Origin of the sequence: Thermaerobacter composti, assembly GCF_033582035.1 — a bacterium.
Taxonomy (GTDB): Bacteria; Bacillota; Sulfobacillia; order Thermaerobacterales; family Thermaerobacteraceae; genus Thermaerobacter; species Thermaerobacter composti.
In genome coordinates this window covers 346,029-461,371 of record NZ_CP132508.1, presented here as the reverse complement: position 1 = coordinate 461,371, position 115,343 = coordinate 346,029, and the positions used below count along the sequence as shown (strand labels likewise).

General features: G+C 73.9%; 91 protein-coding genes, 2 tRNA genes and 2 pseudogenes (2 of these 95 cut by a window edge). 40 read left to right on the top strand and 55 right to left on the bottom strand.

The genetic code is table 11. From position 1 onward, the window contains the following. The 6 genes from Q5761_RS01905 to coxB all read right to left on the bottom strand — a co-directional run. Positions 1 to 180 carry the 5' portion of a type IV secretion protein Rhs gene (locus Q5761_RS01905; RefSeq protein WP_318750977.1) on the bottom strand. 30 nt of this gene lie to the left of the window's left edge, so only the first 180 of its 210 coding nucleotides appear in the window; it begins with the start codon at positions 178 to 180; the stop codon falls past the left edge of the window. Positions 181 to 273: 93 nt separating this feature from the next. Next, positions 274 to 582, bottom strand: coding sequence for a cytochrome C oxidase subunit IV family protein (locus Q5761_RS01900; protein ID WP_318750976.1), 309 nt, complete (start codon positions 580 to 582; stop codon positions 274 to 276). A gap of 29 nt (positions 583 to 611) precedes the next feature. Next, complete coding sequence (locus tag Q5761_RS01895; protein ID WP_135224905.1) at positions 612 to 1,256, bottom strand: cytochrome c oxidase subunit 3; 645 nt, start codon at positions 1,254 to 1,256, stop codon at positions 612 to 614. A gap of 16 nt (positions 1,257 to 1,272) precedes the next feature. Then, positions 1,273 to 1,986 (bottom strand): heme-copper oxidase subunit III, encoded by a 714-nt coding sequence (locus tag Q5761_RS01890; protein ID WP_135224904.1) that lies wholly within the window; start codon positions 1,984 to 1,986, stop codon positions 1,273 to 1,275. A 285-nt stretch (positions 1,987 to 2,271) separates the two neighbouring features. Next, the gene (locus Q5761_RS01885; RefSeq protein WP_318750975.1) at positions 2,272 to 4,050 is read right to left on the bottom strand and encodes a cbb3-type cytochrome c oxidase subunit I; all 1,779 of its coding nucleotides are present in this window, start codon (positions 4,048 to 4,050) and stop codon (positions 2,272 to 2,274) included. A 35-nt stretch (positions 4,051 to 4,085) separates the two neighbouring features. After that, a complete protein-coding gene (coxB, locus tag Q5761_RS01880; RefSeq protein WP_318750974.1) occupies positions 4,086 to 4,943 on the bottom strand; it encodes a cytochrome c oxidase subunit II in 858 nt (285 codons plus the stop codon). Between the two features lie 626 nt (positions 4,944 to 5,569). Here coxB and Q5761_RS01875 point away from each other — a divergent pair. Beyond that, positions 5,570 to 6,505 carry a heme o synthase gene (locus Q5761_RS01875; RefSeq protein WP_318750973.1) on the top strand — a complete coding sequence of 312 codons (936 nt, stop codon included), beginning with the start codon at positions 5,570 to 5,572 and terminating at the stop codon, positions 6,503 to 6,505. A gap of 367 nt (positions 6,506 to 6,872) precedes the next feature. Here the strand turns inward: Q5761_RS01875 and Q5761_RS01870 are convergent, their stop codons facing one another. Then, positions 6,873 to 8,192 carry a COX15/CtaA family protein gene (locus Q5761_RS01870; protein ID WP_318750972.1) on the bottom strand — a complete coding sequence of 440 codons (1,320 nt, stop codon included), beginning with the start codon at positions 8,190 to 8,192 and terminating at the stop codon, positions 6,873 to 6,875. A 397-nt stretch (positions 8,193 to 8,589) separates the two neighbouring features. On the opposite strand from Q5761_RS01870, the gene Q5761_RS01865 reads away from it, so the two are divergent. Together Q5761_RS01865 and Q5761_RS01860 are read left to right on the top strand one after the other, a co-directional pair. Then, positions 8,590 to 9,072 carry a hypothetical protein gene (locus Q5761_RS01865; RefSeq protein ID WP_318750971.1) on the top strand — a complete coding sequence of 161 codons (483 nt, stop codon included), beginning with the start codon at positions 8,590 to 8,592 and terminating at the stop codon, positions 9,070 to 9,072. A gap of 194 nt (positions 9,073 to 9,266) precedes the next feature. After that, positions 9,267 to 10,868: a hypothetical protein gene (locus Q5761_RS01860; protein ID WP_318750970.1), complete on the top strand. Its 1,602-nt coding sequence runs from the start codon at positions 9,267 to 9,269 to the stop codon at positions 10,866 to 10,868. 153 nt (positions 10,869 to 11,021) lie between these two features. Here the strand turns inward: Q5761_RS01860 and Q5761_RS01855 are convergent, their stop codons facing one another. The 3 genes from Q5761_RS01855 to Q5761_RS01845 form a co-directional block, all read right to left on the bottom strand. Then, positions 11,022 to 11,549: a cupin domain-containing protein gene (locus Q5761_RS01855; protein WP_318750969.1), complete on the bottom strand. Its 528-nt coding sequence runs from the start codon at positions 11,547 to 11,549 to the stop codon at positions 11,022 to 11,024. Positions 11,550 to 11,843: 294 nt separating this feature from the next. After that, entirely contained in the window at positions 11,844 to 13,022 is a 1,179-nt protein-coding gene (locus tag Q5761_RS01850; protein ID WP_318750968.1) for an alcohol dehydrogenase catalytic domain-containing protein, read from the bottom strand. 89 nt (positions 13,023 to 13,111) lie between these two features. Next, positions 13,112 to 14,173, bottom strand: coding sequence for a zinc-dependent alcohol dehydrogenase (locus Q5761_RS01845; protein ID WP_318750967.1), 1,062 nt, complete (start codon positions 14,171 to 14,173; stop codon positions 13,112 to 13,114). Between the two features lie 133 nt (positions 14,174 to 14,306). Between Q5761_RS01845 and Q5761_RS01840 the strand changes: the two genes are divergently transcribed. The 6 genes and pseudogenes from Q5761_RS01840 to Q5761_RS01815 all read left to right on the top strand — a co-directional run bounded on the left by Q5761_RS01840 (position 14,307) and on the right by Q5761_RS01815 (position 21,810). Beyond that, a complete protein-coding gene (locus Q5761_RS01840; protein ID WP_318750966.1) occupies positions 14,307 to 15,320 on the top strand; it encodes an alpha/beta hydrolase in 1,014 nt (337 codons plus the stop codon). 194 nt (positions 15,321 to 15,514) lie between these two features. Further along, positions 15,515 to 16,543 carry a CoA transferase gene (locus Q5761_RS01835; RefSeq protein ID WP_318750965.1) on the top strand — a complete coding sequence of 343 codons (1,029 nt, stop codon included), beginning with the start codon at positions 15,515 to 15,517 and terminating at the stop codon, positions 16,541 to 16,543. A gap of 361 nt (positions 16,544 to 16,904) precedes the next feature. Continuing rightward, positions 16,905 to 17,813 (top strand): annotated as a pseudogene (locus Q5761_RS01830) (AMP-binding protein); the annotation flags it as partial. Positions 17,814 to 17,944: 131 nt separating this feature from the next. Continuing rightward, a complete protein-coding gene (locus Q5761_RS01825; RefSeq protein ID WP_318750964.1) occupies positions 17,945 to 19,516 on the top strand; it encodes an acyl-CoA synthetase in 1,572 nt (523 codons plus the stop codon). Positions 19,517 to 19,645: 129 nt separating this feature from the next. After that, on the top strand, positions 19,646 to 20,806 hold the full coding sequence (locus Q5761_RS01820; protein ID WP_318750963.1) for a thiolase family protein: 1,161 nt from the start codon (positions 19,646 to 19,648) through the stop codon (positions 20,804 to 20,806). Positions 20,807 to 21,042: 236 nt separating this feature from the next. Continuing rightward, entirely contained in the window at positions 21,043 to 21,810 is a 768-nt protein-coding gene (locus Q5761_RS01815; protein WP_318750962.1) for a 3-hydroxyacyl-CoA dehydrogenase, read from the top strand. A 19-nt stretch (positions 21,811 to 21,829) separates the two neighbouring features. Here Q5761_RS01815 and Q5761_RS01810 read toward each other — a convergent pair whose 3' ends face one another. The 8 genes and pseudogenes from Q5761_RS01810 to Q5761_RS01775 all read right to left on the bottom strand — a co-directional run bounded on the left by Q5761_RS01810 (position 21,830) and on the right by Q5761_RS01775 (position 28,924). Continuing rightward, complete coding sequence (locus Q5761_RS01810; RefSeq protein ID WP_318750961.1) at positions 21,830 to 22,189, bottom strand: PTS lactose/cellobiose transporter subunit IIA; 360 nt, start codon at positions 22,187 to 22,189, stop codon at positions 21,830 to 21,832. A gap of 251 nt (positions 22,190 to 22,440) precedes the next feature. After that, positions 22,441 to 23,631: a PTS sugar transporter subunit IIC gene (locus Q5761_RS01805; protein WP_318750960.1), complete on the bottom strand. Its 1,191-nt coding sequence runs from the start codon at positions 23,629 to 23,631 to the stop codon at positions 22,441 to 22,443. After that, on the bottom strand, positions 23,628 to 23,912 hold the full coding sequence (locus Q5761_RS01800) for a PTS sugar transporter subunit IIB (RefSeq protein WP_243123770.1): 285 nt from the start codon (positions 23,910 to 23,912) through the stop codon (positions 23,628 to 23,630). Before Q5761_RS01800 ends, Q5761_RS01805 begins: the two co-directional genes overlap by 4 nt. A gap of 44 nt (positions 23,913 to 23,956) precedes the next feature. Next, positions 23,957 to 24,259: a hypothetical protein gene (locus Q5761_RS01795; protein WP_318750959.1), complete on the bottom strand. Its 303-nt coding sequence runs from the start codon at positions 24,257 to 24,259 to the stop codon at positions 23,957 to 23,959. Positions 24,260 to 24,455: 196 nt separating this feature from the next. Then, a pseudogene (locus Q5761_RS01790) lies at positions 24,456 to 24,563 on the bottom strand (SPFH domain-containing protein); the annotation flags it as partial. A gap of 452 nt (positions 24,564 to 25,015) precedes the next feature. Then, complete coding sequence (locus Q5761_RS01785; RefSeq protein WP_318750957.1) at positions 25,016 to 26,716, bottom strand: SEC-C metal-binding domain-containing protein; 1,701 nt, start codon at positions 26,714 to 26,716, stop codon at positions 25,016 to 25,018. A gap of 141 nt (positions 26,717 to 26,857) precedes the next feature. Further along, a tRNA-Leu gene (locus Q5761_RS01780) sits at positions 26,858 to 26,941 on the bottom strand. Between the two features lie 219 nt (positions 26,942 to 27,160). Next, positions 27,161 to 28,924: an FAD-dependent thymidylate synthase gene (locus Q5761_RS01775; protein ID WP_318751583.1), complete on the bottom strand. Its 1,764-nt coding sequence runs from the start codon at positions 28,922 to 28,924 to the stop codon at positions 27,161 to 27,163. Between the two features lie 401 nt (positions 28,925 to 29,325). On the opposite strand from Q5761_RS01775, the gene Q5761_RS01770 reads away from it, so the two are divergent. The 6 genes from Q5761_RS01770 to Q5761_RS01745 all read left to right on the top strand — a co-directional run bounded on the left by Q5761_RS01770 (position 29,326) and on the right by Q5761_RS01745 (position 35,778). Beyond that, positions 29,326 to 30,417: a VOC family protein gene (locus Q5761_RS01770; protein ID WP_318750956.1), complete on the top strand. Its 1,092-nt coding sequence runs from the start codon at positions 29,326 to 29,328 to the stop codon at positions 30,415 to 30,417. A 156-nt stretch (positions 30,418 to 30,573) separates the two neighbouring features. Beyond that, the gene (locus Q5761_RS01765) at positions 30,574 to 31,116 is read left to right on the top strand and encodes an 8-oxo-dGTP diphosphatase (RefSeq protein WP_318750955.1); all 543 of its coding nucleotides are present in this window, start codon (positions 30,574 to 30,576) and stop codon (positions 31,114 to 31,116) included. A gap of 198 nt (positions 31,117 to 31,314) precedes the next feature. Then, the gene (locus Q5761_RS01760) at positions 31,315 to 31,629 is read left to right on the top strand and encodes a DUF6922 domain-containing protein (RefSeq protein ID WP_318750954.1); all 315 of its coding nucleotides are present in this window, start codon (positions 31,315 to 31,317) and stop codon (positions 31,627 to 31,629) included. 649 nt (positions 31,630 to 32,278) lie between these two features. Next, positions 32,279 to 33,325 carry an iron ABC transporter permease gene (locus Q5761_RS01755; protein ID WP_318750953.1) on the top strand — a complete coding sequence of 349 codons (1,047 nt, stop codon included), beginning with the start codon at positions 32,279 to 32,281 and terminating at the stop codon, positions 33,323 to 33,325. A 50-nt stretch (positions 33,326 to 33,375) separates the two neighbouring features. Next, the gene (locus Q5761_RS01750; RefSeq protein ID WP_318750952.1) at positions 33,376 to 34,575 is read left to right on the top strand and encodes an iron ABC transporter permease; all 1,200 of its coding nucleotides are present in this window, start codon (positions 33,376 to 33,378) and stop codon (positions 34,573 to 34,575) included. A gap of 240 nt (positions 34,576 to 34,815) precedes the next feature. After that, positions 34,816 to 35,778: an ABC transporter ATP-binding protein gene (locus tag Q5761_RS01745; RefSeq protein ID WP_318750951.1), complete on the top strand. Its 963-nt coding sequence runs from the start codon at positions 34,816 to 34,818 to the stop codon at positions 35,776 to 35,778. A 332-nt stretch (positions 35,779 to 36,110) separates the two neighbouring features. Here Q5761_RS01745 and Q5761_RS01740 read toward each other — a convergent pair whose 3' ends face one another. The 8 genes from Q5761_RS01740 to pfkA form a co-directional block, all read right to left on the bottom strand. After that, the gene (locus tag Q5761_RS01740; RefSeq protein WP_318751582.1) at positions 36,111 to 37,241 is read right to left on the bottom strand and encodes an iron-siderophore ABC transporter substrate-binding protein; all 1,131 of its coding nucleotides are present in this window, start codon (positions 37,239 to 37,241) and stop codon (positions 36,111 to 36,113) included. Positions 37,242 to 37,306: 65 nt separating this feature from the next. Further along, on the bottom strand, positions 37,307 to 38,578 hold the full coding sequence (locus Q5761_RS01735; RefSeq protein WP_318750950.1) for an aspartate kinase: 1,272 nt from the start codon (positions 38,576 to 38,578) through the stop codon (positions 37,307 to 37,309). Positions 38,579 to 38,953: 375 nt separating this feature from the next. Continuing rightward, complete coding sequence (locus Q5761_RS01730) at positions 38,954 to 39,631, bottom strand: alpha/beta hydrolase (RefSeq protein ID WP_318751581.1); 678 nt, start codon at positions 39,629 to 39,631, stop codon at positions 38,954 to 38,956. Next, positions 39,580 to 41,181: an IS200/IS605 family accessory protein TnpB-related protein gene (locus tag Q5761_RS01725; RefSeq protein ID WP_318750949.1), complete on the bottom strand. Its 1,602-nt coding sequence runs from the start codon at positions 41,179 to 41,181 to the stop codon at positions 39,580 to 39,582. Before Q5761_RS01725 ends, Q5761_RS01730 begins: the two co-directional genes overlap by 52 nt. Before the next feature lie 86 nt (positions 41,182 to 41,267). Beyond that, positions 41,268 to 41,573 (bottom strand): hypothetical protein, encoded by a 306-nt coding sequence (locus Q5761_RS01720; protein ID WP_318750948.1) that lies wholly within the window; start codon positions 41,571 to 41,573, stop codon positions 41,268 to 41,270. A gap of 289 nt (positions 41,574 to 41,862) precedes the next feature. Then, positions 41,863 to 42,966, bottom strand: a complete 1,104-nt coding sequence (locus Q5761_RS01715; protein ID WP_318750947.1) for an Mrp/NBP35 family ATP-binding protein — start codon at positions 42,964 to 42,966, stop codon at positions 41,863 to 41,865. Between the two features lie 210 nt (positions 42,967 to 43,176). Then, positions 43,177 to 45,075 carry a pyruvate kinase gene (gene pyk, locus Q5761_RS01710; protein ID WP_318750946.1) on the bottom strand — a complete coding sequence of 633 codons (1,899 nt, stop codon included), beginning with the start codon at positions 45,073 to 45,075 and terminating at the stop codon, positions 43,177 to 43,179. Positions 45,076 to 45,401: 326 nt separating this feature from the next. Then, positions 45,402 to 46,361 carry a 6-phosphofructokinase gene (pfkA, locus tag Q5761_RS01705; protein WP_318750945.1) on the bottom strand — a complete coding sequence of 320 codons (960 nt, stop codon included), beginning with the start codon at positions 46,359 to 46,361 and terminating at the stop codon, positions 45,402 to 45,404. 278 nt (positions 46,362 to 46,639) lie between these two features. On the opposite strand from pfkA, the gene Q5761_RS01700 reads away from it, so the two are divergent. Continuing rightward, positions 46,640 to 46,846 carry a DUF1657 domain-containing protein gene (locus Q5761_RS01700; protein ID WP_135224881.1) on the top strand — a complete coding sequence of 69 codons (207 nt, stop codon included), beginning with the start codon at positions 46,640 to 46,642 and terminating at the stop codon, positions 46,844 to 46,846. A gap of 131 nt (positions 46,847 to 46,977) precedes the next feature. Next, positions 46,978 to 47,604, top strand: a complete 627-nt coding sequence (locus tag Q5761_RS01695; RefSeq protein WP_135224880.1) for a hypothetical protein — start codon at positions 46,978 to 46,980, stop codon at positions 47,602 to 47,604. A gap of 142 nt (positions 47,605 to 47,746) precedes the next feature. Here the strand turns inward: Q5761_RS01695 and Q5761_RS01690 are convergent, their stop codons facing one another. From Q5761_RS01690 to dnaE, 7 genes are all read right to left on the bottom strand, one after another. Continuing rightward, positions 47,747 to 49,675 carry a protein prkA gene (locus tag Q5761_RS01690; protein ID WP_318750944.1) on the bottom strand — a complete coding sequence of 643 codons (1,929 nt, stop codon included), beginning with the start codon at positions 49,673 to 49,675 and terminating at the stop codon, positions 47,747 to 47,749. 7 nt (positions 49,676 to 49,682) lie between these two features. After that, complete coding sequence (locus tag Q5761_RS01685) at positions 49,683 to 50,945, bottom strand: SpoVR family protein (RefSeq protein ID WP_318750943.1); 1,263 nt, start codon at positions 50,943 to 50,945, stop codon at positions 49,683 to 49,685. Further along, complete coding sequence (gene yhbH / locus Q5761_RS01680; protein ID WP_318750942.1) at positions 50,942 to 52,126, bottom strand: sporulation protein YhbH; 1,185 nt, start codon at positions 52,124 to 52,126, stop codon at positions 50,942 to 50,944. Before yhbH ends, Q5761_RS01685 begins: the two co-directional genes overlap by 4 nt. Positions 52,127 to 53,211: 1,085 nt before the next feature. Beyond that, complete coding sequence (panC, locus tag Q5761_RS01675; RefSeq protein WP_135224876.1) at positions 53,212 to 54,096, bottom strand: pantoate--beta-alanine ligase; 885 nt, start codon at positions 54,094 to 54,096, stop codon at positions 53,212 to 53,214. Positions 54,097 to 54,502: 406 nt separating this feature from the next. Next, the gene (gene panB / locus Q5761_RS01670; protein WP_318750941.1) at positions 54,503 to 57,079 is read right to left on the bottom strand and encodes a 3-methyl-2-oxobutanoate hydroxymethyltransferase; all 2,577 of its coding nucleotides are present in this window, start codon (positions 57,077 to 57,079) and stop codon (positions 54,503 to 54,505) included. Positions 57,080 to 57,125: 46 nt separating this feature from the next. Next, on the bottom strand, positions 57,126 to 57,623 hold the full coding sequence (locus Q5761_RS01665; RefSeq protein ID WP_371413495.1) for a phosphatidylglycerophosphatase A: 498 nt from the start codon (positions 57,621 to 57,623) through the stop codon (positions 57,126 to 57,128). Between the two features lie 254 nt (positions 57,624 to 57,877). Further along, positions 57,878 to 61,909 carry a DNA polymerase III subunit alpha gene (gene dnaE / locus Q5761_RS01660; RefSeq protein ID WP_318750940.1) on the bottom strand — a complete coding sequence of 1,344 codons (4,032 nt, stop codon included), beginning with the start codon at positions 61,907 to 61,909 and terminating at the stop codon, positions 57,878 to 57,880. Between the two features lie 742 nt (positions 61,910 to 62,651). Here dnaE and Q5761_RS01655 point away from each other — a divergent pair. Beyond that, positions 62,652 to 63,542, top strand: coding sequence for a sulfite exporter TauE/SafE family protein (locus tag Q5761_RS01655; RefSeq protein ID WP_318750939.1), 891 nt, complete (start codon positions 62,652 to 62,654; stop codon positions 63,540 to 63,542). Positions 63,543 to 63,858: 316 nt separating this feature from the next. Here the strand turns inward: Q5761_RS01655 and Q5761_RS01650 are convergent, their stop codons facing one another. From Q5761_RS01650 to Q5761_RS01615, 8 genes are all read right to left on the bottom strand, one after another. After that, entirely contained in the window at positions 63,859 to 64,332 is a 474-nt protein-coding gene (locus tag Q5761_RS01650; RefSeq protein WP_318750938.1) for an OsmC family protein, read from the bottom strand. Positions 64,333 to 64,399: 67 nt separating this feature from the next. Continuing rightward, a complete protein-coding gene (locus Q5761_RS01645; RefSeq protein WP_135224872.1) occupies positions 64,400 to 64,831 on the bottom strand; it encodes a BrxA/BrxB family bacilliredoxin in 432 nt (143 codons plus the stop codon). Positions 64,832 to 64,928: 97 nt separating this feature from the next. Beyond that, on the bottom strand, positions 64,929 to 65,993 hold the full coding sequence (hemE, locus tag Q5761_RS01640) for a uroporphyrinogen decarboxylase (protein ID WP_318750937.1): 1,065 nt from the start codon (positions 65,991 to 65,993) through the stop codon (positions 64,929 to 64,931). Between the two features lie 145 nt (positions 65,994 to 66,138). Next, positions 66,139 to 66,576 carry a PIN domain-containing protein gene (locus Q5761_RS01635; RefSeq protein ID WP_318750936.1) on the bottom strand — a complete coding sequence of 146 codons (438 nt, stop codon included), beginning with the start codon at positions 66,574 to 66,576 and terminating at the stop codon, positions 66,139 to 66,141. 3 nt (positions 66,577 to 66,579) lie between these two features. After that, entirely contained in the window at positions 66,580 to 66,939 is a 360-nt protein-coding gene (locus tag Q5761_RS01630) for an AbrB/MazE/SpoVT family DNA-binding domain-containing protein (RefSeq protein WP_318750935.1), read from the bottom strand. Between the two features lie 254 nt (positions 66,940 to 67,193). Next, complete coding sequence (locus Q5761_RS01625) at positions 67,194 to 68,555, bottom strand: winged helix-turn-helix domain-containing protein (protein WP_318750934.1); 1,362 nt, start codon at positions 68,553 to 68,555, stop codon at positions 67,194 to 67,196. Positions 68,556 to 68,861: 306 nt separating this feature from the next. Further along, positions 68,862 to 69,029: a hypothetical protein gene (locus tag Q5761_RS01620; RefSeq protein ID WP_318750933.1), complete on the bottom strand. Its 168-nt coding sequence runs from the start codon at positions 69,027 to 69,029 to the stop codon at positions 68,862 to 68,864. Between the two features lie 240 nt (positions 69,030 to 69,269). Further along, entirely contained in the window at positions 69,270 to 69,608 is a 339-nt protein-coding gene (locus tag Q5761_RS01615; protein WP_318750932.1) for an AbrB/MazE/SpoVT family DNA-binding domain-containing protein, read from the bottom strand. 142 nt (positions 69,609 to 69,750) lie between these two features. On the opposite strand from Q5761_RS01615, the gene Q5761_RS01610 reads away from it, so the two are divergent. Next, positions 69,751 to 70,110, top strand: a complete 360-nt coding sequence (locus Q5761_RS01610; RefSeq protein WP_135224860.1) for a YtrH family sporulation protein — start codon at positions 69,751 to 69,753, stop codon at positions 70,108 to 70,110. A gap of 193 nt (positions 70,111 to 70,303) precedes the next feature. Further along, complete coding sequence (locus tag Q5761_RS01605; protein WP_318750931.1) at positions 70,304 to 70,798, top strand: hypothetical protein; 495 nt, start codon at positions 70,304 to 70,306, stop codon at positions 70,796 to 70,798. Positions 70,799 to 70,959: 161 nt separating this feature from the next. Here the strand turns inward: Q5761_RS01605 and murD are convergent, their stop codons facing one another. The 4 genes from murD to Q5761_RS01585 all read right to left on the bottom strand — a co-directional run bounded on the left by murD (position 70,960) and on the right by Q5761_RS01585 (position 75,515). Continuing rightward, positions 70,960 to 72,630 (bottom strand): UDP-N-acetylmuramoyl-L-alanine--D-glutamate ligase, encoded by a 1,671-nt coding sequence (murD, locus tag Q5761_RS01600; RefSeq protein ID WP_318750930.1) that lies wholly within the window; start codon positions 72,628 to 72,630, stop codon positions 70,960 to 70,962. Between the two features lie 86 nt (positions 72,631 to 72,716). Next, complete coding sequence (locus Q5761_RS01595; protein ID WP_318750929.1) at positions 72,717 to 73,904, bottom strand: pyridoxal phosphate-dependent aminotransferase; 1,188 nt, start codon at positions 73,902 to 73,904, stop codon at positions 72,717 to 72,719. Between the two features lie 154 nt (positions 73,905 to 74,058). Continuing rightward, on the bottom strand, positions 74,059 to 74,802 hold the full coding sequence (locus tag Q5761_RS01590; RefSeq protein WP_318750928.1) for an MBL fold metallo-hydrolase: 744 nt from the start codon (positions 74,800 to 74,802) through the stop codon (positions 74,059 to 74,061). 38 nt (positions 74,803 to 74,840) lie between these two features. Further along, positions 74,841 to 75,515 carry a small, acid-soluble spore protein, alpha/beta type gene (locus tag Q5761_RS01585; protein WP_318750927.1) on the bottom strand — a complete coding sequence of 225 codons (675 nt, stop codon included), beginning with the start codon at positions 75,513 to 75,515 and terminating at the stop codon, positions 74,841 to 74,843. 248 nt (positions 75,516 to 75,763) lie between these two features. On the opposite strand from Q5761_RS01585, the gene spoIIP reads away from it, so the two are divergent. Together spoIIP and Q5761_RS01575 are read left to right on the top strand one after the other, a co-directional pair. Beyond that, on the top strand, positions 75,764 to 76,810 hold the full coding sequence (gene spoIIP, locus Q5761_RS01580) for a stage II sporulation protein P (RefSeq protein ID WP_243123762.1): 1,047 nt from the start codon (positions 75,764 to 75,766) through the stop codon (positions 76,808 to 76,810). A 281-nt stretch (positions 76,811 to 77,091) separates the two neighbouring features. Continuing rightward, positions 77,092 to 78,237: a SpoIID/LytB domain-containing protein gene (locus tag Q5761_RS01575; RefSeq protein ID WP_318750926.1), complete on the top strand. Its 1,146-nt coding sequence runs from the start codon at positions 77,092 to 77,094 to the stop codon at positions 78,235 to 78,237. 165 nt (positions 78,238 to 78,402) lie between these two features. Here the strand turns inward: Q5761_RS01575 and Q5761_RS01570 are convergent, their stop codons facing one another. Next, on the bottom strand, positions 78,403 to 78,999 hold the full coding sequence (locus Q5761_RS01570) for a hypothetical protein (RefSeq protein ID WP_318750925.1): 597 nt from the start codon (positions 78,997 to 78,999) through the stop codon (positions 78,403 to 78,405). Between the two features lie 1,136 nt (positions 79,000 to 80,135). Here Q5761_RS01570 and Q5761_RS01565 point away from each other — a divergent pair. The 3 genes from Q5761_RS01565 (at position 80,136) to Q5761_RS01555 (ending at position 82,976) form a co-directional block, all read left to right on the top strand. After that, positions 80,136 to 80,741, top strand: a complete 606-nt coding sequence (locus Q5761_RS01565; RefSeq protein ID WP_318750924.1) for a DedA family protein — start codon at positions 80,136 to 80,138, stop codon at positions 80,739 to 80,741. A gap of 115 nt (positions 80,742 to 80,856) precedes the next feature. After that, positions 80,857 to 81,918 (top strand): DUF1002 domain-containing protein, encoded by a 1,062-nt coding sequence (locus Q5761_RS01560; protein ID WP_318750923.1) that lies wholly within the window; start codon positions 80,857 to 80,859, stop codon positions 81,916 to 81,918. 149 nt (positions 81,919 to 82,067) lie between these two features. Next, the gene (locus Q5761_RS01555) at positions 82,068 to 82,976 is read left to right on the top strand and encodes an alpha/beta fold hydrolase (protein WP_318750922.1); all 909 of its coding nucleotides are present in this window, start codon (positions 82,068 to 82,070) and stop codon (positions 82,974 to 82,976) included. Between the two features lie 179 nt (positions 82,977 to 83,155). On the opposite strand, the gene Q5761_RS01550 is transcribed toward Q5761_RS01555, so the two are convergent. From Q5761_RS01550 to Q5761_RS01540, 3 genes are all read right to left on the bottom strand, one after another. Further along, positions 83,156 to 83,251 (bottom strand) — tRNA-Sec (locus tag Q5761_RS01550). Between the two features lie 167 nt (positions 83,252 to 83,418). Then, positions 83,419 to 83,880: a thioredoxin-dependent thiol peroxidase gene (gene bcp / locus Q5761_RS01545; protein ID WP_318750921.1), complete on the bottom strand. Its 462-nt coding sequence runs from the start codon at positions 83,878 to 83,880 to the stop codon at positions 83,419 to 83,421. 132 nt (positions 83,881 to 84,012) lie between these two features. After that, complete coding sequence (locus Q5761_RS01540; RefSeq protein WP_318750920.1) at positions 84,013 to 85,395, bottom strand: DUF309 domain-containing protein; 1,383 nt, start codon at positions 85,393 to 85,395, stop codon at positions 84,013 to 84,015. A 198-nt stretch (positions 85,396 to 85,593) separates the two neighbouring features. Here Q5761_RS01540 and Q5761_RS01535 point away from each other — a divergent pair, with 198 nt between their 5' ends. From Q5761_RS01535 to Q5761_RS01510, 6 genes are all read left to right on the top strand, one after another. After that, positions 85,594 to 86,562, top strand: coding sequence for a MoxR family ATPase (locus Q5761_RS01535; RefSeq protein ID WP_318750919.1), 969 nt, complete (start codon positions 85,594 to 85,596; stop codon positions 86,560 to 86,562). Positions 86,563 to 86,573: 11 nt separating this feature from the next. Beyond that, positions 86,574 to 89,249 carry a DUF58 domain-containing protein gene (locus Q5761_RS01530; protein WP_318750918.1) on the top strand — a complete coding sequence of 892 codons (2,676 nt, stop codon included), beginning with the start codon at positions 86,574 to 86,576 and terminating at the stop codon, positions 89,247 to 89,249. A gap of 158 nt (positions 89,250 to 89,407) precedes the next feature. Further along, a complete protein-coding gene (locus tag Q5761_RS01525; protein ID WP_318750917.1) occupies positions 89,408 to 92,092 on the top strand; it encodes a transglutaminase domain-containing protein in 2,685 nt (894 codons plus the stop codon). A gap of 475 nt (positions 92,093 to 92,567) precedes the next feature. Next, a complete protein-coding gene (gene hpt, locus Q5761_RS01520) occupies positions 92,568 to 93,170 on the top strand; it encodes a hypoxanthine phosphoribosyltransferase (RefSeq protein WP_318750916.1) in 603 nt (200 codons plus the stop codon). A gap of 547 nt (positions 93,171 to 93,717) precedes the next feature. Further along, positions 93,718 to 93,951, top strand: coding sequence for a hypothetical protein (locus Q5761_RS01515; RefSeq protein ID WP_318750915.1), 234 nt, complete (start codon positions 93,718 to 93,720; stop codon positions 93,949 to 93,951). A gap of 1,386 nt (positions 93,952 to 95,337) precedes the next feature. Further along, positions 95,338 to 96,636, top strand: coding sequence for a tetraprenyl-beta-curcumene synthase family protein (locus Q5761_RS01510; RefSeq protein ID WP_318750914.1), 1,299 nt, complete (start codon positions 95,338 to 95,340; stop codon positions 96,634 to 96,636). A 125-nt stretch (positions 96,637 to 96,761) separates the two neighbouring features. Here Q5761_RS01510 and Q5761_RS01505 read toward each other — a convergent pair whose 3' ends face one another. Next, complete coding sequence (locus tag Q5761_RS01505) at positions 96,762 to 97,268, bottom strand: CBS domain-containing protein (RefSeq protein WP_318750913.1); 507 nt, start codon at positions 97,266 to 97,268, stop codon at positions 96,762 to 96,764. 203 nt (positions 97,269 to 97,471) lie between these two features. On the opposite strand from Q5761_RS01505, the gene Q5761_RS01500 reads away from it, so the two are divergent. Then, positions 97,472 to 98,347: a DMT family transporter gene (locus Q5761_RS01500; RefSeq protein ID WP_318750912.1), complete on the top strand. Its 876-nt coding sequence runs from the start codon at positions 97,472 to 97,474 to the stop codon at positions 98,345 to 98,347. Positions 98,348 to 98,433: 86 nt separating this feature from the next. Here Q5761_RS01500 and Q5761_RS01495 read toward each other — a convergent pair whose 3' ends face one another. The 4 genes from Q5761_RS01495 to nrdR all read right to left on the bottom strand — a co-directional run bounded on the left by Q5761_RS01495 (position 98,434) and on the right by nrdR (position 106,395). Further along, positions 98,434 to 99,348, bottom strand: coding sequence for an SDR family oxidoreductase (locus tag Q5761_RS01495; RefSeq protein ID WP_318750911.1), 915 nt, complete (start codon positions 99,346 to 99,348; stop codon positions 98,434 to 98,436). Between the two features lie 128 nt (positions 99,349 to 99,476). Next, a complete protein-coding gene (locus tag Q5761_RS01490) occupies positions 99,477 to 101,369 on the bottom strand; it encodes a methyl-accepting chemotaxis protein (RefSeq protein ID WP_318750910.1) in 1,893 nt (630 codons plus the stop codon). 519 nt (positions 101,370 to 101,888) lie between these two features. Further along, positions 101,889 to 105,641: an LAGLIDADG family homing endonuclease gene (locus tag Q5761_RS01485; RefSeq protein WP_318750909.1), complete on the bottom strand. Its 3,753-nt coding sequence runs from the start codon at positions 105,639 to 105,641 to the stop codon at positions 101,889 to 101,891. 136 nt (positions 105,642 to 105,777) lie between these two features. Beyond that, on the bottom strand, positions 105,778 to 106,395 hold the full coding sequence (nrdR, locus tag Q5761_RS01480; protein WP_135224841.1) for a transcriptional regulator NrdR: 618 nt from the start codon (positions 106,393 to 106,395) through the stop codon (positions 105,778 to 105,780). A 1,023-nt stretch (positions 106,396 to 107,418) separates the two neighbouring features. Between nrdR and extP the strand changes: the two genes are divergently transcribed. The 8 genes from extP (at position 107,419) to Q5761_RS01440 (ending at position 114,750) form a co-directional block, all read left to right on the top strand. Continuing rightward, entirely contained in the window at positions 107,419 to 108,189 is a 771-nt protein-coding gene (gene extP / locus Q5761_RS01475) for a selenite/tellurite reduction operon b-type cytochrome ExtP (protein ID WP_318750908.1), read from the top strand. Between the two features lie 207 nt (positions 108,190 to 108,396). Beyond that, positions 108,397 to 109,176 (top strand): menaquinol-cytochrome C reductase, encoded by a 780-nt coding sequence (locus Q5761_RS01470; protein WP_318750907.1) that lies wholly within the window; start codon positions 108,397 to 108,399, stop codon positions 109,174 to 109,176. Between the two features lie 90 nt (positions 109,177 to 109,266). Beyond that, on the top strand, positions 109,267 to 110,229 hold the full coding sequence (locus Q5761_RS01465) for a Rieske (2Fe-2S) protein (RefSeq protein WP_318750906.1): 963 nt from the start codon (positions 109,267 to 109,269) through the stop codon (positions 110,227 to 110,229). Positions 110,230 to 110,279: 50 nt separating this feature from the next. Continuing rightward, positions 110,280 to 110,408, top strand: coding sequence for a hypothetical protein (locus Q5761_RS01460; protein ID WP_256369299.1), 129 nt, complete (start codon positions 110,280 to 110,282; stop codon positions 110,406 to 110,408). A gap of 38 nt (positions 110,409 to 110,446) precedes the next feature. Next, positions 110,447 to 111,499, top strand: a complete 1,053-nt coding sequence (locus Q5761_RS01455; RefSeq protein ID WP_318750905.1) for a c-type cytochrome — start codon at positions 110,447 to 110,449, stop codon at positions 111,497 to 111,499. Between the two features lie 256 nt (positions 111,500 to 111,755). After that, the gene (locus Q5761_RS01450) at positions 111,756 to 112,496 is read left to right on the top strand and encodes a hypothetical protein (RefSeq protein WP_318750904.1); all 741 of its coding nucleotides are present in this window, start codon (positions 111,756 to 111,758) and stop codon (positions 112,494 to 112,496) included. Between the two features lie 376 nt (positions 112,497 to 112,872). Next, complete coding sequence (locus Q5761_RS01445; protein WP_135224834.1) at positions 112,873 to 114,168, top strand: cation:proton antiporter; 1,296 nt, start codon at positions 112,873 to 112,875, stop codon at positions 114,166 to 114,168. Positions 114,169 to 114,327: 159 nt separating this feature from the next. Next, positions 114,328 to 114,750 (top strand): universal stress protein, encoded by a 423-nt coding sequence (locus Q5761_RS01440; RefSeq protein ID WP_318750903.1) that lies wholly within the window; start codon positions 114,328 to 114,330, stop codon positions 114,748 to 114,750. Positions 114,751 to 114,840: 90 nt separating this feature from the next. Here the strand turns inward: Q5761_RS01440 and Q5761_RS01435 are convergent, their stop codons facing one another. Beyond that, positions 114,841 to 115,343: the 3' portion of an NADH-quinone oxidoreductase subunit N gene (locus Q5761_RS01435; RefSeq protein ID WP_318750902.1), read on the bottom strand. Its footprint extends 1,045 nt past the window's final position; the window shows 503 of its 1,548 coding nt (coding positions 1,046–1,548); its start codon lies off the right edge, out of view; it ends in the stop codon at positions 114,841 to 114,843.

The window sequence follows — 115,343 nt, the reverse complement described above, 5'->3', positions numbered from 1 at the left end:
CGGGGGCTCGGGCGGTCCCCCGGGACCGTCCGGCGGGCGCTGGCTACCCTTCAGCAGCCGATAGGCGCCGATTCCCAGCAGCACGATGAGCCCATACGTCACGCCCAGCATGATCAACAGGAACGCCTTGGGCAGCTGTGCGCCGCTTGTCCAGTGGCTGGCCAGCTCCAGGGGCGTCATGTCGCCTTCCCCCTCCGGGAGCACAGGGCCGCGACGGGTGTCGCGGCCCTGCTCCTTCCGCAGCCGTGCCTCCGGAGAACCCTTCCCGCCCGCTCAGTAGTCCAGCGCCACGCCGTACCACATGATCAGCGCGAAGATCATCGGCGTGATGACGACGTAGATCATGTTGAGCTTCTCGAAACGCAGGTGCATGAAGTTGGCGACGATCAGCACCGCCTTCAGCACCGTCATCAGCAGCAGGATGCCCACCAGCAGGGCCCGGGGCAGGTGGAACAGGACCACGCCCACCTCCAGCACGGTGATCACCAGCAGCCACAGCCAGGTGGTGAAGTACAGCCGGTTGCCGTGATCGTGCTCGTGGCCGTGGCCATGCTCCAGCGCATGCTCCGTGGAACCACTCACCGGGCGCCCCTCCTTCCTCGCCAGCAAACCTAGATCAGATAGAACAGGCTGAAGACGAACACCCACACCAGGTCGACGAAGTGCCAGTACAGCCCGGCCACCTCGACGCCCAGCCCCGAGTACCGGCCGCGCATGGCATTGAGCGTGACGACGGTCAGGTAGATCAGGCCCGTCAGCACGTGGAACCCGTGAAAGCCGGTGATCACGAAGAAGCTGGCGCTGAACTGCGGCACGCCCCACGGGTTGCTGAACAGCCGGGCGCCGTCGTGGATCATGTGGGACCACTCGTAGGCCTGCGATCCGAGGAAGAACAGGCCGCCCAGGATGGTCAGCAGGAGGAAGCGCACCGCCGCCCGCTGGTCGCCGCGCCGCGCGGCCCCCACCGCGGCCGCCATGGTCGAGCTGCTGCTGATCAGGATGAAGGTCATCAGTGTGACCAGCCACAGCCCGTCGAAGATTTCGGTGCGGTCGGGCCAGGTCGGGGCCTTCAGCCGCGCCACGCCGTACGCCGTCAGCAGCGTGGCGAAGACCAGCACGTCCGACGCCAGGAAGATCCACATGCCCAGCTTGGCATGGGCCGTGGCGAAGGGCGAGCGGCCGCCCCCCCAGTCCGAGCGCAGCACCGCCTCCTGGTCGGCGGCCAGCGGGTGCTGCGACGCCTCGATGGTGCTCATGCCGCCACCTCCGTCCTCACCACAGCAGCAATGCGAACACGTACACCCACAGCGCGTCGACGAAGTGCCAGTACGTCGCGATGTTGGTCAGCGATCCGGCCAGCTGGCCCGCGCGTGCAGGCCGCGCCAGGCGCCACATCCCGTAGCCGAGGGCGCCCAGCCCGCCCGCCACGTGCGCGGCGTGGACGCCGCTCAACAGGTAGAAGAACGCGGCGTGCGTGCTCTCGGCCACGCCGACGCCGGCGCCCACCCACTGGAGCCAGGCGGCCCCTTGCCCGATCACGAAGACGGCTCCCAGCAGCAGCGTCCACCCCAGGGCCCGGCGCGCCCCCGCCCGGTCGCCCCGTCCCACGCGGCGCCGCGCCACCTCCATGGTGACGCTGCTGGCCAGCAGGACCGCCGTGTTCCACCACAGCAGGGACGGCAGGGCCTGGCGGGCCCAGCCCGGCTCCGCGCTGCGCACCACGTAGGTGCTGGTGAACCCCATGAACATCAGGGTGACGGCCGCCACCACCAGCCAGGTGGCCATGGTCGCCGCCCGGGAGCGCGCCGCGTCATCGTCCCCCGCGGGACCGGGGCCGCCACCGCGGCCGTCCCACCCGTTGGGCGGCACGCGCCCAGGGGTGTGGATCCGGCCGCCGGGCATCGCCGGGACGGCCGGGCGCTCCCGCCCCGGCGGCCGCCCCCCGCGGGTGCGCTGGCGCGGTGGCCGCTGGATCGTCGTCGACATCCGCCTCACCCCCGCCGGCCCACCGCCGGCCGCTCGCCGCGGACGGCAGGGGCCGCTCTCGTCAGCCCCCCCACCCGTCCGCGCGTCCGCGGCCCGCCAACGGCTGACCGACTCCGCACGTCCCGTGGAACGCCCGCCTGCGCCAACCGGTGCCGGTGCGCCACGGGATCCCGCCCTCGCTCCCTCCATGGGTGCGGATTCGTGCCGTCCCATCGCCGACGCCGCCGGATCACGCCGCGGCGGCGTGCCCGCGGCGCGGGCAGCGGGATGGGCGGTCCCTTCCGCTCACCGCGCCCGCTGGCCGTCGCGCCCGGCCACGGCCATGGCCGGCTCCGGCAGCCACTGCGGGATGTGGTCGACGCCCTCGGGCGCGTCCTTGGGGCTGTACTCGTACGGCCAGCGGTACACCACCGGCTCGGCCTCGTCCCAGTTGCCGTGGGGCGGCGGCGACGGCGCCCACCACTCCAGGGTGTTGGCCTGCCACGGGTTCCGCTCCGCCTTGGGCCCGCGGAACATGCTGTAGAACAGGTTGGCGGCGAACAGCAGCTGCGCAGCCCCGAGGACGAAGGCCGAGATCGAGATCACGTGGTTCAGCGTGGCGACGTCGCCCAGGAACTGATAGGCCTCCCAGTTGTAGATCCGCCGCGGCATCCCGGCCGTCCCCAGGAAGTGCATCGGGAAGAACGTCCCGTAGATGCCGAGGAACGTCAACCAGAAGTGGATCTTCCCCAGCCGCTCGTTCATCATGCGCCCGAACATCTTGGGGAACCAGTGGTACACGCCGGCGAACACGCCGAACAGCGCCGCGGCTCCCATGATGAAGTGGAAGTGGCCGACGACAAAGTACGTGTCATGGAAGTACAAGTCGACGGACGGGTTGCCCAGGATCACGCCCGTCAGACCGCCCGTGATGAACAGGGACACGAAGCCGACCGCGAACAGCGCCGCCGTGGTGAAGCGCATCTTGGCGCGATAGATCGTCGCCAGCCAGTTGAAGGTCTTCACCGCCGACGGGATTGCGATGGCCAGCGTCGTCACCATGAAGATGCTGCCCAGCGTCGGGCTCATGCCGCTGGCGAACATGTGGTGCCCCCAGACGAGGAAGCTCAAGCCCGCGATGGTCAGCATCGACCCGACCATGTACTTGTAGCCGAAGACCGGCTTGCGGCCGTGGACCGCCAGGACCTCGGACACGATGCCCATGGCCGGCAGGATGACGATGTAGACCTCGGGGTGACCGAAGAACCAGAACAGGTGCTGCCACAGGATCGGGTCACCGCCGCCGGCCGGGTCGAAGAAGTGGGTGCCGCCGACCCGGTCGAAGATCAGCATCAGGCACGCCGCCATCAGCGCCGGGAAGGCGAACAGCCCGACCAGCGCCGTGGCGAACAGCGCCCACACCGTCAGGGGCAGCCGGCTCATGGACATGCCCTTGGTGCGCATGTTGAGGGTGGTCGTGATGTAGTTGATGCCACCCGCCAGGAACGCCAGCATCAGGATGAATACCGAGATCAGCCAGAGGGTCTGGCCGGCCGTCTCGCGGTCGCTGAGGGGCACGTAGGCCGTCCAACCGGTACCCGGCGCGCCGCCCTGGACGAAGAAGGACGCCAGGGCGAAGGCGATGGACACCGGGAACGCCCAGAAGGACAGCATGTTGAGAACCGGGAAGGCCATGTCCCGGGCACCGATCTGCAGCGGGATCAGGAAGTTGGCGAACCCGCCGCTCAGGGCCGTGGTCAGGAAGAAGAACACCATGATGGTGCCGTGCATGGTCACGGCCCCGTAGTAGAAGTCCGGATCCATCTGCCCGCCCTTGAAGGCGTTGGGCATGATGGCCTCCAGCAACGGCCACTCCTTCCCCGGCCAGCCCAGCTGCACGCGCATCAGCATGGCCAGGAAGCCACCCACCGCCGCCATGATCAGCGACGTCAAGAGGTACTGGATGGCGATGATCTTGTGGTCCGTGCTGAAGACGTAACGGCGCCAGAAGCTCTGCGGCGCGTGGTGATGGACCGCCTGGGTGGCGTGCCCCGCCACGGCCGCCTGGGTACCGCCGTGGGCCATGGACTCCTCCTCCTCTCTACCGGACCGGCGGTCGCTCACTGGGCCGTCCCGCCGTGCTCACCCGCGCGCTCCTGGAGCCAGGCCTGCCAGTCCGCCTCGGAGACCACCTGGAGCTCGCCGCGCATTGCGAAGTGCCCGACGCCACACAGCTCCGCGCACGCGATCTCGTAAGTACCGGGCTCCGTCGGCTCGACGTAGACCTCGTTGACCTGGCCGGGCACCGCGTCCATCTTCACCCGGAGGGACGGGACGAAGAAGCTGTGGATCACGTCCCGCGACGCGAGCCGCACCGTCACCCGGTACCCCGCCGGGACCACGATCGGCTCCTTGGAGCCGTCGACGACGATGTCGTCACGGCCGGCCGGGTCATTGGGATCGATGCCGAACGGGTTCTTCTGGAAGTCCACGTACTGGGGGTCCGTCTTGCCGAACTGGCCGTCCGGCCCGGGATAGCGCGCCGTCCAGAAGAACTGCTGCCCCCAGACCTCCACCACCGCCGTCTTCTCCGCCGCCGCGGCCGTCGGCGCGTGGAGCGACAGCCAGATCTGGTAGCCCATGACGATGAAGGCCGTCAGGACTACCGCGGTCACCACCGTCCAGGTGGTCTCCAAGCGCCGGTTCTCATGCCAGTACAGGGCCCTGGGATTCCGGGCCGCCTGCCAGACGAACCAGGCCAGCGCCCCCTGGGTCAGCACGAAGACGATGCCGATGGTGACCATCAGCAGGTTGAACATGTGGTCGATGGGTGCCGCCGCGGCCGACACCAGGGGCGGCAGCCACCAGCGCTTGGTGGCGTAGACCGTGCTGGCCACGCCCGCCACCAGGACCAGCCCGACGAGCAAGGTCATGATGGCGCCTGCGCGCCGGTTGTCGCGCTCCGTCACCTGATGCATGTCCGCCTTGCCTCCAATCCCGCCGGCCCCGAACGGCCACCGCCCGCCGGCGCGCCTCGGGGCTCCGGACCTCTGCGTCCCTCGTCACAGGCACAGGTTGGTCAGAAACCGGGTTGCTGAGAAACCGGCTGCAGACCCGCTTGGATTGTATGGAATCCCCCCTACGGGCGCAAGGCGACGAATGACAAGGCCGCCAGTTTGCCCCCTGGGACGGGGCCCATGCTGGCGTCGACCTTGCCGGCGCAAGGATTATCTAGGAAAGGTTAGAACGAAGCGGTCGTCGACGAAGCCGCGGTCGATCCCGAGCGCCCCTTTCGCCGTGCTCTCTTTCCACAGTCCCCCAACCGGCTCGGCCCTGGCCATCGGTTTGTAGTCCGATGCGCCTCGGTTGGGAGCCGGAGGGTGAGCTTTTGGGTCGCATGGGTCCCGCCGGATGCGCTATCTTCTAATCGTCGGTCGTCCAAGGGTGACCCGGTCGCCGGCGCCCGGATGGCTCCGTCATCGGGAGGTCGGCGAGGTGCCGGTCTTGCGTCGGCGCGGGTGCTCGGCACCGGGACCGGGTCCCCGTGCGGTGGTGGACGTGAGCGGATCATGGGGTCGTTGCCCCCTGGGATGGAGGAGCCCCTATGAGCGTACCCGACAGCGCCGCGCTGGCGCGCGCGGTGCCCGCCAGCCGCAGCGAAACCCTGCGGGACTACCTGACCCTGATGAAGCCCGGGGTCATGCTGCTCGTCCTGGTGACGACCGCGGCCTCCATGTGGGTCGCCCTGGGCCAGGCACCGCATCCCTGGACGCTTCTGCTCACGCTGGGCGGCACCTTGCTCGCGGGCGGGGCCGCCGCCGCGCTGAACCACGTGCTCGATCGGGACATGGACGCGGCGATGCCCAGGACCAGCCGCCGACCCATCGCGGCGGGCCGTGTGCAGCCGATCCACGCCACGGTCTTCGCCATCGCCCTGGGGATCGCGAGCTTCGTCCTGCTCTACACGCAGGTCAACCCCCTGACGGCCTACATCGCTGTGGCCGGCCTCGTCTACTACGTCGGGATCTACACGGCGTGGCTCAAGCGCCGGACGCCCCAGAACATCGTCATCGGCGGGGCGGCCGGCGCCGTGGGCCCGTTGATCGGCTGGGCCGCGGCCACGGGCGAGCTCGACCTGGCCGCCGTCCTGATGTTCCTGATCGTCTTCTTCTGGACGCCGCCCCACTTCTGGGCCCTGGCCGTGGTGCTGCGCGACGAGTACGCCCAGGCCAAGGTGCCGATGCTGCCGGTGGTGGCGGGGGTGGAGGCCACCCTCCGGCAGATCTACGTCTACACCTGGGTCACGGTGGCCGCCACCCTGGCCACGGCGCCGCTGGGAGGGCTGCGTTGGATCTACGCGCTCGCGGCCGTGGGACTGGGGGCCCGCTTCCTGCGCATGGCGGCCAGACTCATGGCCCAGCCGAGCGACGCCCTCGCCCGCGCGTTGTACGGCTACAGCATCGTCTACCTGTTCGGCCTGTTCACAGCCATGGTCGTGGACGTCACGCTGCGGCAGGTCTGGGCGATGTTGTCCGGCTGAGGGTGCGGGTAGGGTCAACGTCCTCGATGTCCGCGCGCCGCGCCGCGGACTCGCGGGCGAAGGACGCTGGGCGTACTACGGCGGACTACGTCTGAGGCATGCCCGCTGGGCCCGCTGGCTCGGGGGGCGTACCCTCGGGTTCGGGGAGCGCGTCCCCTTCGGGGAAGCGCGTCCGCTGGGATGGGAAGCGCCCCCTGAGGCTTGGGCGTAGGGGCTTGACCGGGTCCGTAGCAGAGGTGCCGGTCCGTGGCACGGGCGCCGACGCCCATCGCAGCGGCTCGCAGCGCGGCGGCGGCCGGAGCGTCGCTGACGCTCCGGCCGCCGCCAGGCCCCGTGCCGGCATCGACCCGCCTTCCGCCGGCGGGCCCTACGCGCCCGCCGGCGCGCCCACCTCTCCGGCCGCCCCCGCCCGACCGGGTCCTCCTGCTCCGCCGGCGCGGGCCCCCGGTGCCGGCTGGCCGTAGGCGGCCACGGACCACCCAGGTCCGGCCACCTCCAGCGCCACGTGGCAGAGGACGGTGAAGAGCAGGGCCATCAGGCTGCTGTGCAACATGGTCGCCGGCAGATCGAGGCGGCTGAGCACCACGTACGCTCCGCTCAGCGCCTGCAGGACGGCGAGCACCGCGGCCCACGCGAGCCCGCGCGCCAGCGCCCCGCGCGGCGCCGCCGGGTTCGTCCAGGCGGCGGCGACGGGTTCCACCAGGGTCCCCGTCACCCCGGCAGCCCGGGACGCGGACCGCAGCGGCCTCCCGTCGGCGCGCCGCGCGACGCGCCGCGCCGCCACCGCCATGGCCACCACGGCCAGCACCAACAGGCCGGCCGCCAGCCGATGGGCCATCTGGATCGCAGCGGCCCCCTCCCAGGGCGCGCCGCAGTGCGGCCAGGCGGGACAGGCGAGGCTGGTCTGGGTGTGCCGGACGTAGGCCCCCGTGTAGACCACCCCGTAGGTGTAGGCGAGCAGGCCCCAGACGGCCCGGCGCCACCCGACCGGGATGGCCGCCACCTCCCGGGCGGCCCCGGCCCCCGCGTCGTGGCCGCGATCCGGGGGCTCGATGCCGTCCCCTCGCCGACGCCCGCCCACCGGTCCCGCGCCGGCGGCGTCACCGTACCGCGCCGCAGACCCCGACGGCGCCGCTGCCGCGGCCGGAGACGACGCAGCGCGCCAGACCCGGAGCCCGAGCAGGGCGACGGACGCGAAGGACACCAGCGAGATCCCGAAGTGCAGGGCCAGCACCGCGTCCGACTGCCCCCACAGGACCACCCCAGCCCCCAGTCCCGCCTGCAGGAAGAGGAACGCCACGGCCACCCCCGCCAGCCAGCGGGCGTCCCGCCGTCCGCCCAGCCTGCGGGGCGCGGCCCACGCCAGCGCCACCACCACCAGGGCCGCCACGCCGGAGACCACCCGGTGGCTGAACTCGATGACCGCCTGCACGGTCCACACCGGGGAGCCGCACAGCGGCCAGGACCGCCCGCACCCCTCGCCGGAACCGGTGGCGGTGACCAGGGCGCCGGCCACGACCACCAGGAACATGGTGACCGTGGCCACCGCCGCCAGGGCCCGCAACCATCCGGGCACCAGGGCGACCGCCCGGTTCGCCCCTCGATCGCCGCCAGCCCTCCCTGCGGCCGCCACCGCGGTCCGCCGGTCCCCGTGGGCCGACCCCTGCCGCACCTCCGTCCGCGCCACGAGCACGACCCTCCCCGGCACGGTCCTGCGCGGGGCCGGCGCGTCCCGCCGCGACGGACGGTGGCCGCCATCGCCCGGGATGCCCCCGTCGATCGCCCGGCGATGGGACGAACCGGCCCCGGCCGAAGCCAGGTCCAACGTAGCCCAAGGCGGGACGCCGCGCAATGCGGCCGCCGCCCGATCGGGCCGCCTCGAGGGTCGCCTTGGCCTACCTCGCCCGCAGGCATCGCGCGGTGGGCATGGCGCGGCGGGAATGGCGCTGCGCCCCCGTGGGCATGCTAGCCCGAGCCCCCGGGCGCGGGACGGGTCCGGGCGCGCGAGGGGCGGCCTCCGTCGTCTCCATGCCCCCTGCGCACCGCGGGGCCAGCCCAGGATCGCGAGGAGCTGACCGCAAGCCATGTCTCCCGTCCGTGGCGTGCCGACGGCCCGGGTCGTGGCCGCCGGCCTGATCGCCGGCCTGGTGCAGATCGCCACCGTCTACGTGCTGCAGCCCATCGTCGGAACCCAGCGCGGAACCTTCACCCGTTTCGTCGCCGACGGCCTCGGCATGGGCGACGGTCGCACCATGGCCCAGGCGGCCATGTCCCTGGGGGGCCTGGCGGCACTGCTGGTGGCGGCCGTCTTGTGGGCCTTCGTCTACCGCGCCGTCGCCCCCGCCGGAAATGCCGTGACCGGCATGGCCTTCGGCCTCGCCATCTGGCTGGCCGGTGCCCTGGTGGTGCTTCCCGTACTCGCGGCGGCCGGCGCCGCCCCGTCACCCGGGTTCCTGGGCACGGGCTTCTCCGGGGCCCGGAGCGCCCTGGTGGCGGCCATCGCCCACCTGGTGTACGGCGGCGTCCTCGGCTCCATGCTGGGCGCACCCCGCGGGGCGGAGACGTGAGTCCCGAGCGCCCCGGTGAGGCCGCCGCGCCTCCTTCGCACGCCTCCCCACCCCGGCGCGTATGCTACAACGACCCATCGCCGCGACCGTAAGCCGTGTCCCGAGGCCGCGCGCCGCGGCCCGGCGCTCCGACCGCCGGCGGACCGCGGTGACGGCCCTCGCCGGGATCCGCCGTGGGCCAAGGGGGGTGCGCCATGGACATCCTCGTCCACCACCGTCGCCGCTTCACCGTCGACCCCGCCGGCGCCGGGGGCTGGGCCGCCGTGCTCGAGCACCTGGGCCACCGCGTCCACCTGGGCCCCGACGGCCGCTACGCGGCCGTCGACTCGGCCCTCCACGGCCGCACCCTGGCCCTTCGCGTGACCGCGGCGTCACCCCACCCGAACCCGAGCACCGGGGCGACGGCCGCTGCGTCCGCGGGCCCCGTGCCCGCCGCCATCCGGCACGCCGGCGCCCGCGATCGCCTGCTCGCCTTGCTGGCCGCCACGCTCCGGGAGTCGGGTGCCGTGGTCTGGCTGGAGGAACCGGCCGCCGCCGGCCACAGCGGCGGCGCCGTGGTCCCGCCGGCGGGACGCCCCGAGGGACGCCCGGGCATGGCCGTCGACATCCTGATCCACGTGGCGCTGGACGACGTCACCCTCCGCGCCTGGCTCACCACGGCCGGGTGCCCGCCCTGGGCCGCGTGGCGTCTCGGGCGCCACCTGGCCCGCGCCCTGTGGCGCGCCGGCTGCGTCCCCGTCCGGCAGCGGCACCGGCCCGCCGCCCGCCTGCCCCGCACCCTCGGCCGGCCGCTCCCAGCGGAGGAGGCGGCCGGAGGGCGCGGCGACCGGGCAGCCGCAGGACGCGACGACCGGGCGGCCCCGGGGTGCGACGGACCGGCGGCCGCGAGGCCGCCCGAGGCGGCGCCGCCTGCGGCCTGGGCCCCGGACGCGGCAGAAGACCCGGGCCACGGCCCGCGGGCGGTCGCCGGCGCGGCCGCGCCGGCGACCGCCCGGGTCCTGGTGCCCCGTCTGGCCGCCACCCTGCGCGTGCCCGCCGCGTGGCCGGCGGAGGCGGTGGCCACCGCCCTCTACCAGGGGCTGGTGACCTTCTTCGGCGGGCCCGCCGATGCCCTCGTGCCCACGACAGACCCGGCCCGGGCACCGGACGGCCCCCTGCCGACCGCCCGCGCCACGGCCGGCGACCGACCCGGGTCCGCGGGCCAGGCCCCGCCGCAGCATGCCGCACCGCGGCAGGATCCCGCCGCCGGCGGCGACCCGGTCCCGCCGGGTTCCGAGGCCGCGCCGGACGCCGTCCCGCAGGCGGCGAACGAGGTGGGGGACGCCATGACCCCTCCCCCGCCCGCGCCCGGGCGGTCGACGCCCGCCGGATCGGACGCGCCAGCGGCCGACGGATCGGCCCCGGCATCCGAGCCTGGTGGGGATCCGGATACCGGGGCCGCAGCCAGCCACCAGGGCGATGCCGCGGCGGAGGCGCCGGCTCCTGCCTCGCCCCAGGGCTCCCCGGCGACCGCCGGTGCCGGAGCCAGCCGACACCGGGCCTCCCGATCGCGACCGGTGGCGGTCCCCGCCCATCTTCCGGCTGCCGCCATGCCGCCCGGTGCGGCATCCGGCCACGTCTTCGCCGCCCCGCGCCCGACCGGTGGCGCCCCGGGCCGTCCCGCGCCCCCGCCGGCGGCCCGTCCGTGGACGTCCTCGACCGGGCCGGGTCCGTCGGTCCCGGGGCGACCCCGACCCCACCCCGTGCCGTCCTTCGCCGTCGGCCGACCGCCGGGATCCCTGCAGCCCTTCCGGTGACTGCGCCCAAGCCGCCGGCCGTGAGCCGGCTTGCCCACCGCCAAGGCGGGGCACCGCGGATGCCCGCAGCGGCGCACCCCCCTCGCAGGCCCCGCCCGCCGGACCAGCGCCGCAGCCGCTCCCGGCGCCTGTGGGGCCACCGGCCGGGTGGCCTCACCCCTCGCCAGGGCCCCCATCCAGCGGCTGCGGCCGGTCCCGCTGCGCGTCGACCACGCACAGGAAGCCGAAGGGCTCCGCCCCGTCGCCGCCCCGGTGGCGGAACTGGTGGGGCGTCCGGGGCGGCACGTAGATCAGGTCGAAGGGACGCACCCGGTGGACCTCGTCGCCCAGCTGCACCTCGCCCTGGCCCCGCAGGACCAGGACCGCATGGATGTGCTGGTGGAGCTCCAGGCGCGAGTAGCCCCCCGGCCCCACCTCGAAGTAGCGCACCTCGAAGGACGCCGGGGTCGCCCCACCCGGCACCAGGGTGCGCCGGATCACGTTCCGGAACCGCGGGGCCGGCTCCTCGGGTCCCTGATAGACCTGGTCCGGGATCCCCTCCCAGCGGAAGGTCGTGGGGTCGAACCGGCGCACCCGCAGGCGGGCGAACTCCTCCGCCGACAAGGGCCGGTTGGCCGCGGGCGTCGCCGCCTCCGGGCCGAGGGCCGACCCGCGCTTCGTGCCGCCGTCCACGGCTGCCATCGCCTCGTCTCCCTCCTCCACCCGGCCGCCCCGTCATCCCGCCGCCAGGGGGCCCCGTCGGGGAGGTTCCGCGGGCCGGCCCCGCCGCTCCCCCGGCACCGCATCCCGGCCGGTCCCGCCCACCGGTCAGACCCCGGCGACCGTGGCGCGGCCGGCGGTTCCCCCGCGGTGCCGACGGCGCGGCGCCCGTCCCCCGGGCCGCGCCCTCCCCGCCCGCACCCCCGCGCGGTGCCGCACCCAACCGTTGCGAACCCCGCAGCCGCGCGTCGGGACGGGCGATCCGGACCCACCCCGTCAGAGCTCGACCACGACCTTCAGGGCATCCGGGTCCTTGACCCGACGATAGGCCGTGGCGACCTGCTCCAAGGGGTAGCGGTGGGTGACCAGCTCCGCGGCCGGGATCAGGCCCGCGGCCAGCAGCGCCAGGGCGTCCCGGGTGTCGTCGGGTCCCGCCGAGTAGGTGGGGACGAGCCGGATCTCGCGGAAGAACACGTCGTGTCCGGGGATGGCGGGGTCGCGCCCCGGGGCGGTGGGCGCGAACATCACCACGGTCCCGCCCGGACGGGCCGCGGCGATGCCCAGGCGCAACGGTTCCTCCCCCGCGGGCGAGACCAGCACCAGGTCCGCCCCCTCCCCCCATCGCTCCTGCAGCACCCGGGCGACGCCGGCCGGCTCAGCCGCCGCCGGGTGCGCGGGGGCACGCAGCCACGGCACGGTCCCGGGCAGCGCGGTCCCCGGCGCGGACGAACCGGCCTCGCCGTCCCCGACGTCGATCACCAGCGTCGCCCAGCGCCGCGCCGCCCAGGCCAGCCGGCCCGGCAACCGGTCGACCACGGCCCGCTCCACGGCCCCCCACGCCCGGGCCACCAGGCCCAGCACCTGCCCCATGAAGCCGGCGCCGATCACCAGCACCCGCGACCCCGGCCGGAACGCCGCCCGTCGCAGGGCGTGGACGGCGCAAGCCACCGGCTCCACCAGGACGCCCACCTCCCAGCCGGCGTCGTCCGGCAGGGGAAGGGTGTCGTGCTGCAGGACCTGGGGCGCCACCACCGCGTACTCGGCCATGCCCCCCGGGATCAGGCCGGCCCGACGCCAGACCGGGCAGTGGACGTAGTCCCCCCGTCGGCAGGCGGCGCAGCCCATGCAGGGCGCGTGGTGGTGGACGAACACGCGGCTGCCCACCCGGAGCCCGGGCGGTGGTGTCGTCCCGGGGCCCAGGGCCACGATCTCCCCGGCCGGTTCGTGACCGAAGACGAAGGGGCCCTGCCGGGCCTTCTCCGCCACGTACCAGTCCAAGAGGTCGCTGGAGCAGATGCCGCACGCCCGCACGCGGACCAGGGCCTCGCCCGGTCCCGGCCGCGGCACCGGCATCCAGGCCACCTCGACACGGCCCCCGGCGTCGAGGCGCGCCACCCGCATCCGCTCTGGAAGGGGCGGCGACACGGAACCGTCGGGGCGCGCAGGTTCGGGCATCGAAGCAGGCCTCCCTCCACCCAGAGGGCTTCCATACGGCGCGGGCCCCGGTTCGCGGACCTCGGTTCGCGGGGTCCGCGGGGAGGACCCTACGCGTCGCCGCCGCCCGGGCCGGGTTCGTCCCCATCGGGAACCAGGGCCACCTTGATGGCCTCCCCTCGATCCAGGGCCTGGAACACCGCGGGCAGCTGGGCCAACGGCCGGCGGTGGGTGATCAGCCGCGCCACGGGCAGCCGCCCTTGGGCCAGCAGCCCGTAGGCCTCGCGCACATCCGCCGGGGTGTAGTGGAAGGAGCCCAGTAGATCGACCTCTTCGTAGTGGAGGCGGTAGGCCTCGAAGTGGACCCAGGTGCCCCCCGCCAAGCCGCCGAAGAGCAGGACCCGGCCCCCCGGCCGCACCCACTGGGCCGCCGCCTGCCAGCCCTCGGCCCGGCCGGTGGCCTCGATCACCGCCGCCGGCCCCTCGCCGCCGAACAGCGCCTGCACCCGGGGCGCGGCCTCCTGGGCGGCGGCCCTCACGGTCTCCGTGGCGCCGACCTGGCGGGCCAGCTCGAGCCCCGCCGGGCGACGCCCCACCACGACCACCCGGGCCAGCCCCAGCGCCCGGGCCACCATGACGTGCAGCAGCCCGATGGTGCCGGTGCCCAGCACCACCACCTCGGGCGGCTTGCCCAGGCGTCGCCACCCGCGCACCACGCAGCTCAGCGGCTCGAGGAAGGCCGCCTCCTCGAAGCTCAGGTGGTCGGGCTTGGGGAACAGGTGCCGGGAGACCACCGGGGCCGGCAAGCGGATGAATTCGGCATACGCGCCCAGGGCCATCCGTTCGGGCTCGAACAGCCGCTGGCAGAGGTTCTCCTGCCCGCGGCGGCAGGGCGGGCAGGCACCGCAGGGGGCGGTCGGCACCCACATCACGGGATCGCCCGGCCGGAAGCGCCGGACCCCCTCGCCGACGGCGTGGACGACGCCCGACGCCTCGTGGCCGAAGGGACCGGGCACGGGCAGCCGGGCGTGACCGCGGCGGAAGGTCTTGAGGTCGGTGCCGCAGGTCAGGGCGCGACGGATCCGCACCACCACCTCCCCCGGCCCCGGTTCCGGCACGGGGACCTGGCGCACGGTGAGCCGGCGGATGCCGGCCAGGTATCCTTGCAGCAACGGCGACCCTCCATCCGCCTGGCGCTGGCGGTCGCTGCCGCCTTCGTGACTAAATTAGAAGGTACCACAACGGGCGGACCCGCCCCGAGCCGGCGGTGGCGAGGCGGTCCGCCCGCCCACGAGGTGATCCGCCGTGCACCGCTCCGTCCATCCGCCGTTCCAGCCCGTCGAGCTCCGCCATCGCAGCCGGGTGCTGGAGGGAAACCCGTGGGACGACCCCGTGGAGCGCTCCCTGTGGGTCCTGGTCCCGCCCGACGGGCTCCCGGCAGAGCCGGTGCCCTGCATCTGGCTGCTGGCGGGCTTCGGCGGCACCGGCGCCCGCCTGCTCAACTACGACCCCTGGGAGGAGACCCTCCCGGAGCGCCTGGGCCGGCTCTACGCCCAGGGGCGCGTCGGCCCGGTGGTCGTCGCCCTGCCGGACTGCTTCACCTACCTGGGCGGGAGCCAGTACCTCAACTCGCCGGCCGTCGGCCGGTACGAGGACTACCTGGTCCAGGAGCTGGTGCCGCTGGTCGAGGGACGCTACCGCGTCCGCGCCCACGGGATCGCGGGCAAGTCGTCGGGCGGCTACGGCGCCCTGGTCCAGGCGGCCCGCCACCCCGAGGTCTTCCGGGCCTGCGCCTGCCACGCGGGGGACATGGCCTTCGAGTACTGCTACCTCCCGGACTTTCCCAAGTTCCTGCGGCACGTCCACCAGCTCGGCGGGCTTGACGCGTACATGGCGGCCTATCGCCAGCTGCGGGACCGCGGCGAGGAGCCCGGCGGCCCCTGGCGCAGCTCCCTGAACGTCCTGGCCATGGCCGCCTGCTACTCCCCCGACCCTGCCGAGCCCTACGGCATCGCCCTGCCCGTGGAGCTGGAGACCGGCGCCCTGCGGCCTGCGGTCTGGGATCGCTGGCTGGCGATGGACCCGGTGCGGATGGCCCCCCGGATGGCGGAGGCCCTGCGGCGCCTGCGGCTGGTGTACGTGGACTGCGGCCGCCAGGACGAGTTCCATCTGATCTGGGGAGCGCGTCAGCTCCACCGGGCCCTGGAGGGTCTGGGCGTCCCCCACCGCTATGAGGAGTTCGACGGCGGTCACTTCCGCATCGCCCACCGGTACGACGTCTCGCTGCCGCTGCTCTACCGGGCGCTGGTCGAGGCCTGAGGACCGGCCGGAGGGCTGACCTGAGGCCCAGCCGCCGGCCCGCCGCCGGGGGTGCGGCCGCCGGCGGCGGGCCGCGACCCGCGCCCACCGCCGGCGGCGGTCCGGCGACCGCCGCCGGCGGGAAGGACGGCGGGCGCCTGCGGCGAAATCCGGGAGCACCATCTTCGCTGGCGACGCGATCGGGGGTGCCGGGCATGGTCGCCGCCGCCCGCCGCCCATGGACCTCGCCGCCCTGTCCCCTGCCGCTCGGGGGCTGCCGGGTGGTCAACCTCGCCCTCAACGTGCCGGGTCCCGTCGCCGCAGCCCGGCTACAGGCCCTGGGCGCCACGGTCGTCAAGGTCGAGCCCCCGGGCGGGGATCCCCTGGCCGCCGTCGCCCCGGCCTGGTACGCGCAGCTGACCGCCGGTCAGGAAGTGCGCACCCTCGATCTCAAGACGCCCCGCGGCCGGGAGGCGCTGGAGCGGCTGCTGGCCGACGCCGACCTCCTGCTCACCGCCCAGCGTCCGGCAGCCCTGGCGCGGCTGGGGCTCGCACCCGCCGAGGTGGGCCGCCGGTTTCCCCGCCTGGCCTACGTGGCCATCGTCGGCTACCCGCCGCCCCGCCAGAACGAACCCGGCCACGACCTGACCTACCTGGCGGAGGCCGGCCTGCTGGAGCCGCCGGTCCTGCCCCGCACGCTCATGGCCGACCTGGCCGGCGCCGAGCGGGCGGTCAGCGCAGCCCTGGCCCTGCTCCTGGGGCGGGAACGGGGGCATGCGGCGCGCTACGCCGAGGTCCCCCTCGCGGAGGCCGCCGCCGACTGGGCGGCGCCCCTGCGCCACGGCCTTACCGCCCCCGGGGGCGTGCTGGGAGGCGGCTTGCCGCTCTACCGCTGCTACCCCGCCCAGGACGGGTGGGTGGCGCTGGCCGCCCTGGAGCCCCACTTCGCGCGGCGCCTGCTGGAGGCGCTTGGCGTCCGGGCGACTCGTGGGGGGCGCGCTGGTGCCGACACCGGCTCGGGCGGCGGCCGCCCGGTGCCGGAGGACGCGCCACCCGCGGAGGACGCCCGGCCATGGGCGGACGCTCCGCCATGGGAGGACGCCCGGACGTTGGAGGCCTTCCTGGCCGACGTCTTCCGGCGGCGGCCGGCCCGTGAGTGGGAGGACTGGGCCCGGGAGCGGGACCTGCCGCTGACGGCGGTGCGGGCCGTTCCCCGGGCCGGCGACCGGCCTGCAGGGGGGTGATGGTCCCGCCGCAGCGTCCACGACGCCACGGGTCGGGTCGACGGCGCAACCGGTAGGGCAACCGGTCGGTCGGACGGAGGGGTCGGATGCGCTGGGGGATGCAGGGTGGGAGTCGCCGCCGGGCATCGCGGCGGCCGCCGCGGGGGCGGGGGGCGGGCCGCGGGGGGCCGGTTCTTCCGGACGAACCCGGCCCGTCGGCCCCGCCGCGGGCGACGGCGGCCGGCGGCCGGGCGACGCCCCCAAAGCCCGCGGCCGCCAGGGCCGCGGCCGTCGATCGTGCGGGAGGGGTGCTGCATGCGCGGACTGATGCTGGATTACCAGCTGACGATCCCCGCCATGTTGCGGAGGGCGGAGCAACTGTTTGGCAGCAAGGCGATCGTCACCCGCCTGCCGGACAAGAGTTTTCATCGCTACACGTACGCCGTACTTCGTCCGCCGGGCCAAGCAGGTCTTCCCCGGCCCGCACCTCGATCCCGGCAGCCTTCTGGAAGACCTGTCCCAGGAGCGGGTCACCCTGACCGCCGGCGTCCCCACCATCTGGCTGGGCATCCTCCAGGAGCTGGACCGGAATCCGGGCCGCTGGGACCTCTCCAGCCTGCGGGCCATGGTGGTCGGCGGGTCGGCGGCCCCGCGGGGCATGATCCAGGCCTTCCAGGAACGCCACGGCCTGCGGGTCGTCCACGCCTGGGGCATGACGGAGACGACGCCCCTCGGCACCGTGTCCACCCTCACCCCCGAACTGCAGGAGGCGCCGGCGGACGTCCAGTACGACTACCCGGCGAAACAGGGTCGACCCGTCCCCTTCATCGAGATCCGGGCCCGCAACGACCAGGGCCTGGTCCCCTGGGACGGGCAGACCATGGGCGAGCTGGAGATCCGCGGTCCCTGGGTGGCGTCGGCCTACTTCGAGGCCCCGGAGGCGGGCGATCGCTGGACGGACGACGGCTGGCTCCGCACGGGCGACATCGTCACCATCGACCCCCAGGGCTACATCGAGATCAAGGACCGCGCCAAGGACCTGGTGAAGTCGGGCGGCGAGTGGATCAGCTCGGTGGCCCTGGAGAACGAGCTCATGGCCCACCCGGCCGTGGCGGAGGCCGCGGTGATCGCCGTCCCGCACCCCAAGTGGCAGGAGCGCCCGCTGGCCGTGGTGGTGCTCAAGCCGGGGCAGTCGGCCACCAAGGACGAGCTGCTCGACTTCCTGCGCCCCAAGTTCGCCAAGTGGTGGCTGCCGGACGACATCGTGTTCGTCGACCAGATCCCCCGTACGTCCACGGGGAAGTTCCTCAAGCAGGCCCTGCGCGAGCGCTTCCGCGACCACCTCACGAAGGAGACCGCCAGCTGGGACACGGTGCCCTCAGCGGCCCACGACCTCGACCCAGGAGGAAGGAGTGAACCGGCATGCTCGCCCCCGACCCCCGCATCCGCCGGGCACTGCGGAACACCATCGGCGACGCCTTGCGCCGCTCGGTGCGGAAGAATGCCCACAAGGAGGCGATCCGCTTCGGGGAGCGCCGGTGGACGTACGCCGAGCTGGACGCGGCCGTCAACAAGCTGGCCCATGCCCTGCTGGCCCGCGGCCTGGCCAAGGGCGACCGGCTGGCCGTCTACGGCCGCAACTCGGACATCTACGTCCTCGCCTGGCTGGCCTGCGCCCGGACCGGCATCATCCACGTGCCGATCAACTACATGCTGACGGGGGAGGAACTGGTCTACATCGTCAACCAGTCGGGCAGCCGGGCGCTGTTCTACGACGCCGACCTGGCCCCCCAGGTGGAGGCGGTGCGCGAGCGGGTCGGGGCGGCCATCACCGGCACGCTGGAGGAGCTGCTGGAGGCCGCCCTGGACCCGGCCGGTAACGGGGAGGAGCCGGAAGCCGAGCTGGACGAGACCGACGTCGTCCAGCTGCTCTACACCTCCGGCACCACGGCGGCGCCCAAGGGCGCCATGATGACCCACCGCGCCCTGCTCGCCGAGTACGTCAGCTGCATCATCGAGCTGGACCAGAGCCCAGAGGATCGCAGCCTCAACGCGCTACCCCTCTACCACTCCGCCCAGATGCACGTCTTCCTCATGCCCCAGCTCCTGGTGGGAGCCACCAACGTGATCCTGCCGGCGCCGGCGCCGGAAGCCTGCCTCCCGCTGATCGAGCGGGAACGGATCACGTCGATGTTCGCGCCGCCCACGGTGTGGATCAACTTCCTCCGCCACCCCGACTTCGACCGGTACGACCTCTCCAGCCTCCGGAAGCTGTACTACGGCACCTCCATCATGCCCGTGCCAGTCCTGGAGGAGCTGCGGCGGCGCCTGCCCGGCGCCCGTCCCTACAACTACTACGGCCAGAGCGAGATCGCACCCCTGGCCACCGTCCTGCGCCCGGAGGAGCACGACGCGCGGCCGGCCTCGGCAGGCCGGCCGGTCTTCCACGTTGAGACTCGAGTGGTGGACGAGGCGATGCGGGACGTGCCACCAGGAGAGCTGGGGGAGATCGTCCACCGCTCGCCCCAGCTGCTGGTGGGCTACTGGGACAAGCCCGAGGAGACCGACGAGGCCTTCCGCGGCGGCTGGTTCCACTCCGGCGACCTGGGCTATGTGGACGAACAGGGCTACCTGTACGTGGTCGACCGCCTCAAAGACGTGATCAACACCGGCGGCGTGCTGGTAGCCAGCCGCGAGGTGGAGGAGGCCCTCTACACCCACCCGGCGGTGTCCGAGGTGGCGGTCATCGCCTTGCCCGACCCCAAGTGGATCGAGGCGGTAACGGCGGTGGTGGTGCTGAAGCACGGGGCGACGGCCACCGCCGAGGAGCTGATCGATCACGCTCGGCAGAGGCTGGCGCCCTTCAAGGTTCCCAAGCGGGTAATCTTCGTTGACGACCTGCCCCGCAACGCCTCCGGCAAGATCCTCAAGCGGGAGCTGCGGGCCCGCCTGGCCGGTGAGGTGCCGGGAGCGGGTCCGGGCGCCCGAACCTGAGGCCGCCAAGCAACCCATCCCGGATGGGGCTTGGGCAAAGGAACCAGTGGGGACCGACCACGGCCAAGGCTTCGCAAAATGGCTCGCTTCAGCCCCTTGGCCGCCAGTTCCACACGGGGAGGGTTAACCGTGGGAGAACCCGTGATCGTCGAGGCGGTCCGCACGCCCTTCGGCAAGCGCGACGGCGTCCATCGGGCGACCCGACCCGACAAGCTGCTGGCCCTGGCCCTGCGGGGGCTGCTGGACCGCACGGGGCTCGACGCCGGGGCGGTGGACGACGTGGTCACCGGCTGCGTCACCCAGACGGGCGAGCAGGGTGCCAACGTCGGGCGGCTGGCCGTGATGCTGGCCGGGTTCCCGGTGACGGTGCCGGCGGTCAGCCTCAACCGCATGTGCGGCTCGAGTCAGCAGGCGATCCACTTCGCCGCGCAGGCCATCGCCGCGGGCGACGCTCGTTTCGTGATCGCGGCCGGCGTCGAGAGCATGACCCGGGTGCCGATGTTCAGCGACATCCGGGGCGGCTTCGAAACGCTGAACCCCGAACTGCGGAACCGCTACGAGCTCATCCACCAGGGCGAAAGCGCCGAGCGCATCGCCGAGAAGTGGGGCATCTCCCGGCAAGAGGCGGACGAGTACTCCGCCGAGAGCCACCGGCGGGCTAGCGCGGCCGCCCGGGAGGGGAGGAACCGGGAGATCGTGCCCGTGGAGGGCCTGGACCCGGAGGGCCGCCCCGTCACCGTCACCCGGGACGAAGGCATCCGCGACCGGGTCGACCTGGGGCGCATGGCCGCCCTGCCCCTGGCCTTCCGGCCCCAGGGCCAGGGCATCGTCACCGCGGGCAACAGCAGCCAGATCTCCGATGGGGCGGCAGCGGTGCTGGTGGCGGATCGCGAGGCGGCACGGGCCGCGGGCCTCCGCCCCAAGGCCCGCTTCCGGACCCGCGTGGTGGTAGGCGACGACCCGACGATGCAGCTGACGGGGGTGATCCCGGCCACGCGGTTGGCCCTGGAGCGCGCCGGCCTCACCATCCGCGACATCGACTGGATCGAGATCAACGAGGCCTTCGCCACCGTGGTGCTGGCCTGGGCCCGGGAACTGGGCCCGGACATGGAGAAGGTGAACCCCTGGGGCGGAGCCATCGCCCACGGGCACCCCCTGGGGGCCACGGGGGCCGGATTGATGGCGAAGATGCTGGCGGGGCTGGAGGCCACGGGAGGCCAGTTCGGCCTGCAGGTCATGTGCATCGGGCACGGCATGGCCACGTGCACCATCATCGAGCGGCTCGCGTAGCGGCACCCACGTCAGGCGACACCAGTGGCTGCGCTGGTGCAGCGACGGGGCAGCGGCGACGAAGGATGGGCAGCGGGACCACCAGCCCAACCCACCCCCCACCCCGCCGGGCTCGCCGGCGTCCGTCCGCCCGCGGGCCCATCCCACGGGCGGGTGGTCGCCCCGGGAAGGGGCGGCTGAAGGGTAGAGGGGCAGAGAACGGGCGGGATGAACCTTGCCGGAGAGGAGGTCCGTCCTTGGAGGTTCAGGGTGCCACGTTCCTCGTGACCGGCGGCGGCTCCGGCCTGGGTGCGGCCACCGCCGAGCTGCTGGCCGAGGCCGGCGGTCGCGTGGTGATCGCCGACGTCAACCGTCCGGCCGGGGAGGCGGTGGCCGCGCGGCTGGGCGAGCACGGCCGGTTCGTCCCCACCGACGTGACCGACGCGGAGAGCGTGCAGCAGGCGGTCCGGACGGCCGTCGACGCCTTCGGCGGTTTGCACGGCGTCGTCAACTGCGCCGGCATCGCCATCGCGGAGAAGGTCTTGGGCCGGGAGGGGCCCCACGACCTGGACCGGTTCCGCCGCGTCATCGAGGTCAACCTGGTGGGAACCTTCAACGTGATCCGGCTGGCGGCGGCGGTCATGGCCCAGCAGGAGCCCAACGCCGAGGGCGAGCGCGGCGTCATCGTGAACACCGCTTCGGTGGCGGCCTTCGACGGCCAGATCGGCCAGCCGGCCTATTCGGCCTCCAAAGGCGGCGTGGCGGCCATGACCCTCCCCATCGCCCGGGAGCTGGCCCGGCACGGGATCCGCGTCGTGGCCATCGCGCCAGGCATCTTCGACACGCCGATGATGGCGGGGCTGCCGGAGCCCGCCCGCAAGTCCCTGGAGCAGCAGGTCCCCTTCCCGCCCCGCCTGGGCCGACCGCGGGAGTACGCCATGCTGGTCCGGCACATCGTCGAGAACCCGATGCTGAACGGCGAGGTCATCCGGCTGGACGGGGCGCTGCGGATGGGGCCGCGCTGAGGCGCGGCCCCATCCGGCGTCAGTCCTGCGCCGCCTGCTCGCCGTTGCCCTCCTCCAGGGCGGCCAGCCGACGGGCCAGTTCGTCCAGGGTGCGGTAGGCGCGGACCAGGCGCTTGACCAGGTTGAGCTCGGCCAGGGCCGTCATCACGTGATCCTGGGCGTGGATGGCGAGGAAGCTCGGCGGCGCCTGCTCCATCGACTGGATGAGCTCGGTCTGCCACCGGTGTCCCTGCTGCAGCTCCTCCTCGGCTTCGGCGAGGCGGCGCTCCGCCGCCTCGAAGTCGAAGCGCTCGGCGGCATCGAGGGCTTCGTAGGCCTTGGCCCGGGCGTTGCCGCCGTGCAGAACCAGCTGGAAGATCGCCTGCTCGAGCTTCTCCAACCAAAGACCCTCCTCGACTCCGGTCACCCCATGGCTCGCCGCCCCGGAGCATCACGGCGTATCGCCAACCGGGGCCGGAGGCCGGTCCCGTCGCCAACCCCGAAGGCGTGCGGGCCTCCCCACCGCCCCCGGCCCACCTCCCGCCTGCGTTGGGCCACGCCAGCCCGCCTCCACGCCCCGGGGTCCACGGAACGGCCGCGGCGACCCGACCCCGACCTCCTGCGGTCCGCGGGAGAGCCGGCCAGCGCCCGTCACCCACTCTGCTCCTGGGCGAGCAAAGTCCGTTCGTACTGCTTGAAGAAGGGCCAGTAGATCAGCGCCGCGATGACCGCATCGATCACCTGGACGAGGCCCGCCAGCACCGACCCCCCGGTGGCGATGAAGCCGCCGAGGAAGATGGGCACGGTGAAGGGCGGCTGGACGATGATGGGCGGCAGGACGCTCGATGCGAAGAGGAGATGGTTGATCGTGACGATCACCGCCGGCGCGAGGATGAACGGGATCATCATGATCGGGTTGAGCACGATGGGAAGCCCGAAGATCACCGGCTCGTTGATGTTGAAGATCGCCGGGATCAGCGCCGTCTTCCCGACCTGGCGCAGCTGGTGGGACCGCGACAGCAGCATGAAGATCACCAGGCCCCACGTGGCGCCGGATCCGCCCAGGTGCGCGAACATGTGGAAGAACGGCTCCGTGACGATGCCGTGGGCGGGCTGTCCGGCGCTGACCGCCTCCGCGTTCTGGGCCAGCTGGGTCATCCAGAACGGGTAGGCGACCGACGAGACCACGTTCATCCCGTGGATCCCCAGGCTCCAGAGCAGCATCATCAAGACGATCATGCCCAGGGCCGCGGGATACGAGTTGGAGACCGCCACCAGCGGGCTGAATACCTTGAGCACCGCCGCGGGCAGCGTCATCCCCGTGCGCGCCCACACCACCCACTCCAGGAGCCACACCGCGGGGAGCACGATCATGAAGGGGAGCAGCGCCCGGAAGGTGCGCAGGACGTAGGGCGGCACGCCGGGCGGCAGCTCGATGGCCAGTCCGCTCCGGACGAACAGGCGCATCAGCTCGGTGGCGGCGATGGCGATGAGGATGGCGACGAGCAGTCCCTGGCCGCCCAGGTTGTCCAGCACGTCGCCGAAGCGCACCGCGGAGAGATCCTCGACCGGGAAGGCGGTCATCAGGAAGGCGAGCATGGAGAGGATGCCCGCCAGCACCGAGTCCACCTCGCGCCGCTCGCCCAGGCTGTAGCCGACGCCGAAGGCCACCACCAGCGACACGAGCCCGAAGGTGAGGTGGAAGGGGAAGAGGATCTCCGCCTGATAGGGCTCCACGGCCCGCGCCCAGGCCTGGATCGGCCCCCACTGCACCGACGCGGGCGGGTTCGCCACGATGAGGAAGATCGAGCCCGTCAAGATGACGGGCAGGGCGAAGATCACGAAGGCGTCAAGGCCCGTGGGTCGACCACGTCGACCGGGATGCCGTGCTCGGCGGCGACGCGCTCCACCTCCCCCTTGAGGTGGCGCACCTGGGGCTCCAGGAGGGCGACGTCGAACTGGCCGGCCTTCTTCTTGAACTCGCCGGTGCCGCCGGCGTCGGCCACGAGCTCGATCCCCCGCCGCCGGGCGGCTTCCTGCACCTTGCGCGCCAGCTGGCTGGAGGTCGCTCCCCAGCTGCAGAGGATGACGAGCCGGATGGGTCGAGACGTGGAATCGGACACGGACGCAACCTCCTTCCGCTGCCGCCGCTGGGGCCGGGGTTATTTTAATCCTCCGCCGAACGTCCGTCCAAAGGCTCGGACCGCGGCCCCGGCGGTGCGCCGCTTCGCGGTCCGTCGTCGGCGTGCCCCGCGGGCGGCTCCGGCCGCTCCTCCCCAGCGGCCCGCGGGCGGGCGCGGGTTCCGGGCAACCGGCCCGCCCGCCGCAGGGCGTCGCGCAGGACGTACTCGATCTGCGCGTTCACGCTGCGCCACTCGTCGTCGGCCCAGCGCCGCAGCGCCTCGTAGATCGCCGGGTCGAGCCGAAGGAGGAAGCGCTTCTTCGCTTGCTGCCGCCGTCTCTCGGGCACGGCTGCTCCCTTCCCGTGGGAGGGACGGGGCGGGATGCCGGCCATGCGACCCATCGGGCCGCGCGCCCGGGCGTCCCGCCCCGACCGGATCCCGTTGCTCCCCGCCGCTGCCGGTTCGTCCGCCGTACGCGGCGACGGCACCCGACGGGGATGCGAACGCCCCATTCGACGGTCCCATTCGCCGGTTCAGTCCGTATCAGTAGATGGTGCTGGTGTTGATCACCGGCTGCGCGGCCCGCTCGCCGACGATGGCGACCATCAGGTTGTTGATCATGGCGGCGCGGCGCTCGTGATCCAGGTCCACCAGGCCGCTGCGCTGCAGCTCGGCCAGGGCCATCTCCAGAGGTACACACCCCCAGCCGACAAGAACAACACCACCAGCAGGCCGAGGACCCCCGGCCGGGCACGGACCCGCGTCTCCTGCATCGGCACTGACCTCCCCGGAGCGCGAGCACGCGTCTTGGGATATCTTGTTGATATCAATTTGCTCTCTAATGGCACGCCTCCTCCTGACCCCTTGCCCCTCGGCGCCCAGGCGCCACGTTCCTTCCGGGGGATTGGCCCGCGCCCTGGCGGCGGTCGAAGGCAGGGACTCGGATGGGGAGTGAAACAGGACACCAGGCGCGAGGCGACCACGGGGGCGGCTGGCGACTCCCCGGTTCTCGGCAGCGCGACGCTGACGACACAGGACGTCGGGCTTCCCTGCGAAGGGTACGAGCGGGACCATCGTCGATTGCGATACCGTCGTGCGGGTTCCTACGGACTGGTGGTGCCACCAGGCCCGCCCTGCCGGCCATCGCCCCGCCGCAGGCAGCAGTGCTTGTACTTGCGCCCGCTGCCGCAGGGGCAGGGGTCGTTGCGGCCCACCTTCTTCCGACGTGCCGGCTCGGGTCTGATCCACTGGCGGAAGACGCCGACCAGCCACGCCAGGGCGTCCTCCGTGGCCTGCCACGCTCCCAAGGCCATGTTCCAGTAGATCAACGCCTCTTCGCGCCCACCCGGGGTGAACGATTCAGGCTCGTCGAGGTCGGCCAGGTCCTCTGCCAGCAACGGGACGACGTGGGGGTTGGCGGCAAAGGCTTCCCCGGCCGCCCGGCGCGCTGCCCACGTGTCGCCGCCCCGCTGATAAGTGCACAGGGCGCGGGCGTACAGCCAGAAGGCGCTGTCCTCGTCGTATTCACGGAGCAACGCCTCGGCCTCGTCGCTGCGCTTCGTCTCCAGCAACCAGTGCACCAGGAGGTAACGGACACCCTGGTTGTCGTTGGGGTTGAGGCGCAGGAGCTCGCGGCCGTGGGCGATCGCCTCGTCCGTGCGCCCGGCCTGGTAAAGGGCCTGGGCCAGGGCGAAGCGGGCCCGCATGTAGGGGCGGGTGGTGACCAGACCCCAGAAATGCCCGGAATCTTCCTCGAACACGCGGGCACCCAGGGCCCGTTCCCCTGCGCGCACCCCCTCTGTGTAACAGCGAATGGCCTCTTCCAGGGAGTCGGCCTCATGGCCCAGGATCACCCAGGCATCCGCGCAGTCGGCGGAAAGGGACAGCGCCTCGCGGGCCAGGCGCACCCGCTCGGCAGGGTCGTCGGCCTCCCAGGCCGTGTAGGCCAGCTCCTGCGCCAGCTCCAGCGCGGATTCGGCGGGAAGCTCCGGGAGTCCACCCTGCTCCAGGTACCCTTGCACAAAGGCATTGAGCTCTTCCGCACTGGCGAACTCCCGGCCCTGCAGCAGCCGATCCAGCTTGCGCAGCTCCCGCTCCATGGCCATCCATAGCCCGCGCGGCGGACCTTCCTCCTGATCGTTCCGGCCAGGGGGGTGCCCGGAATCGTCCCCCACCTGGTCGCCGCGCCGCCGGCGGGCCTCCTCCGCGGCGGATCCTGCGATCGAGCCGAGCTGGTGGTCCATCTGGGCGAGCAACGCGGCGAGGATCAGCGCGTTGCGACCCCGGGCGACGGCGCGCAATGCCTCGAATTCGGAACGCAAGCGCCGTAATTCGTCCGCGGTGACCTCGACGACCACCCCCGCGGTGGTCTGCCGCGCCCGGTCCAAGATCCGTAGCGCCTCTGGGGACAGCTCCGGCTGGCGGCGGAATTCCCGCACCTGGAAGGGCGAGGCGAAGATCAGCACGCCGACCTGCGGGGCATCGGGAGGCAGGCGGTCCTGGCGACGGTCGAAGGGGGTCCCCTGCCAGCCGCGGATCACGCCGCCGTCGCCGCAGACGGGACATCGCCAGCGCACCTCTTCCCGATCCTCCGGCCCGGTGCACCGTACCCAGAGGTGCCCGCGGCATGGGTGGCGATCGGGACGCCGCCGGCACCGGAGGGGGGTCAGCACCTCCTCCCCGGGCCGCTGGGCCGAGGCCGCGGCCACGATGGCCCCGTAATACCGCGCCAGCGCGCCCGGGCGCCCGGGAGCGGGCTGCCCGCGTTCGTCCAGCAGGTGGCGAAGGTGGGTCACCTGGTCCATCGTGCGCCGCCCCCTCCCCATGCGGTGGCGTGCGGGCGGCTCAACCTGCCCGTTCCCGCGTTCCCTCCGACCCGCAACAAGGATCCGGCCCCGCCGGGACGTCTCCCCGACGGGGCCACGCGCAGCCGCAGTGCTGGTCGGTGCCGGGGGCGGGAGTCGAACCCGCACGGGCTCGCGCCCAGCGGATTTTGAGTCCGCCTCGTCTACCAGTTCCGACACCCCGGCGCTTGGCACGCGCGGGCGCGTCCCCACCCGCGCGTGCACGAGCATCGTAACACAGGCGCGGCGACCGCCACAACGGGCCGCCTTCGGACCGGCCGCATCCGGCGACGGCCGGGCGATCGCCCCGCGCGGCCTGTCCTATTACGCACTTCCGGTCCGGCGGGAGCCGCCGGTGATGCTCCCAAGGACCCGCATGGGCCCCGCTCCACGCAGGACCCTTGCCTAGGGCCGCCCCTCGCCGCCGCCATCCAGGACCGCCATCAAGCGGGGCGCGCACCGCACCAGATTCGGGTGGACCATCATCACGCGGCGCGCCAGCTGGTGGACCGTCTGGCGGATGTCCCACTGGGCCTCCGGCTTTCCGCGCAGGGTGATCAGGTGGTACAGCTGCCACAGGTCGAACTCGGCCTGCACCCGGCGCCGGTGGGCATTGGTCACCACGTAGTGGGCCGCCAGGGGCAGGCCCGCACGCTCCAGCCGGAGGAACAGCCGCTCCGCGGCGTCCACCGCCCGCATCAGCACCGGCGCGAGCCCCGCCTCCTGCACCCGCGGCGGCACGGTGACGCCGTGCTCGATGCCCGGCGCCTGGGGCGCGAAGTGCATCCGCCGCGAGTGGCGCAGGAGCTGATGCCAGTTGGCCTCGGACACGGTGAGCTCCACCCGGTAGCGGACGAACTTCAGCGCGTCCGGCGGCGGGTCGTGGGGACCCAAGGCCTCGACGGCGCGCGCGAACAGGGCGATCTTCTCCGCCGGGGTCATGCGCGCCAGGACGTCGTCCGTCTCCGGCCACCCGCCGGAGCCGAACTCCGTGAGCCAAGCGCTCAGGACCACGTCCAGGGCGGCTTGTTCGTCGGGGGTGGTGGTGCCAGGGGCGTCACCGGTCGCTGCGCGCGGCCCCGTCGCATCCCCGCCGGACGTGGCGTCGCGGGAGGCGCGGGCGTCCCGGCCCGTCCAGTCCAGCAGCACCACCGGATCGCTGGCCACCGCCCGCACCTCGCGGTATCGGCCCAGGGCCGCGGTGACCCCTCGAGCCACGCCCTCCTCCGCGGCACGGATGCGGGGATTGGGTTCGGCATACCGAACCAGGGTGGGCAACACCTTGGTGACCTCGCTCCGGATCGCCTCGGCCAGGCGGGTCGTCTCCGCGTACGGATCCGACAGCAACCGGACGATGGCATCGCGCAAGGCGCGCCCGTTGCCCACCATGCCCAGGTTCGTCTGGACAGCCAGGGTCAACGCGTACCGCGCGTCCTCGAAGGCCAGCCTCTCCAGGCGGGTGCGCCGTGCCCGGGGCGTCTCGCCGGCGCGGGCCGGTTCGACCCGGTCCAGGTGCTCCACCAGCCCGTGCAAGATCTGCTGGTAGGCGTCGTAGGTGACGTCCTGGACGCGGTGGAAGTCCTCCAAGAGCGCCGGGTCGCCGGCCGCCTCCAGCTCCGGCGGCACGACGTAGGCGCCGCGCGGCGGCATCTGGTAGCGCTGGCTGTATTCGATGAACGACAGCCATGGGTTGGCCGTCTCGAGCCGCGCGCTGGCCAGGCGCGAGATCCCCTCGATGCCCACCGCCGCCTTGGCCAGTTCGGCCACCGACGCGTGGCCGTAGCCGACCACCCACTTCTCGTGGAACTTGCGCGCCTTTTCCGCCGCGATGGCCACGGACCCCGCGATGTCAGCCGCCGCAGCCGACGGAGCCAGCGCAGAACCCCGGTCTTCATCGTCCGCCGCCGCGGCCACCTGCTCCGCGCTGGCGGCCGACACCGGCTGGGGCTGGGCTGGCAGACCCGCCAGCAGGTCCAGCTCGGGATCCTCCATCAGACGCAGGAGGTTCTCCCGGAAGCTGCGCGGGCTGCGGCTGACGTAGGCGAAGATCACCGCCACGACCTCTTCGGGCAGGTTGTAGATCGCATACACGTTGCCGTCGAGGTTGCTGACGTAGCGGGCCAGGAGCGCCCGCTGGCGGGGGGTGTAGCGCGAGGAAGCCGTGGACATGGACAAGGCGAGCACCGCCTCCGCACGCCCGACGGCTTGGCCGCTTGGCCGTCGGCCCCTCGACCATCCCTGGTGTCCGGAGGCACCAGGACCGGTGGGTCCGGCGGCCCTTCGTCGGGCATTCGATGCACTGCAGGGAGCTATTCGACGCCCATTCGACTTCCGTTCGACAGAACCTGCTCGCCTTTGCGCGGGGCCTCGCCGACCGGTCTCCCCAGGCCCCTCCCTCGCGCCCGGTCGCGAGGGGTTCACACGTCTTCAAGGCCCCCCGTGGCGGGTAGCCAAAGAAGCTACGGGGCTGGGGTCATCCTGGGTCGCCACGGCCGGGGAGTCGAAACCGGGCGGCGTTGTGGCCAAAGGGCAGAGGCTGCGCGACAATGGGACCAGGAGGTGGGCCGGCGATGAACCCCGCGCCCAAGTCCCGTACCGCCCTCCCGGCGGGGATCCGCCTCGGGCCCGTGTACCTGCGGGTCCGCCAGCTGGACCGCATGCTGGAGTTCTACAGCGGACTCCTGGATCTTTTCCCGTCGCGTGCACCGGTAGGGACAGGTGGTTCGTCCCCAGGCACGGCGGGCGCCCCATCCGCAGCAGCCGCCGGACCTACCCGCGCTGCCGGCGATGCCGGCGCAGCGGTCTGGCTGGCCGCCGCCCCTGGCGACCCTCCCCTGCTCTGCCTCGAAGAGGCGTCCGATGCGCCACCGCGCCCGCCGCGCACCACGGGTCTGTACCACGTGGCGCTGCGCTACCCCCGACGGGCGGACCTGGCCCGCGCCTTCCTGCGCCTGCGAGAGGCGCGATGGCCCTTCCAGGGTTTTGCCGATCACGGCGTGAGCGAGGCAATCTACCTGGCCGACCCGGAGGGCAATGGCCTCGAGCTCTACGCCGACCGACCCCGGGAGCGGTGGCCGCGGCGCACCGGCGGGGTGGCCATGTACACCGCCCCCCTGGACCTGGACGGCCTGGTCGCCGCCGGCAGGGCGGCCCCGAGCTCCGTTGCGACGCAGCCGCCCCCAGGGGGAACCCGATCCTCCGGCGACCCGGCGGGCGGGGGTGCCGCCCCCGGGAGCGGGGGCAGAGCCCCGGTGGGCGGGAGCGCTGACCCGGCAGCCGGCGGAGAGGCCCCGGCGGCGGAGGCGGTGGGGCCCGTGGTCGGGCACATCCACCTGCAGGTCTCCCGGCTCGAGACCGCCGAGGCCTTCTACTGCGGCGTGCTCGGCTTCGAGGTCACCCAGCGGGACTTCCCCGGTGCCCTGTTCGTGGCGGCGGGCGGATACCACCACCACCTCGGCTTCAACGTCTGGGCTGGGGAAGACGTGCCACCCCCGCCCCGCGGAGCCGCCGGCCTGGCAGGGCTCACCATCCGGTTACCTGGGGACGCGGACCTCCAGGCCGTCTTGGATCGGGCCCGGGCTGCGGGCGCCAGCACCGATCCCTCGCCCCGCGGGTGGGTCATGCACGACCCCGACGGAAACCCGGTCTTCCTCACCGTCTGACGGCGCCCCCTGCAGGCGCGGGCGCGCCGCGCCCCCGGACGGGTCCGGCGCCGTTCGTCCCGAGTCGCGCGATTTCCCGGGCAATGGACGCCGGCCGCCCCGGATCGTGCCGTCGCGGCAACAGGATTCGACCACGCCCGGCCGAACACTTCTACCATGACGACACCGACCCCGCGCCACGTCTTCGAGGTCTTCACCCTGGGCTTCCTGGTCCGGGAGGGCCAGGTCCTGCTGCTGGAACGGCGCAAGCCGCCCAACGCGGGGCGCTGGAACGCGCCGGGCGGGAAGCTCGAAGCCGGCGAGGACCCCATCCAGGGGGTCGTCCGCGAGTTCGCGGAAGAGACGGGGCTGGTCCTCCAGGACCCGGTCCTGCGGGCGATCCTGTGCTTCCACGAGTTGGACGGCCGGTGGCGGCCGCAGATGATCTACACCTTCTTAGCCCATGCCGCCACCGGCGAGCTGCTGGCATCCGAGGAGGGCCGGCTCGCGTGGTGGCCGGTGGAGCAGGTGCTCCGCGACCCCCGGGTGGTCGGCAACATCCCCCTCTTCTTGCCGCGCATGCTGGAACCGGAGCCGCCTTTCGTCTTCATCGCCGCCTACCGCGACGAGCGGCTGGAGGGATATCGCATCGCGCCGCTGCTGTCGGCGCCGGTTCCGATCTCCCCGACCGCCGGTCGTCCGGGACCGCAGGCGGGTTGAGCCGGCGTGCAACACTGGCGCGAAAGGGATGGAGGTCGTCTGCCGCCCCGGCCCCGTTCCCGCGCGGCGTCGTGCCCGTCATCCCTGGCCGCGCCGCTTGCGACCGTTCCACCTCCTGCCGCTCGCCGATCCCCGATTTGCGGGCCGCGGATCAGACGGTTTACGCTGGCGCCGGAAGGCAAGTTGGGGGGTTGGACGGTGACCGAACTGCCCCCGCGGGTGGCGCGGCTCTTCCACAATTACGACGTCCGCACCATCGACGCCCAGCGGGACCGGCAACTGGTCATCCTCACCGTGCTGGTGTACGGCGAGTGGGAGGACATCCAGTGGCTCTTCCGCACCTACGGGTGGGATGCGGTGCGGGACGTCGTGGCCCGCGACCTCCAGACCGTCCGCAGCCTGCCCCCGTCGGTGCTGAACCTCTGGAGCATCGTCTTCTGGGGCAAGCCCCTGCGCCCTCCTGAGCCGCGGGAAAGGTGGGCGCCGACGCGGGGCCCCGAACCACCGAGCTGACAGGCACTAGGTGGCTGGCCCATCGATGCACCGGGAGCTCCTAAGCGACGACATGCACACCGTGCTGCTCCGCCTCCGCGAGGCGGGGCTTCGTCGATGACCTCGCGGCCCAGGATCACTGAGGACGGTCCATCAGACCCTGCTCGGGCAAGCCCGCGCTCGGGCAATTCCACGAATTCCCCCGCGGTCGGTCTTGCAAGCGGCTTGCAACATCTGACCGCATCAACCCACTCGCCGGCCGGATCGAGTCCGTGGAACGCCCGTGGGGGGACGCGGCGACCCCCTCGGCCCGCCGCGTCCGCCGGGTCTGCTACCTTCGTTTCCGCCTGCCCGAGGGGAAGCCTTGCCGCTGCCGCCCCCTCCGGGGGGCGCGGCGAGGTGCAGCCTCGGTCCGCCGATCCCGCGCCGCCTCCTCCAATCCAGTCTGGACCGGGCGGTTGACGGGAAGGGGCCCGACCCCGCAAGATCGAATCGAGTGCGAAATGGAGAAGGATTCTCAAAAGCATTTGCCACGCAGCGGACCCCCGAGGCCGCGTACCCGCAGCGGGCCGCCTGTCCAACGGGGAGCGGTGAAGGGCCCGAAGCCAGGGGGCCGTGGGGACACGGGCCCCGGCGGCGGAAGCGGTCGATGGACAAGGGGGCGTCGACGTTGGCTTCCTTCCTGCGCGTGCGGCCGGTGACAGCGGCGCCCGGGCGGCCGCCGATCCTGCCCCTGGCGCGACCGGCAGTCGGGTTCACGGCGGGCGTCGGACTCGTCGCCGCGCTGGCCGCGGCCAGCATGGCCTACGGCGCCATGGCGATCCCGCTGAGCGAGGTTGTCGGCGCGTATACCCGGTTCAACGGCAGCGACGCCCACCTGGTGGTCACCACCGTCCGCATGCCCCGCACCCTGCTGGCCGTGACGGTGGGTGCCAGCCTGGGGATCGCCGGGTTGCTGCTGCACATGCTGACCCGCAACCCGCTGGCCGACGTGGAGGTGGCGGGCATCAACGCGGGCGCCGCCACGGCCGTCGTGCTGGTCGCCGTCCTGGGTGGCGCGTCCTCCCTCGCCCTGCTCACCGCCACCTCGCTCGCCGGGGCAGCGGCGGGCGGTCTCCTGGTCTACGTGCTCGGCGCCCTGGGTCGCGACGGCCCGACGCCCCTCAAGCTCACCCTGGCCGGGGCGGCGATCTGGGCCCTCGGCGAGTCGCTGACCAGCGGTCTGCTCACCGCCCACGAGCGGGCCCTGGACGAGGTGCTCTTCTGGCTCAAGGGCTCGGTGGCGGGACGGGAGCTCGACCTCGTCGGACCGCTCCTCCCCTGGATGGCGGCGGGGTGGCTGGCGGCGGTGGCGGTCGCTCCCGCCCTGCACGTCCTCACCCTGGGCGACGACGTCGCCCGGGGCCTCGGCGTCCCGGCGGGCCGGGTGCGGCTCGCCGCCGGTGCCACGGTGGTGCTGCTCGCCGGGACGGCGGTGGCCGCAGCCGGCCCCATCGGCTTCGTCGGCCTGGTCGCTGCCCACGCGGCCCGGGCGCTGCTGGGACTGCGCCCGCGCTGGCTGGTGGCCTACAGCGCCTGGATCGGCGCCGCCGTCCTGCTGGTCGCCGACCTGGCGGGGCGGTTCCTGGCCATGCCGGAGGAACTCCCGGTCGGGGTGACCACCGCCCTCTTGGGTGCGCCGCTGTTCATCCTGCTGGGATGGAGGGCGTTGCGATGAGGCCCAGCGGCGAGCTCGCCGGACCGACGCCAGGAAGGCGGCCGTCGTCGGTGGAACCGAGGTCCCGACGACCGCAATCCGCCCAGCCCCAGCCTCGGCCGCGGCCCCTGCCGGGCCACCTCACCGTCCGCCTGCGCCGGCTGCCGATGTCCTTCCACCCCAGCCGCCGATCCGTGATCGCGACGGCGGCGCTCCTGGTTGCCACCCTGGTGGGGCTCGTCGGCAGCCTGTGCCTGGGGTCGCTGGCCATCCCGCCCGACCGGGTGGTGGCCACGTTGATCGACGCCGTCCGTGCGGGCCTGGCCCCGGGAACCTCGCCGGTGCCCCCGGCGACTGGAGCGCCGGCCGTTGCCGGGCCGCAGGGCGGGACGTCCGGGGCTCTCGTCACCACACCGACCCCGAGCCCCGACGCCTTCGTCGTGCTCGACCTCCGTCTGCCGCGGGCCCTGGTGGCCGTCCTGGCGGGCGCGGCCCTGGGCCTGGCCGGCGCCCTCACCCAGGCCGTGTATCGCAACCCCCTGGCGGCACCCGACATCCTGGGCGTGACCGGTGGCGCCTCGGCGGCGGCCGTCGCCTTCCTGACGTACGGCCAGGGGCTCAGCGTCCGGTGGCTGCCCGCTGCCGCCTTCGCCGGAGCGATGGTCACGACCCTGGCCATGTACGCCTTGGCGCGCCGCGCCGGTGTCTCGCTGCGCCTGATCCTGGTCGGGATCGGCGTCCGCGCCGCCACCGCCGCCCTGACCACCCTGCTGGTCGTCAAGAGCCCCATCTACCTGACGAACCGGGCGATGCTGTGGCTCACCGGCACCGTCTACGGCGCCACCTGGACCGACGTCCTCTTGCTGGCCCCGTGGTGCGTCGCCATCGGCGGGCTGGCGGCCGTCGTGGCGCGGCGGGTCGACGCCCTGCAACTGGGGGACGACGTGGCCGGCGGCCTGGGCACCACGCCCGCCCGCGACCGCCTCGTCGCCCTGGGTGCCGCCGCGGCGCTGACGGGGGCGGCGGTGGCTGTGGCCGGGGCCATCGGCTTCGTGGCGCTCCTGGCGCCCCACATCGCCCGTCATCTGGCGGGGCCTGCGTTCAGCCAGGCCGCGCTGGCCGCGGCCCTCGCCGGGGCGTCGATGCTGCTGGCCGCCGACACCTTGGGACGGGTGGCCTTCGCGCCCCTGGACGTGCCGGCCGGGGTGTTCACGGCTGCGGTGGGAGCCCCCTTCTTCTTGGCGTTGCTCTACCGCGCCCACCGGCGGTAGCCGACATCCTCCGGCGGCACGCGGCGGGGCCCCGACCCCGGCCGGGCGGCACCCGACCGCGGCGCGGCATCCGGCGGCAGGGTCGCCCCGACCCCCGAGCCCCGGATGGCGGCGCGCCTCGGGATCGGATCACCGTCCGCGGCACGCCGCGGCGCGGGAACGGGATGCGGAACGCCGTGGACGGGTTCGACCCACCCGGTGCCACGGATCGCCCAGAGCGACGGATGGGAGGCGCCGACGATGCCGGTCCTGGAGAGCCGCAATCTGACGGTTGGTTACGGGCGCGAGCCGGTGATCGCCGACCTGGACCTTCAGATCCCGCCCGGGCGGATCACCGCCCTCATCGGCCGCAACGGCTGCGGCAAGTCCACCCTGCTCCGGGCCCTGGCCCGGCTCCTGCGGCCGCAAGCCGGGGCGGTACTCCTGGACGGCCGGGCCATCGCCACCCTCCCCACCCGCGAGGTGGCGCGGCGGCTGGCCATCCTGCCCCAGAGCCCGCTGGCGCCGGAGGGCTTGACGGTGCTGCAGCTGGTCAAACAGGGCCGCTACCCGCACCAGTCGTGGCTGCAGCAGTGGACCCCGGACGACGAGCGCCACGTCCGCCAGGCCCTAGTATGGACCGGCCTGGAAGACCTGGCCGACCACCCCGTGGACGCCCTCTCGGGCGGCCAGCGTCAGCGGGCGTGGATCGCCATGGCGCTGGCCCAGGACACGCCGCTGCTCCTGCTGGACGAGCCCACCACCTACCTGGACCTGGCCCACCAGATCGAGATCCTGGACCTCCTGGCGCGGCTCAACGCCCATGAGGGGCGCACCGTCGTGATGGTCCTCCACGATCTCAACCAGGCGGCCCGCTACGCCCATCACCTGGTGGTGGTCCACCGGGGGCGGGTCCATGCCCAGGGCCAACCGGCCGAGGTGCTCAGCGAGGCGCTGCTCCGCGAGGTGTTCGGCATCGACTGCCGCATCGTCCCCGACCCCGTCTACGGCACGCCCCTCTGCGTGCCGTACAGCCGGTGGGCACCCAGGACCCCTCGCGCCGGGGTGGCCCAGGGAGACGGGGGACCGGCGGAGCCGGATGCGACGGACGAACCGGCCCTGGTGGGGCTGCACCCCCAACTCCCGTCCCGACGCGACGCCGGCAGGCCGACGTCCCCGGCGGCCTCTGGCCCAGCGCACGGCACCGGGGCGCATCGCAGGTAGGGCCGCTCTACGGGAACGCTCGCGAATAGCAGCCGGGCCCAATAGGGCGAGGGCGCCCTGACCCAGGGCGCCCTCGCCCTCCCACCGGTCACCCACCTCCGGAACGCCGAGTCAGCCGACGACGCGGCTGACCGCGACACGACGGGGCGCGCCGGCCGACGCGGCGGCTTCGGCCGGCGCGCCCCCGGGCCACCCAGGATCTGTTCCGTGTCCCGCCGCGTCCGCCGCACCAGCCGCCGATGCAGCCCACCGCACGGCGCGGTCCGCTCGTTCCCGACCGCCCCCGTGCCCTCCACCCGCACCCGCCACCGGTGCGGCCGGTGCGGCCTACCTCACCGGGCGGGCGGCTCGGTGCCCAGCACGTACCGGTAGAGGTCGTCCAGCATCAGGTTCGCCGCGAGGATGCCGCCGGCGGTGTTCCAGATCACGTCATCGACCTTGTAGACTTGGCCGCGCTTCACCACGGACAGGTTCTTCCACAGGGGATCCCGGGTCCACTCCTGCTCCAGGCTGGTGGCCTGGCCGTCACCGGTCTCGTAGCTGTAGTAGAACAGGATGTCGCCGTCCATCTCGGGGATCCGCTCCTTGCCCACCTCGGCCGCGAAGTCGGCCTTGTCCTGGGCGGGCGGGCGCTTGAAGCCGATCTCCTCCAGGATGCTGCCGGCGAAGGTGTCCTTGTAGAGGATGCGGACGCGGCCCGGCATGAAGCGAACCAGGGAGACCTCCATGTCCAACTTGTCTCCGGCCTTCTGGCGGAAGTCCTCGATCCGGCCCCGCCACTCCTCCAGCAGGCGCTCGCCCTCGGCCTGGCGGTTGACCGCCTCCGCCCAGAGCATGAAGTTCTCCTGCCACTTGCCCCGGATGGTCTCGGAGAAGACGGTCGGCGCGATCTGGGAGAGCTGTCCGTAGATCTTCTCGTGGCGCATCTTGGTGCCGAGGATCAGATCGGGCTGCAGGGCGGCGATGGCCTCCAGGTTCGGCTGGTCCTCCTTGCCGACGGGGGTCACGCCCTCCATCAGGGGGGCGATGTGGTCGTACCAGGGGTCGCCCAGCCACGAGTTGGCCGCGCCGACGGGCTTGACGCCCAGTGCCAGCAGGGCCTCGGTGGCCTCGTTGGTCAGGACCACGACCCGCTCGGGGGTCCGGGGGATCCGGGTCTCGCCCATGGCGTGGCGAACGACGTAGCCCTCGCCCTCCCCGGCGCCGCTGGCGGTGCCGCTCCCGGTGGCACTGCCGCTACCCGTTCCACCACCGGATACCGTTCCGCCGTGGGTCGACGACCCAGCCCCGCCGGACGCCGCCGGTCCGCCGCCGCCGCATGCGGACAACGCCAGCGCGGCGACCAGCGACACGGCCACCAGGACCGCGACGCGGCGTCCGAACGGCCAACTCCTGCGGGTCGCCCGGGTGCCCCGTCCCGTCCGGGTGGCCCCCACGAGCCCACCGAGCCATGCGCGTTGCATGGGCACCGTGCTCCCTCCTTGCTATTGAGAAGGGTTCTCACACGATGCCCATGGTAGCTGAACCATTATTGAGTGTCAATTTCAAACTTTGCCCGGGGAGCCGGTTCGTCCGCAGCGGCCTCGCCCGCCCCGAGCCCGAAGGCGGCGTGCACCGCCCGCACCGCGTCATCCACCCGCTCCCGGGCCACCAGGCAGGAGATGCTGATCTCCGAGGTGCTGATCATCTCGATGTTGATGCCCGCCGCCGCCAGGGCGCCGAACATGGTGGCCGCCACGCCGGGCTGGGTCGCCATGCCGGCGCCGACGGCGCTGACCTTGGCGATGCCGTCGTCCACCACCAGGCGCTCCGCCGGCAGCTCCCGCACCACCGGCTCCAGGATGCGCTGGGCCACGGCCAGGTGCCCGTCGGCGATGGTGAAGGCGATGTCCTGGTGACCGTTCCGGGCGACCGACTGGCTGATCATGTCCACGTTGATCCCGGCCTCGGCCAGGGCGCTGAACACGCGGTGGGCGATGCCCGGCACGTTGGGCACCGAGACCAGCGCCAGCCGCGCCACGTGGCGGTCGGAGGCGACGCCGCTGACCGGGCGATCGGGCTCGATGGCACCCGCCGGCACGACCCGCGTCCCCGGGTGGTCGGAGAAGGTGGAGCGAGCGTGGATCACGATGCCGTGGTGCTGGGCGCAGGTCACCGCCCGGTGGTGGAGCACCTGGGCACCCAGCCGCGCCAGCTCCATCATCTCGTCGTAGGAGATCACGGGGAGGAGCTGGGCGTCGGGCACCACCCGGGGGTCGGCGGTGAAGACGCCCTCCACGTCGCTGAAGATCTCGCAGCGGTCCGCCCCGAGGGCCGCGGCCAGGGCGACGGCCGTGGTGTCGGAGCCGCCGCGGCCCAGGGTGGTGACGTATCCCTCGGCGCTGAGCCCCTGGAACCCCGCCACCACCGGGACGAACCCGGCCCCGAGCGCCTCGCGCAGCCGCTCGGGCGCGATGGCCCGCACCCGGGCGCTGCCGTGGGGCCCCTCGGTCTGGATGCCCGCCTGCCACCCGGTGAAGGAGCGGGCCGGCACGCCCAGGGCATCCAGGGCCATGGCCAGCAGCGCGGCGCTGGTCTGCTCGCCGGTGGCCATCAGGGCGTCCAGTTCCCGCGCGGGAGGTTCAGGGTGGAGCTGCCGGGCCAGATCGATGAGGTCGTCGGTGGTGTCCCCCATGGCCGAGACGACGACCACCAGGTCGTGCCCTTCCTTGCGGGCCTCCGCCACCCGCCGGGCCACGTGGCGGATCCGGTCAGGCCCTGCGACGGAGCTGCCGCCGAACTTCCACACCCACAGCGCCAAGGCTCATTCCTCCGTCTCGCGCCGGGCAGCGCGCCACCCGCCCCGCCTCGGAGGGACCGGGGGGACCTCAGGGACCGGGACACCAGGCCCCGCCCTACCGGCCCTTCCGCTTGCAGGACGAAGCGCGCTGCCTGGCAGACTCCTTGTCGGGTATTGTTCCGTCCGGCGGGCAGGCTGTCAAAGGGTGTGGGGAGCGGCCCACGGGGAGGGGCCGCCGGCGGGAGGATGCGATTCTGACGGATCGACTTGGGTAGGACCACCTGACCCTGGGGTCCGATTCGTGACATGGGCATGGCGGCATCATCCCGCCTGGCGTCGCGCCCCTCGTGCCGCATCGCTGCACCGTTCGTCCGTGGCACTGCGGCCGGAGGATTCTTATCGGAGGTGATCATCAAAGAAGGCGACGACCCGTTGCCGATAGGCATCCGGCGCCGTGGCGTAGGCCTTGACGTGCCCCGCCCCCTCCACCTCCCACAGTTCCACCGGAACCCCCGACCGCTCGGCCACGATCTGCAGGTGGCGGCTGTGGTGGGGACCGATCACCGTGTCCGCGGTGCCGTGGATGAGCAAAAGGGGTGTGGGCGCCATCCGCGTTACCGCCTCCACGGGCCGCACGCGTTCGGGGTGGACGTCGACCAGCGGCGGCAGCAGGGTGCGGATCAGCCAGTTGAAGGGGAAATCGGGCAGCCCCGTCCAGTGGGACAGGTTCTCCTCCAGGTAGGTCTGCAGGTCGGCGAAGGGCGCGTCGGCCACCACGGCCTGCACCGGTTCGGCCCCGCCGGCGGTGAGGATCGCCGTCACCGCCCCCATGGACCAGCCCAGCAGGCCCACGGCCTGGTCCGGCCCGTGGGTACGGCGCACCCACTCCACGGCCGCCGCCAGGTCCTGCACCTCGTCTTGGCCTACCGTGGTGCGGTCGCCGCCCGACTCCCCGCTGTTGCGGAAGTCGAACATCAGCACGTTGAACCGTTCCTCAAAACATAGGCGTTTATTGCATCCGCCTATGACGCCGGGCGAACGGTGCTCCCGACGATTCGCGCCGGGGGATCGCACCCCGGACCCCAAGCCAGACCATCGCACCCGGGGCCGTGCGGCCTTGAGGCCGCCGGTGCCCGGGTGGATCGGGGTTCCCCCCGACCTGGGGCGTCCTCGGAGGACCGCTGATAGAGCCGGTGCGCCCGCTTGCCGCGCACCGACGGGGCGATGCGCCGCCAATCGCTCCAGACGTGCCGCCCTCGATTCCTCGCGGGTAGAGGGCGGGCGGTTCCAGAGCGCAAGCGCTCGCCCAAACCAAGGCCCCGGCGGGCAATCGCCACCGCCGCTGCGGCGTGGGGCGACAGCCCGTACCGGGCCATAAACTTGACCTTGCCAATCACGCTGGTGAAGGCCGGGTTGACGCGGATCACTTCCACGCCTTCCCGGGCGGCCCGGGAGAGCAGCAGGGCCATAAACGCGGCGTAGGCAAAGGCGGACAGCATCCGCGCGTAGCGGTTGCCTTCTTCCCGAAGGCGGGCCTTCTTCTCCCGAAAATCCAGCCGCTCGACGACGATGGGCTTGCCGGCGCCCTTTGCCCATGCCACAAGGTCCGCCACCACATCGCCCAGGATGGCCTTCACCTGCTCGCGGCGCTTGCCTTGAAGCTCAAACCGGATGTCGCGAGCCGCCACCGGGTTGCCGAAGCGGTCCACCTCCGCCACGGCCAGCCGGTCGGGGTTCAGATCCGCGCCAAGGGCGCCAGCCATCCGCGATGTCGTGATCGGGGCCGCGGGCCGTTCGGTGGTGGCGAACACATACCACACACCGCGCTTACGGACAAAGCGGTAGGAAATCGCTTGCCCGGTTGCGATGGCACGCGAAATCACATCATCCCCGTAGGGGAAGCGGACACCGTGAATCCAAATGCAGCGACCAAAACGAGCGGCCAAGGCGTTTGGCACGCGAAGGCGGAATGACCCGGCGATGAGCGAGCAATTCAAATTCCCGATCATTTCGCCTTTTGATCCGATGCAGAAGAAGCTTTGGCTACGGGCATCGCGCCATGCCTTGCGCCATTCGTCGTGAGAAGCAAACCCATTCTCTTCAAGGTGGAACTGCCGGTGAAACAAACGCCGAGAACCAAAGCAAACCGCCGGCGGCAATCCCGTTCGGGCTTCCGCCGTTTCAAGGCGGGCGCGAAGCATCGCCAGTCGCCGTTGCTTCTGGTGCAGCTGAAATCGGACCCGACGGCGACGCTCCGCCCGCTCTTCGGGCGGCAGGGCGGCCCAGTGGCCCTTGCCCGATGCCAAGGCTTTCTCCTGCTTTTGGAGCTTGGCAATCGCTCGTTCGGTGGATTGAATCTGCCCGCGCAGATGCACCAGATGGTGCCGATGGGCTTCCTCCGCCGCCTTCACCTTGGCCTTGAGTTCGATGGCCAGAGCATTGAAGTGGCGAGCTGTGATTCCGTAGTGGGCAATGTATTCCCGCTTGCACTCAACAAGGGGACGATTGTGAACATAGACATCGACAAATAACCGGCGCAGCAGGCGACCGTACAGTGCGGCGATGGCGTCCAGCGCCGGGTAAACCGACCGGTCTTGAATCTTCGTCTGAAAGGTCGCCTGCATGGCCCGCGTGTCCTCCCTCTCTCATAATACCAAACGCCTGTTCCATACACGAAAGAGGAACAGGAGGCGGAGGTGAAATGTTTCGCCTACGTCTGATAAGATTTGACGATAGTTTGGTCAGCAGTTACGAACCCGGCCCGGACCAGGGCCGCCGCCACATCCAGGGCGGGCACGTCGTCCTGCAGCCGGTTCTTCCCGTAGCCGTGGGCGAAGATCACCGTCCGGGGCGCCACGCCGCCCGCCGCGGGGAGGAACCAGCCCTCGAGGCGGACGCCGTCGCGGCTCGTGAAGGTCACGTCCTCAAAGGCCAGGCCGCGGCTGGAAGGGTCCGTCGTCACCGGCTCCCGCTCGGGGTGGATCAGACCCAGCCCCACCTGCCAGGAGATGGCCACGCAAGCCGCTGTGGGTGCACCCGTTCGCCCCGGAAGTTGCTTCCACCTTCCGCCTCGCGGCCCGCCCCGGGGCCCCCGCCCCGGGGCCAGGAAACGGCAACCGGCCAGGGGCCGCCGAGAACCTCTCGGCGACGCCTGGCCGGTTCTTCTCGCGGCCGGTTCTTCCCGCGACCGGTGCTGTGTGAGGCCACGGCCCCCCTCTGGTGGCCGATCCAGCATCGAAGCCGTGGCCTCCTCGCCGCAAGCTCGTCCCCTGCGAGGCCGCGGCCCCCCTCGCCGCCGGGCCGGTTCAGCGCGAGGCCGCGACCAGCCGCTCGGCCGGCAGGGTGATCTCCGCGATGCGGCCCGCCAGTTCCAGGAAGGCCTTGGCCACCTGGCTCTCGGGCGCGTGGATCGCCACCGGCTTGCCCGCGTCGGCCGCCTCGCGCAGCTCCTCCTGAATGGGCAGCTGGCCCAGCAGGCGCGTGCCCAGCTTCTCCGCCAGCTGCTGGCCGCCGCCCCGGCCGAAGATCTCGTGGCGCTCGCCGCAGCGCGAGCACACCAGATACGACATGTTCTCGATCACGCCCAGCACCTCGTGCTGCACCTTGCGGGCCATGATGCCCGCGCGCTGGGCCACCGTCACCGACGCCGGCTGCGGCGTGGTCACCACCACGACCTGCGCCCGCGGCAGCTTCTGCATGATGCTCAGCGGCACGTCGCCCGTGCCGGGCGGCAGGTCGATGAGGAAGAAGTCCAGGTCATCCCAGAGCACGTCGGCCAGGAACTGTTCGACGGCGCCCATCAGCATGGGCCCGCGCCAGATCAGGGGCGTGTCGGCGTCGACGAAGAAGCCCATGGACATGACCTGCATGCCGTGGGCGGGGATCGGCACGATGGCCTTGTTGAAGGCCACGGGCTTGCGCCCCTCGATGCCCAGCATGCCGGGGATGCTGAAGCCGTAGATGTCGGCATCCAGCACGCCGACCTTGTAGCCCAGGACCCGCAGGGCCGCGGCCAGGTTGGCCGTCACCGTGGACTTGCCCACGCCGCCCTTGCCGCTGGCGATGGCCAGGATCACGGTCGGGGAGTCGTCCGCCATGATGCGCGACTTGGGCTGGCGCGGCTGCCGGAACTTCTCGATCAGCTGCTGGCGCTCCTCGTCGGTCATGGCCCCCAGGTGGACCACCGCCTCGGTCACCCCCGGGATGGCCAGCAGCTTCGACTCCACGTCCTTCTTGATCTCGTACCGCAACGGGCAGCCCCGCACCGTCAGCGCGACCTCCACCTCGACGCGACCGCCGTCGATCTGGAGGTCGCGGACCATGTTCAGCTCCACCAGGTTGCGGTTGAGCTCGGGGTCCTTGACCTGCGCCAGCGCGTTGAGGACCTGCTCCCGCGTCACCTCGGACACGGTGGCGTCCCCCCTTTCCACGCCTCCATTGTACCAGCCGTGGGGCGGCGGCCATGCCCCGGGCATCCGGACGAACGCAGCCTGCCCTCGGGGTCGGGCTCACCGCGTCGCCCGCGCCGCCCCGCCTCGGGGTCCGCGCCGTGGCCACCCGGCAGAGCCGGTTCGTCCGGAGGAGCGCGCTGAGGGCTTGGCCGCGGAGCCGGCTCGCCCTCACCCGACCCGCGCCCAGCCGCGGTACACCAGGCCGCGCCGAGCGTCGACGGTGACCGTCTCGCCGTCCTGGAGGGTCTCCAAAGCCCCCGCCGCGCCGACGATGGTCGGGATGCCGCGGTGCAACCCGACGATGGCCGCGTGGGAGGTCAGGCCGCCCTCTTCGGTGATCAGGGCGCCGGCCTTCTCGATCAGCGGCATGAAGTCGCGATCGGTGGCGGCGGCGACCAGGACCTCCCCGCCGTGGAAGGGTCCCGCCGCCTCGGGGTCGCGCACGATGCGCACGGGGCCGGTGTGGCTCCCCTGGCCGACGCCGGTGCCCCGCAAGACCGCCTGGCCCACGGTGTGCACCTGCAGCATGTTGGTGGTGCCGGGCTGGCCCACAGGGACGCCGGCGGTGATCACCACCAGGTCCCCGGGCCGGACGAACCCGCCCCTCACCGCGCCCCGCAGCGCGTGCTCGATCAGCCCGTCCACGTCGTCCTGGGGCTCGATGACCAGCGCCCGCACACCCCAGACCAGGCTGAGCTTGCGCGCCACCCGGGGGCTCGGGGTGAGCGCCACGATGGGCTGGCGCGGGCGGTAGCGGGAGATCATGCGCGAGGTGTAGCCCGACTGGGTGGCGGTGAGGATCGCGGCGGCGCCCAGGTTCTCCGCGGCCGTGCAGGAGGCGTAGCTGACGGCGTCGGTGACCGTGCGGTGCTCCTCCTGGGCGAGGCGCGCCAGGCGCTGGGCGTAGTCCAGGGCGGCCTCGGTGCGCCGCGCGATGCGGGCCATGATCTCCACGGCCTCCACCGGATACCGGCCCGCCGCCGTCTCCGCCGACAGCATCACCGCGTCGGTGCCGTCCAGGATCGCGTTGGCGACGTCGGTGCTCTCGGCCCGGGTGGGACGCGGGTGGTGGACCATGGACTCCAGCATCTGGGTCGCCGTGATCACCGGCTTGCCGGCGCGGTTGGCCGCCTGGATGATCTGCTTCTGCAGCACGGGGATCTCCTCGACGGGCAGCTCGACCCCCAGATCCCCGCGGGCCACCATCAGCCCGTCGGCGCTGGCCAGGATCTCGTCGAGGCGCTCGACGCCCAGCCGGTTCTCGATCTTGGCGATGACCCACTGGTCGCCGCCCGCCTCCTCGATCACCCGGCGCAGCGCGTGGACGTCGGCCGCCGACCGGACGAAGGAGGCGGCGATGAAGTCGATGCCCAGCTCGATGCCCAGGCGCACGTCGTCCCGGTCCGCCTCGTTGAGGTAGGGCAGGTCCAGGCTCTCCGCCGGCAGGGTCGCCTTCTTCCCCTGGAGCAGCCGGCCGCCGGCGTCCACGCGACAGTACACGTAGACGCCGTCGCCCCCCTCGACCGTCAGCACCAGGTTGCCGTCGTCCAGCAGGATGCGGTCGCCCGGCCCCACGCTGGTGGCCACGCGGCTGTAGGAAAGGGGGATCACGGGCACCTCGGGCAACGCCTCGCGGGAACCGGCACCCGACGGCGCGGCAGCCCCCGCGGCCCCCTGGTCTGCGCCGGTTCCTCCGGACGAACCGGCCGCCCTCGCGGCCGGTGTCGAGCCCGGCGCGCCCTCCCCGCCGTTGGCCTCGCCCTGCCCGGCGGCGACCAGGGCCACCCGCTGGCCGGTGGCCAGCTCCAAGGCCCCGCCGGGCAGTGGGCCGACCCGTACCTCGGGGCCGCGGGTGTCGAAGAGGATGCCCACGTCGTCGCGGCCGAGCTCGCGCGCCACCGCCCGCAGCGTCTCGACCCGCCGTCGGTGGTCGGCCGCGGTGCCGTGGGAGAGGTTGATGCGGGCCACGTCCATGCCGGCCTGCAGGAGGCGGCGGAGCACCGCGGGGTCGTCGGTGGACGGACCCAGGGTGCACACGATCTTGGTCCGGCGGAACTCCACGGCCATCACCTCGCGCTAGCAGTGGGTGGGCGGTCGGGCCGTGCGGGCGCGGGGGCCTCCCAAGTCCCGCGCGAGGGCACCGGTCGCGACCTCGGAGACGCCCGGCATCCCCGCGGGGGTCTCGGTCCCGGGCACGGGGGCGCGCCGGATGCCGGCCGCAGGGACGTCTCGCGTCCCCCGAGGGACGGCTTGGGTCCGGCCGCGGGGACACCTCGCGCGTCGCTTCCCGCGCGGGAGCCCGGGTCCTCGCCGCGGGGGCGCCCCGAGTCCCGCGCGGGGCAACCCACCCTCGCGCGGCTCCCCGGCCCGCTGCCGCTCCCGCGGCCGGCGCGTCAGCGGGCGAGAATCTCGGCCAGCTCCATCCACCCGGCCGGAAGGGGGCGGGGCGAGGCCAGCACCTCCTCGATGGGGGTGGCCATCCAGCCGTCCCCGCGCACGCCCACCATGACCCCCGACTGGCCCGCCAGCAGGGCCTCCACCGCCGCGGCCCCGAGGATGCTGGCCACCATCCGGTCGCGGCCCGAGGGCGTGCCCCCGCGCTGGATGTGCCCCAGCACCGTCACCCGGGTCTCCAGGCCGGTGCGCGCCTCGATGGCCTGGGCCACCTCGAAGCCGCGCGCAGCGCCCTCGGCCACCACGATGATGCTGTGGCGCTTGCCGCGCTGGCGGCCGCGCAGGAGCCGGGCGCAGACGTCGTCCAGGTCGTAGGGTACCTCGGGCACCAGGATGGACTCGGCGCCACCGGCCAGGCCGGCCATCAGCGCGATCTGGCCGCTGTGCCGTCCCATGACCTCGATGACGAAGGTGCGCCCGTGGGCGGTGGCCGTGTCCCGCACCCGGTTGATCGCCTCCAGCACGGTGTTGACGGCGGTGTCGAAGCCGATGGTGACGTCGGTGCCCGCCAGGTCGTTGTCGATGGTGGCGGGGACGCCCACCACCGGGAAGCCCTGGCGGTGCAGGGCCAGGGCCCCGCGCAGCGTCCCGTCGCCGCCGATGGCGACCAGCCCCTCGATGCCGTGGCGGCGGAGCTGTTCCAGGGCCCGCTGCTGGCCCTCGGAGGTGCGGAAGGCCTCGCTGCGCGCGGTGCGGAGGATGGTCCCGCCGCGGTGGATGATGTCGCCCACCGCCCGGTGGTCGAGCTCCTCCATGCGGCCCTCGATCAGGCCGGCGTAGCCCTCCTGCACCCCGATGGGCTGGCAGCCCGCGGCCAACGCGCGCCGCACCACCGCGCGCACCGCCGCGTTCATCCCCGGCGCGTCGCCGCCGCTGGTCAAGAGCGCGATGCGCTGCACGGGATCTCGCCCTCCCCTTCCCACCCACTGGGCGGTGCTGCCCGAAGCGCGGTGCAAGGCGCCCGACAGGAAGGGTTCCTGCGACGGGGTACCCCGCGGCGACGGACGCGCGGCGCGTCCCGCCCGCGCGGCCCCGTCCGCCCCCTTCGCCGGACAGCGTCCTGACCCTTCCATGGTAGCGCAGCGGTGGGGCCGCATGTCCGCCGGCACGGCAACAACCCATTGCCGGACATCGCCCGCGCCCGGGGCGCCGACATTAGGTCCGGGGGGTGAGCCGCGTGACGGTCGGCAGCAAGATGCAGCAGACGCTGGCCAACGCCGAGAGCATTCTGGCGGACCTGAAGAGCTACCAGCTGGAGACCCAGGACCAGCAGGCCAAGCAGCTGTTCCAGAACCTGGCCAACCAGATGGAGCAGACGGTCAACGGCCTCAAGCAGCGTCTCCAGCAGATCCAGCAGCAGGAGCCCCAGTACCGCCAGAAGTGAGGCGGCAGCCGGCCGTGCGAGGGTTCACCGCCATCCCGTGCCCACGCGGGGGCGGAAGGCGAGCGGGAGCCTGTCCAGGCTCCCGCTCGCCGTTGGCGGGCTGCTATCCTGGCGGGTGGAGGTGGTCCGCGGTGACGGCCCACGGCGGCGTGCTGGCGATCCCGCTGCACGAGCTGACCGAAGCCGGCCTGCTGGCGGCCGGGTTCGCCCTGCACTCCTTCGGCATCCCGCTGACCACGGTGGCGCTGTTCACGCTCCTGGCCGCGTGGGCCGCCCAGGCGGACGTGGGATGGCTCGTGGCAGGAGCCCTCGCGGCCGCCGCCACCCTGGCCGGGCACGTCGCCGTGTTCGTCCTCGGGCGATGGTGGGGCTGGCGCGGCATCGACGCCGCCCGGCGCCGATGGGGCTCCATGGAGCGCCTGGCCGAGCGGGTGGACCGGTGGGCCCGCAGCCCCACGGGATGGGCCGCGCTGACCGCGTGGCGCTGGGTGGGGCCGGGCTTCGCCCAGGCCTTCTGGGTGCTGTGCGCCCTGCCGCGGCTGGATCGGACCCTGCTGGCGCTGATGGCCTACCTCGCGCTCCACGACGTGGTGTGGTCCTTCGCCTGGACCTACGCCCTGGTGGTGCTGCACCTGCGGGCGCCGACGGTGGCCCTTTGGCTCGACCGGCTGGCGTGGGGGCTCCTCCTCGGCACGCTGCTCTGGACCGCAGCGGCCCGCTGGCGCCGCCGCCGGGCGGCGGCCGGTTCGTCCCGGTGAGACGTTTCGGCGGGACGCCCTTCACGGCGCCCGGCCGCCGCGGCCGACGGGCCGACTGGTCCGCGCCTCCGGGGCCAGGCGCCCCGCACCCGCCGCCCCCGGCGCCCGCGAGGCGAGTCGGGGACTGGTTCGTCGTCGGCCCTCACCGCCCCAAAAGCTGCCCCACGTAGCGCACCGTCTCGTTGGCGCAGGCCGAGCAGTACCCCTGCCGCTCGCAGAGCCGTTGGACCACCTGGTTGATGCGCTTCAGCTGCTCCTCGTCCGGGTGGCTCGCCGAGGTGGTGATCTTCACCACGTTGCGCAGGTCGCTGAAGAGCTTCCTCTCGATGGCCTCCCGCAGCCGGTCGTGGGAGGTGTAGTCGAACTTCTGGCCGCGCCGGGCCAGGGCCGAGAGCCGCAGCAGGATCTCCTCGCGGAAGGCCTTCTTGGCGCTCTCCGGCACGCCGATCTGCTCCTCGATGGAGCGCATCAGCTTCTCGTCGGGGTCCCGCTCCTCCTCGGTGATGGGGTCGCGCAGCTTGGTCTTGTTGCAGTAGGCCTCGATGTGGTCGAGGTAGTTGTTGAACAGGTTGCGCGCCGACTCCTCGAAGGAGTAGACGAAGGCGCGGTGGACCTCGTTCTTCGCGATCTCGTCGTACTCGCGGCGCACCTCGTGGATCAGGTTGAGGTAGCGCTCCCGCTGCTCCCGCGTGAGCCCCGTGTGGTGGTCCAGCCCGTCCCGCAGGGCGCGCAAGGCCGCCAGCGGCCCGAGGCAGCGGTTCTCCGCCCGGATCACCGCGCTGGAGAGGCAGTTGATCACGTAGCGGGGCGAGACGCCCGTCATCCCCTCCCGCTCCGCCGCCTCCCGCATCTCCCGCACGTCCCGCGGGCTGAAGCCCTCCACCGGCTGGCCGTCGTAGAGGCGCAGCTTCTTCATCAGCGTCAGGTTGGGGTGCTTGGGCGGCTCCAGGCGGGTCAGGATGGCGAACATCGCCGCCACCTCCAGGGTGTGGGGCGCGACGTGCACGCCCTGGAGGTCGCTCTCCGCCAGCAGCTTGCGGTAGATCTTCACCTCCTCCGACAGGCGCAGGTTGTAGGGCACCTTGATCAGGATCATCCGGTCGATCAGGGCCTCGTTGCGCTCGTTCTTGACGAAGGCCTGGTACTCCGCCTCGTTGGTGTGGCCGATGACCACCTCGTCGGCGTAGATCATGGCGAAGCGGCCCGTCTTGATGGACTGCTCCTGGGAGAGGGTGAGCAGCGCGTAGAGGAACTCCGTCTGGGCCTTGAGCAGCTCCACGAACTCCATCAGGCCGCGGTTCGCCACGTTGAGCTCCCCGTCGAAGCGGTAGGCCAGGGGATGGGACTCGGTCCCGTACTCGCCCACGGTGCTGAGGTCGATGGATCCCACCAGCTCGGCGATGTCCTGGGACTTCTCGTCGGAGGGGGTGAAGGTGCCGATGCCCACGCGGTCCGCCTCGGAGAAGACGATCCGCTGGACGGGGAAGCGCTCCACGTCGCCGCCGTAGTCGTGCTCGAGGCGGTAGCGGCAGACGGGGCAGAGGCTGCCCTCGATGTGGACGCCCAGCTCGCGGCTCACCTGGGGCCGCAGCGGCTCCGGGATCAGGTGCAGGGGTTCCTCATGCATCGGGCAGCCCTTGAGGGCGTAGACCGCCCCCGCGTCGGTGCGCGTGTACCGCTCCAGACCCCGCTTGAGCAGGGTGACGATGGTCGACTTGCCGCCGCCCACCGGCCCCATGAGCAGCAGGATGCGCTTGCGCACCTCCAGCCGCCGCGCCGCGGACTCCAGGTAGTCGTAGAGCTGGTTGAGGGGTTCCTCCAGGCCGAAGAGCTGGCCGTCGAAGAAGTGGATCTGCCGCGGCCGCGCCTCGCCGTCGCCGCCCTCCTCCGCCTCGGTCACCCCCGCCGCCTTGAGCATGTCGAAGAGCCGGGCGTGGCTCAGGCGGGCCACCTCGGGCCGGCGGCGCACGATCTCGAGGTAGTCGGCGAAGGTGCCCTCCCAGCGCAGGCGGGCCTCCTCCTCCCGGTGGCGTCGCAACAGGTCGTGCAGGTTCGTCCCGGTCTCGCCCATCGCGGTCTCACCCCTTCTCGGCGGGCGACGCCGACAGCACCACGTCCCGGCCGTCGACCCGGGTCTCCAGGTACACCGGGCGCCGCCACAGGCGCTCCACGTGGGCCAGCGCCCGCCGCGCCTCGTCCAGGTCCAGCTCCCGCCCGTCGAAGACGTGGCGCAGCAGCAGCTCTCCCCGGCCGCGGTGGTCGCCGTCCACCACCACGATCAGCGGGAAGCCGCCGCGGACGCGGCTCAGGACCAGGAGGTCCCGGATCGCCTCCCAGTCGTCCTCCACGACGACCCAGCGGTCGCCCTGGCGGGCGTACACGAAGAGGTCGCACGCCTCCACCACCTGCCGGTCCAGGTGGTTGCGCAGGAAGGCCACGTCGTCCTCGGTCTCCAGGATGAGGCGCGCCTCGTCCCAGCCGCGGGTGGCCAGGATCCGCTCCCAGACGTGGTACCCGACGGCGTAGGGGTTGAAGGCGAAGGGGGAGGCGGCCTGGATGCCGGCGTGGAGCCGGGCGAACTCCATGTAGTCGCCGTCGGACAGCTCGAGCCGGCGCAGGATGCGGGTGTGGGCGATGCAGGCCCACCCCTCGTTCATCACCTTGGTGCGGACCAGGGGCCAGAAGTAGAGGCGCTCGGCCCGCACCATGGCCAGCAGGTCCCGCTCCCAGTCGGCGAGCTCCGGCGCGTGGTGCTGCAGGAACAGCAGCACGTCCTCGCACGGCTCCTCGGGCCGCAAGGGCGGCACCGCGTCCGGGTCCCGCAGCCAGGGGTCGGTGTGGGGCTCCAGCGCCAGGGCGGCGTCCAGCACCCGCTCCACCGCCTCGACGCCGTGGTCCGACTCGTACCGGCGCACCCGCTCGGCGTGGACGGCCGCCAGAGCGGCCATGTCGCGGCCGGCCCGGCGGAAGAACACGTTGTGGCGGAAGAAGTCGGCGTGCCCCGCCACGTGGGCCGCGACGAACAGGTTCTCCAGCAGCGTGTTGCTCTCCAGCAGCAGCGCCTGGCAGGGGTCGGCGTGGATCACCAGCTCGTAGATGCGGTGCAGGCCGTAGTCGTGGCGCGTCTTCAACAGGTGGTAGGCCTTGCCGTGGCTCCAGTGGGTGAAGCGTCCCGGCAGCCCGTAGGCCGCCACCTCGTAGACCACGGACGCCGGCACCACCTCGAAGTGGGTGGGCAGGGGGTCGAACCCCAGCTCCCGCGCCACGGCCCAGATCCGCTCCAGGTGGGGCAGGAGCCGCTCGGCGCCCGGCCCCGAGGCGGTGACGCCCGCTGCGGTCATGGGCGCTCACCTCGCCCCGCGGGCCGCTCCGGCGCCGCGGCCGGAGCCCCTTCCGGGTGCGCCCGGAAGATCGCCTTCAGCGCCGGGTAGACGTCCTCGCGCCGGCTGATCTGCACCCGCACGAAGCGGGGGTGCCGCAATCCCGCGAAGGCGGTCATCAAGGGCGAGCGGTAGCCGCTGTCGTTGATCTCGCCGTAGGCGAAGAGGCGCGCCTGCTCGGCCAGCTCCCGCGCCAGCTGGACGCAGAGCCCGTTGTCGCTCTCCCCCCAGTTGTCGCCGTCGGAGAAGTGGACGGCGTAGACGTTCCACTCCGCCGGCGGGTAGCGCTGGGCGACGATCTCCAGCGCCAAGCGATACGCGGAGGAGACCCGGGTGCCGCCGCTCTCGCCCAGGTAGAAGAACCGCTCCTCGTCGACCTCCTGGGCCTCGGTGTGATGGGTGATGAACACCCGCTCGACGGTGCGGTAGCGGGTCTGGAGGAACCGGTTCATCCAGAAGAAGAAGGTGCGGGACATCGCCTTCTTGAACTCGCCCATGCTGCCCGAGACGTCCCGCATGGCGACGACCACGGCCCGGGCCTGGGGACGCGGATCGTCCCGCCAGCTGCGGTACCGCAGGTCCTCGCGGCGGAAGGGGCCGAGCCGGGCCTCGCCCTGCCGGGCGTGGCGCCGGAGGTTCTCCTTCAGGGCGCGGCGCAGGTCGGCGCGGCTGAGCGGTCCGGCCCGGGTGATCTCGGTGAAGCGGGGCCGCTGGGCGTCCAGCACCGCCTGGCGGCGCGGCTCGAGGTTGGGCAGCTCCAGCTCCTCGAAGAGGACGGCCTCCAGATCCTCCAGGGCGACCTCGGTCTCGTAGTAGTCGATGCCGGGTTCGTGGCCGGCGCCGTGGGGGTCCCCCTGGGCGCCGGGGTCCCCCGGCTGGCGGGCCAGCACGTCCCCCTTGCGGCGGCCGCCCCGGCCCTGCCCCACCTGGGGGTTGCGGTGGGTGCTGAAGCGGAAGCGGTACTCCCGCAGGGAGCGCACGGGAACCTTGACCACGCGTCGACCGTCGCTGGTCAGCAGGGACTCGTCGGCGATCAGGTCGGCCAGGTTCTCACGAATGGCGGCGCGGACCTTCTCCTGATGGCGCGCCTGGTCCACGGGCCCCTTCCGGTGGAGGGACCAGTCGATGGCGCCCCGCGGCACGGACCTCACCCCCTCGCGGTATGTACGGCTGGATGCGGCGAGGGTGGGGTTTCTTCGGGTCTATGTGGCCGCGAGGGCCGCCATGCCGTCGGGACAATCCAGATCCTGGGCGTCCCGGACCGCCGGCGGGCGGCCGGACTCGCTATGTACGCGGAGCGGTTCGTCGCGGGAGGAACGGGCCGACAGGGTGGCGATCCCAGGCGGTTCGTCCTGCTACGGGCGGCTTGGGGCCGGGTGGGGCCCCCTGCGTCGGTTCGCCGTGACTCGCGGTGTGCTGTCGATGCGGTTCGCTCGCACCACCCTGCTCCGGGTCGCGGGTCCGGGCCGCCGGGTCGCGGGTCCGGGCCGGACGGTGCGGTCGACGTCGTGGGATGGTGGCTGCGTCCTCTGGCCTGAGGTCGACGTTCGGTCGCGGCGGCTTCGTCGTCGTCGGCGTCCTCTCCCGACGGGTCCCGACGGGGGCCGGATGGCCGCGGACGGTCCCTCCCGACGGGTCTCGACGGGGACCAGATGGCGTCGGACGGTCCCTCCCGACGGGGCTCGACGGGGCCGGCTGGCGTCGGGCGGTCTCTCCCGACGGGGTCGGCTGGCCGTGGAAGCCGCCCGGCCGGGACGCTGGGCGACGGTGCAGGGCCCGAACCGCCGCTCCACCGCGGCCTGGCCTAGACGCAGCCGGGCACCGCCCTTCGGCGACCCGCCACCGTCGACGCGCATCGACGGTGGGTGTCCCATGGTATGCGCATGCAAGGGCGGGTGCGCCGCCCCGCCGCCCGGGCGCCGCAGGTGCCGCACCCCGGCACACCACCGGCGCCGCGTCCCTACAGTCCGCGGGGGCCGCACCCCGGCACACCTCCGGCGCCGCGTCCGTGCAGACCGCCGAGGCCCGACCCTTGCACGCCCCCGGCACCGCGTCCTGCGCGCCCCACCGGTGCCGCACCCCTGGGTCCCGCGACACCGCAGGCGCAGCACGCCGCACGGCGCGGCGAGGACGCCCGCCGGCCACCGTCCCCGGCGCATCCCCAACGGGTAGGCTGATGATAAGGCAACGACGGGACGCTGACAAGCCTCCGCCTGGCAGGGCTACGTCAGGTCCAGCGGTCCCGGACGCCCGCGGCGTCGACGACGAGCCACAGGTTGTCGATCAGGCGGGTCGAGCCCAGCCGCGCCGCCACCAGGAGCAACACCTCCCCCTCCACCCGCTCCAGGGGCTCCAGGTCGCTGGCGCCGACCACCGCCGCATACTCGGGCTCGAGGAGCGGCTCGGCCCGGAGCACGGCCTCCATGGCGGCGACCAGCGCCGGCCCCTCCCGCTCGCCGGCCTCCAGGCGCCGGCGGGCCGCCACGAGCGCCCGGTAGAGCGTGGGCGCCGCCTGCCGCTGGCGCCGGTCCAGGTAGACGTTGCGCGAGCTCAAGGCCAGGCCGTCCGGCTCCCGGACCGTGGGGCAGACCACCACCTCCACGGGGAAGTCCAGGTCCGCCACCATCCGGCGGATGATCACCGCCTGCTGGGCGTCCTTCTGCCCGAAGTAGGCCCGGTCGGGCTGGACCAGGTGGAAGAGCTTGGTCACCACGGTGACCACGCCGCGGAAGTGCCCGGGCCGGCGGGCCCCCTCCCAGCGGCGCGCCAGGTCGCCCACGTCGACGAAGACGCCGGGCTCGCCCCGGGGGTACATGACCTCCACCGACGGGTGGAAGAGCAGGTCGGCCCCGGCGGCGGCGGCCAGGCGTCGGTCACGGTCCAGGTCCCGCGGGTAGCGGGCGTAGTCCTCGTGGGGGCCGAACTGCAGCGGGTTGACGAACACGCTCACCACCACGCGGCGGCACTCCGCCCGCGCCCGGCGGATCAGGGCCAGGTGCCCCTCGTGGAGGTAACCCATGGTGGGCACGAACCCCACCCGGCCGTCGGGGTCCTCGCGACGCCAGCGGGCGATGCGGTCCCGCAGGGTGGGGATGTCCTGCACCAGCTCCACGGCAGCGCCACCTCCATCGGACGAACCGGCACCGCCGCCGGAGGGGGCTGGCGGATGGGCCGGCGCCGCAGGCCGGCAATGCCGGTCGCGGCAGCGGACCGGCGGCCTGGCGGTCGCCCGGTCGACACCCCCGTCGGGGCCGCGGCACCCGGAGTGTCCGTGCTGCGAAGGCCACCGGTACGGGGTCGCCGGGTCGACGCCCCCACCGGGGCCGCGGCACCGGTCGGCTGGCGGCCGCCGAGGACCGGGGCCCCTGGGGGCGCGGCGCAGGCGATCGCCGCGGTCGCCCCGGGGCAAAGGGCCCGCGAGGCCCAGGTCGGCCCCGTCCAGCAGGTCGAGGGCCGACGCGAGTCGACCAGGAGCCAAGGACCCGCGAGGCCCAGGGGACCATCGGGGGCCCGGTCGCCTAGCGGTCGCCGTACGGGGCGCCGCCCTCCTCGTCCGCCAGGCGCTGGGCCACGTCCGGCGCCAGGTGGTAGCTGTGTTCGTCCGTCGGGAAGGTCCGGTTGCGGACGTCGGCGGCGTACCGCTGCAGGGCCTCCAGGGCCAGCCGTCCCAGTTCGGCGTACCGCCGGACGAAGCGCGGCACCCGGCCGTGGGTCAAGCCCAACAGGTCGTGGATCACCAGCACCTGGCCGTCGCAGTCCGGGCCCGCGCCGATGCCGATGGTCGGGATGCGCAGGCGCCGGGTGATCGACGCGGCCAGCTCCCGCGGCACCATCTCCAGCACCAGCGCGAAGGCGCCGGCTTGCTCGAGGGCCAGGGCCTGGTCCAGCAGGCGGCGGGCCTCCTCCTCGTCCCGGCCCTGGACCCGGTAGCCGCCCAGGGCGTGCACCCGCTGGGGCAAGAGGCCCAGGTGGCCCACCACCGGGATGCCGGCCTCGGTCAGACGGTGGACGACCTCGGCCACCCGCCCCGCCCCCTCCAGCTTGACGGCCTCGGCGCCGCCCTCCTGGACCAGCCGCCCGGCGGCCTTGAGGGCCTCGTCCACGGAGAGGTGGAAGGTGAGGAAGGGGAGGTCCGCCACCAGCAGGGCCCTCTGGACGCCGCGGCGGACGGCCTTGGTGTGGTGGACCATGTCGTCCAGGGTGACGAAGACGGTGCTCGGGTAGCCCAGCACCACGTTGCCCAGGGAGTCGCCCACCAGGATCATGTCGACGCCCGCCGCGTCGGCCAGCCGGGCAAAGGGGTAGTCGTAGGCCGTGACCATCACCACGGGCCGGCCCTGCTGCTTGCTCTCCAGCACCGTGCGCACCGTCACCCGCTGGGCGGGGGCGTCCGTGGCCGCGGACCCGCCCGGCGCATGGCGCGCCGGTTGGGCCTCGGCCGCCGCCCCGCGGGCCGCGCTCTCCGGCTGGCTGCGACCGTTCACCCCCGTCGTCCCCCTCTCGGCCTGGTGTTGCGCGGTCGGCCCGGTCGTCACCCCGGCGGAGGGGCCGGGACCGATCGCCCGGGCCGTCTCCCGCCCAGGCAGGCCGCCGCCGGGCGCGGTCCCCGCGGTCGCGGGCCGGTGTTCGCCGCTCGCCCCGGTCCCATGGGTCGCGGGGACCGCCCATCTGGCCTCCGGCAGCCGCAATGCCATCCCCTCCCGCGATGAGCCCTGCGGGCCCTGCGACACCTCCGCTCCCGGCGCGGGAGCCGGCAGGGAGCGACCAGGCGACGGTCCGGGTTCCGGCACCGGGCGGTCGTCCGCCAGTCCCACCAGGCGGGCGATCTCGTCCAGGGCCGGCGGCGGCTCGGGCAGCCGGCGGGCCGCCGCCACCACCAGGGCGGCGGCCCGCCGGTACCAGGTGGCGGGGCCGGCCTCCGCCTCCGCCCGGCGCGCCAGGGCGTCCAGGTGGCGCAGGTGGCGCTGGACGGTGGGGACGTCGCCCCGTGCGATGGGACCGGTCAGCGCCGCCAGCGGGCCCCGCTCCGCCACCGCCGCGAGGGCCGCCGCCGCCAGCGCCACCACGGCGGGTCGACGGGCGTCGGGCGCGCCGGTGGCGGCCACGGCGTCCTCCGCGCCGGGGGCGGGCGTGGCGGTCGCGGCGACGGCCTCCTCGCCGCGGGGGCCGGATGCGCCCGTCCCCGTGGCCACCCCGCCTGTCCTCCGGCCGACCGGGGCGGTCCCCTCCCGGGGGCCCCCGTCCGCCGGGGCGGTCACGGCCTCCGCGGGCTCCCCCGTGCGACCGCCCGCGTCCCCGGCGCCGCCCCGCGCACCCGACGCGCCCGCAGCGCCCGAGGCGTCCGCTGCACCCGACGCGCTTGCGGCGCCCGAGGCGCCGGCTGCACCTGAGGTGCCCGAAGCGCCCAAGGCGCCCGCGGCCCCCACCCCCGGGTATCCCGCCAGGCCCATCAGCTCCTCGGCCGCCCAGAGCAGGGCGGTCACGCCGTTGGCCGCCAGGGTCGCCGCCGCGTGGTAGAGGGCCAGCTGCTCCGCCGTGGCGCCGGGCCAGGGGACCGGCGTGGCGCCCACCGCCCGGGCCAGGGCCGGGCCCACCGGGGCCCGGCCCTGGCCCGGCGCGTACACCACCGTGACGTACCCCCCTGCCAGGCGGTCCCGCCCCGCGGGACCGCCTGGCAGGGGCAGCAGCGGGTGGAACACCTCCGGGGCCAGGCCGAGGCGCGCCAGCGGTGTCAGGGGCTCGAGCCCCAGCGCACCGCTCAGGTGCAGGGCGTGCCGCGGCCGGCGTGCGGGCGGCACCGCCGCCAGGACGCCGGCCAGGGCCTGCGCCACCGGCTCGAGCGCCCGGTCGGGCACCGCCAGCACCAGCACCGGCGGCCAGGGACCGGGCAGCCCCTCCCGTCGCAGCCGCTCCCAGGCCAGCGGCCGGGCCCCCACCGCCGCGGCCAGCTGGCGGGCCGGTTCCTCCCGGCGTCCCACCACCCAGGCCACCGGCACGCCGGCCGCATGCCAGGCCCGCGCCAGGGCCTGGCCCGCCCGGCCGGGGCCGACCAGCAGGATGGCATGCTCGTCCGGGCTGATGCGGGATTCCCTCACGCCGCCCGCGTTCCCTCCCGACGGCCCCGTCGCCCGCCGCACCGCCTCACGGCTCGTTGTGGGCGATCCGCGCCGCCGCGGCCGCCGCCACGCCGGCCACCAGATCGTCCAGGAAGGTCTGCACCCGGCCCTGGCTCTTCTGGTTGTTCAGCCGCTCGATGACGCCCAGCTTCACCTTGTCCAGGTACCCGAAGTTGGTCAGGCCGATGGAGCCGTACACGTTGGTGATGGCCAGCGCCAGGACCTCGTCGACCCCGTAGAGGGGCTCGTCGGTGCGGAGGATCGACAGCAGCGGCTCCTCCAGCAGCCCCTGCTCGGCCGCCTCGTCCAGGGCGATGCCCGTCAGCAGGGCGTGCTGCACCTCGCGCTTGGCGATGACCGCCTCGACGCTGGCTTCGCACTGCTCCAGTGTGATGCCCGGCACGTACTTCTCCTGGATGGTGCGGACGATCTCCGCGATGTCCCGCAGGGTCACGCCCCGGCGCTCGAGGCGCCGGACCACCTCGGCCCGGTAGTCGACCCGCAGGCGCACCGGCTCCGGCATCTTGGGCGCTTGTTCGGCCAACGGGCTTCCCTCCTCGTCGGCCCGCCTCCGGCGGGCCCCCCACGCCGGTTCTCCCGGCCTCCCGGGCTCCCGGCCTCCTGCATCCTGCCTTCGGCCCTGTGGCGGCTCCCGGCTGCGGCCCCATGCCGACGCGAACGGCCGGGTCGACCGGTGGACGGCTGCCGACCGGCCCCGGTCCCCGGCACCGCACGGGACCGGGGATGGCACCGTGCCCTTCCCGACGCACCCCGGGGTCAGTGGTCGTCCAGGTAGAACCCGTCGTCGCCCACCACCCGGGCCAGGTCCTGCAGGAGCTCGGGCCGCGGCGTCACCCAGTACTGGGCGTCGACCTGCAGGGCGTGCTGGCGCCCGGGGAAGACCAGGACCACCGGCGAGGTGCCCGGGTACCGCTGGCAGGCGCCGCGCACCTGGGCCAGCACCCCCTCGACGGCCTCGGCGTCGCCGCCCGCCGGCAGCGCCACCACCAGCCGCTTGCCCGTCACCAGGGGCCAGATCGCCTCCGCCACCACCTTGGGGGGTTCCTCTTCCTCCCGGCGGTCGACCCGGCCCCGGACGACGACGACCGCGTCCTCCTGCAGGGCCTCCGCCGCCTCGGCGTAGGTCCGCGGGAAGACCACCACCTCCACCGAACCCTCCAGGTCCTCCAGCTGCACGAAGGCCATCAACTCGCCGCCGCGGGTGGTGATGCGCCGCACCCCCTGGACCAAGCCGCCCACCTGGACCCGGGCGCCGTCCTCCCGCTCCGCCAGCTGGCGGGTGGTGGCCGTCACCCGCCGGGCCAGCTCCCGCTCGTAGTGGGCCAGCGGATGGCCCGACAGGTAGAGGCCCAGGACCTCCTTCTCCATGGCCAGCTTCCGGTTCGGGGGCCACTCGTCCACGGGCGGCAGCGGGGTGACGTCGTCCCCCCACAGGGCGGCGGCCGCATCGGCCACAGGGCCATTCGACCCGGCCGGTGCCACCGCCGAGGATCCGGTCGCCCCGTCCCCGGCGGCGCCGGTCGCCCCGTCCACCGCAGCCTGCCCGGGGCCGGTTCGTCCGGACGAACCGGCCCCGGCCGCGGCGTTCCGCCCCCGCCCCCCGGCAGGGGCCGCCCCGTCGCGGCCCACCGGCCCCCCGGTGGCAGCCCCGGGGCCACCGCCCGTCCCCGCGGCGGCCCCCTGCCGGCCGCCCGTCGCGGATCCCGCCCCCGCCAGCGCGGCGGTCAGGTCCAGCAACGAGACCTGGCCCGTCTCCCGCTCCCTCTGCCAGCGCTGGGCCCGCTCCATGACCTCCTCGAGGCCAGCCAGCAGCCGCGCCCGGGGGTGACCCAGGCAGTCGAAGGCGCCGGCCTTGATCAGGCTCTCCAGGGCCCGCCGGTTCACCTGGCGCAGGTCCACCCGGCGGCAGAAGTCGTCCAGGGAGCGGAAGGGCCCCCCCGCCTCCCGCGCGGCCACGATGGACTCGATGGCGCCGAAGCCCACGTTCTTCACCGCCGCCAGACCGTAGCGGATCGCCTGGCCGCCCGGCCCCCGGGGGTCGGGCACCACGGTGAAGCGGGCCTGGCTCTCGTTGATGTCCGGCGGCAGCACCGGGATGCCGAGGCGCCGGCACTCGCCGATGTATTCCGCCACCCGGTCGGCGTTGCTCATCACGCTGCTCAGGGTGGCGGCCATGTAGGGCGCCGGGTAGTGGGTCTTGAGGTAGGCGGTGACGTAGGCCAGGTAGCCGTAGGCGGCGGAGTGGCTCTTGTTGAACCCGTAGCCGGCGAAGTACTCCATCAGGTCGAAGATGCGCTCGGCCAGCTGGCGGTCGATGCCCTTGGCCGCCGCCCCGGCCAGGAACTTCTCCCGCTGCTTCTGCATCTCCTCGGGCTTCTTCTTGCCCATGGCCCGCCGCAACAGGTCGGCCTCGCCCAGCGTGAAGCCCGCCATCACGCTGGCGATCTGCATGACCTGCTCCTGGTAGACGATGGTCCCGTAGGTCTCCTTCAGGATCGGCTCGAGCCACGGGTGCGGGTACTCCACCGGCACCTGGCCGTGCTTGCGCTTGATGAAGTCGTCCACCATGCCGCTGCCCAGCGGGCCCGGGCGGAAGAGGGCGACGGCGGCGATCAGGTCCTCGATGCTGGACGGCTTGAGGGACCGCAGCATCTGGGTGAAGCCCGACGACTCCACCTGGAACATGGCCGCGGTCTCGCCCCGGCTCATGGCCTCGAAGGTGGCCCGGTCGTCCAGGGGGATGTCCTTGACCCGGAAGGGACGGGCGGGGGCGGTGGGCGTGGGGCCGTCCCCGGCCGTCGCCGGGCCCCGGGCCGCGACCGCCAGGCCGTGGGCCGGATCGGATCCGGCGGCCCGCCGAGGACCGGCCCCTTCACCCCGGCGGCGGCCGCCGCCTCCCGTCAGCCCGTTGCCCGCGCCGCCCGTCGGCCCGCCGCCATCGCCCATCGGCCCGCTGCCGGGATCGCCCGTCGGCCGGCCAGCGGCGTCGCCGGCCGCGCCGCTGTCCGCGTCGCCCGCCGGGGAGTGCCCGGGGCCCGCCGCGCCGGGGCCGGGTTCGTCCGCCAAGACGTCCCGCGCCCCGGTGGCGTTGATCAGCGCCTCGGTCTCCTGGATCACGTGCAGGGTGCGGAGGCCGAGGAAGTCCATCTTCAGGAGGCCCAGCTCCTCCAGGGTGGTCATGGGGAACTGGGTGACGGTGGAGCCGTCCTGCATGCGCTGCAGGGGCACGTGCTCCATCAGGGGGTCGCGGCCGATCACCACGCCGGCGGCGTGGACCGAGGCGTGGCGGGGCATCCCCTCCAGCTTGCGGGCCATGTCCACCAGCTGGCGGACCACCGGCTGCTGCTCGTAGGCCTGGCGGAGCTCCGGGCTCGCCTCCAGCGCCTGGTCCAGGGTGATGCCCAGCTGGGCCGGCACCATCTTGGCGATCTTGTCCACCTCGCCGTAGGGCAGGCCCATGACCCGCCCCACGTCGCGGATCACCGCCCGCGCCAGCATGCGGCCGAAGGTGATGATCTGGGCCACCCGGTCGCGCCCGTACTTGCGGACCACGTAGTCGATGACCTCGTCCCGCCGGTGGTCGTCGAAGTCGATGTCGATGTCGGGCATGGTCACCCGCTCGGGGTTCAGGAACCGCTCGAAGAGCAGGTTGTAGCGCAGCGGGTCGATGTCCGTGATCCCGAGGACGTAGGCCACCAGGCTGCCCGCCGCCGAGCCCCGGCCGGGCCCGACGGCGATCCCGTTGCGGCGGGCGTAGTCGACGAAATCCCACACGATCAAGAAGTAGGCCGGGTAACCCATCCGGGTGATGACCTCGAGCTCGTGGTTGAGCCGGTCCCACACCTCGCTGCCGGCGTCGGGATAGCGCTCGGGCAGCTTGGTCTCGCACAGGTAGCGCAGGTAGGAGGCGGCGTCGTGCCCCTCCGGCACCTCGTAGTGGGGCAGGAGGAACCGGCCGAACTCGAACTCCAGCTCGCAGCGCTCGGCCAGCTTGACCGTGTTCGCCAGGGCCTCGGGCACGTCGCGGAAGACCGCCGCCATCTCCTCCGGGCTCTTGAGGTAGAACTCCGACCCCTCGAAGCGCATGCGGCTGGGGTCGTCGAGGGTCTTGCCGGTCTGGATGCAGAGCAGCACCTCGTGGGCGGCGGCGTCCTCGCGGTGCAGGTAGTGGACGTCGTTGGTCGCCACCACGGGCACGTCGAACCGCCGGGCCAGCTCCAGGATGCGGGCGTACGCCCGCCGCTCCTCGGGCAGGCCGTGGTCCTGGATCTCGAAGTAGAAGCGGTCGCCGAAGACCTCCAGGTACCAGCGCACGGCGCGGAGCGCCTCTTCGTCCCGCCCCTCCAGGAGCAGCCGCGGGATCTCGCTGCCGATGCACCCCGACGTGACGATCAGGCCCTCGCTGTGCTCGGCCAGCAGCTCCTTGTCGGCCCGCGGCTTGTAGTAGAACCCCTCGGCGTAGGCCCGGGAGACGATCTTGATCAGGTTGCGGTACCCCGTCTCGTCCTGCGCCAGGGCCAGCAGGTGGTAGGACTGGTCGTCCACCTTGGGCTCGCGGTCGTGGCGGGTGCGCCGCGCCAGGTAGAGCTCGCAGCCGATGATGGGCTTGATGCCGTGCTGCTTGCACGCCTTGTAGAAGTCGATGGCCCCGTACATGACGCCGTGGTCCGTCAGGGCCAGGGCGGGCATGCCCAGCTCCGCCGCCCGGGCGGCCAGCTCGCCGACGCGGGCGGCGCCGTCCAGCAGGCTGTACTCGCTGTGGACGTGCAGGTGGACGAAGGGCTGCATCGCCACCCCTCCGGTCTCGCGGTTCCTGTCCACCTTCGCCAGAGAGCCGTCTCCCCCTTCGTGGGCCGGGGTCTGGGACGCGACCGCGCGGCCGGCGCCCCCGGGAGCCTCGACCGCGGCCGGCATCCCGCCCCCGGGACCTGGGACGCGACCGGCCGGCTGAAGCCCCCGCGAGCCTCGGCCGCGGCTGGGGCCCCCGCGAGCCTCGGCCGCCGCCGGCGCACTGGTACCCCCGGGATGCGCCGGGGTCGGCACGCTGGCGGCCCGCACCCGCATCCCTGCGGGGCGGGAGGGCCGCGTTGCCTTATCCCGATTAAGCCAATTAAAATTATCGGCAATGGCCGTGGCCGGGACGTCGGCCGACGACCGGCCCAGGTCCCGGGACGGGACGTCAGCCAGCCGCTGGACGCGCTCCCACTGCCGGATCGACGCCCAGGGCCGGATCGACGGCCCTGGACCGAGACGGTCGGGGACGAACCGGCCGGTCGGGGGCGCCTCTGCGGCGCGTCCTCCGGCGCGTCCTCCGGACACGCACCGAGGGTCCCGGTGGCCCATAGGGTGGTCCGTGACCTGCGCCCGCCGCCCACGGGACCGCGGCGGGCCTCCACCGGCCCGGCGGCCGCCTCGGCCGCGGGCGCGAGGCCGGCGACCACCGCGCCGCACCACCTCGCCGGACGGGCGGACCGCACCGCACGAACCCACGCCCCCCGCCGGTCCTGGGGCCTTGGGGAGGTGGCAACCCTTGCACCGCTTGCTGGTCTTCGCCCTGGTCGGGCTCGTCGCCCAGCTGGTCGACGGCGCCCTGGGCATGGCCTACGGGGTGACGTCGTCCTCGCTGCTGCTGCTCTACGGCCTGACCCCCGCGGCCGCCTCCGCCTCGGTCCACCTGGCGGAGACCATCACCACGGCCCTGTCGGGGTTCGCCCACTGGCGGCTGGGCAACTGGCACAAGCCGACCCTGCGGGGACTGGTGCTGCCGGGCGCCGTCGGCGCCTTCCTCGGGGCCGTGCTGCTGTCGTCGCTGCCGGCGGCGCGGGTCCGGCCCCTGGTGGCCGGGTTCCTCCTGATCCTGGGCGTCTACATCCTCGTGCGGTTCGCGCTGGCTTCGACCCCCCGCCGTCCGCGGCCACCTCGCATCCGGCTCCGCTACGTGGTGCCCCTGGGCTTCGTGGCGGGCCTGCTGGATGCGACGGGCGGCGGCGGGTGGGGGCCCATCGCGACGCCGGCGCTGATGGTGCGGGGGACGCTGCCGCCCCACCAGGTGGTGGGCTCGGTCTCCATCGCCGAGTTCGCCGTCGCCCTCTCCGCGACCCTGGGTTTCTCGCTGAGCCTGGGGTGGGAGGCGGTGGCGTGGGCCCAGGTGGCCGCCCTGGTGGCCGGCGGCGCGGTGGCGGCCCCGCTGGCGGCCTGGATGGCCCGCAAGCTGCCCGCGCAGGTGCTGGGGGTGCTGGTGGGCACGGCGGTGCTGCTGGTGAACCTGCGCACCCTCTTCGGCGCCGCCGGCGTCACCGGCCTGGCGCGGGCGGCCGGCTACGTGGTGGTGGCCGCCGCATGCGGCGGGCTGCTGGTGCAGGTGGCGGTCCGCAGCCGCCGGACGACCGTCTCCCAGGTCCAGCACCCGGCCACCGACTGAGCGGAGCCGGCCGGCCCCGGCCGGTCGGCGCCTGGCTGGCCGGCCACGTCTGCACCCCGCACCCCCACGCCAACGGGGGCCGGGAACGCCGTCGCCTACGACCGGGAACGCCGCCGCCGGGCCGCGCCCCACTGCCTGCGGCCCGACGGCGCGCTCCGTTGGCGAGTTCCGGCACCGCCGTCGGGCCCACCGCCGCCGGGCCGGCGCCGCGGCGGCCGGATCCCCGTCCCGGGGACCCGGTGGCACCGAGGCCGCCGCATCCCCGACCAGGGCCCCCACCTCGCCGCGGCCACCCGCGGGCGTCGCCGAGCCGGGTTCAGACGCCGCCGTCAGCCGTCGGGACCGCCACCCCGGCCGTCCCCTCGTGCACCCGCTGCCCGTTGACCTCGACGGCGTAGTGGATGGCCGCGGTGCGGCCGATCATGGCGCTGACGCCGCAGTACTTCTGCTGGCTCAGCGTCACGGCCCGCACCGCCCGCTCGGGGTCGAGACCGTGCCCCTCCAGCCGGTACACCAGCCGCACCCGCGTGAACACCTTGGGGTGCTCCGCGGACTCCTCCGCCTCCAGGTCCACGGTCAGCGCGCCCAGGGGCTGCCGCATCTTGTGGAGGATCTCCACCACGTCGACGGCGGTGCAGCCGCCCAACCCCAGCAGCACCAGGTCCTTGGGCGACGGCGCCACCCGCCGCTCCCCCTCCCGCGGCGGCCCCTGGAACGGCACCTCCAGGCCCAGATCGTTGGCGCCGACGTAGTGGCTGCCTTCCTTCCAGCGCACCGTGCCCCGCTTCATGGGCATTCCTCCGATCGCCGGGCCCGCCGCCGGTCGGCCCGCGCCGCCCCCGCCGCGCCCTCCGGCCTCAGGCGCAGAAGCGGTCGAAGGCGGCCTTGAGGTCGGCGGCCACCTCCTCCGGCGTGCGGTTCTCGATGTCGCTGCGGTGGAGCATGTACACCAGCTGTCGGCCCTTGAGCAGGGCGATGGACGGCGAGGACGGCGGCTGCCCCGTGAAGTACTCCCGCATGCGGGCCGTCGCCTCGCGGTCCTGGCTGGCGAACACCGTCAGCCAGCGCTGGGGCCGCCGCGGGTGCTCGAGGGCCATGGCCACCGCCGGGCGGGCGATGCCGCCGGCGCAGCCGCACATGGAGTTGACCACCACCAGGGTCGTGGTGTCGTCTTCGGCCTCGGCCATGGCCTGATCCACCTCATCAGGCGTCCGCAGCTCCTTGAAGCCCAGGCGCACCAGCTCCTCGCGCATGGGCGCGAAGAACATGTCGAGCATCTCCATGCTCATGGGGATCCCTCCCTCTCGCCGGCCCCTGCCGGGGTGCGGCGCTTGCTGGCCTCTCGGCACCGCCGCCTGCAGGCTCGCCCCCAGTCCGCCCCCTCCGTCACGACCCCGCCGTGGGCGCCGGCTGCACCGGCCGCTCCGTCACCCGATGCACCAGCTCCACGAGCCGTCGCAGGTGGTCGACGGGGGTCTCGGGCAACACGCCGTGGCCCAGGTTGAAGATGTGCCCGGGCCGTCCCGCCGCCCGGCGCAGCACGTCGCGCGCCAACTCCTCCACCTGGGCGAAGGGCGCCAGCAGGGCCGCCGGATCGAGGTTGCCCTGGATCGCCCGCTGCGGACCGATGGCCGCCCAGGCCCGATCCAGGTCAACCCGCCAGTCGACGCCGACCACCTCCGCCCCGGCCTCGGCCATCAGCGGCAGCAGGGCCGCGGTCCCCGTTCCGAAGTGGATCCGCGGCACCCCGAGGTCCGCCAGGCCCTCGAGCACGCGGCGCGAGTAGGGCAGGACGAACCGGCGGTACGCCGCGGGCCCGAGGCCGCCCACCCAGGAGTCGAACAGCTGCACCGCCTGGACGCCGGCCTCCACCTGGGCCCGCAGGTACTCCAGCACCGTCTCCGCCAGCCGCTCCATCAGCCCGTGCCAGAAGGCGGGATCGCCGTACATCAGCGCCCGGGTGCGACGGAACTCCCGCGACGGCCGCCCCTCGACCAGGTAGCAGGCCAGGGTGAAGGGCGCGCCGGCGAAGCCGATCAGCGGCACCCGCTCCCCCAGCGCCCGCCGCACCAGCCGCACCGTCTCCAGCACCGGGGCCAGTTCGTCCCGGGGGTCGAACCGGCGCAGCCGCCCCAGGTCCGCGGCCGACGCCAGCGGCCGGCCCACCACCGGCCCCACCCCGGGCTCGATGCGGTAGTCGACGCCCAGGGGCTTGAGCGGCGTCATGATGTCGGCGAAGAGGATGGCCGCGTCGACCCCCAGCCGCTCCACGGGCATCACGGTGATCTCGGCGCAGAGGTCCGGGTGCTGCATGAGCTCCTCGAACCCGTAGCGCCGCCGCAGCGCCCGGAACTCCGGGAAGATGCGGCCCGCCTGGCGCATGAACCAGACGGGCGTCCGGTCCACGGGCTGCCGCCGGCAGGCGGCGAGGAAGCGCTGGTTGGGCGTCAACGGGACCCCTCCTGGCCGTCGACGGATCTACTGCCATTGTAGCACCCCGTCCCCCGCACCCTGCGGACGTTAAAGCAGGTTGGCCGGGACCGGTCCCTCGACCTGGTGCCGGCCAAAGAGCTCGGGGGGCCACCCGGGCCAGGGCTTACCACTGCACAACGCGCGCCCCGGTGCGTCTTGCGATGCCGCGGTCGTTCGTCAGCAAGTGGACGTCCTCGTCCCCCGACGCCCTGGCCGCAAGGTACCCATCCACGAAGTCGAGCTGCCCTGCCGCATGGTGGCGGAGTCCGGCCAGGACGGCCTCTTCGCCTTCCACGTCGACCTCAGGGGCGCGGATGAACTGGAGAAGGGCCGCGACCACCTCGGCAGGACGGTAGCGGTAGGCGCCTTCTAGGACATAGAGCGCCTCGGCCACCACGACGGGCGTGACGAGCAGCCGGTGCCCGGCGCTGATCGCCCGTTCCAAGGTCCGGTCGAGCGCCTCGAGGCGCTCGTGAAGGTGGGCGGCCTGCGGGTTCGCCAGGATGTGGTCGCGAGCCAGGCAATACACGATGACGTTGGCGTCGAGCAACCAGGTGCTCACGGGCTATTCCCTCACCCGGTCCTCGACCGGTTCCCGGCCCGCGGCCGCCTGCGCCAGCGCCTGTGCGCCCGGCCCGTCCAGGCCATGCTTTTCGGCCCACCGCCGAGCCCGGGATGCACGGATCGCTTCCCGCGCCTCCCCAGTGTCCACGGGCCGATCGATCTTCAGCACGCTGCCCAGCTCCTTGAGACTCCGCGGCCGCGGCAGCGGGTACAGCACGATCTCGCCCTCGCCGTTGACGTACACGAGCACGTCGTCCCCCTCCTCCAGACCGACGCGCTCGCGGATCGCCTTGGGCAGGGTCATCTGCCCCCTCTGGAGGATCTTCACCACGGCCACGGCGCGATCACCTCGGGTCCCCACGATACCACCTCGCTGGATGAGACTCAAACAAGTCGCTTTCTGTTCGGAGTATATGCATCATCGTCAGATTCCAATCGTCCCTGAGCGGCCGCGGCAGCCAAGATCGGCACCGCGGGCCATGGGATGATCGGCGCAGGGCGGGGAAACGGGTGCGAGCCGTGGCGGCCGCACGGCTCCAGGGCCTCGGCCGGCTCGCGCTGCCGGCGTCCTTTCGGAAGGCTACTCTCGCCCTACGGCGGTGGGCGGCGTGGCGTCTAGAACGGCTTGGCAACGAGCGGCGTCCTCTCGAGGCTCGCCGCACCGAGATACCGCCCCAGCCGCTCCACCTCCGCCGCCACTGCCCGCTGGATGGACCGGTTCCAGCGCTCGTACGCCGGCTCGAGAGCGAGGCGGTGCACGACGAGGGTGCGGGTGACCTGACGGAACTCCAGGTCGATGCGGCCCACCAGGCGGTTCCGGTACAACACCGGCATGGTGTACGGCCCGTAGCGCCGTTTGGCGGCCGGGATGTAGATCTCCCACGTATAGTCGAAGCCGAACAGGTCACGCACCCGGCTCCGGCGCCAGAGCAGGTTGTCCAGGGGCGGGAGGAACCTGGCGCTGCGGGACTCCGGTAGCTCGCCGGCGGATTCCAGCCGCTCGCGGTCCTCCGCCGCCGCGTAGTAGGGCCGCTTGACACCCTCGATCTCGACGCGCACCCACTCCCCGACAGCAACCCGCCGCTCCGCCTCCTCCCGCCGCCGGGGCGCAGGCCAGCGGTGCCAGCCGAAATACGGGTCCCCGGGGTCGAACAGGACCATGGCCTGGGCGTAGTGCCGGATTCGCTGCTCTGCGGCTTCGCCGGCGTCCAGTTGCCGGACCAGCACCTCCTTCGGCAAGACCCGCTCGGGCAGATCGTAGGTGCGCTCGTTGCCCCGCCGGGAGCGGACCACCAGTCGGCCTTCCTCCCACAGGTGCTGCAGGGCTTGGCTGACGGCCCGGGTGGCCGGCACGTCCCGGTCCCAGTAGCCGATGACCCGCTCGCCCGAGTCGATCCGCCGCGGGGACACAGCGCCCCCCGTCGCCACCATCTCCAGGATTCGCCCCATCCACTCCCGGACGGCGGGGTCGAGCCGGTCGGCCGACACCGTCCGGAAAGCCGGCCGGAAGGCGGGATACCAGCTCACGGGCAGGGCGCAGCGGGCGTGGCACCAGGCCTCGAACACCTGGCCCGCGTCGTAGAGTTCCTCGAACAGGGCGGGACGGTAGCCTGGCAGGCGGTTGAAGAAGACCAGGTGGTGGTTGCGCTCCACCACGTTGACGGGATCCAGCTGCACCGCACCGAGCCGGGTCAGGACGGCGAGCACGTCCCCGGCGGTGGCCGTGCGGCGACGGGTCCCGGCCGCCGCATCCGAAAGTCCTGCGCCACCCCCGGCGGGGTCACCGCCGTCGGCCGGACCGGGAGCCGACGGCACCGCGGACGGGTGTCGAACCGCAGGCACTGGGGCCGGCGTGGCACGCCCCAGCAAGCCCAGACGTTCCAGCAAGAAGTTGGCGGCCGCCTGCCGGCTGACCCGCACCACCCGCCCGTCGCGACCACCGGCGTGCCGCCCCGCGGCCGGTGCCCGCCCCGTCATCGCCCGCCTCCCGGGCCGCCGGCCCTGGCCGCGGCAGCGCAGCCCGGGCGCTTCCCTGCCCGCTGGCGGCGGTGGTCCTGGCCGTCCATCACGTCGGCACCTCCGATGCGCTTCCCAAACTCTTGTTCGGCGGAAAGGTCCGCAGGACCTGCCGGATCGCGTCGTCGCGCCGGCCGTGCGGACCGGTCCCTGGACGTCCGCTGCGTCTAGCCTACAAGCCCGCCCCTGTCGTGCTACCGCCGGCGATGCCCGCTCGCATCGTCGGCGGCCGGGCGTCTGCCGGAGACCGTTCCTTCCGACGACCTTTCACCATTCCGCCATCCCTGCTCCCAGGCGCCTGAGGTGGCGGTCGTTGGAGGCGACCCGGTAGGGCTCGGCATGGGACCGCGAGGCCAGGTAGCCGTCCACGAAATCGAGCTTCTTCGAGTGCCGGCTCAGGGCATACAGGACGTGTGCCTCATCCTCGCACTCCACGCCGGCCAAGGCCAGCACCCGCTCGACGAGGCGGGCCGCTTCGCGGGGGTGCAGGTCGAGTCGAATCCCATGAGGACCAGCAACGTCTCGAACCCCACGACGGGCGTCACCACCAGGGTCGCCTCGCCCCGCGCGCCCGCTCAAAAAGGCCCCGGACCCGCTCGCGAACCGAATCGCTCGGCGCCCGATCGGGAGCGAGCAGGTAGATGATGAGGTTCGTATCGAGCAGCCACCGCTCCGTCACGAGGCGTCCCTCGCCGGCGTTGCGTCTCGGCAGGCGACGGCCGCTTGCGGCCTGCGCTGGCTCTCGCGCCAGGCTTCGGCGTACTCGCTGGCGGCCCGCTCCAGGGCGTCCGCCAGCGACCGGCCCCCCGTATCCTTCAGGGCCCCTGCGACTTCGTCGATCGACCGCGGCGCAGGCAGCGGGTGCAGGACGATGTCGCCGGCCTCGTTGACGTAACAGACCATTTTCCGCCCTTCGGCAATGCCGAGGGCCTGACGGATCCCGACCGGCAGGGTCACCTTCCCCCGGCGACCAACGCGGAGGATCGCCACGAGCCCCTCACCTCGCCTCGCCATTGTCGGCGGGCCCCTCCCTGGTGTCAACGTTGGTGCAGCGAATTCGGAACCGGGGTGGGGTGGTCCACCCATTGGAACATGGTGCACGCTCCGCGTCTGGTGCCGCGACGCCGGGCATAGACTTGGGGGGAGGGATCCCACCGTGACGCGCCTGTCCCTTGGGCATCTGATCTACGTGGCCTGCATCGCCGCGGGGATCGTGGTCGGTGGCTCCCTGGCGGGGGGCCTGGCGCGGCTGCTGTTCGTCCAGGTCCCGCTGGATGCCCCGAGCAGCCTGCCCGTGGGCTCGCTGCCCGACCTGGCCAACCGGCTGAAGATGTGGGGGACCTTCGCCGCCCTGGGCGGCTCCATGACCGCCCTGCAGAACCTGGAGTCGGGGATCCTCGGCCGGTCCTTCGGCGTGGCGGCGACCCAGCTGCTGCTGATCCTGAGCGCCTTCACGGGCGCCCATCTGGCCTACGTGGCCCTTCGCTACCTGGCCGGGGCGCCGCCCGATGCATGAGGGCGGCGGCCGCGCCTCCGCCCCGGGATCGTCGGCTGGCGCGGCCCCACGGTCCCGCCCCGCGGCCGCCCGTCCACGCGGCCACCGGGACGGGTCCCACCGGCCCCGGAGCCCCAACGCCCGGCCCCCGGATCCGAGCCGGAGCCGGACGGCGGTGCGCCCCGGCCTGGCACGCAACCGAGGAGGGAGCCTCGTGCCCCCTTCCCCGCCCCTGCGCCTGCTGTCCGCCCTGGCCGTGGGCGCCTTCCTGGGTGCCATCCTCACCCTGCCCCTGGCGGCGCGGCGGGTTGACACCCTCACCCTCCTGGCCACGGACCTCTTGCGCGAGCTGGCCGAGGCGGAGAACGAGCTGGCCCGCCTGCGGGAGGACCCGCCGGGGTCCGTGGTGGTGTACGAGACGCGGCTCGAGCTGGTGGACGGTCGCGGGCAGCGCCTGCCCCAGGCCACGGAGATCGTCCTGCGGCAGCAGCTGGAGCCCTTCGCCCAGCGGCTGGTGGGCGAGAACGTGTACGATCTCAGCCCGGCGGTGGTGCGGGACCTCTTCGACCAGCGGCGGCTGCAGGTGGACGAGACCCTCTACCGGGTCACGGTGGAGAGCATGGTGCTGGGGCCCCGCTCGCTCCTCCGGCTGCGGGTGGAACCGGTGCCCACCGCCCCGGGGACCGGCAACCGGAACGGGACGGGGTAGGCCTAAGACGGCACGTCCGGCGCCGCGGGGTAGGCCTAAAACGGTACGCCCGACGCCGGGGGTAAGGCCCAAAAAAAAAAAGCGCGTCCGGCGCCGGGCGGAAGAGCACGGCCGCGAAGCCGTCGATGCAGGCGGCAGCCTCCGAGCCCGACCCCCCCGCCCTAGACGAGGGCCCGGACCAGCTCCTTGAACCGCCGCCCGCGCTCGGCGTAGTCGCGGAACATGTCGTAGCTGGCGCAGGCCGGGGAGAGCAGCACCACGTCACCGGGTCGCGCCAGCCGCCGCGCCTCCCGCACCGCCTCGTCCAGCGACCCGACCCGCCGTACCACCGGCCCCCTGCCCTCGCGCGCAGCCGCCGCCTCGATCCCCCGCTGGATGGCGTCGGCCGTCTGGCCCAGCAGGACCACGGCCCGGGCCCGGCGGCACACCGCCGGCCCCAGGGGGTCGAAGGGGATGCCCTTGTCGTAGCCGCCGGCGATCAGCACCACGGGCTCGCTGAAGGACTCCAGGGCGGCCAGGGTGCGGTCCGGGGCGGTGGCGATGGAGTCGTTGTAGTACCGCACGCCGTCGAGTTCCCGCACCAGCTCCAGGCGGTGCTCCACCCCGGGGAAGGCCGCGGCCGCCTGCGCCATGGCCTCGGGCGGGGCGCCCGCCACCCACCCCGCGAGGATGGCCGCCAGCGCGTTCAGGCGGTTGTGGGCGCCGCGCAGCCGCATGGCGCGCCCGTCCAGCAGGCGGCGTTCTTCCCGTCCGTCCCAGAACACCAGGTGATGGCCGTCCAGGTAGCCGGCCCGCACCGGCCCGCCCCGCCGACTGGCCTCCCGCTCCGCCAGCTGCCGCGCCACCCGGGCCGAGGCGGCGAAGACCGCCACGTGGCCCGGCGCCCGCGGTGCCAGTTCGGCGGGGGCCGGGTCGTCCCCGTTCAACACCGCCCAGCCGTCGGGCTGCTGCAGCTCCACGATGCGGGCCTTCGCGGCGGCGTAGGCCTCCATGCTGCCGTGGACGTCCAGGTGATTGGGCCGCAGGTTGAGGTACACCGCCACGTGGGGCGCCCGGTGGCAGAGCTCCAGCTGGAAGCTGGAGAGCTCGAGGACCACCAGGGCCTCGGGCGGGATGCGGTCCACCTCTTCGATCAGCGGACGGCCGATGTTGCCGCCGACGTAGACGGGACGGTCCTCGAGGGGGCCGCCCGGGGTCGCCGCCTGCCGCAGCCCCTCGCCGATCAGGGAGGTGGTGGTGGTCTTCCCGGCGCTGCCGGTGACGCCGATCACCGTCGCCCGGCAGCGCTCGAGGAACAGGTCCACCTCCCCGCGGATCCGGGCCCCTGCCGCCCGGGCGGCCCGGATCTCGGGCAGATCCTTCTTCATGCCGGGGGTGAGGAACACGGTGGCGAAGGGACGCTCCACCAGGACCCGCAGGTAGTCCGGGCCCAGGTGGAGTTCGACCCCTGCCTCCCCGAGGGCGCGGATCTCGGGATCGGCCTGCTCGGGCGGCTGGCGGTCGCAGCCCACGACCGCCACGCCGTGGGCCCGAAGATACCGCACCAGGGCGCGGTTGCTGCGACCGAGCCCCACCACCGCCACGGGCCCGGGGACGATGGCCTCGCCCCCGGCGGTGGGGACGATCCCCGACGCCGGGAAGGCCCCTCCGGCCGGGCCCACCGTCCCCCGCGGCCCAGAGCCAGGGGCCGCGCCGGGCCCGAGCCGCGGCCGCGGACCGCCGACCGGTTCCTCCGCCGGCCCCTCGGCCCGGGACGGCGACCGCGCGGGGACCGGCCGGTTCGTCCCGGATCCGCCTGCCGCTCCCACCTTCTCCACGCCCGGCTCCCCCACGGAGTCGGCATCCGGCGCCGCCGCGCCCCGACCCCACCCCTCCGGCGCGTCGCCCCCTACTGGGCGATCCCGTTCGCCGGCCGGCATCAGGCTCCCCCCAGCAGCTGCCCCAGCCGCCGCAGCGCCTCCTCCAGGTCGGCGCGGGCGGTGGCATAGGAGAGCCGCAGGTAGCCCGGCGTCCCGAAGGCCGTGCCCGGCACCACGGCGATGCGAGCGGCCTCGAGCAGCACCTCGGCCAGGGCCACGTCGTCGTCCACCCGCCGGCCGCCGATCTCCCGGCCCAGGAGTCCCCGCACCGACGGGTACACGTAGAATGCGCCCGCCGGCCGCTCCACCGCGATCCCCGGCAGGCTCGAGAGGCCCTCCACCAGCAGATCCCGCCGCTGGCGATACTCCTCGCGCATGGCCGCCACGTCGTCCTGCGGCCCCGTCAAGGCCGCCACGGCCGCCTTCTGGGCCATGGAGTTCACCGCCGAGGTGGCTTGGGACTGGATGGCCGCCATGGCCTGGGCCACCGGCCGCGGCGCCGCCGCCCAGCCGATGCGCCAGCCCGTCATGGCGTAGGCCTTGGACACGCCGTTGATCAGGATCGTCCGCTGGCGGTACTCCGGGCGCAGGGCGGCGATGGAGACGTGCTCGCCCTCGTAGATCAGGTGCTCGTAGAGCTCGTCCGTCACGATCCACAGGTCGGCCTCCGCGGCCACCGCGGCCAGGGCGTCCAGCTCCTCCCGCGTGTAGACGGCCCCGGTGGGATTGTTGGGACTGTTGACGACCACCGCCCGGCTGCGCGGCCCCAGGGCCCGCCGCAAGGCCTCCGGCGTCAGCTTGAAGCCGGTCTCCGGCCCGGTCTCCACGATCACCGGCTCGCCGCCCGCCAGCCGCACCATCTCCGGGTAGGAGACCCAGTATGGCGCGGGGATGATCACCTGGTCCCCGGGATCGCAGATGGCCATGAAGGCGTTGAACAGGGCGTGCTTGCCGCCGGACGAGACCACGATCTCGTCCTCGGCGTACGCCACCCCGTTGTCGCGCCGGTGCTTTTCGGCGATGGCCCGGCGGAGCTCGGCGATGCCGGCGGCGGGCGTGTAGCGGGTGAAGCCGGCCTCGATGGCGGCGACGGCCGCTGCGCAGACGTGGCGCGGCGTGGGGAAGTCGGGCTCCCCGGCGCTGAGGTTGATCACGCGCTCCCCCGCATCCTGGAGCGCCTTGGCACGGGTGTCGATGGCGATGGTGACCGACGGCTGGATCCCTCGGGCGCGCGCGGAAAGGTGCATGGCGGCTCATCCTCTCCCTGGCGTGTCGATCCCCGGCCTGCCGGTGCCGGCCCCCCTCGCGGCGGACGAACCGGCCGCCGCCCGCGGCGCGGACGCCGGCGGCAGCCACCGCCTCCCCCAGGGCGGCGGCGTCCTCCGGTGCCGGGTGCAGCCGTCAGCTCAGGACGACGGTCGCCCCCGGCTCGGCCAGCTGCGCCTCCGGGAACACCTCCCGGGCCTCGGCCAGCACCTCTTCCGGATCGTACTCCGGAAGCAGGTGGGTCAGCAGCAACCGCCCCACCCCGGCCTCCCGGGCGATCTGGGCCGCCTGCCGGGCCGTCAGGTGCCCCGGCGCCCGATCGCCGCGGCGGGCCAGGAGGCTGGCCTCGATCAGCAGCAGGTCGGCCCCGCGGGCCAGCTCCACCAGGGCGTCGGCCGCTCCGGGCCCGGTGTCGCCGGAGTACACCAGGCGCCGCCCGCCGGCGCTCCAGGCGGAGGCCAGGCAGGGCAAGGGGTGGTCCGTGGCCCGGACCTCCACCTCGATCCCCGCGACGGTCACCCGCTCGCCGGGGTCGAGGAAGCGGGGCGCAAAGACGTCCTTGTACGGCATCCGCCCGGCCAGCTCCGCCGGACGGGCCGGGCCGTAGAGGGGCAGGGGCGCCGGCCGCGGGCGACCCAGGTGGCGGGCGATGTCGAGGACGTAGCGCAACACGAAGTGGTCGCCGACGTGGTCCGGATGGTAGTGCGAGTAGAACACGGCCGCCAGCTGGGGGACGTCCACCCGCTGGCGCAGCCGCGCCAGGACGCCCGGTCCGCAGTCGATGAGCACCGGTCCCTCCGGCCCCTCCAGGAGGTAGCCGGAGCACGCGCCGCCGGGAGCCGGGTACGGCCCGTCCCGGCCCAGGATGGTGAGCCGCATCGGCCGTGGCCCTCCTCCCCCTGGGGTGCCCTGCGGTGTTACGTTTCCGTGGAAGCCGGCCGAATCCTGCGCTGCTGCGCCAGCCGCTCGATCACCTCGGGCGGGATGCGCCCCTCCTCCTGGGCCTCCTTGACCAGCCGCTGCATGTAGCCGCCGATGCGCCCGCTCTCCAGCGAGGTCAGCGCACCCCAGCCCTCGGCCTCCACCTTGGGCCAGAGCCCGAGCTCCTTGGCGGCCTGGACCTTGAAGGGGTAGAGCGGGTCGTCCTCGGGGTTGGGCTGGGCGACGCGCCGGCCGCCCCGCCGGCCCACGCCGCCCCGGTGTCCGCGCTTGCGGCGGCGGCGCGACGTGGCCGTGGGAGGGAGCTCGATGGCGCTCCAGGGCGACGGGCTCGCTCCCGCGGGAGCGGACGCGGTGGCCGCCTGGTCTGAAGCCGACGCCGCCGTCCCCTCTCCCTCCGTCGCCGGTCCGGGCGGCGGTGCCTCGCCGGCCCATCCCGGGGCCGGCGTGCCCGCGGTGGAGGGACCGGTTCCGCTCACCGGTACCTCTCGGGAGGTCGCGCCCCCGCCCACCGGCACCGCGCCGACGGGCGCCGCAGCCCGTTCTGCCGCCGCTCGCCCACGGCCGTCGACCGAGGCGGCGGCGCGGCCCTGCGAGGTGCCCTCCCCCTCCCGCGGATCGCTCGGCGTCAAGGCGGGTTCGTCCGATGGCATGGTCCCCACCTCCAGGGGCTTAGTGTGGGCACCGCGGGAGCCTTGCAATCGGCTGCTCAGCGTTTGCTGCCGGGTTTGCTGCCGGCGCGGGCCGCGGGTCGGGCCGTGGACCGGGCCGGGCTGCGGGACCGGCTGCGGGATCGTCCCCGACATGCCGGGCGCGGTGCGGGAATAGAGGTATGGCGCGGGCCCCCGTCCGATCCCCGCCATCGCGACGGTGGCGCCCGCGGCGGGTGGAGGTGGAAGCCGTGGCACCGACCGGACCGGGGCCGTGGCGGGGATCCCGCGGCCTGGCGACGGCGACGCGGTGGATCGGTCCGGGCGCCCGGGTGGTCCTCTGGGTGGCGCTGGCCGTGGCCGTCGTGGTCGTCGTCGCCCTGGGATGGTGGCGGCGCCCCGGGCCGGAGCGCCTGCAGTGGGGAGAGCAGCCCTTCGTGCTGGTCTACCACACCCACGCCACGGAGGCGTTCCTGCCCGACCTGCCCGGCGGCGACCGGCCGGGCCGGGACATCCACCGCGACGCCTTCTCCCGCGACCCGCGACGGTCGGTGCGCGCCGTCGGGCAGACCCTGGCCCGGCGGCTGGCCGAGCGAGGCCTGGACGTGCTCTGGAACGGCACCGTCTACGACGCCGCCGGCCGCGACGAAGCCTACCAGCGGGCGCGCGCGAGCCTGCAGGACCTGCTGGCCCGCTACCCGTCCATTCGCGTCGCCCTGGACGTCCACCGCGACGCCACCACCACCCGCGTCCAGGTGGGCGGCCAGCCCGCCGCCGGCGTCCTGTTGGTCGTGGGCGCCGGACACCCGGGCTGGCACCGCAACCTGGCGCTAGCCGAGGCGCTCGCCGACCGCCTGGGCCGGATCCACCCCGGCCTGGTGCGGGGGATCGCCCTCAGGCCCTGGCACTACAATCAGGATCTGCTGCCCGGCGCGCTGCTGGTGGAGATCGGCGGCGCCGAGAACACGCTGGCCGAGACCGTCCGCACCGCCCGCTGGGTGGCCGACGCGCTGGTGGAGGCGCTGGCGATCCGGCCCGGCCGGCCGCCGGCCCGGCCCACCACCCTGCCCCGTCCCCGGCCGTGGCGGGCAGCGACGTCCAGCTCCCCAGCCTGGGCGGCCGCCGGTCCCGCAGGCGGCTCCGCGCGCGGCCCCGGCGTCGGTCCCGCCGCCGGTCCGGCGGCTCTGGCCGGCTCCTTCGCGGCACGGCACCCCGTCGCGGTGGGCGGCCCCGCCCCGCTCCCCCGCGCCGAAGCCGTGGGCGGCTCGCCTTCCCCGTCCGCGGCGGTGCGTCGGTGACCCGTCCGGCGTGGGTCCACCGTAGCCCGCCGTCCTGATCCCCGCCGTCCTCCCGCTCGAGCCGTCCCGATCCGCGCACCGGCCGGCGTCCGAGTCGACGAGCCGCATCGGCCCCGCATCGACGGGCCGCCGACCTCGCATCCACGGACCGCATCCGCCCCGCGTCTACGCCCCCGCCCCTGGGCGACCGCCCGCCCCCGAGCGCCGGATGGCTTCGCCCCGGTATGAACCCGCCGCCCGCCGCCCCAGGTTAAGGCCAGGTCGAGGCCGGGGGGTTGTCGATGACCGACCCAAGGGGTGCCGGCGGGATCCGGGTCGACCGGGGCAGCGCGGCGGGGTGGGTTGCCCTGGGTCTGCTGCTGATCCATCTCATGCTGGCCGCCGGTCCCGGCGCGCCCGCCGGCGGGCCGCCCGCCAAACCGGCCCCGCCCGCCGGGGCGCGCGACGAGACCGGCGAGGCCGGCAGGCCCGGGGATGCCAGCCCCAGCGGCCAGCCCCCCAGGGCAGGTCCCGGGCCGCGCCCCGGGCCGGCGACGGCGGACGAACCGCCGCCCGGCCGCGTGCCGCTGGATCCCGCCGTGGCGCGCCGGTTCGTCCGCGAACCCACCATCACCGTGTTCGACCACGCCATCGCCGCCCCGCGCACCATGGCGATGGAGGAGTACCTCGCCCACGTGGTGGCCGGCGAGGTGTTGCCCAGCTGGCAGCCCGACGCCCTGCGCGCCCAGGCGGTGGCGGTCCGCACCTACACGGTCTCGCTGCTGCTGGCCGGGGAACGGGCGACCCCGCGCCGGCTGTACGGCACCGACACGTCCACCGATCCCGCCGAGGCCCAGGCGTACAGCCCCACGGTGCCGCGGGCCGTGGCCGAGGCCGTGGCGGCGACCCGGGGCCAGATCCTGGTCTACCGGGGAAAGCCCATCGTCGCCCTCTTCCACGCCTGCGCGGCGGGGCGGACCGCGTCCCTGCGGGAGTCCTTCCCCCGCGACCCGCGGCGGGCGCCGTACCTGCGGCCCGTGCCCTCGCCCTGCGACCAAGCGGCGCCGGCGCGGATCCGGCGCTGGGCGGTGGCGCTGACCGCCGAGGAGCTGGCGGCCGCGGCCGGGCTCTCGCCGGCGGAGGTGCGGGAGGTGCGCGTCGCCGCCCGCGGACCCTCGGGGCGGGCGGTGGCCATCCAGATCGGGCCGCGGCGGGTGCACGCCGCCGAGCTGCGGCGCCAGGTGGGCCCGAACCGCCTGCGCTCGACGTTGCTCACCGCGATCCAGCCCCTGGAGGGCGGCGTCTGGATCTTCCGCGGGCGGGGGTGGGGGCACGGCGTGGGCCTCGATCAGTGGGGTGCCGAGGCCATGGCCCGCCGCGGGATCAGCTACCGGGACATCCTGGCCCACTACTATCCCGGGACCCGGCTGGTGCGGCTGTATCCGTGACCGGCCGGCTCCGTCGGGGGCCGCGCAGTGACCGGCCGGCTCGGTCGGGGGGCCGCGCCGGCTCGCGGCGGGTGGGTTCCGGACACCTCGAGGCCCCGCGGCGCGCGGGTTCCGGATGCCTCGACGCCCCGCGGCGGGTGGGTTCAAGACGCCCCGACGCCCGGATCAGCTCAGGATCAGCTCGAAGCGCGCCAGTCGCGAGAGGTAGGCGGCCACCACCAGCGGTCGGTTCAAGCGGAAGAAGTGGCTGGTCCAGACGCGGGTGACGGGGTCCTGCTCGATGACCTCGAGGACGTTGACGTAGGGCGAGTCTACCCGCTCGATGGCGGTGTAGGGGATCTCCAGGTGCCGCGGGCCGCCCGCGCCGGCGCCCGGGCCCTCGGCGTCCCCCTCCCCGGGGCGGGGGCGCGACGACGGATCGGCGTGGAAGACCAGGCTCTCCCGCCCCACGACCAGCCACCCCTGGCCGCGCGAGGCGAAGCCGCCCCCGGGGCGCTCCTCCAGCAGGGTGCAGCGCGCGGCGTAGTAGGCGGCTCGGTGCGGCACCCCCTCAGGCAGCCGCTCCAGGAGCGGCCACTGCTCCATGGGCACGGCCAGGACCCGGCGCGCCGCCTCCCGGTCCGCCTCCCGGTTCGCCGCCCACTCCCGCTGCTGCCGCATGGCCCGCAGGCGCGGTCGCGCCCGCAGGAGGGAGCGGGCGAGCAGGACCACTGCCGCCAGGACGGCCAGGGTCACGATGAGGCTGGTCCAACCCGCTGCCATGGCGCTGCCCTCCCGTTCCCGTCCCCCTTCGGCCCGGACGCCGTCCGGTCCGGCCGGCGCCTGGGGGCCGGGGGGCCATGCGCTCCCGCCCATGCTGGCGGGGACACCGCTCCACCACTGTGGGCGTGCCGGCCGGGGCGATCCGTCCGTGGGCAGCCGCCCTTGGCCAGGTTGCCCACCCCCGGGGAGGTTGCCCGCCCTCGGCCAGGTTGCCGCCCCCAGGGCAGGTTGCCCGGCCTCAGCCACGTTGCCCACCTTCGGCCAGTTGCCCCATCCTTGGCCACGTTGCCCGCCGTTGGCCGCGTTGCCCGGCTCCTGCCAGGAGCCGGCAAGCGATGGCGCGAGACCGCCCGTGGCACCGCGGGGACGATGGTCCCGCCGCGCCCATTTTGCCACAAGGCTGCCATGACGTCCTCTCCCTCGGGGTGCACCCGAATCGCACACTCCCGGCCCCCCGCCGGGGAATCGCACACCCGGCCGGCCGCCGCCGGGGAATCGCGCACCCCACCGGCCGCCGCTGCAGACGACCCTGGTGGACAGCCCGGGCAGACGACCCTGGTCGGCAGCGCGGGCGGACCCCGTCGATCCCGCCGCAGCCTGGCCGGCCAGGCCACCATGGGATCACGAACCCGGCCCGACGTCGCGAAACAAGCGCCGCAACGTCGCGAAACAACAGGGTACGACGCCCGTGGTTCCGCAACGGGTGGTGGCGCGGGGCGCGCTCCGCCATAATGGACGGGGCGGGCGCCGGTTCGGCGTCGCCCAGGGGATGTCGCGGCGGCGGTCGCCGGGTGCCGCGGGCTTGCGGTGGCGAGCGGGACCGACCTGCCCGCACCCGGTCGGGACCGGCTGGAGCCGCGAGTTCGCGGCAGCCGTGCCGCCGCCCGCGAGATCGCGGCACCCGTCGGCGCACGTGGGGTCGCGGCACCCGTCGGCGCACGTGGGGTCGGTGAACCCGTCGCGGTGCGGGCTCGCAGCGGACCGGCATGTCCCCGCCTCGCCGGGCGTAGGATGAACCGGCCGGGGGACAAAGTCGGTCCGGCGCCGCCCCGGCCGGCGTCCGCACGGGCGACGTCGCGCGGAGTTTTGGTTCGGCAAGCGCGGCCAACACGCGGGAACGCGAAGGGGGACACGCCTTGGACGGGCTGACCCAGGTGGTGGAGCGGTGGGGCTACGTGGGCCTGGTGGCGGTGGTCGCCCTGGAGAACGTCTTCCCGCCGATCCCGTCGGAGGTGGTGATCCCCTTCGCGGGCTTCCTCACCACCTTCGGCGCGATGACGCTGCCGGGGGTGATCGTGGCCGCCACGGTGGGCTCCGTGCTGGGCGCCCTGGTGCTGTACGGCGCCGGCCGCGCCCTAGGCCGGCGGCGGCTGGAGGCCTTGACCCGCCGCTACGGGCACTACCTGGGCATCCAGCTCGACCACGTGGCGCGGGCGGAGGACTGGTTCGCCCGCTACGGACCCTGGGCGGTGCTGATCGGGCGGCTCGTGCCCATCGTCCGCAGCCTGATCTCGATCCCCGCGGGGCTCGCGGAGATGCCGCTCCCGGTGTTCCTGCTCTACACCGTGGTGGGGACCGTGGCGTGGAACACCGCCCTGGCCGGAGCGGGGGCCGCCCTGGGCGCCGCGTGGCCGCTGGTGGAGCAGTGGGTCCGGCTCTATCAGCATCTGCTGCTGGTGGCGGCACTGACGGTCGCGGCCGTGTGGCTCGGGCTGCGCCTCCCGGCGCGGCCCCGCCGCTAGGCGACGCGCCGTGAACAGGCGCAGGGCGCTGGGCGTCGTGCCGTCCGACGAGATGACGCGAGGCGGTGGGCAAGGCGGCGTCCAAAACCCCCACGACCGGTGCGAGGTGAGGACCATGCGATCCAAGGGGAAGAACCGCTGGCGCCACTGGGTCTGGCTGGCCTTGACGCTGGTGCTGGTGGCCTCGTTCGTCCTGATGACCCTGGCCCCCGCCCTGGCTGCAGGGTCGGAGTCCGGGCCGGCCGCGGGCACCGCGGCAGCGAGCGGGGGCGCGGGGCGGCCCGCCGGGCAAGCCGGGGCCGATGGGAACGCCGCCGGCGGGGCGGAGGGCGACGCGGAGAGCGCCGCGGCCGAGGGCACCGCGCCGACGGAGCGCACGGTGGTCGTGCTGGGCGCGGACCTGACGCCCTCGCAGCGGCAGGAGGTGTTGCGCCTCCTGGGCCTCGACCCCGCCACCTGGGACGGGGAGCCCCTGGTCCTGACCCACCAGGAGGAGGTCACCCTGGTCGGCGACTACGTCCCCCGCGAGCAGCTGGGCAGCCGTGCCATCTCGTCCGTGCGGGTCGAACCGGCCGCGCCCGGCAGCGGCATCCGCGTCGAGACCAAGCACATCACCTGGGTGCCCCCGGAGATGTACGCCGAGGCCCTGGCCACCGCCGGGGTGAAGGACGCCGTGGTCTACGTGGCCGCGCCCTTCGACGTCTCGGGCACGGCCGCCCTGGCGGGGATCTACAAGGCGTACGAGATCTCGGCCGGGACGACCCTGGACGCCGAGCGCAAGGACCTGGGCGCCCAGGAGATCGGCGTCATGGTGCGGATCGCCCAGGAGATCGGAAGCCCCGAGAAGGCCAGCCAGTTCCTCAGCCTGCTCAAGGAGCGCATGGCCGAACACCCGCCCACCAGCCGCGACGAGATCCTGGCCCTGATCCGCCAGCTGGAGCAGGACCTGGGCATCCAGCTGAGCGACGCGCTCCGGGAAGAACTGGCCACCCTGGTGGAGAAGCTGCGGGACGCCGGCATCGACTGGCAGGCGGTCACCGCCCAGCTGCAGCAGGTGCGGGAGCAGGTGAACCGCTTCCTGGGCGAGGACACGCCGATCATCCGGGATTTCTTCAACCGGGTGTGGGACTGGGTGCTGCAGGTCGTGGACGCCATCCGCAGCTGGTTCGGCCAGTGACCCGGGCGGCCGGAGAGCAAGAGCCGGGGAGCCGGTCTGCCGCCCGAGGCCCTTCACCCGGGGCCCTTCGCCCTGGGGGCCTTGCCCCCTTTGGGGCTGGCCAGGATCCCGGGTCCGTGCCGTCCACCGTCCGGAAGGAGCATGACGCCTTGTACGATGACCCAATGCCCGGCAGGCCGTTGCAGGACGGCGAGTTCTACGTCACCGTGAACGGGATCCGCCACTGGTGCAGGATCGCCGGCGCGGGGAAGGGCGCGACACCTTTGGTGGTGATCCACGGCGGACCCGGTGGCAACGTCTACAACTTCGAGCGCACCATCGGCCCTCTCCTGGAAGCGTTCGCGACCGTCGTCTACTACGACCAGCGGGGCTGCGGCCGGTCGGACCCTCCGGCCAGCCCCGCCGACTATTCCTTGCCGCTGCTGGTGTCGGACCTCGAAGGGTTGCGGGCCCGGCTGGGCCTGGCCCGCTTCATCCCCCTCGGCTTCTCCTTCGGCGGGGAACTCGCTCTGGAGTACGCCCTGGCCCACCCCGGCCGCGTGGAGCGGTTGATCCTCCAGGCCCCCACCTTATGCGACCCGGTGCGGCTGGCATGGGTCCAGCTGTACGGCTTCTACCACGTGGCGACGGGCGAACTGAAGGACCGGATCGCCCAGCTCCTCGCAGGGGACGAACCGGCCCCGGCCCGCCTGGAACAGGCCTGGAACCTGGTGGATACAGAAACCCTGGACCGCTTCCTGTTCTTCGACCCCGCCGCCGCCCGGCTCAACCGCCGGCTCTGGGAGGAAAGCGGGCTCGTCAACACCGGCGACATGCAGCGCGCCCTCGCCGCCCAGCCCCAGCCTCCCAGCCGGATGGACGCGCTGTCCCGGATCACGGTCCCCGCCCTGGTCATGGTGGGCCTCCACGACCGCAACGTCGGCGTCGACGTGTGCCGGGACATCAGCGCCAGGCTATCCCGGGGCCGGCTGGTGATCTTCGAGCGCAGCGCCCACTTCCCCGACATCGAGGAGCCCGAACGCTACGCGGCGGAGGTGAGGCGCTTCCTCGGCCTCTAGCTCCGATTGGGCTGACTCGGCGAGGCGTCAACCGGCGCCCCGCCGGCGGGGGGAGCCTGCCTGGTACCAATTCCGCGGGACTTGGGTGCGCCAGCCCAGGACATGCCGGGGCGCGGGGGCCGGGGGCCGCGATAAAGGCGACATCCACGCGAGCAAGGCGGAATCCGCCCTTCAACCCCTGCGGGAGCATGTGGGAATCGAACCCACCGGGGACGGTATCGCCATCCCCCACTGGTTTTGAAGACCAGGGGCGACACCAGTCACCAGCTGCTCCCCTGAAGACCCCCCAGGCCCCCTGCCCCGCCCCTGCCCCTGTCGCTCCCCCCGCACCCACCAGCCGGCAGGGGTCCTGGGCCTGCGGGCTCCAAGCGCACGGGCCCTGCGCCGTCCCGTCCCCCCAACCCGGAAGTGTACCGGACGGGCCCGACGGCGTCATGGACCCCTACGCCACGCCGAGCGCCTTGAGCGCCCGCTGGGGGTGCTCCTCGGGCTTGACGCCCCGGATCACCTTGACGATGCGCCCTTCCTCGTCGATCACGAAGGTGGTCCGGTCGATCCCCCAGTAGGTCCGGCCGAACATCCGCTTCTCCTTCCAGACGCCGTAGCGTTCCGCCACCTGGTGGTCGGGGTCCGACAGCAGCGGAAACGGCAGGCCGTACTTCTCGCGGAACTTCACGTGGGACTCCACCGGGTCCGGGCTGACGCCCAGCACCACCGCGCCCGCCTCCTGCAGCCGCTGGTAGTCGTCCCGGAAGCGGCAGGCCTCGCGGGTGCAGCCCGGCGTGTCGTCCTTCGGGTAGAAGTAGAGCACGACCTTGCGGCCGCGGAAGTCGCTGAGGCGCACGGTCTCGCCGCGATGATCGACCAGGGCGAAGTCGGGTGCCACGTCGCCAACCTTCGGCATGATGCCCATCCCTCCCATCGCTCGCCGATGGCGTGCCCCGCGTTCGCCATCGGGGCATGGCCGGTGGCGCGATGCCGCCGGCCTCGCCACGGCCGGCGATCCCATCCGACGGATCCTAGGGGGTGGCCGTCGTCAACCGGCCCCCGGCCGGGAGTCAGAGCGGGCGTCGTCCCACTCCGGTTCGTCCCCGCGCACCCACCCGGGGTGCACCGGCAGCGGCAGATCGGGCACCAGCCGTCGCAGGGCGTCGCCCTCCGGGTCGCCGGCGCGTTCCACCGCCCGGATCTTCTGGTCCGCGAAGGCCAGGATGGCCTCCACGTCGATGCCCAGGTAGTGGGGCCGGTACCGCTCCAGGTACCGGCGCGCCTTGGCCAGGTTCCGCCGCACCCCCCGCGGCGTCCCCCGGTCGCGGCGCACGAAGGCGGCGGCCAGGATGATCAGGCCGTGGTAGAAGTCGCTGCGACACCGGCGCCAGGCCTCCTCCAGCACCTCGTGGCTCTCGAAGAACCGGCCGCGGTGGTACAGGTGGAGGAACGCGGCCAGCGGCGCCGGCACCAGGGCCGGGGGCACGGCACCGGTCGCGGCCGGTTCGTCCCCCTCCCGCGGGCTCCGTCCCTCCGATGCGCCGGACCCCTGCGGCGCACCGGGTCGTCCCGAGGCGCCGGGCCCCGGCCGGGCGGCCGCACCGCCCGGCGCGGCCGCCCCGCCCCCCTCCTGGGGCGCCGCACCCCGGCCTCGCCCCCCGGCCTCGGCCCCGCCGGCGCCCGCGGGCTTCCGCGCCACCGCCACGAGCCGGCGGCTCTCCGGGGAGAGGGGCGCACCGTTCTCGTCGTAGAATCCCACGGGCTCGAGCCCCGCCTGGCGCAGCAGCGCCCCGAGCTCCGCCGGGGTGTACAGCCGCACGAAGAACCGGCCGCGGCGCACCCGCCCCTGGCGGATCACCGTCCGCTGGGTAACGACGCGCCCCGTCACCGGATCCCACCGGTGGGCGTCGATCAGGAAGTCGTCGCCGCGTTCGACCACGTTGAAGGGGGCGAAGCGGGCCAGCAGCGCGTCCCGGTGCTGGGTCTCGAGGAGGAACCGGCCCCCCGGCCGCAGGGCCGCCGCCACCTGCCGGAGCACCTCCAGGTTCTCCTCGTCCACGAAGTAGCCGAAGCTGGTGAACACGTTGAAGGCGGCGTCGAACCGGTCGCGCCAGGGCAGGCGACGCATGTCGCCCTCGACCCACTCCACCTCGACCCCCTGACGGGCGGCGGCCTCCCGGGCCCGGGCCAGGAACCCCGGGCTCCGGTCGAGCCCCGTCACCCGCACCCCCATGGCGGCCAGGGGCACCGCGACGCGACCGTGGCCGCAGGCCAGGTCGAGCACCGCCTGCCCCGGCCGCAGGCCGAGGAGCGTCCAGATGAGGGCCACCTCCCGCTGGGTGCGCTCGGGGGTGAGCATGGGCTCGTAGAAGTAGAGGTAGTCGTCCGGATCGAAGACGGCGTCGAAGTCGAAGGCCGGTTCGTCCGCCACGGCGCCACCTCCCCTCCCCGCCCACGCCGGGTCGGGCCGGTTTGCCATGCCAAACCCTGGCCCGGGGCGCAGGGAATGGCTGTTCGCAAGTGGAAAGCTACCCTCGACGGCAGACCTCCGGTGCCCGCGGCGGGTCCCGGCCCATCGGCGGGCCGTGGGCGCGCCTCCCCCATCACGCCCCGGAGACCGAGGTGGCCCATGCAACGCGTGCAAGAGGTGGCAGGGCGGGTGCTGGCCAGCGTCGAACGGGCCGTCGTGGGCAAGCGGGCGGAGATCCGCTATCTCTTCGCCGCCCTGCTGGCCAACCGCCACGTGCTCATCGAAGACGTCCCCGGCGTCGGCAAGACCACCATGGTGCGGGCCCTGGCCCGCTCCATCGATTGTACCTTTCGGAGGATCCAGTTCACACCGGACCTGTTGCCGTCGGACATCACCGGCCTGTCGGTGTACGATCCGAGCACCCGCCGGTTCACCTTCCGGCCGGGGCCGATCCACAGCCAGGTGGTGCTGGCCGACGAGATCAACCGCACCTCGCCGAAGACCCAGTCGGCGCTGCTGGAGGCCATGGAGGAGGGGCAGGTGACGGTGGACGGGCAGACCTACCCGTTGCCGCGGCCCTTCTTCGTCCTGGCGACCCAGAACCCCATCGAGTACGAGGGGACCTTCCCCCTGCCCGAGTCGCAACTGGACCGGTTCGGCCTGCGCATCCGCCTGGGCTACCCGGGACCGGCGGAGGAGCGGGCCATCCTGGACCTGCACCATGCCGGGCGGCCCGTGGACGCGGTGGAGCCGGTCACCACCGCGGACGAGATCGTGGAGCTGCAGCAGCGCGTCACCCAGGTCCACGTGGCGGACAGCATCAAGGACTACGTGGTGCGGATCGTCCAGGCGACCCGGGTCCACGGCGCGGTGTACCTCGGGGCGAGCCCCCGGGCCAGCCTCAGCCTGTACCGTCTGAGCCAGGCCCTGGCCGCCATGGACGGCCGCGACTACGTGCTGCCCGACGACGTCAAGGAGCTGGCGCCGCTGGTGCTGGCCCACCGGCTGGTGCTCCAGCCGGAGGCCCGGTGGCAGGAGACGGACCCCGAGGCGGTGGTCCGCGACGTGCTGGAGCACGTGCCGGCGCCGGTGGAACGCCGCGTCGGCGGGCTGCTCGGCCGCCGCTAGGAGGCCCGGCGATGCCACCCGCGACGCCCCTGCGGACGATCCGGCCGCAGAACTGGGGCATGCCCTTCTGGACCCTGGTCGCCCTGGTCTTCGCCGTGACCACCGGCGGCCCCGTCCCCTGGTTCCTCGTCAAGTTCCTGGCGGCCCTCCACCTGCTGGCCGCGCTCTGGGCCTGGGCCCTGGCCCGCGGCCTCGACGTGGAGGTGCGCGTCGACCGGCGGCGGGCGACGGTCGGCGAGCCGGTGGAGGTGGAGGTGTTCGTCCACAACGGGTCGATCCTGCCGGTGCCCCGCCTGGCGGTGTCGCTGCCGGGTCCGGTGGCGGGGGTGCTCGCGCCATCGGGGCCCGGGGCGACGGACGCGAGCGCACCTGGAGCGGCGGACGCGGGCGCAGCCGGAGCGACGGACGCGGGCGCGGCGACGGGCACGGCGAGGGGGACGGGGTGGCCTCCCGCTTCCCGCGCGGGGTGGACGGATCCGGGGGGACGAACCAGCACCTCGGCGGCGACGGATCCCCGGCAGCGGGACGGTGCCCGTGAGCCGGCGGCGGCCCCGGCCGGCATGGGGCCGACCGCCGGCCCGCACGGGTCGGCACCGCGGCCCATGACGGGCCCTGGGCGCACGGTCGCGGGAGCGGGCGGGGCGGCGGCTCCCGCGCGATCGACGACGCCAACGTTCGCGGGGGGGCCCGGCCGCGGGCGGCCGGCGCCGGCAGCATTCGCGACGGGGGTCGGCCCCGGGCGAGGGGCCGGGGCACCGGTCGGGACGGGGTTCGGTCCCGCGCCGTCGGCGGCGCCGGTGAAGGCGGCCCCGGTGGCGGCGTCCCCGGTAGCGGCGGCGCCGGCGGCGGTGCCGCTCGAGGCAGGGGTCGGCTCCGGAACGGGGGTCGCCTCCCGGCCGCCGGCCGGGGCCCCGGTCGCGACGGGCTCCGGTCCCGGGCGGCCGGCCAGCACACCGGTCGGGAGGCGACCGGACCCCCTCCAGCCGGCCGCGGCGGGCAGGCCCTCGGGCCCCGTGCTCTACCGCAGCCTGGGCCCGTGGGGCAGCCTGGTGTGGCGCCAGACGCTGGTGGTACTCCGGCGCGGCCGCTACACCCTGGGTCCGGTGACCGTCGAGCTGCAGGAACCCCTGGGCATCTTCCGCGTCCGGCGGGAGGCGGCGGCGGAGGCCGTGCTGACGGTGTACCCGCGCGTCGTGCCGGTGGACGAGCTGGCCGTGCTGCCCCGCCAGCCCTTCGGGCAGCAGCGGGTGGACACCCGCGCCTGGCAGGACCCCTCGAGCCTCGCCGACGTGCGTCCCTTCCGGCCCGGCGACAACCCGAAGCACATCCACTGGAAGCTCTCGGCGCGGCTGGACGAGCTCCACGTCAAGGAGTTCGAGCTGCGCGCGACCACCGACTGCTTCCTGTTCGTGGACCTCGGCGACCCGGCGGACGGGGCCGTCGACGCGGACATGCCGGTGGCCATGGCGCTCGCCGACGGTGGGGAGGCCGGCGGCTTCGCAGCCGCGGCGGAGCCGGCGGCGGCCGAGGACGGGTCGGCCCCGGAGGCTGCGGGGGCCGCCGCGACGGAGGTGAGGCGGCGTGCGCCCGGGCCGACCGGCACCGGTCACCGGCGCGGACCCGCACCGGGCACGTCCTCGACGGGGGGGACACGGGGCGCCCTGGCGGGTCCGGACGCACCGGCCGGCGGTGCGGCCGGTGCCGTGGACGATGGCCGCCCCGGCGAGCCGGGCGCGGCCGCGGTCCGTGACGCCCCGGCGGGCGCGATGGAGGCGGTGCCGGCCGTCTCCCTGGCTCCTGGGGAGTGGGTGGCCGGCGTGACGGCCGGCGTCGCGGCCCTGGCCCTGGACCGCGAGCTGACGGTGGCCGCCGCCGCCCCGGCCCACGGCTCCCCTCGCCTCCCGCCCGGCCGCGGCCCCCAGCACTTCCGTCGCCTGCTGGAGTGGCTGGTCGACCTGGAGGGGGCGGCGGGCATGCCCCTGGCCGAATTCCTGGCCGCCCAGCGCGGCTGGCTGACCCCGCGATCGGCGGTGCTGGTGGTGGCCCACCGGCTGGATCGCCGGCTGGCCCGCGTGCTGGTGCAGCTGCGCGGCCACGGCCATGCGGTGGGGCTGTGGCTCGTGCGCGCGACCCCGGATGCGGCCGACGGGACGCGGGCCCCCTTTGGGGTCGACGGCGGGGCCGACGGCGCCGGTGCGCCCTGGGGGCGTCCGCCGTCGGGTCCGGAGGAGCCACGTGAACGCCGCAGCCCGAGCCGCAGCCCGAGCCGCAGCGGGATCCGGCGCCGCGGGGGTGGCGGGCGATCCGAACCCGGTGCCCCAGCCGCGGACCCGCCGGCGCCGGGAAGGACCGCATCGGCCCGCACACCGGGGTCCCGGGCGGCCGCACCGCCGCGTGCACCGGGGTCCGCGGAGGCGGTGGCGGCGGGGGTGCCGGCGTTCGGCGCGACCGTGCCGGCGGGAGCGACGGGGCCCGGCGACGTCGGCCTGGGCCCGCGGTCGGGAGCGCCCTCCGCCGAGCTGCCGGGCCTGGACGAGACCGAGACCCTGCTGCGCTCGCTGGTCAGGGCGGGGGTGGCCGTCCACCCCGTGGGGGTCCCGCCTGCGGTGCCCGTCGCCCGCGGCACCGCCCTCGGGCCCGGCGGCGCCGACGCGCTGGCGTCGCGGCGAGGGAGGTGGGGGCCGTGAGCGTCCGGGCCGCCCCCGCGGAGGACCGGCGAAACCCCTCGGGACCCGGCTGGCACGCCCCGCGGTGGCGGGCCGCGCCCCCGGCGGGGAGGTCCTCGCCGTCCCGCACGCCCCTCCCCGCACGCCTCCGGGCGGCCTGGGACCGGGGGCGGCTGCCGGTGACCAGCCCCTGGTACTTCGTGCTGCTGGCCCTCGGGGTGGCCAGCACCCTGGCCATGGTCCACGGCCTCGCCCCCTTCCTGGGCTGGGCCCCGCGCAGCCCCGAACCCGGCCGGCTGGTGCTGACGGTGGCCGCCCTGCTCTGGCCGCTGCTGACCTTTCCCGCGGTCCTCCTACTGGGAGCCGGCGCCGCGGCCGCCTGGGTGGGGTGGCTGGCCCTGCGCCATCCGGACCGGCTGACCCTGCTGGTGGACTCGGGCCTGCCGCTCGTCGGCGCCGGCCTCGCCGCCCGCTGGGGCGGCGTGCTCCAGGCGCTCTGGCTCGGGACCTACCGCCGGCTGCCCCCGGAGCTGCTGGCGCCGGGCACCGCGCTGCTGGCCGGGTTGCACCTGGCCCTGGTCTTCGCGGCCGCCCGCCGTCCCGCCCTGGCCATGGTGCCCGCGGTGACCGGCGGCCTGGCCCTGCTCCTCGCCTGGTTCTACGGCGAGCTGCCCCACCCCCACGGACCCCTGGCGACCTATGCGATCTGCGCCTTCACCTTCGTGGCAGTGGCCCGGGCGACGGCGGCCGGGCCGGGGGCCGCCCGCCACGTGCCGGGGCGGCTGGTCGTCCCCGTGGCGACCCAGGCGCTGGCGGTGATCGTCATCGCCGCCCTGCTGGCCGGGTCGCTCCCGTTCCTGGACGAACCGGCCGCCGACTGGGTGTCCCTCACCAGCCTGGCCAACCGCTGGCTGCCCTTCACCACCGCCGACCGGGCCGGCGGCTGGGGCGCCATCCCCGGCTCCCGCGGCGGCATGCAGGTGGCGCCGCGGCAGTTCCTGGGCGGCCCCTTCTTCGCCGACGGCACGCCGCTGATGACGGTGGAGCTCGCGGGCGACGCGATCCCCGCCACCGTCTACCTGCGGGGCGCCACCCGCCTGAGCTACGACGGGCGTTCTTGGGGACCGCCCACGGACCGGCCGTGGCTCAGTCGGCCGGGCCTCTCCCTCTGGCGGGCCAGCGGCGGCGAGGGCGGACGCGCATGGTACGCGGCCAACGGCTACGCGGATCCCGCCGCCCCGGTCCCGGCCATGGAGGGGGCCCGAGTGCTGGTGCAGGCCATCACGCCCCGCCAGCCGGTGCACCCGTTCCTCTACGCCGCCTTCGAGGCCCGCGACGTCCAGGGGCGTTCACCCCTGGTCCAGTGGCCCCAGGGGCGACCGGACCGCGGGGGCGCGTCCGGCCCGCCCGTCATGCGCACGGTGGACGACACCCTCCTCGTGTTCGCGCCCCATGCCGGCCCCTACACCGTGCGCTCGCGGGTGCCGCGCATCGACCCCGAGCGCGCCCGGCGCGCCGCCGCCCTGGCAGAGGCGCGAGACCCCGCCTGGCGGGCCGACCCGGCCCTCGCGCCCTACCTCGAGCTGCCGCCGCAGCTGCCGGCGCGGGTTCGCGAGCTGGCCGCCCGGCTGACCGCGGATCACCGCAACCCCTACGACCGGGCGCGGGCCATCGAGGCCTACCTGCGCACCCTGCGCTACGACCCCAACATGCCCTTCACGCCGGAGGGGCGGGATTTCGTCGACTACTTCCTCTTCGAGCTGCGGCGCGGCTACTGCGTCGCCTTCGCCTCGGCGGCCGTGGTGATGCTGCGCAGCATCGGGCTGCCGGCCCGGTGGGTGGAGGGATTCATCGTGCCCACCGGCGGCCAGCCCGGCACGTACCTGGTCACCGCTGCCCAAGCCCACGCCTGGCCCGAGGTGCTGATCCCCGGCTACGGGTGGATCCCCCTGGAGCCCACGCCGGCCTACCCCGAGGGTCCGCTGGTGGCGGCCCCCGTCGCCGCCCAGGGGGTCACGGAGAGCGCGGCGAGCGACGGCCCGCAGGAGGTGCCCGGCCCGGCGCCCCGGCCCCGCCCGGGGGACGAACCGGCCGAGGCCCCGGAGGACCCCAGCGCCGGCTCCCTGCCGGCCGACCGGGACGGGGCCGCGCCACGGGCGGAGGGCCTGGCGATGGCGCTCGCAGGGGTCGCGGCGGCCGCGGCGGCGGCTGCCGCCGCGGCCGCCGCGGTGGCCCTGGCCCGCCGGCGCCGCCCGGGCGGCGCATCCCGCCCGGGCGGCGCCGGCCGCGAGGGCGGGGTCCCGCCGGACCCCGCCCTCGCGGCGCGGGCCGTGTTCGTCCAGGTGGAGCGGTGGCTCGACCGCCTGGGGCACGGACGGCCGCCGTCGCTGACGGCGCGGGAGTACGCCCGCTGGCTGGCGCGGCGCATCCCCGAGCTGTCCCCGGCCTGGGAGCGGCTGGCCACGCTGTACGAGATGGCCCGATACGGCCACGGCGGCCTCGCCCTGGACGACGTCCAGCAGACGGCGCGGGCCCTGCGCCGCGATCTGGAGGGCCACTTCGGCTGGCGGTTCCGCTGGGTGCGCCTGACGCCCGATGTCGCCGCCCTGGCCGCCACCGTCGGGGAACGGGCCACCCAGCTCCGCACCGCCCTGACGGGCTGGTGGCAGGGCACCCGGGTGGGCGCCCGCGTCACCGCCTGGCGGCGCAGCCGCCGACGCCGGGATCCGCGATCGGGCCCGCGCCTGCCGGCCCAGCCCGTGGCCCGGCCGGCAGGCCGGTTCGTCCAGCCGGCGCCGCCCCCACCCGCCCGCTGGCGCCGCGCCGCACACCCGGGACACTGGCAAGGCGATCCCGGATCGTAGGGGCATCGGCCGGTCCCATCGGCCGCGCCCCGCCGGGGCCCACGGCCCGGCCGGCCCCGGCGCCGGCTCCCGGAGATGTCGAGGGCGGCGTTCCCGCCGTCGATGAGGGGCCGTTTCCGGCGTTCCCCCAGGCCGGCACAGGACCTTCCCCGCGCAGCCGCAGGGCGGTCCGGTTGCCGTGGCCAGGTCCTGCCAAGGCATCCCGGGCGGTGGTCGGCTCGTCGGCGATCCGCCGCGGGTGGTCGCAGGCCACGGCCGTGGTGATCATCGCGGGCTGGCGCATGGCGCCCGGCACCGGACCGCGAGTCCTTCCATGCCCGCGATCCGGAAGAGCGCAAGCGGGCGCGGCCCCGTCCCGGACCCGGCCGAGACACGGCAGCCGACGGCGCCCCCCTCCCCGGAATCGGACCGCTGGACACCGCCCGCGTCCACGGCCCACAATGGGCAGGGAGCCTCTTGAGGAGGAGAGGACGCGATGGGCGTCAGCGAGCAGGGTGCATCACCGGGCGGCGGGGCCCGGGCCCGCATTGACCGGGTCCTCTTCCGGGAAGAGGCGCTGGCGGCCAAGGTGCGGGAGCTGGCGGAGCGCATCCGCCAGGACTACGCCGGAGCCGTCGGCGCGGGGGCCGGCCGGGCGCCGCTGACGGTGGTGGGCATCCTCAAGGGCGCCTTCGTCTTCACCGCCGACCTGGTGCGGGCGCTGGGCGCGCTGGAGGTGCCGCTGCAGGTCGACTTCATGGCCGTCTCCAGCTACGGCTCGGCGACCCAGACGTCGGGGATCATCCGCATCCTGAAGGACCTGGACCGGCCCATCCGCGGCCAGCACGTGCTGCTGATCGAGGACATCGTGGACACCGGCCTGACGTTGCGCTACCTGCGCGAGCACCTCATGGCCCAGGATCCCGCGTCCCTGAAGGCGTGCGTGCTGCTCGACAAGCCGGAGCGGCGCGTGGTGGACGTGCCCGTGGAGTACGTGGGCTTCACCATCCCGGACGAGTTCGTCGTGGGCTACGGGATCGACTACGCGGAGCAGTTCCGCTATCTGCCCTACATCGCCTGCGTACGGCTGGAGGGGTGAGGGCGGGGGCCCGGGCTCGCCGTCCCCCGGGCCGGAGGACGGGAGGGCGCGGCCCGGCCTCCCGTCGGCCCAGGCCGCAGCGGGCGCGGCGACGGTCGCGCCACCGCGCGTCGGGAGGGCCGCGGTCCATCGGGAGGGCGGCACTCCGGGCCGCACTCCAGGCCGGAGGGGTCCGCCGCGGCCGCGGGGTCGGCTGCGGCCCGATGCCGGAGGACCGGTCCTGACACCCAGTCTTGGGCGTGGGGACCCACCAGCCGCCGCCGGGGTCCGGGCCTGCACCGCCGGGATCGGCCCTGCGGCGAGGGATCGACCCGCGGACGCTGGGATCGATGCGCCGGCGCCGGGATCGACCCCGCGGGCATGGGGATCGACCGCGGGCGCTGGGAGCGATGCGCCGGCGCTGGGACCGGCCCTGGGGCCGGGGGGCCGACCCCCGGTGCGGGGGCCGACCCTCCGGCCCCAGGAAAAGGAAGACGAAGCCTTCGTCCCGAAGTCTCTATTGCCGTGTCGGTCGCCTGAACCCGAATACCGGAAAGGGGGCGATGCCGTGTTCCGTCGCGGGCAATGGGTGCGCCACCTCCGGACCGGCGAGCTGGGGGTCATCGTCCGGCTCCGCAGCTCCCGGCAGTCCATCCGCGTGCGCTGGCAATCCGGGCAAGAGCAGGAGTGCACCTCGGAGGACGTCGAACCCTGGGACCCGCCGCCGGGCGTGGACCCTTCCCGGTTCATGGCATCGAGCCAGCGCGGCTCCGCCGACCGGCGCAGCGCCTCCGGCGAGTGACCGGCGACCGGCGGGTCGTTGGGCGCGTCGTCGGCCGGCCTGGGACGCCCCCAGAGGCGCCCGCACGCCCGAGGTGCAGTCGAGTTGCAACGTCGGCGAATCTTCAGTCGGCATGAACCCCTGTGCGGCACCCGGGTGCGCCGGGTGCAGTCGGAGCGGATCGTCGGGCGAGTCGTTGGACGGAGCGCGACGGCGTCGATGGACGGGGCGCCAGGCGACGGCAAGCGACGCGGTCCAAGGTCTGCGGAAGAACCCGGCCCCGCGGCGCGGCCGCCTCTCCGGCGGCCGCGCCGCGGCGTGCTGGGCGTCGATCCCATGACGCCGGGCGAACGGTGCTCCCGACGGTTCACGCCGGGGGATCGCAGCCCGGACCCCAAGCCAGACCATCCCACCCGGGGCCGTGCGGCCTTGAGGCCGCCGGTGCCCGGGTGGATCGGGGTTCCCCCCGACCTGGGGCGTCCTCGGAGGACCGCTCATCGGGCCGGTGCGGCCGCTTGCCGCACACCGACGGGGCGATGCGCCGCCAATCGCTCTAGACGTGCCGCCCTCGATTCCTGGCGGGTAGAGGGCGGGCGGTTCCGGAGCGCAAGCGCTCGCCCAAACCAAGGCCCCGGCGGGCCATCGCCACGGCCGCCGCGCGGGGCGACAGCCCGTACCGGGCCATGAACTTGACCTTGCCGATCACGCTGGTGAAGGCCGGGTCGACGCGCCGGGTCGACGCGGAGCACCTCCACGCCTTCCCGGGCGGCCCGGGACATGAGCAGGGCGACCGCAGCCGGGCCGCATCCACCCGGGCAGGACCCCAGGCGCCGCTCAGCGCCCCTCCCGGACCGCGGCCCGGACCGATGCCCGCGCCACTTCACCCCCCTTCCGGTGCCCACTCCCCTTCGCCCCGTTCGGAGAGCCGCCGCCCGTGCGCAAGGCCCCCCAAGTCGGCGGCCCCCAAGTCGGCGGCCCAGCCGGGGCCGTTCGAGGGCGTCCGGACATCCTAAGCCCATGGGCAAGCCCGTGAGGGAATTCCAGGGCCAGCCGTTCCCCTCCGACGCCCCCCGCGCTGGCCGACGGGCGGTCGCATCCGTCCCGCCGCCGACGTCCGGCGCACTGGCGTCCGGGGATGCGGCGTCGGATGAACCGGCGCCCCCGACCCCGGTGTCGGCCCCCCACCGCACTCCGGGCCCCGGCGGGAGCGCCGCGCCAGCGCCCTGCCCCGGCGGGAGCGCCGCGCCGGCGCCCCGGACGGCCGGCGGGATCCCGGCGCCCGGAGCCCGGGGCGAGGCTGGAGCCGACGCCGGAGCGACCGCGGCCCACGGCGCCCACCGGGCCGCATTCCTCCGGCACGTCGGCCTGGGCGACGTCCGGGTTCTGGCCGGCGAGGCCGCGCTGCTCGTGACCTACGTGCGCCGCGTGCTGCCGCTGGTGGACGAAGCCCTGGACCGGTGGCAACGCCGGGCCGCCGCGATCCCCGACCCCGAACTGCGACGGCAGGCCCTGGCCAGCATCCGCACCAAACGCTTCCACTGCGAGGGCGGCGCCGTGTTCGCGGCGGCGGTCCCGCCGGCGCGGCGGCGCGCGCTGGTGGAGGCGGTGGTGGCCCTGCAGACCATCAGCGACTACCTGGACAACCTGTGCGATCGCAGCGAGAGCCTGGATCCGGCCGACTACCGCCAACTGCACCGGGCCATGCTGGACGCCGTGACCCCGGCCGGGACCGCAGCGGGAGCGCCCCCCTCGGCCGCCGGTGCCTCCGCCACGACCGCCATGCGCGCCATGGCACCGGAGGGCGGCGGCCACCGGGATGCCGCGGCGGCCAGGCCGTCCGGGTTGCGCGCCACCGCGCCCGTCTCCTGCCGTCCCGCCCCGCCGGGCCCGCCGCTCGCCCGTCGACCGGACGCCCCCAGCCGCCCGGGCCCCGGCCCGTCGTCGGTGGCGCCGGTGGCGCCGGCGTCGCCGCCGGCGCTGCCTGGCGCGGCGAACGGGTACTACCGCCTCCACCCGCACGGGGACGACGGCGGTTACCTGGAGGCCCTGGTGGCGACCTGCCGCGCGGCGCTGGCCACCTTCCCCGGCTACGGCACCGTGGCGGGTGCGGTGCGTCGGCTGGTCTCCCTGTACAACGACCTGCAGGTCAACAAGCACGGCGATCCCCGGGGACGGCAGGCGCGCATGGCGGCCTGGTACCGGCAGGCGGCCGGGCGGTGGCACGGGCGCCTGGCGTGGTGGGAGTTCGCCGCCGCCTGCGGCTCGACCCTCGGGGTCTTCGCCCTCTTCCGGGAGGCGCTGCTCGGGCCGGATCCCCCGGCGCCCCGGATCCGGCGCCTGCTCGACGCCTACTTCCCCTGGATCGGCGGGCTGCACATCCTGCTGGACTACCTGATCGACCAGGCGGAAGACCGGGCCGGCGGCGACCTCAACCTGGTGGAGCCGTACGGGGATGCCGGCCGCGCAAGCCAGGGGCTCTCCGTCTTCGTCCGCGAGGCCGCCCGACGCGCCGCCCGCCTGCGGGACGCGCCCCTGCACCGCTTGGTGGTCGACGGCCTCTTGGGGCTCTACCTCTCCGATCCCAAGGTGGCCCAACAGCGGCTGGAGCCGGTGGTGCGGCACCTGCTGGCCAGCGGGGGAGCTGGCGCGCGCCTGTGCTTCGCGGCGAGCCGGTTCGTCCGACGATGGCGACGCCCCGGCGGCTGACGGCGGGGCCCGGTCGCCCTGGACTGCTCCGGCGACCGATCCCCACCCGCGCGGCGCCTCGTCCCCGCCGGTGGACGCCGCACCGAGCCGCCTGCGGGGCGGCAAGCCGGCGGACGGCGGATGGTTCAGCCTCCTGCCGACCGGCCACCGGGGCGGGGATCGCCCTCCCCGTCCCGCGCCGGCCCCTCGGCGTGGCCGGCGCCGGGGCCGGCGTCGAACAGCAACCGGGCGCAGTATTCGATGATCTCCCGCCGCCGCACGATGCCGATGAACAGGCCACGATCGTCCACCACCGGGACGAAGCTCTGCACGGCGGCCAGGCGTACCAGGTCGCGGACGTCGGCGCGGATGGAGACCGCCTCGTTGCGCAGCCGTCGCGGCACGTCCCGCACGAGGATGCGCTCCGCCTGGTCGAAGGTGAAGCCCGGCGTGCGCTTGATGAACCAGAGGAGGTCGCCCTCGGTGAGGGTCCCTGCGTAACGCCCCTCCTCGTCCACCAGGGGGACGGCGGTGTAGCGGTGGTACTCCATGCGCTCCAGGGCCTGGCGCAGGGTGTTGCGCGGGCTCAGCCACACCACCTCGGCCTTGGGCAGGAGGAAGAAGGCCACGTTCACGGCCATCACCGCCTCCATCTTACCCGCCGCCGCCAGCCGAGGCGCGCCCGCCCCCCGTCAGCCGAGGCGCGGGCGTCCAGGAGCAGCGGCGTGGGGGCGCTCCGCACGGGGGAGGAACCGTCCCCCGAGCGCAGAAGCACCCTCTCACCATGGCCACGCCCCGTGCCCTTGCGTCGACGCCCACCGCCCCCCACGCCACCGCAGGCCGGAGCCGCCGCGCCATGGCCGGCGTGCTCATCGGGGCCACCCTGTGGGGCCTCTCGGGCACCGCGGCCCAGCGGCTCATGCAGGGCTACGGCGTCACCCCGCAGTGGCTGGTCACCACCCGCATGCTGGTGGCCGGCCTCTTGCTTCTGCTGGCCGGCCGGTGGCTGGGCGTCCGCGACCGGCTCGCCCCCTGGCGCGACGGCCGTTCCCGCCGGCAACTCATCGCCTTCGCGCTGGGTGGCCTGCTGGGGGTGCAGTACAGCTACATGGCCGCCATCGCCCTGGGCAACGCGGCCACCGCCACGTTCCTCCAGTATCTGGGCCCCGCCTTCGTCACCGTGTACGAGGTCCTGCGGTGGCGACGCCGGCCGCGCCCGCATGAGGTGGCGGCCCTGGTCCTCGCCATGGGAGGCACGCTGCTGCTGGCGACGGGGGGATCCCTCCATCGCCTGGCGGTGCCGGCCGGCGCCGTGGCGTGGGGGCTGGTCTCGGCGCTGACCCTGGCCTTCTACACGGTGGCCGGCGCCAGCCTGCTCCAGCGGTGGCCGCCGGCCGTGAGCGTCGGATGGGCGATGGTCGTCGGGGGTGCGGCGATGGCGGTCCTGGCGCCGCCGTGGTCGGTGGGAGGGCGGGCCGTCGCGTGGGATGCGGCGGCCGCCGGACTCTGGGCGTTCGTGGTGCTGGGCGGGACGCTGGTGGCCTTCACCCTCTACCTGGCGAGCCTTCGCCACCTGCGGCCGTCCCAGACCAGCCTGCTGGCGTGCATGGAGCCGCTGGCGGCCGCGGCATCCGCCACCCTGTGGCTGGGCGTGCCCTTCACCGGCCCCATGGCTGCGGGGGGCGCGGCGGTGATGGCGGCGGTGCTCCTGCTCGCAACACGTCATGCTTGAACCGCCCGTCGGCGTCGCGAGCCCGCGCCCCAGGTCCTGTGCCGCCCCAGGGCGGGACTCCCTCACCGTGCCGGCGCGGGATTCCGTCACCGCCCGGGGTACACGGGCAGCTCCAGCAGTCGCCCCCGCGGACCCCGCGTGGCGGCGAAGAGCAGGACGGTGGCGATCTCATCCGGATCGATCCACCCGTCAGGGTCGGCGTTGGGGAGCGATCGCCGGTTGGCCGGCGTGTCCACGATCCCCATGGGATAGACCACGGCCACGCGGATGCCCCCGCCCGAGCGGGCGGCCGGCGGAGGCGACGTCCCCGCGGTCCCGTTCGTCGCTCCTGCCTGGGGCGTGGCCCCGTTTTCGTGAGCGTTCGCGCCTTCGCCGGGGGATTTCGCCCTTGCAACGGGGGGTATCTCCCGCCCACCCTGCCCCGCTTCCGCTACCGACGGTGGGACTTGCACCTTCGGCCGCGCCTCCCCGTGCCGTTCGCGCAGCTCGGCGTCCAGAGAACGAAGGAACGTCGCCACGGCGCTCTTGGCCGCCGCGTAGAGGGCGGCCCGGGGCCCCGCGCCCCGCCACGCCGGACCCGAAGCAAAGCCCGCGATGAAACCCTCCCCCTGCTCGAGCATGAGCGGCAGCACCGCCCGCACGGTGTAGAACAGCGTCCGCACGTTGAGGTCGAAGAGCCGCTCGTACTGGGCCGGATCCACCGCATCCACCGGCCCCCCGGCGTAGGTACCCACGGTATGGATCAGACCGTCGACCCGCCCCATGCCCTCCCGGACCCGCCGGGCCAACGCCTCGGCCTCCGCGAACTGCGTCAGGTCCGCTGTGAAGGACATGACCCCCAGCTCCCGCGCCCGGGCGGCCAATGCCTCGCGGGCCCGGTCCAGGTCGGCCAGGACCAGCCGTGCCCCGGCGGCGGCGAAGGCGCGGGCGATGCGGCCTGCGATGGCCCCGGCACCGCCGGTGATGACCCACACCTGGCCGGAGAGACCCTCTTCAGGCATGCGTGCTTCCACCTCCAGCGGCGCCACCGCGGCCGTCTTGCCGGGCTCCACGGCCGGAAGGCCCCGCCGTCACCGGGCCGTGGTGAACCGTTCAGTGGTCGTTTTCAGCGGTCGGTGGCGGACCCCTTTCATGCGGCCTCTTCGGTCGCCTGCGCCGTCGCCGCTTCGACCCGGAAGCGCGCCATCTGCGCCTCCAGCTCCCTCATGGCCCCGTTCAGCTGGTCGGCCAGGTCCGCGATCTGCGCGGCCGCGGCCTTGAGCTGCTCCACGTTGGACGAGACCTGCTCCGCCGCCGCCGCGTTCTCCTGGGTCACCGCCGCGACTCGCTCCACGGACTTCTGCACCTGGGAGGCGCTGGCGGCCATCTCCTCGGTGGCGGCCGTGTTCTCCTCCGTCACCGCGGCCACGGCGTCGAAGGTGCGAACCAGCTGGGACGTGCTCTCGGAGAGTTCGCCGATGGACTCCCGGATGCCCTGCAGGTCGCCGCGAACCCCCTCCGCGGCTTGGAGGATGTCCTCGAGCGCCGTGCGCGTCTCCCCCACCAGCGTGGAGCTCTTGTCGAGCTCCGCCATGACGGCGTCGGTCGCGTCCACCGCCTCGGCCGTAGCGCCTTGGATCTGCTCGATGAGGCCGGCGATCTCCCGGGCCGAGTGGGCCGACCGCTCGGCGAGCTTGCGGACCTCGTCCGCGACGACGGCGAACCCCCGCCCGGATTCGCCGGCCCGGGCCGCCTCGATGGCCGCATTCAAAGCCAGCAGGTTGGTCTGCTCGGCGATGTCCGAGATGACGTTGGTGATGTGCCCGATCTGCGCCGACAGCTCGCCCAGGGCGCGCATCCGCTCCGCCGTGCGCGAGGCCGCCTCCCGGATCCGGCGGGCGCCGTCCAGCATCTGCTGGATGACGTCCGCGCCCCGGACGGCGGTGGCGGCCGCTTCCTCCGCCCGCTGGGACGTTCGCTGGGCATTCGCCGTGGCCCCTTGGACCAGCTGGGCGACCCGATCCAGCAGCTGGTGGGTCGCTTGCAGCTCCGTGGCGGTCTGCTGGGCGCCGGTCGAGATCTGGCCGATGGCTTCGCCCAGCTGGCTGACGGCCTGGCGCATCGCCTCCGACGCCTGCGCCTGCTCGGTGGCGCCCGAAGCGACCTGGGCCACCGCGGCCGCTGCCTCGGACGCACCGGCCGCGGTCTCCTTCGAGGTTTGGGTCAGGCGGGCGGCGATGGTCCGCACCGTCTCGACCGACGCGCCGATGGCCGCCACGGTCGCCTTGAAGTTCGCCAGCATGTGGTTGAGGGCCGCGACCGTCTCGCCCACCTCGTCCCGGTTCCCCACCTTCAGCGCGGCGACCGTCAGATCCCCGGCCGCCAGCCGCCGGGCCAAGCCGGCCATGCCGCGCAGGGGGACGAGGGTCGCGCGCAACAGCAACCACACCGCGATCGCACTGGCGACCAGGCCGGCCACCGCGGTGGTCACCATCGTGCTCCAGGCACGGCGCTGGATGGCGCCCTGCCGGTCCGTCGCCTGCTGAGCCAGGGTGTCGCCGAATGCGACCACCTGGCCGACCACCTCGTTCAGCCGTGAGGCCGGCGCGCCCAGCTCGGCCCGCGCGCGGCGGGCTTCCTCCAAGGCGTAGGATCGGCGGGCCAGGATCGAGCTCACCACGGACTCGTAGGCCCGGGTCGCCTCCTCCAGCTCACCGGCGATTTGGCGCCCCCTCTCGGTGCGCACCAGCCCCTGGATCTGTTCGACCAGCGCTTGGAGTTGGGCGCCCGCCTGTTGGGCCTGCTCGCGCAAGCGCTCGTCGCCCGTGAGGAGGTAGTCGCTGACCGCCGCCTGCTGCCGCTGGGCCACCAGCTGCACCTGATCGCCCAGCTCCTGGACGGTGCGGATGCGTTGGATCTCCTGGCTCGTGGCGATCAATTGGCGCATGGTGGCCAGGCCTGTGTAGGTGACCAGGGCGCCCAGCACCATGACCACGCCGAACGACACGCTGAGTTTGAACGCCATGCCATACCGCCGTTTCACGGGGCCCTCTCCTTCCCAACTCGGCGCGCTGCGACTCTTGCGCGGCGTGTCCGGCACTCGAAGTTCGGGCGGTGAAGTCCTCCTGCGACTCGAGCGGAGAGTGGAGTCGGGGAAAGAGGTGGCTCGGCTACACGGCTCCCGCCCCCAGCGACCTGGAGACTCGCTGGCGTTCCTCACCCGTCTCTCACCTGCGGTTATCGACCAAGGGGGCGGTGGATTGAGAGCCGGTTCGTCCGCATGGCCGGGCACAGAGCGGGAAGGGCCTGGCCATCCGCCAGGCCCTTCTCCACCCGTCGAGGTAGCCAAGTTCCGCCGCGTCGAAGGGACGGGGTGCGACGGAGACGGTGGGGGCAGAGCTCGCACCCCACCCCCTCCGAATCCTGGTTCACCGTGAGGGTCGCATGCGGCTGGTGCCTGCTGGCGGTGACGGGCCGACCGGACGGACTGCGGAACGCCCGGCGCGCCGAACGGTTCGCATCCGGAACGGTCGCTCGGAACGCCGGACCACGGCCCCCGGCCTCAGCACTCGCTGTAGCCGCAGGCCAGGCACTTGCTGCAGCCCTCCTCGTGCACCAGGGCGTGGCTGCCGCACTCCGGGCAGAGGTTCATGCTGAGCTCGCGGCCGTTGCCGCCGGTGATGCGGACCACCGCTCGTTCCGTGGTGGAGGCGCCGGACACCGCGCCAGCCGAGGTCGACTCCCGGGTCGCCGGCTCCGGCTCGCCGTCCCCTGCCTCGCCCGCCGCCGAACGGGCCGCCGCCACCGCCTCCCGGGCCTGCTGCGCCGGATCCGTGGGGAAGACGGTGAGCTGGCCGGCGGCCACCTCGTCGACGGGGTCGCGGTCCACCTTGCCCGCCAGGTAGTCGTCGAGGAACTGGGCGATGGCGTCGGGCACCGACAGCACCCGGTTGGGCCCGAAGCCCACGGAGCGGCTGCCGCCGATGCCCCGTAGCTGCTCCACCACCTCGTGGGGGTCGATCCCCGCGCGGAAGGCCAGGGACACCAGCCGGGCGATGGCCTCGGTGAAGGCGGCCACGTCGGAGCCCGCCTTGCCGATCTGGGCGAAGAGCTCGAACGGGTAGCCGTTGAAGGTGTTCAGCGTCAGGTAGAGGTTGCCCAGGGGCGTGGTGCGCCGCACGGTGAACCCGTTGAGCTTGCTGGGCCGCTCGATGGGCCGGATCTTCCCCCACGTCACCCTCATGGCCCCCGCGTGGCCGGCTGCGGCGCCGGAGCCGGGTCCCGCGGCCGTACCCGACGCGGTGCCCGACGAGGCCGCAACCGTCGCAGGCGTGGCCACCGCGGCAGACCGGCCGTCGCCCTCGCCGCCGGCGGCTCGCCCCTTGCCCTCGCCGAAGCCGCGACCCTGCTTGCTCCTCCCGCCGTCGTCCAGCTTGTGCAGCACGCCCTCCCGGCTGCCGTCGCGGTAGTAGGTGATCCCCTTGCACCCCAGCTCGTACGCCAGCCGGTAGAGGGTCCGGACCTGGTCGACCGTGTGCTCGCGCGGCGCGTTGACCGTCTTGGAGATGGCCGCGTCCACGTACTGCTGGATCACGGCCTGCATGCGCACGTGCTCCTCCGGCGTCAGCTGGTCGGCGGAGACGAAGTAGTCGGGCACCGGCTCGTCCGGGTGCTCCTCCAGCCACTGCCGGTACAGCTCGTGGTAGACGATGTGGGTGCCGGTCCGATCCGTCCGCTTGAAGGAGAAGGCGAAGACCGGCTCGATGCCGGAGCTGACGCCGGCCAGCAGGCTCGTGGTCCCCGTCGGCGCCTGGGTGAGCAGGAACCCGTTGCGGATGCCGTGCTCGGCGATCAGCCGGCGGATGTCCTCCGGCAGCCGCTGGATGAACCAGCCCTGGAGGTACTTCTCCTTGTCGAACAGCGGGAAGGGCCCCTTCTCCTTGGCCAGCAGGGCCGAGGTCCGGTACGCCTCGTCGCGGATCAGCCGGTACACCTGCTCGCAGACCTCGAAGGCCTTCTCGCTGCCGTAGCGGATGCGCAGCTTGATCAGCATGTCCGCCAGCCCCATGGTGCCCAGGCCGATGCGCCGGATGCCGTATCGCTGCGCCTTCTCGTTCTCCGGGAAGAAGTACTCCGTGGCGTCGATCACGTTGTCCAGGAAGCGGACGGCGACGGCCACCGTCTCCCGCAACCCCTCGAGGTCGAGTTCGCCATCGTGGACGAACGCGGCCAGGTTGATGGCGCCCAGGTTGCACACGCCCCAGGGCCCCAGCGGCTGCTCGCCGCAGTTGTGGGCCACCAGGCCGTTGGCGATCAGCGAGTGGGTCACCGGCTCCGTGGTGTCGTACACGTCGGCGGTGCCCGCCGGTTCCACCGCCACCACCCGCGTGGTGTACGTCTCCCGGTTGGAGCGCCGCGCCTTGCCGGCCACGAAGGCCGCCACCTTCTCCTGTTTGCGCGGGCTCAGGAACCCCACCTCGGCGAGGAACCGGTCGCGGTTGGCCTTGTCCAGGACGAGCTCGTACTGGGGGGCGATGGCGTAGCGCCGCCGCCGGCGGCGGCTGTCGGGCAGCCGGCTCTCCCCAGCGGCCCGTCGCTCCCGCAGCGCGGCCACGATGCCCAGGTTCAGGAGGAGCAACTGCACGTCCTGCAGCAGCGCCTTCGAGCTGCTGGCCAAGCGGATCGAGCAGGACTTCTTGGCGTCGGTCCGGTTGACGGTGCCGTCGCTGGTGAACAACCCCTGCAGGAAACCCACCACCGCCTCCCGGGGAGCGCGCCACAACGCCTCGGGGACCCGCTTCTCCCGCGCCTTGACGGCCCGGACCCCCAGGCTCTCGAAGAAGGTGGCCACCGTGCTCCCGTACAGCAGCGTCGTGGTGTGGTTCCGGGTGCTGACCGCTCCGCGGACGCCGAACCAGCGGCGGATCCGCTCACGGATCACCGGCAGGACGTCGGCCTCGTCGCAACCGAAGACGAACCCCACCCGGGGCTTGCCTTGATCGCGGTACAGGTAACCGTCGCCCGTCAGCCAGCCCAGCACCTGGCCGAGCTCGCGGCTCCAGGTTCGGGGCGGGGCGGCCTCGCCCCGCTCGATACGCCCCCGCATGCGGCCGCGGGCGGCCACCGCCCGGTGCCATTCGTCCGGCAGCTGCGGGTCGGCCGGCCAGGCCCCCTCGCCGGACTGCAGGAACAGCACGTCGCCGGGGCGGAGGTCCTTGAGCGCCACGTAGCCCGCCGGCGTCAGGAAGGGATGATCCGGCGTGGCCACCACCTCGAAGCCGTGCTCCGTGACCAGCCGCATGACTTCGGCTTGCCGTCGGGTGAGCATGACCGGCGCCGCCGGACGCAACCGGGTCCCCAGGCGCGGGAAGCCGGCGCCCGCACCCACCACCTGCAGCGCGGCGTCCTCCGCCCGCAGGTCGGTGAGGACGGTGACGGGACGGCCCTCCCGGTAGAGCTCTTCCATGGTCTTGAGCCCTTCCGCGGTGGCCAGGCGCGTGGACCCCACGAAGCAGGGGTTCACGCAGTTGATGCGCTCGCAGTACCAGCTGTTGGAGCGCTTGTTCACCCGCTCCATGAAGACGACGCCCGGCTCCCCCGAGGCCCACGCCGACTCGCAGATCAGCTCCCACAGGTCGCGGGCCCGGACGGTCTTGTACACCTTGCCGTTCCACTTCAGGTCCCAGGGCAGGTCCTGCTGGACCGCCTCCATGAAGGCGTCGCTGATGCACACCGACAGGTTGGCGTTGGTGATCTTGGTCAGGTCCCGCTTGACGGTGATGAACTCCTCGATGTCGGGGTGGTCGTCGTCCAGCATGAGCATCAGGGCGCCGCGCCGGCTGCCGCCCTGGATCACGCTGCCGGTGGCGGTGCTGTAGACCTCCGCCCAGGAGACCGGGCCGCTGGCGGTGCCGTTCACGCCCTTGACGTACGTGCCGCGCGGGCGCAGGGTCGAGAGGTTCACCCCCACGCCGCCGCCGCGGGACATGATCTCGACCATCAGCGAGACGTTCTCCATGATCCCCTTGCGGCTGTCCTCGGGCGAGGGGATCACGTAGCAGTTATAATAGGTGACCTTGTTGCCGGTGCCCGCGCCCGCCAGGATGCGGCCACCGGGCACGAACTTGAAGCCGTCGAGGGCCTGACGGAAGCGTCGTTCCCAGACCTCCCGCTGGCCCGGCTCCTCCACCTCGGCGATGGCCCGGGCCACGCGGTCCCACATCTCCTCCGGCGACGACTCGACCGGCTTCCCGTCGGGACCCTTCCGGGCGTAGCGGTCCAGGAAGACGGTCTTCCGGATCCCCGTCAGTTCCATCGGCGGCCCTCCTCCTCATGGCTGCCAAGAGCTTGTCCCCGTGCCCACGACGCCGCGGCCGCCTGCCCCCGCGGCCCCAGCGCCGAGCAGCCGGACCCGCACCTCCCAGCGGAAGGGAGGCAAAGGTTCGACGGCACTACGACGCTGGGGCCCCGCCGGTCGCCCCCGCGGCGGTCCCATCGGCGGCCGACGCCGGTGCGTCCCGCGGGACCACGCCGTCCTGGGGGCGCGGCCCGTCGCCCGCGTCCGCCGCCCGGGTGGCGGGCGCCGCGGCAGCAGCGTCGGCGCCGTCGGCCGGTTCGTCCCCCGCCAGCAACCGGTCCAGCTCGCGGCGGAAGGTCTCGATGTCCTTGAACTGGCGGTAGACCGAGGCGAACCGGACGTATGCCACCTGGTCCACGTGGCGGAGGCGCTCCATGACCATCTCGCCGATCACCTTGCTCGGGATCTCCTTCTCGTACCGGCTGCGCAGCTCGCGCTCGATCTCGGCGGCGATGGCCTGCAGGCGCTCCACCTCCACCGGTCGCTTCTCGCAGGCGGTCAGCATCCCGCGCAGGACCTTTTCGCGATCGAACCGCTCGCGGCGTCCGTCGCGCTTGATCACGAAGAGGGGGGTCTGCTCCACCTTCTCGTAGGTGGTGAAGCGCTCCCCACAGCGCTGGCACTCCCGCCGCCGCCGGATGGCCATGCCCTCCTCCGTCGGCCGGGAGTCCAGCACCCGCGTGTCGGGGGCGTGACAGCGCGGGCAACGCACCGACTCCCCCCCCCTTCGCCCCGCTCGCCGGGCACCGGTCGGGCATCGGTCGCGGGCTGCGTCCGTCGGCCCCTGCCCCGCGGAAACCCACCTACATCTAGGCGTCTCGACACGATCATCCACTACATTTTGTTAAAGCACGCCGAGGCAGGCTTCGCCACCCGCCGGGGCCATTCCTGCCGCCCGTGACTCTTCCCGCCCGGACGAGCCGGCTGCGCTCCGGCCGCGCCAGCCGACAACGGAGGGGCGCCCTCGCAGGGGTCGCCGGAGCCCGGCAAACATCCATTCCCCTTGAGCGTGCCCCATCGACGGCGGGGTCGCAAATCGCCGTCGAGGCGCTGACGGCCCGTCCCGCCGCATCCTGGGCCGTTGGCGCCCGTGGCGCCGACCGCTTGCAGCATCCGCCGCCTCCCACCCTGGCGCCCCGAGGTGACCCCACCCTGGGGGTGCAAGCGGCCGGTCAAGGCGCAGACGTCGCCCGCCAGCCCCGGAGGCCGCCCGCGCGGCGTCCCCGCTGCGCCGGTCCGGTGGGGCGGTTCGCCGGCGCGGCGGGCGCACGGCCCGGACCGATCCCGCCCGGGCGGCGGGCCTGGGCGGCCCGGGCGCGACGGGGGTGTGGTCGTCAGCGGCGTCGCGGCAGCCGGCCGTCCCGGGTGGTGCGGTCCGGCCGGCGCGGGCGCCATGGGGGTGCCGTCACGGTCGGCGTCGCGGCGGGCGGCCGGCCCGGGTCGCCTCGGTCGACGGCCCGAGCCCGTGCCGGCAACATCCGGTGGACGACCCTTGCGGGTGGAAAGACTCTTTGTGTAGTGTGAAGTGGTAGACGTGCGGGGCCCCTGCCGCCAACCGGTCGCCGCCGCCCGGCGGCCGCGGGCCGTTGCTGGCAGCTCGCCCCGACCCCGCAGCTGCGCCGCCACCTCGAGGGCCCGGATGCCGGTGGCGGGCGGGACCCCGTCCCCAGGGTGCACCCCACCGGGCGCCCGGGGTGGCTGGCGACACTCGTCGGCCGGAAGGAGGAGCTTCCCGTTGAGCCGGGTCCAGACACCGGAGCAACAGCCGCCGGCGTCCGGGGGGCGGAAGTCGCTGATCGGACGGCTCGCCGACTGGATCTTCAACAGCGCCCTCTGGAAGTCGATGTACATGAACCCCTACCCGCGGGACCGGCGCACCCGCGGGCTGGCCGTCTTGAACAGCCTCTTCCTCCACCTGCACCCGGGCCGCATCAGCCGTCAGGCCCTGACGTTTCGCTACACCTTCGGGCTCGGCGGCACGTCGTTCTTCATGTTCATCATCCTGACGGTGACGGGCATCTTCCTCATGTTCTACTACGTCCCGGCCGTGCCGCAAGCCTACTTCAGCATCGAGGAGCTGGAGACCACCGTCGCCTTCGGCCAGTTCTTCCGCAACATCCACCGCTGGGCCGCCCACGCCATGGTCCTGCTGGTGTTCCTGCACATGCTGCGGGTGTTCTACACCGGGGCCTACAAGCCGCCGCGGCAGTTCAACTGGGTGATCGGCGTGGTGCTGCTGGTCCTGACCTTCTTGATGAGCTTCACGGGCTACCTGCTCCCCTGGGACCAGCTGGCCTACTGGGCGGTGACGGTGGGCACCAACATGGCCGGCGCCACGCCGTTCGTCGGCGACAAGCTGAAGTTCCTCCTCATCGGCGGATACGACATCAACCAGAACACCCTGATCCGGTGGTACACGCTGCACGTCTTCGCCCTGCCCCTGGTGGCGGCCGTGTTCATGGGCATGCACTTCTGGCGGGTGCGCAAGGACGGGTTCTCCCGCTAGCGCGCCGCCGGCGCGGGGCCCGACGGCGGATCGGCTGCGACGGGTCCGGTCACCGTCGGTGGGTCCGGGGGCCGCTCCGCCGGGCCCCGATCCGATGCCATCTGCAGGCCCGGGCCGGACGAGCGCGGCGGCGCCCCACCGGGCCCCGCGCTGCCGCGGTTTCCGCGAGGCGCGGCATGACGGGTAGGGCACGAGGAGGGAAGCTCCGTGGCACAGCCGCAACCGGTCAAGGCCGCTTCCGGCGAGGAGCCCAAGCGGCCCAATCCCAAGGAGCAGGTGACCGTCTGGCCGCACCTGCTGCTCATCGAGTTCGTCGGCGCCCTGATCTACACCATCGGGCTGTCGATCCTCGCCATCTTGATCAAGGCGCCGCTGCTCGACCTGGCCAACCCGACCCACACGCCGAACCCGGCCAAGGCGCCCTGGTACTTCCTCAACCTGCAGGAGCTGCTGCTGCACATGCATCCCAGCCTGGCCGGTGTGATCGTGCCGGGGCTCGTGCTGGTGCTGATCGCCGCCATCCCGTACATCGACACGGATCCGTCGGACACCGGGGTGTGGTTCTCGGGCGAGAAGGGCCTGCGCATCTTCAAGTTCTCCTTCGTCTACACCGCGTTGATCGTGGTGGGGCTGGTGCTCTTCGACGCCTTCTTCGCCGTCAACGTCGGCGGCGTCGACTACATCGGCACGCGGGGCGTGGTGGCCGCGATCCTGCAGCTGTTCATGAGCCCGGAGGCGATCCACGCCCAGGCGCAGCTGGTCGAGTGGATCGCCGGCGTGGTGATTCCGCTGATCGTCATGGCGGCGGTGCCCGGCGTGCTGGCCGCCATCGTCCGCAAGCGGTACCAGGCCAATACCCGCGAGACCATCATCGCGCTGTTCACGGTCTTCGTCGCCTCCTACGTCGTGCTGACCATCATCGGTACGGGCTTCCGGGGCGAGAGCCTGCACCTGGTGTGGCCGTGGCAGCTCGAGCCGCCCCACTGAGGGGAGTCCGCGGGGAGAGGGCGCGGTTCGGCCGCTTGCGGCCGGTCCATCCGGCTGCGTACGATGCTGGACGTTGGAGGGATCGGGAGCATGGCCGACGATCGGGAACGGGGTCCCGAGTCGGAAGGCGGAGCCGGCGCGGGACAGCCTGATGCCAAGGATGCACGGCCTGCCGGTGAGGCCCCGGCGGGCTCGGCCGGCCGCTCCGGCGGCGCGGAGGCGGCCGGTGGCGCGGAGTCGGCCGGCGGCGCGGGGTCGGGGGCGGAACGGCCGGCGGCGGCCGCACCGTCCGTCGGGGGCCGCCAGGCCGCCGGGTCGCCGGCGGGGGGCACCGGGCCTGCAGCCGCCGGCGCCGCGGGTCCGCAGGGCCATCGCGGCGCGGGCACCCCGTCGAAGGTCGACCCCGAGAAGCTGGCCGCGGCCAAGGCGGCGGCCGCGCGGGCGGCTGCGGCCAAGGCTGCGGGCGGCGGTGCCGGTGGCGGGGCGGCCGCGACGGCGGCAGGGGGCGTTGCGCGACCCGCGGCGCGAGCCGGCGGCCACGGCGCAGCGGCCCGGCGGGACGAACCGGTGACGCGCCGCGACTTCCTCCACTGGGCGCTGTGGGGGTCGGCGTTGCTGTGGCTGGGGCACTTCGCCGGCAGCTTCGCCAACTACTTCTGGCCGCGGAAGGTGGGCTTCTTCGGCCAGAAGATCAACATCGGGCCGGCCTCCAACTTCCCGGTGGGGTCCGTGACCAAGATCGACGCGGGCAAGTTCTACCTGGTCCACGTCGAGGAGGGCATGATCGCCCTGTACTGGCGCTGCACCCATCTGGGCTGCACGGTGCCGTGGAAGCCGGAGGAGCGGCCGGACGCCGGCGGCTGCTTCTGCTGTCCCTGCCACGGCTCCCAGTTCAATAAGGTGGGCGAGAAGATCGGCGGCCCCGCGCCGCGGCCGATGGACTACTTCCCCATCGAGATCGACGAGGCGGGCAACGTGTGGGTGGATACCGGCCGCGTCCAGCAGCGCACCGCCTTCAGCCCCGACCAGCTGACGCCGGTGCCGCGGGCGTGATGCCCCGCGTCTTCGGCGGCGACGCCCTGGCCAGGAGGAGGTGAGCCGCCGTGTTCGAGGTCCTCGAGTCCGTGGAGCTTCTCGCCGTGGCGATCACGATCTTCCTCTGCCTCTGGGCGGTCGATACCGTGGAGCGGTTCACCGGCCGCCCGCTGGAGACGTCGGGCGAGGACGAGTGAAGGCCGCCCACGCACCCACGCGGAAAGGAGTCGCAGCCTTGAGCAAGCGGAAAGTGGTCGCCCTCAGCCTGCTCTGGGCCCTGATCCTGATCCTGCAGGGCTACTGGCTCTTCGAGGGCCAGCGGATGTCCAGGGCAGCCGAAGCCGCGCGGGAGGAACAGGCCGCCCGGGGCGCCCAGCTCTACGCCCAGAACTGCATGGTCTGCCACGGACCCGTCGGCGAGGGCATCATCGGGCCGCCGTTGAACCGGGACGCGTTCCGGGCGGAGGGCAAGCCGCCGGTCCAGGTCGCCACCATCCAGGACTCCCTGACCAAGACCATCGCCCGGGGCCGCCCGGGGTTCGATAGCCATACCTGGTTGGTGGAGGACGGCAAGATCCACTCCTACACCCGGATGCCGGCGTGGTCCACCGCCGACAACGGCCCGCTGAACGAGCAGCAGATCCGCGACCTGGTCACCTTCCTGATGTACGGCGACTGGCAGGAGCCCAGCAAGCACGCCGCCGCCCCCGAGGTGGCGCGGCTGACGGTGACCGAGTACGTCCAGAATCCCGACACCGGCGCGCAGGAGCAGCGCACCCGACCCGTCACCGCCCAGGACCTAGACGTCCAGGCCAAGGGGTTGACGGAGGAGGAGAACCAGCAGGCCAAGGAGCTCTTCGTGGAGATGAACTGCATCCAGTGCCATACCCTGGGCAGCTACGGCGGGGTCGTGGGCCCCAACCTGACCCAGGCCGGCGAGTGGCTCCCCAGCCAGGAGTTCGTCGAGCGGTGGATCGCCAACCCGCAGGACTTCGCCCCCTGGGAGCGCATGCCCTCGGTGTGGCACGGGCAGGGCACGCCGCTGGACCTGACCGAGACCTATCGGGAGGAGCAGGACAAGTTCCGCAGCATCATGCCCCCTTACGAGGACGCCATGTCACCGGAGCAGATCCGCCTGCTGGCCCGCTTCCTGATGGGTCTTGGCGACGTGGAGAAGCGGAACGCCGCATCGCTCCCCGCTCCCTCCGGCGGCGGGAGCAGCCAGGGTCCGGGCCAGGGCGGCGGTGGCGACGGTGGCGGCGCCGCGGGTGCCGGCGGGGGTTCGTGATGATCGCAAGAGCAGGGGTGCCGCGGTCCGAAGGGGCACCGGTGGGCAGCCGGTGCCCCTTGGTGCCATGTCCGGGCCTTCGCCTTCAGAGCCGTTCGGTCGCTCGCCGTCGGCGCGGGCCGCACCTCGACCTGGGCATGGCGTGGACGGTTGCGGGTTCGTCCGCGGCGGCGGTGCCCCTGGACCCGCGCTGGGATCGACCGCCAGGGAGCACCGCCGTGGGTGGCTGCCGAGCGCACGGAGGCACGGACCGACCATGACGTCACCGAGACGGGTCGTCACGATGCAGGCGGTTCCCAGAGATCTGGCCCGCTCCGGCTGGATCGGCCAGCCCGCAGTGCAGCCCGGGGCTCCGTGGAGCTGGGCCATCGCATGCCTGCTCCTGGGGTGGGGTGCGGGATCCCTGTTCCGGCTGCGTGCCCTCCTGGGCATCAACGTCCTGGACATGTTCGGGTTCTGGTGCCTGGTGGGTGCCGGCTTGTGTGCCGCCCAGTTCTTCACGGCCATGCAGGTCGTCGACGGCCGGCGCCGGCTGTTCGAGGCGCTGGAACGACTGTCCGGCGGGTTCGTCAAGGTGGCCATCCCCGGCGCCGCCCATCGCGGGCGCGGCGGGGCGGAGGTGCTGGTGGCGACCGCGGACCGGGCCTGGGTGATCGGCACGCTGGACGTGTCGGCCTCCGCCCGCCCCAAGGCGGCGCGCAAGCGGCTGGTGGCCGCCGCCGATCGCCTGGTGGCGGAGAGCCGGATCCTGAGCGCAGAGCTGGCGGCGGCCGGCGTGCGGTGGCCGGCCGAGCCCGCACCGGTGCTGGTGCTCACGCGTCGCCCCGTCCACGGTCCTCTGCTGGAGTGCGGCGTGTGGCAGGTGAACCCGGAACATCTCGTCAAGTTGTTGGACGAACGCAGCGCGGCAACCCGCGTCCGCGGCAGCCTGCACGCGGCCCTGGCCGCCTGGCATGACCGGCGGGCCCTGCAGGCGCAGCACCGGCGCCGGCGCTGAGAGGCAACCGAGGGCGGCGGTGGTGTGCGGCTCCAGGGCCATCCCAGGGGCAGCCGAACCTGCAGGCGCAGCACCGGCGCCGGCGCTGCAGCGCGGCTGCGATGCCGGGACAGGGGAAGCCGAGCCACCACTGCGGTCGCGGGCCGCGACGGGGGGATCCCGTCGGGGAAGCCCCGAAGCCCCTGGGAGCGTTCCCCCGGATCCGTCGGGCGTGAGGCCGGCCGCGGATCGGGTGGGCCTGGGAAGCACCGCCCGCATGCCCCATGCCCCGCGTGCGCCGTGCCCCGGGGGCCGGGCGTGCCGGAGGGGGGGGGGCGCGTCGGATGGGCCTCACCGACCGGAGCCGCCGCGCGCTGCAAGGAGGACGAGGTGGGACATGCCTTCGTTCCTGCAAGTGGCCTTGCTGCTCGCCGTGGTGATCCTCGCCGCCAAGGGCGCCGGGGCCCTCTCCAAGCGCCTGGGCCAGCCCGCCGTGTTCGGCGAGTTGTTGGTCGGCATCCTGCTGGGGCCCTCGCTGTTGGACATCCTGCACTGGCCGGTCTTCACCGACCCCCACTACCTCGAGCAGCTGGTCCGCGACCTGGCCGAGCTCGGCGTCATCTTCCTGATGTTCCTGGCCGGTCTGGAGACGGACCTGACGGAGATGCGCAAGGTGGGCACCGCGGCCTTCTTCGGGGCGGTCGGCGGCGTCGCCCTGCCCTTCCTGGCCGGCACCGGGGTGGCGCTCGCCTTCGGCTTCCCCACCTACGAGAGCGTGTTCATCGGGACCATCCTCACCGCCACCTCCGTCAGCATCACCGCCCAGACCCTGCTGGAGCTCGGGCGCCTGCGCTCCCGGGAAGGCACGACGATCCTGGGCTCCGCCGTGATCGACGACGTGATGGGCATCGTCATCCTGTCCGTCGTGGTCGCCCTCCACCAGGCCGGCCTGGGCGAGGGTCCCGGCACCGCACCCGGCGCCGGCGCGGCGGGGATCGCGACGCTGCTCCCCATCGTGCTGCGCATGGCAGCCTTCTTCCTGGCCGCCCTCGCCGTCGGCCGCTGGCTGCTGCCGCCGGTGCTCCGCGCGGCCGCCCGCTGGCCTGGGACGGAGCCGCTCTTCGCCGTGGCCCTGGTGGCCGGGCTGCTCATGGCCGTCGCCGCGGAAGAGCTCGGCGGCGTCGCCGCCATCACGGGCTCGTACATGGCCGGCGTGATGTTGACCTTGCATCCCGATCTCAAGCACCACGTGGAAGAGCGGCTGGCCGTCCTGGCCTACGGCTTCTTCGTCCCCATCTTCTTCGTCAACATCGGGTTGGAGAGCGACGTGGTGGCGGCCGTGGCCGAAAGCGGCGCCGGCTTCCTCATCCTGATCCTGGCGGCCGCCGTCCTCGGCAAGGTCATCGGCTCCAGCCTCGGCGTCCGTCCCTTCGGCTTCCGCTGGATCGAAGCCCTCCGGGTGGGCATCGGGATGGTCAGCCGGGGCGAGGTGGCGTTGATCGTGGCCGGCATCGGCTTGCAGGAGGGCGTGATCTCGCAACCCGTGTTCTCCGTCATGGTGGTCATGACCCTGTTCACGACCCTGGTCACACCCGTCCTCTTGCGCTGGTCCTTCGGCCGTGCGCCCGATTCGCCCTCGGGGGCCGCCGCCTATCAGCCGGTGCCGGGAGCCCGGTCCGGCGAGGCGGATTAGGGAGCGCGAGCGGCGGGTGTGCCCAACTTCCCGGCGGCGAGACCGAAGTCCGAAACGGGGCCGCGACGGAGCGCCAGGCGCACCGTCGCTCCCGTCCCCCTCGCCCTTCGGCGCGGCCACCGCACGCGGCCTACCGGCGTGATGAAGGAGGTCATGGCAATGAAGCTCTTGGTCGCGGTCGACGGTTCCCCGCCCTCGGGCCGCGCCCTTGAGCTGGCCGCCCGGCTCGTCCAGGGCCGCCAGGGGGCGCGGCTGGTGCTGGTGCACTGCGTTCCCGGGATGAGCGGCGACCTGTTCGTCGGCCCCGATGCGGTGTACCGCTACCTGGAGGAGTCGGAGCGCCTGGGGCGATCCATCCTGGACGCGGCGACCCGGCGTCTCGGCGAACCGCGGCCGCCTGTGGAGACGGTCCTCCGGCGTGGCGAGCCGGGACGCGAGATCGTCGCCGAGGCCGAGCGCCAGCGCCCCGACCTGGTGGTGGTGGGCCTGCGCGGGCTGGGGCGCGTCACCTCCGCCCTGCTGGGCAGTGTCAGCGGGTACGTGCTGGAACACTGGCGCGGGCCGGTGCTGGTGGTGCATTGAGCTGGGAGGCGGGCACCGCCCTGCCTGCCCACCGGCCCCGGCCGGCCCATCCCATCCATCCCCCTGCCGCCGCGCGGGACGAAGGTGGCGCTACATTCCGCTGCGGCCCATGACCATCAGCGACACCTCGGCCCACCGCATGAAGGCGTCGGGCCAGATCCCCAGGACCAGGGTGAAGAAGAAGCAGACCGCCAGCACCGTCCAGATCGGGGCGGGCACCGGCACCGCCGTGTCGGGCACGGGCGCCTTCTCCGCCGGCACCACGTACATGTGCCGCACCAGGTTGTAGTAGTATCCGACCGAGATCACGCTGTTGAGCGCCACCAGCACCGGCAGCCACAGGTTGCCGGCCGCCACCAACGCGCGGAACACGCCGAACTTCGCCATGAACCCCGCGGTGAACGGAAGCCCCACCAGGGAGACCAGGAAGACCACCAGCAGCGCCGCCAGTAGCGGCTCCCGGCGAGCGAGCCCGGTGAAGTCCTGCACCGTGCGGCCCTCGCCGTGCACCTGCAGCGCGGTGATCACGGCGAAGGCGCCGACGTTCATGAAGGTGTAGGCCATCACGTAGTACAGCACGGCGGTCCGGCCGA

What these genes read in the sequence shown, in the direction of transcription:
- Q5761_RS01775 (WP_318751583.1), bottom strand. Translation starts at nt 28,924, where the DNA reads ATGTCCACGGCTTCCTCGCGCTACACCCCCCGCCAGCGGGCGCTCCTG.
- Q5761_RS01595 (WP_318750929.1), bottom strand. Translation starts at nt 73,904, where the DNA reads ATGCACCTTTCCGCGCGCGCCCGAGGGATCCAGCCGTCGGTCACCATC.
- Q5761_RS01445 (WP_135224834.1), top strand. Translation starts at nt 112,873, where the DNA reads ATGCCTTCGTTCCTGCAAGTGGCCTTGCTGCTCGCCGTGGTGATCCTC.
- hpt (WP_318750916.1), top strand. Translation starts at nt 92,568, where the DNA reads ATGGGCGTCAGCGAGCAGGGTGCATCACCGGGCGGCGGGGCCCGGGCC.
- Q5761_RS01505 (WP_318750913.1), bottom strand. Translation starts at nt 97,268, where the DNA reads ATGGAGGCGGTGATGGCCGTGAACGTGGCCTTCTTCCTCCTGCCCAAG.
- Q5761_RS01530 (WP_318750918.1), top strand. Translation starts at nt 86,574, where the DNA reads ATGCCACCCGCGACGCCCCTGCGGACGATCCGGCCGCAGAACTGGGGC.
- Q5761_RS01890 (WP_135224904.1), bottom strand. Translation starts at nt 1,986, where the DNA reads ATGTCGACGACGATCCAGCGGCCACCGCGCCAGCGCACCCGCGGGGGG.
- Q5761_RS01785 (WP_318750957.1), bottom strand. Translation starts at nt 26,716, where the DNA reads ATGGACCAGGTGACCCACCTTCGCCACCTGCTGGACGAACGCGGGCAG.
- Q5761_RS01590 (WP_318750928.1), bottom strand. Translation starts at nt 74,802, where the DNA reads ATGCGGCTCACCATCCTGGGCCGGGACGGGCCGTACCCGGCTCCCGGC.
- coxB (WP_318750974.1), bottom strand. Translation starts at nt 4,943, where the DNA reads ATGCATCAGGTGACGGAGCGCGACAACCGGCGCGCAGGCGCCATCATG.
- Q5761_RS01860 (WP_318750970.1), top strand. Translation starts at nt 9,267, where the DNA reads ATGGACATCCTCGTCCACCACCGTCGCCGCTTCACCGTCGACCCCGCC.
- Q5761_RS01690 (WP_318750944.1), bottom strand. Translation starts at nt 49,675, where the DNA reads ATGGGCGAGACCGGGACGAACCTGCACGACCTGTTGCGACGCCACCGG.
- pyk (WP_318750946.1), bottom strand. Translation starts at nt 45,075, where the DNA reads ATGGCCGTGGAGTTCCGCCGGACCAAGATCGTGTGCACCCTGGGTCCG.
- Q5761_RS01895 (WP_135224905.1), bottom strand. Translation starts at nt 1,256, where the DNA reads ATGAGCACCATCGAGGCGTCGCAGCACCCGCTGGCCGCCGACCAGGAG.
- Q5761_RS01650 (WP_318750938.1), bottom strand. Translation starts at nt 64,332, where the DNA reads ATGAAGCGGGGCACGGTGCGCTGGAAGGAAGGCAGCCACTACGTCGGC.
- Q5761_RS01725 (WP_318750949.1), bottom strand. Translation starts at nt 41,181, where the DNA reads ATGCAGGCGACCTTTCAGACGAAGATTCAAGACCGGTCGGTTTACCCG.
- Q5761_RS01875 (WP_318750973.1), top strand. Translation starts at nt 5,570, where the DNA reads ATGAGCGTACCCGACAGCGCCGCGCTGGCGCGCGCGGTGCCCGCCAGC.
- Q5761_RS01465 (WP_318750906.1), top strand. Translation starts at nt 109,267, where the DNA reads ATGGCCGACGATCGGGAACGGGGTCCCGAGTCGGAAGGCGGAGCCGGC.
- Q5761_RS01740 (WP_318751582.1), bottom strand. Translation starts at nt 37,241, where the DNA reads ATGCAACGCGCATGGCTCGGTGGGCTCGTGGGGGCCACCCGGACGGGA.
- Q5761_RS01665 (WP_371413495.1), bottom strand. Translation starts at nt 57,623, where the DNA reads ATGCCGGAGCCGGTGCGCCTGCGGGTCGACTACCGGGCCGAGGTGGTC.
- Q5761_RS01825 (WP_318750964.1), top strand. Translation starts at nt 17,945, where the DNA reads ATGCTCGCCCCCGACCCCCGCATCCGCCGGGCACTGCGGAACACCATC.
- Q5761_RS01850 (WP_318750968.1), bottom strand. Translation starts at nt 13,022, where the DNA reads ATGCCCGAACCTGCGCGCCCCGACGGTTCCGTGTCGCCGCCCCTTCCA.
- Q5761_RS01885 (WP_318750975.1), bottom strand. Translation starts at nt 4,050, where the DNA reads ATGGCCCACGGCGGTACCCAGGCGGCCGTGGCGGGGCACGCCACCCAG.
- Q5761_RS01585 (WP_318750927.1), bottom strand. Translation starts at nt 75,515, where the DNA reads ATGCCATCGGACGAACCCGCCTTGACGCCGAGCGATCCGCGGGAGGGG.
- Q5761_RS01835 (WP_318750965.1), top strand. Translation starts at nt 15,515, where the DNA reads ATGGTCGCCGCCGCCCGCCGCCCATGGACCTCGCCGCCCTGTCCCCTG.
- Q5761_RS01685 (WP_318750943.1), bottom strand. Translation starts at nt 50,945, where the DNA reads ATGACCGCAGCGGGCGTCACCGCCTCGGGGCCGGGCGCCGAGCGGCTC.
- Q5761_RS01535 (WP_318750919.1), top strand. Translation starts at nt 85,594, where the DNA reads ATGCAACGCGTGCAAGAGGTGGCAGGGCGGGTGCTGGCCAGCGTCGAA.
- Q5761_RS01615 (WP_318750932.1), bottom strand. Translation starts at nt 69,608, where the DNA reads ATGGCGAGGCGAGGTGAGGGGCTCGTGGCGATCCTCCGCGTTGGTCGC.
- dnaE (WP_318750940.1), bottom strand. Translation starts at nt 61,909, where the DNA reads ATGCAGCCCTTCGTCCACCTGCACGTCCACAGCGAGTACAGCCTGCTG.
- Q5761_RS01500 (WP_318750912.1), top strand. Translation starts at nt 97,472, where the DNA reads ATGGCCGGCGTGCTCATCGGGGCCACCCTGTGGGGCCTCTCGGGCACC.
- Q5761_RS01560 (WP_318750923.1), top strand. Translation starts at nt 80,857, where the DNA reads ATGCGATCCAAGGGGAAGAACCGCTGGCGCCACTGGGTCTGGCTGGCC.
- Q5761_RS01855 (WP_318750969.1), bottom strand. Translation starts at nt 11,549, where the DNA reads ATGGCAGCCGTGGACGGCGGCACGAAGCGCGGGTCGGCCCTCGGCCCG.
- Q5761_RS01645 (WP_135224872.1), bottom strand. Translation starts at nt 64,831, where the DNA reads ATGAGCATGGAGATGCTCGACATGTTCTTCGCGCCCATGCGCGAGGAG.
- Q5761_RS01865 (WP_318750971.1), top strand. Translation starts at nt 8,590, where the DNA reads ATGTCTCCCGTCCGTGGCGTGCCGACGGCCCGGGTCGTGGCCGCCGGC.
- Q5761_RS01450 (WP_318750904.1), top strand. Translation starts at nt 111,756, where the DNA reads ATGACGTCACCGAGACGGGTCGTCACGATGCAGGCGGTTCCCAGAGAT.
- Q5761_RS01440 (WP_318750903.1), top strand. Translation starts at nt 114,328, where the DNA reads ATGAAGCTCTTGGTCGCGGTCGACGGTTCCCCGCCCTCGGGCCGCGCC.
- Q5761_RS01770 (WP_318750956.1), top strand. Translation starts at nt 29,326, where the DNA reads ATGAACCCCGCGCCCAAGTCCCGTACCGCCCTCCCGGCGGGGATCCGC.
- Q5761_RS01575 (WP_318750926.1), top strand. Translation starts at nt 77,092, where the DNA reads ATGACCGACCCAAGGGGTGCCGGCGGGATCCGGGTCGACCGGGGCAGC.
- Q5761_RS01745 (WP_318750951.1), top strand. Translation starts at nt 34,816, where the DNA reads ATGCCGGTCCTGGAGAGCCGCAATCTGACGGTTGGTTACGGGCGCGAG.
- Q5761_RS01495 (WP_318750911.1), bottom strand. Translation starts at nt 99,348, where the DNA reads ATGCCTGAAGAGGGTCTCTCCGGCCAGGTGTGGGTCATCACCGGCGGT.
- Q5761_RS01765 (WP_318750955.1), top strand. Translation starts at nt 30,574, where the DNA reads ATGACGACACCGACCCCGCGCCACGTCTTCGAGGTCTTCACCCTGGGC.
- Q5761_RS01625 (WP_318750934.1), bottom strand. Translation starts at nt 68,555, where the DNA reads ATGACGGGGCGGGCACCGGCCGCGGGGCGGCACGCCGGTGGTCGCGAC.
- Q5761_RS01570 (WP_318750925.1), bottom strand. Translation starts at nt 78,999, where the DNA reads ATGGCAGCGGGTTGGACCAGCCTCATCGTGACCCTGGCCGTCCTGGCG.
- Q5761_RS01485 (WP_318750909.1), bottom strand. Translation starts at nt 105,641, where the DNA reads ATGGAACTGACGGGGATCCGGAAGACCGTCTTCCTGGACCGCTACGCC.
- bcp (WP_318750921.1), bottom strand. Translation starts at nt 83,880, where the DNA reads ATGCCGAAGGTTGGCGACGTGGCACCCGACTTCGCCCTGGTCGATCAT.